General features: G+C 36.8%; 122 protein-coding genes, 1 tRNA gene, 1 other RNA gene and 3 other annotated features. Of the genes, 16 read left to right on the plus strand and 108 right to left on the minus strand.

Annotated elements, in window-relative coordinates; all coding sequences use genetic code 11:
* The first annotated feature begins 166 nt into the window (after nucleotides 1-166).
* A complete protein-coding gene (locus FFX44_RS01085) occupies nucleotides 167-976 on the plus strand; it encodes a pyruvate, water dikinase regulatory protein (RefSeq protein WP_289977096.1) in 810 nt (269 codons plus the stop codon).
* 129 nt (nucleotides 977-1105) lie between these two features.
* Here FFX44_RS01085 and FFX44_RS01090 read toward each other — a convergent pair whose 3' ends face one another.
* The 14 genes from FFX44_RS01090 to FFX44_RS01155 form a co-directional block, all read right to left on the minus strand.
* The gene (locus FFX44_RS01090; protein WP_289977097.1) at nucleotides 1106-2008 is read right to left on the minus strand and encodes a deoxyribonuclease IV; all 903 of its coding nucleotides are present in this window, start codon (nucleotides 2006-2008) and stop codon (nucleotides 1106-1108) included.
* A 19-nt stretch (nucleotides 2009-2027) separates the two neighbouring features.
* Nucleotides 2028-2903, minus strand: a complete 876-nt coding sequence (locus FFX44_RS01095) for a YitT family protein (protein WP_289977100.1) — start codon at nucleotides 2901-2903, stop codon at nucleotides 2028-2030.
* Between the two features lie 35 nt (nucleotides 2904-2938).
* On the minus strand, nucleotides 2939-3457 hold the full coding sequence (gene msrA / locus FFX44_RS01100; protein WP_289977102.1) for a peptide-methionine (S)-S-oxide reductase MsrA: 519 nt from the start codon (nucleotides 3455-3457) through the stop codon (nucleotides 2939-2941).
* A gap of 211 nt (nucleotides 3458-3668) precedes the next feature.
* Nucleotides 3669-5429, minus strand: coding sequence for an aspartate--tRNA ligase (aspS, locus tag FFX44_RS01105; RefSeq protein WP_289977105.1), 1761 nt, complete (start codon nucleotides 5427-5429; stop codon nucleotides 3669-3671).
* A gap of 8 nt (nucleotides 5430-5437) precedes the next feature.
* A complete protein-coding gene (gene hisS, locus FFX44_RS01110) occupies nucleotides 5438-6739 on the minus strand; it encodes a histidine--tRNA ligase (protein WP_289977107.1) in 1302 nt (433 codons plus the stop codon).
* Nucleotides 6740-7042: 303 nt separating this feature from the next.
* Nucleotides 7043-7900 (minus strand): N-acetylmuramoyl-L-alanine amidase, encoded by an 858-nt coding sequence (locus tag FFX44_RS01115; protein WP_289977110.1) that lies wholly within the window; start codon nucleotides 7898-7900, stop codon nucleotides 7043-7045.
* Nucleotides 7901-7977: 77 nt separating this feature from the next.
* Nucleotides 7978-8940 carry an alpha/beta hydrolase gene (locus FFX44_RS01120; protein WP_289977114.1) on the minus strand — a complete coding sequence of 321 codons (963 nt, stop codon included), beginning with the start codon at nucleotides 8938-8940 and terminating at the stop codon, nucleotides 7978-7980.
* Between the two features lie 13 nt (nucleotides 8941-8953).
* On the minus strand, nucleotides 8954-9403 hold the full coding sequence (dtd, locus tag FFX44_RS01125) for a D-aminoacyl-tRNA deacylase (RefSeq protein ID WP_289977116.1): 450 nt from the start codon (nucleotides 9401-9403) through the stop codon (nucleotides 8954-8956).
* A 15-nt stretch (nucleotides 9404-9418) separates the two neighbouring features.
* Nucleotides 9419-11644 (minus strand): bifunctional (p)ppGpp synthetase/guanosine-3',5'-bis(diphosphate) 3'-pyrophosphohydrolase, encoded by a 2226-nt coding sequence (locus FFX44_RS01130; RefSeq protein WP_289977123.1) that lies wholly within the window; start codon nucleotides 11642-11644, stop codon nucleotides 9419-9421.
* 143 nt (nucleotides 11645-11787) lie between these two features.
* On the minus strand, nucleotides 11788-12114 hold the full coding sequence (locus FFX44_RS01135) for a hypothetical protein (RefSeq protein ID WP_289977124.1): 327 nt from the start codon (nucleotides 12112-12114) through the stop codon (nucleotides 11788-11790).
* 34 nt (nucleotides 12115-12148) lie between these two features.
* Nucleotides 12149-12907 (minus strand): 16S rRNA (uracil(1498)-N(3))-methyltransferase, encoded by a 759-nt coding sequence (locus tag FFX44_RS01140; protein WP_289977125.1) that lies wholly within the window; start codon nucleotides 12905-12907, stop codon nucleotides 12149-12151.
* Between the two features lie 3 nt (nucleotides 12908-12910).
* Nucleotides 12911-13807 carry a 50S ribosomal protein L11 methyltransferase gene (gene prmA, locus FFX44_RS01145; protein ID WP_289977126.1) on the minus strand — a complete coding sequence of 299 codons (897 nt, stop codon included), beginning with the start codon at nucleotides 13805-13807 and terminating at the stop codon, nucleotides 12911-12913.
* A 34-nt stretch (nucleotides 13808-13841) separates the two neighbouring features.
* Entirely contained in the window at nucleotides 13842-14333 is a 492-nt protein-coding gene (locus tag FFX44_RS01150) for a DUF3013 family protein (protein WP_289977127.1), read from the minus strand.
* A 121-nt stretch (nucleotides 14334-14454) separates the two neighbouring features.
* Complete coding sequence (locus FFX44_RS01155) at nucleotides 14455-15084, minus strand: TetR/AcrR family transcriptional regulator (RefSeq protein ID WP_289977128.1); 630 nt, start codon at nucleotides 15082-15084, stop codon at nucleotides 14455-14457.
* A gap of 162 nt (nucleotides 15085-15246) precedes the next feature.
* Between FFX44_RS01155 and FFX44_RS01160 the strand changes: the two genes are divergently transcribed.
* The gene (locus FFX44_RS01160; RefSeq protein WP_289977129.1) at nucleotides 15247-16206 is read left to right on the plus strand and encodes a nucleoside hydrolase; all 960 of its coding nucleotides are present in this window, start codon (nucleotides 15247-15249) and stop codon (nucleotides 16204-16206) included.
* 488 nt (nucleotides 16207-16694) lie between these two features.
* On the opposite strand, the gene lepA is transcribed toward FFX44_RS01160, so the two are convergent.
* From lepA to FFX44_RS01285, 25 genes are all read right to left on the minus strand, one after another.
* A complete protein-coding gene (gene lepA, locus FFX44_RS01165) occupies nucleotides 16695-18518 on the minus strand; it encodes a translation elongation factor 4 (RefSeq protein ID WP_289977130.1) in 1824 nt (607 codons plus the stop codon).
* A gap of 146 nt (nucleotides 18519-18664) precedes the next feature.
* Nucleotides 18665-19810 carry a molecular chaperone DnaJ gene (dnaJ, locus tag FFX44_RS01170; protein ID WP_289977131.1) on the minus strand — a complete coding sequence of 382 codons (1146 nt, stop codon included), beginning with the start codon at nucleotides 19808-19810 and terminating at the stop codon, nucleotides 18665-18667.
* 111 nt (nucleotides 19811-19921) lie between these two features.
* Nucleotides 19922-21769: a molecular chaperone DnaK gene (dnaK, locus tag FFX44_RS01175; RefSeq protein WP_289977132.1), complete on the minus strand. Its 1848-nt coding sequence runs from the start codon at nucleotides 21767-21769 to the stop codon at nucleotides 19922-19924.
* A 30-nt stretch (nucleotides 21770-21799) separates the two neighbouring features.
* On the minus strand, nucleotides 21800-22423 hold the full coding sequence (grpE, locus tag FFX44_RS01180; RefSeq protein WP_289977133.1) for a nucleotide exchange factor GrpE: 624 nt from the start codon (nucleotides 22421-22423) through the stop codon (nucleotides 21800-21802).
* A 15-nt stretch (nucleotides 22424-22438) separates the two neighbouring features.
* Nucleotides 22439-23473, minus strand: a complete 1035-nt coding sequence (gene hrcA, locus FFX44_RS01185) for a heat-inducible transcriptional repressor HrcA (RefSeq protein WP_289977134.1) — start codon at nucleotides 23471-23473, stop codon at nucleotides 22439-22441.
* Nucleotides 23474-23581: 108 nt separating this feature from the next.
* Nucleotides 23582-24532, minus strand: coding sequence for a riboflavin biosynthesis protein RibF (ribF, locus tag FFX44_RS01190; protein WP_289977136.1), 951 nt, complete (start codon nucleotides 24530-24532; stop codon nucleotides 23582-23584).
* Nucleotides 24533-24545: 13 nt separating this feature from the next.
* Nucleotides 24546-25454, minus strand: a complete 909-nt coding sequence (gene truB / locus FFX44_RS01195; RefSeq protein ID WP_289977137.1) for a tRNA pseudouridine(55) synthase TruB — start codon at nucleotides 25452-25454, stop codon at nucleotides 24546-24548.
* A gap of 233 nt (nucleotides 25455-25687) precedes the next feature.
* Nucleotides 25688-26044, minus strand: coding sequence for a 30S ribosome-binding factor RbfA (gene rbfA, locus FFX44_RS01200; protein WP_289977139.1), 357 nt, complete (start codon nucleotides 26042-26044; stop codon nucleotides 25688-25690).
* 29 nt (nucleotides 26045-26073) lie between these two features.
* Nucleotides 26074-28638, minus strand: a complete 2565-nt coding sequence (infB, locus tag FFX44_RS01205) for a translation initiation factor IF-2 (protein ID WP_289977140.1) — start codon at nucleotides 28636-28638, stop codon at nucleotides 26074-26076.
* Between the two features lie 76 nt (nucleotides 28639-28714).
* Nucleotides 28715-29020, minus strand: a complete 306-nt coding sequence (locus tag FFX44_RS01210) for a ribosomal L7Ae/L30e/S12e/Gadd45 family protein (RefSeq protein WP_289977142.1) — start codon at nucleotides 29018-29020, stop codon at nucleotides 28715-28717.
* The gene (locus FFX44_RS01215) at nucleotides 29013-29312 is read right to left on the minus strand and encodes a YlxR family protein (RefSeq protein WP_289977144.1); all 300 of its coding nucleotides are present in this window, start codon (nucleotides 29310-29312) and stop codon (nucleotides 29013-29015) included. Before FFX44_RS01215 ends, FFX44_RS01210 begins: the two co-directional genes overlap by 8 nt.
* Before the next feature lie 31 nt (nucleotides 29313-29343).
* A complete protein-coding gene (gene nusA / locus FFX44_RS01220; protein WP_289977146.1) occupies nucleotides 29344-30429 on the minus strand; it encodes a transcription termination factor NusA in 1086 nt (361 codons plus the stop codon).
* Between the two features lie 22 nt (nucleotides 30430-30451).
* Nucleotides 30452-30925, minus strand: a complete 474-nt coding sequence (gene rimP, locus FFX44_RS01225; RefSeq protein WP_289977147.1) for a ribosome maturation factor RimP — start codon at nucleotides 30923-30925, stop codon at nucleotides 30452-30454.
* 148 nt (nucleotides 30926-31073) lie between these two features.
* Nucleotides 31074-35411: a PolC-type DNA polymerase III gene (locus tag FFX44_RS01230; RefSeq protein WP_289977149.1), complete on the minus strand. Its 4338-nt coding sequence runs from the start codon at nucleotides 35409-35411 to the stop codon at nucleotides 31074-31076.
* A 184-nt stretch (nucleotides 35412-35595) separates the two neighbouring features.
* Complete coding sequence (locus tag FFX44_RS01235; RefSeq protein ID WP_289977151.1) at nucleotides 35596-37311, minus strand: proline--tRNA ligase; 1716 nt, start codon at nucleotides 37309-37311, stop codon at nucleotides 35596-35598.
* A gap of 56 nt (nucleotides 37312-37367) precedes the next feature.
* On the minus strand, nucleotides 37368-38651 hold the full coding sequence (gene rseP / locus FFX44_RS01240; RefSeq protein WP_289977153.1) for an RIP metalloprotease RseP: 1284 nt from the start codon (nucleotides 38649-38651) through the stop codon (nucleotides 37368-37370).
* Nucleotides 38652-38679: 28 nt separating this feature from the next.
* Nucleotides 38680-39465 carry a phosphatidate cytidylyltransferase gene (locus FFX44_RS01245; protein WP_289977154.1) on the minus strand — a complete coding sequence of 262 codons (786 nt, stop codon included), beginning with the start codon at nucleotides 39463-39465 and terminating at the stop codon, nucleotides 38680-38682.
* A 6-nt stretch (nucleotides 39466-39471) separates the two neighbouring features.
* A complete protein-coding gene (locus FFX44_RS01250; protein ID WP_289977155.1) occupies nucleotides 39472-40248 on the minus strand; it encodes an isoprenyl transferase in 777 nt (258 codons plus the stop codon).
* 158 nt (nucleotides 40249-40406) lie between these two features.
* Nucleotides 40407-40970 (minus strand): ribosome recycling factor, encoded by a 564-nt coding sequence (frr, locus tag FFX44_RS01255; protein ID WP_289977156.1) that lies wholly within the window; start codon nucleotides 40968-40970, stop codon nucleotides 40407-40409.
* A 3-nt stretch (nucleotides 40971-40973) separates the two neighbouring features.
* The gene (gene pyrH / locus FFX44_RS01260) at nucleotides 40974-41696 is read right to left on the minus strand and encodes a UMP kinase (protein ID WP_289977157.1); all 723 of its coding nucleotides are present in this window, start codon (nucleotides 41694-41696) and stop codon (nucleotides 40974-40976) included.
* A 197-nt stretch (nucleotides 41697-41893) separates the two neighbouring features.
* Nucleotides 41894-42772 carry a translation elongation factor Ts gene (tsf, locus tag FFX44_RS01265; protein ID WP_289977158.1) on the minus strand — a complete coding sequence of 293 codons (879 nt, stop codon included), beginning with the start codon at nucleotides 42770-42772 and terminating at the stop codon, nucleotides 41894-41896.
* Between the two features lie 93 nt (nucleotides 42773-42865).
* Nucleotides 42866-43660, minus strand: a complete 795-nt coding sequence (gene rpsB, locus FFX44_RS01270; RefSeq protein ID WP_289977159.1) for a 30S ribosomal protein S2 — start codon at nucleotides 43658-43660, stop codon at nucleotides 42866-42868.
* A 164-nt stretch (nucleotides 43661-43824) separates the two neighbouring features.
* Complete coding sequence (locus FFX44_RS01275; RefSeq protein ID WP_289977160.1) at nucleotides 43825-44814, minus strand: D-2-hydroxyacid dehydrogenase; 990 nt, start codon at nucleotides 44812-44814, stop codon at nucleotides 43825-43827.
* A gap of 153 nt (nucleotides 44815-44967) precedes the next feature.
* Nucleotides 44968-45261, minus strand: coding sequence for a GIY-YIG nuclease family protein (locus FFX44_RS01280; protein WP_289977161.1), 294 nt, complete (start codon nucleotides 45259-45261; stop codon nucleotides 44968-44970).
* The gene (locus FFX44_RS01285) at nucleotides 45245-45994 is read right to left on the minus strand and encodes a tRNA1(Val) (adenine(37)-N6)-methyltransferase (RefSeq protein WP_289977162.1); all 750 of its coding nucleotides are present in this window, start codon (nucleotides 45992-45994) and stop codon (nucleotides 45245-45247) included. The genes FFX44_RS01280 and FFX44_RS01285 overlap by 17 nt, the downstream gene beginning before the upstream one ends.
* 91 nt (nucleotides 45995-46085) lie before the next feature.
* On the opposite strand from FFX44_RS01285, the gene FFX44_RS01290 reads away from it, so the two are divergent.
* A complete protein-coding gene (locus FFX44_RS01290; RefSeq protein WP_289977164.1) occupies nucleotides 46086-46709 on the plus strand; it encodes a 1-acyl-sn-glycerol-3-phosphate acyltransferase in 624 nt (207 codons plus the stop codon).
* 123 nt (nucleotides 46710-46832) lie between these two features.
* On the opposite strand, the gene FFX44_RS01295 is transcribed toward FFX44_RS01290, so the two are convergent.
* Nucleotides 46833-47057, minus strand: a complete 225-nt coding sequence (locus FFX44_RS01295; RefSeq protein WP_141053728.1) for a YneF family protein — start codon at nucleotides 47055-47057, stop codon at nucleotides 46833-46835.
* A gap of 76 nt (nucleotides 47058-47133) precedes the next feature.
* Nucleotides 47134-47382 (minus strand): DUF896 domain-containing protein, encoded by a 249-nt coding sequence (locus tag FFX44_RS01300; RefSeq protein WP_289977167.1) that lies wholly within the window; start codon nucleotides 47380-47382, stop codon nucleotides 47134-47136.
* A gap of 149 nt (nucleotides 47383-47531) precedes the next feature.
* Here FFX44_RS01300 and lexA point away from each other — a divergent pair, with 149 nt between their 5' ends.
* A complete protein-coding gene (lexA, locus tag FFX44_RS01305) occupies nucleotides 47532-48158 on the plus strand; it encodes a transcriptional repressor LexA (RefSeq protein ID WP_289977168.1) in 627 nt (208 codons plus the stop codon).
* A 76-nt stretch (nucleotides 48159-48234) separates the two neighbouring features.
* On the opposite strand, the gene recN is transcribed toward lexA, so the two are convergent.
* The 15 genes from recN to FFX44_RS01380 all read right to left on the minus strand — a co-directional run bounded on the left by recN (nucleotide 48235) and on the right by FFX44_RS01380 (nucleotide 58889).
* Nucleotides 48235-49917: a DNA repair protein RecN gene (gene recN / locus FFX44_RS01310; protein ID WP_289977169.1), complete on the minus strand. Its 1683-nt coding sequence runs from the start codon at nucleotides 49915-49917 to the stop codon at nucleotides 48235-48237.
* A 15-nt stretch (nucleotides 49918-49932) separates the two neighbouring features.
* A complete protein-coding gene (argR, locus tag FFX44_RS01315; protein ID WP_289977170.1) occupies nucleotides 49933-50385 on the minus strand; it encodes an arginine repressor in 453 nt (150 codons plus the stop codon).
* Nucleotides 50386-50479: 94 nt separating this feature from the next.
* Nucleotides 50480-51295, minus strand: a complete 816-nt coding sequence (locus FFX44_RS01320; RefSeq protein ID WP_289977171.1) for a TlyA family RNA methyltransferase — start codon at nucleotides 51293-51295, stop codon at nucleotides 50480-50482.
* Nucleotides 51295-52179 (minus strand): polyprenyl synthetase family protein, encoded by an 885-nt coding sequence (locus tag FFX44_RS01325; RefSeq protein ID WP_289977173.1) that lies wholly within the window; start codon nucleotides 52177-52179, stop codon nucleotides 51295-51297. Before FFX44_RS01325 ends, FFX44_RS01320 begins: the two co-directional genes overlap by 1 nt.
* Entirely contained in the window at nucleotides 52172-52402 is a 231-nt protein-coding gene (locus tag FFX44_RS01330) for an exodeoxyribonuclease VII small subunit (protein ID WP_289977176.1), read from the minus strand. Before FFX44_RS01330 ends, FFX44_RS01325 begins: the two co-directional genes overlap by 8 nt.
* Nucleotides 52395-53747 carry an exodeoxyribonuclease VII large subunit gene (gene xseA / locus FFX44_RS01335; RefSeq protein ID WP_289977177.1) on the minus strand — a complete coding sequence of 451 codons (1353 nt, stop codon included), beginning with the start codon at nucleotides 53745-53747 and terminating at the stop codon, nucleotides 52395-52397. The genes FFX44_RS01330 and xseA overlap by 8 nt, the downstream gene beginning before the upstream one ends.
* 3 nt (nucleotides 53748-53750) lie before the next feature.
* The gene (gene folD / locus FFX44_RS01340; protein ID WP_289977178.1) at nucleotides 53751-54602 is read right to left on the minus strand and encodes a bifunctional methylenetetrahydrofolate dehydrogenase/methenyltetrahydrofolate cyclohydrolase FolD; all 852 of its coding nucleotides are present in this window, start codon (nucleotides 54600-54602) and stop codon (nucleotides 53751-53753) included.
* Between the two features lie 341 nt (nucleotides 54603-54943).
* The gene (gene nusB / locus FFX44_RS01345; protein ID WP_289977701.1) at nucleotides 54944-55345 is read right to left on the minus strand and encodes a transcription antitermination factor NusB; all 402 of its coding nucleotides are present in this window, start codon (nucleotides 55343-55345) and stop codon (nucleotides 54944-54946) included.
* Nucleotides 55346-55347: 2 nt separating this feature from the next.
* Nucleotides 55348-55779 carry an Asp23/Gls24 family envelope stress response protein gene (locus FFX44_RS01350; RefSeq protein ID WP_289977703.1) on the minus strand — a complete coding sequence of 144 codons (432 nt, stop codon included), beginning with the start codon at nucleotides 55777-55779 and terminating at the stop codon, nucleotides 55348-55350.
* A 19-nt stretch (nucleotides 55780-55798) separates the two neighbouring features.
* Nucleotides 55799-56356, minus strand: a complete 558-nt coding sequence (efp, locus tag FFX44_RS01355) for an elongation factor P (RefSeq protein ID WP_289977179.1) — start codon at nucleotides 56354-56356, stop codon at nucleotides 55799-55801.
* Between the two features lie 135 nt (nucleotides 56357-56491).
* A complete protein-coding gene (locus tag FFX44_RS01360) occupies nucleotides 56492-57553 on the minus strand; it encodes a Xaa-Pro peptidase family protein (RefSeq protein WP_289977180.1) in 1062 nt (353 codons plus the stop codon).
* Between the two features lie 94 nt (nucleotides 57554-57647).
* Complete coding sequence (gene rpmA / locus FFX44_RS01365; RefSeq protein ID WP_289977706.1) at nucleotides 57648-57923, minus strand: 50S ribosomal protein L27; 276 nt, start codon at nucleotides 57921-57923, stop codon at nucleotides 57648-57650.
* Nucleotides 57924-57944: 21 nt separating this feature from the next.
* Nucleotides 57945-58277, minus strand: a complete 333-nt coding sequence (locus FFX44_RS01370; protein ID WP_289977181.1) for a ribosomal-processing cysteine protease Prp — start codon at nucleotides 58275-58277, stop codon at nucleotides 57945-57947.
* 18 nt (nucleotides 58278-58295) lie between these two features.
* Nucleotides 58296-58604 (minus strand): 50S ribosomal protein L21, encoded by a 309-nt coding sequence (rplU, locus tag FFX44_RS01375; RefSeq protein ID WP_289977182.1) that lies wholly within the window; start codon nucleotides 58602-58604, stop codon nucleotides 58296-58298.
* 17 nt (nucleotides 58605-58621) lie between these two features.
* Nucleotides 58622-58696, minus strand: a sequence feature (ribosomal protein L21 leader region).
* Between the two features lie 119 nt (nucleotides 58697-58815).
* Nucleotides 58816-58889: transfer RNA gene (locus tag FFX44_RS01380), tRNA-Arg, on the minus strand.
* Nucleotides 58890-59067: 178 nt separating this feature from the next.
* Here FFX44_RS01380 and FFX44_RS01385 point away from each other — a divergent pair.
* Nucleotides 59068-59211 (plus strand): hypothetical protein, encoded by a 144-nt coding sequence (locus FFX44_RS01385; RefSeq protein ID WP_289977183.1) that lies wholly within the window; start codon nucleotides 59068-59070, stop codon nucleotides 59209-59211.
* Nucleotides 59212-59457: 246 nt separating this feature from the next.
* Here FFX44_RS01385 and FFX44_RS01390 read toward each other — a convergent pair whose 3' ends face one another.
* Nucleotides 59458-60297: a phosphotransferase gene (locus FFX44_RS01390; RefSeq protein WP_289977184.1), complete on the minus strand. Its 840-nt coding sequence runs from the start codon at nucleotides 60295-60297 to the stop codon at nucleotides 59458-59460.
* Between the two features lie 174 nt (nucleotides 60298-60471).
* Between FFX44_RS01390 and FFX44_RS01395 the strand changes: the two genes are divergently transcribed.
* The 3 genes from FFX44_RS01395 to nhaC all read left to right on the plus strand — a co-directional run bounded on the left by FFX44_RS01395 (nucleotide 60472) and on the right by nhaC (nucleotide 64104).
* Nucleotides 60472-60795, plus strand: coding sequence for a DUF4870 domain-containing protein (locus FFX44_RS01395; protein WP_289977186.1), 324 nt, complete (start codon nucleotides 60472-60474; stop codon nucleotides 60793-60795).
* Between the two features lie 76 nt (nucleotides 60796-60871).
* Nucleotides 60872-61109: a binding site (T-box leader), on the plus strand.
* Nucleotides 61110-61280: 171 nt separating this feature from the next.
* On the plus strand, nucleotides 61281-62096 hold the full coding sequence (locus tag FFX44_RS01400) for a 2-keto-4-pentenoate hydratase (RefSeq protein ID WP_289977187.1): 816 nt from the start codon (nucleotides 61281-61283) through the stop codon (nucleotides 62094-62096).
* 613 nt (nucleotides 62097-62709) lie between these two features.
* Nucleotides 62710-64104 (plus strand): Na+/H+ antiporter NhaC, encoded by a 1395-nt coding sequence (gene nhaC, locus FFX44_RS01405; protein WP_289977189.1) that lies wholly within the window; start codon nucleotides 62710-62712, stop codon nucleotides 64102-64104.
* 471 nt (nucleotides 64105-64575) lie between these two features.
* Here the strand turns inward: nhaC and cas5 are convergent, their stop codons facing one another.
* From cas5 to FFX44_RS01430, 5 genes are all read right to left on the minus strand, one after another.
* Entirely contained in the window at nucleotides 64576-65334 is a 759-nt protein-coding gene (cas5, locus tag FFX44_RS01410; protein ID WP_289977193.1) for a CRISPR-associated protein Cas5, read from the minus strand.
* Complete coding sequence (gene cas7i / locus FFX44_RS01415; protein ID WP_289977194.1) at nucleotides 65321-66214, minus strand: type I-B CRISPR-associated protein Cas7/Cst2/DevR; 894 nt, start codon at nucleotides 66212-66214, stop codon at nucleotides 65321-65323. Before cas7i ends, cas5 begins: the two co-directional genes overlap by 14 nt.
* A complete protein-coding gene (locus FFX44_RS01420) occupies nucleotides 66204-67940 on the minus strand; it encodes a Cas8a1 family CRISPR/Cas system-associated protein (protein WP_289977195.1) in 1737 nt (578 codons plus the stop codon). The genes cas7i and FFX44_RS01420 overlap by 11 nt, the downstream gene beginning before the upstream one ends.
* A 20-nt stretch (nucleotides 67941-67960) precedes the next feature.
* On the minus strand, nucleotides 67961-68695 hold the full coding sequence (gene cas6 / locus FFX44_RS01425) for a CRISPR-associated endoribonuclease Cas6 (protein WP_289977197.1): 735 nt from the start codon (nucleotides 68693-68695) through the stop codon (nucleotides 67961-67963).
* A 240-nt stretch (nucleotides 68696-68935) separates the two neighbouring features.
* Nucleotides 68936-69145, minus strand: a complete 210-nt coding sequence (locus FFX44_RS01430) for a hypothetical protein (protein ID WP_289977199.1) — start codon at nucleotides 69143-69145, stop codon at nucleotides 68936-68938.
* Between the two features lie 173 nt (nucleotides 69146-69318).
* On the opposite strand from FFX44_RS01430, the gene FFX44_RS01435 reads away from it, so the two are divergent.
* A complete protein-coding gene (locus FFX44_RS01435; RefSeq protein ID WP_289977200.1) occupies nucleotides 69319-69525 on the plus strand; it encodes a hypothetical protein in 207 nt (68 codons plus the stop codon).
* 249 nt (nucleotides 69526-69774) lie between these two features.
* Here FFX44_RS01435 and FFX44_RS01440 read toward each other — a convergent pair whose 3' ends face one another.
* The 7 genes from FFX44_RS01440 to rpsN all read right to left on the minus strand — a co-directional run bounded on the left by FFX44_RS01440 (nucleotide 69775) and on the right by rpsN (nucleotide 75327).
* Nucleotides 69775-70752: a bile acid:sodium symporter family protein gene (locus FFX44_RS01440; RefSeq protein WP_289977203.1), complete on the minus strand. Its 978-nt coding sequence runs from the start codon at nucleotides 70750-70752 to the stop codon at nucleotides 69775-69777.
* A 506-nt stretch (nucleotides 70753-71258) separates the two neighbouring features.
* Nucleotides 71259-71603: a DUF1516 family protein gene (locus tag FFX44_RS01445; RefSeq protein ID WP_289977206.1), complete on the minus strand. Its 345-nt coding sequence runs from the start codon at nucleotides 71601-71603 to the stop codon at nucleotides 71259-71261.
* Between the two features lie 270 nt (nucleotides 71604-71873).
* Entirely contained in the window at nucleotides 71874-73496 is a 1623-nt protein-coding gene (locus FFX44_RS01450) for a peptide ABC transporter substrate-binding protein (RefSeq protein WP_289977208.1), read from the minus strand.
* Nucleotides 73497-73514: 18 nt separating this feature from the next.
* The gene (locus tag FFX44_RS01455) at nucleotides 73515-73934 is read right to left on the minus strand and encodes an OsmC family protein (protein ID WP_289977209.1); all 420 of its coding nucleotides are present in this window, start codon (nucleotides 73932-73934) and stop codon (nucleotides 73515-73517) included.
* A 52-nt stretch (nucleotides 73935-73986) separates the two neighbouring features.
* Nucleotides 73987-74241 (minus strand) — a binding site (T-box leader).
* Between the two features lie 236 nt (nucleotides 74242-74477).
* Nucleotides 74478-74870 (minus strand): hypothetical protein, encoded by a 393-nt coding sequence (locus FFX44_RS01460; protein ID WP_289977210.1) that lies wholly within the window; start codon nucleotides 74868-74870, stop codon nucleotides 74478-74480.
* A 9-nt stretch (nucleotides 74871-74879) separates the two neighbouring features.
* Nucleotides 74880-75038 (minus strand): 50S ribosomal protein L32, encoded by a 159-nt coding sequence (gene rpmF, locus FFX44_RS01465; RefSeq protein WP_289977211.1) that lies wholly within the window; start codon nucleotides 75036-75038, stop codon nucleotides 74880-74882.
* A gap of 19 nt (nucleotides 75039-75057) precedes the next feature.
* On the minus strand, nucleotides 75058-75327 hold the full coding sequence (gene rpsN / locus FFX44_RS01470) for a 30S ribosomal protein S14 (RefSeq protein ID WP_289977212.1): 270 nt from the start codon (nucleotides 75325-75327) through the stop codon (nucleotides 75058-75060).
* 320 nt (nucleotides 75328-75647) lie between these two features.
* Between rpsN and FFX44_RS01475 the strand changes: the two genes are divergently transcribed.
* On the plus strand, nucleotides 75648-75989 hold the full coding sequence (locus tag FFX44_RS01475; protein WP_289977213.1) for a ribonuclease G: 342 nt from the start codon (nucleotides 75648-75650) through the stop codon (nucleotides 75987-75989).
* Nucleotides 75990-76256: 267 nt separating this feature from the next.
* On the opposite strand, the gene sufB is transcribed toward FFX44_RS01475, so the two are convergent.
* The 25 genes from sufB to FFX44_RS01600 form a co-directional block, all read right to left on the minus strand.
* Nucleotides 76257-77660, minus strand: a complete 1404-nt coding sequence (gene sufB / locus FFX44_RS01480; RefSeq protein WP_289977214.1) for a Fe-S cluster assembly protein SufB — start codon at nucleotides 77658-77660, stop codon at nucleotides 76257-76259.
* An 11-nt stretch (nucleotides 77661-77671) separates the two neighbouring features.
* Complete coding sequence (sufU, locus tag FFX44_RS01485; protein ID WP_289977215.1) at nucleotides 77672-78148, minus strand: Fe-S cluster assembly sulfur transfer protein SufU; 477 nt, start codon at nucleotides 78146-78148, stop codon at nucleotides 77672-77674.
* Nucleotides 78135-79376: a cysteine desulfurase gene (locus FFX44_RS01490; protein WP_289977216.1), complete on the minus strand. Its 1242-nt coding sequence runs from the start codon at nucleotides 79374-79376 to the stop codon at nucleotides 78135-78137. The genes sufU and FFX44_RS01490 overlap by 14 nt, the downstream gene beginning before the upstream one ends.
* Complete coding sequence (gene sufD, locus FFX44_RS01495) at nucleotides 79357-80649, minus strand: Fe-S cluster assembly protein SufD (protein ID WP_289977217.1); 1293 nt, start codon at nucleotides 80647-80649, stop codon at nucleotides 79357-79359. Before sufD ends, FFX44_RS01490 begins: the two co-directional genes overlap by 20 nt.
* A 14-nt stretch (nucleotides 80650-80663) precedes the next feature.
* On the minus strand, nucleotides 80664-81443 hold the full coding sequence (gene sufC / locus FFX44_RS01500) for a Fe-S cluster assembly ATPase SufC (protein ID WP_289977218.1): 780 nt from the start codon (nucleotides 81441-81443) through the stop codon (nucleotides 80664-80666).
* A 123-nt stretch (nucleotides 81444-81566) separates the two neighbouring features.
* The gene (locus FFX44_RS01505) at nucleotides 81567-81920 is read right to left on the minus strand and encodes an arsenate reductase family protein (RefSeq protein WP_289977220.1); all 354 of its coding nucleotides are present in this window, start codon (nucleotides 81918-81920) and stop codon (nucleotides 81567-81569) included.
* Nucleotides 81921-82079: 159 nt separating this feature from the next.
* On the minus strand, nucleotides 82080-83282 hold the full coding sequence (locus FFX44_RS01510; protein ID WP_289977707.1) for an FtsW/RodA/SpoVE family cell cycle protein: 1203 nt from the start codon (nucleotides 83280-83282) through the stop codon (nucleotides 82080-82082).
* A gap of 99 nt (nucleotides 83283-83381) precedes the next feature.
* Nucleotides 83382-83606, minus strand: coding sequence for a DUF2969 family protein (locus FFX44_RS01515; protein WP_289977222.1), 225 nt, complete (start codon nucleotides 83604-83606; stop codon nucleotides 83382-83384).
* Between the two features lie 81 nt (nucleotides 83607-83687).
* The gene (gene yidD, locus FFX44_RS01520) at nucleotides 83688-83927 is read right to left on the minus strand and encodes a membrane protein insertion efficiency factor YidD (RefSeq protein ID WP_289977228.1); all 240 of its coding nucleotides are present in this window, start codon (nucleotides 83925-83927) and stop codon (nucleotides 83688-83690) included.
* A 26-nt stretch (nucleotides 83928-83953) separates the two neighbouring features.
* Nucleotides 83954-84940, minus strand: a complete 987-nt coding sequence (locus FFX44_RS01525; protein WP_289977229.1) for a rod shape-determining protein — start codon at nucleotides 84938-84940, stop codon at nucleotides 83954-83956.
* 163 nt (nucleotides 84941-85103) lie between these two features.
* A complete protein-coding gene (murA, locus tag FFX44_RS01530) occupies nucleotides 85104-86408 on the minus strand; it encodes a UDP-N-acetylglucosamine 1-carboxyvinyltransferase (RefSeq protein WP_289977231.1) in 1305 nt (434 codons plus the stop codon).
* Between the two features lie 34 nt (nucleotides 86409-86442).
* Entirely contained in the window at nucleotides 86443-86679 is a 237-nt protein-coding gene (locus FFX44_RS01535) for a DUF1146 family protein (RefSeq protein ID WP_289977232.1), read from the minus strand.
* Nucleotides 86680-86861: 182 nt separating this feature from the next.
* Nucleotides 86862-87287, minus strand: coding sequence for a F0F1 ATP synthase subunit epsilon (locus FFX44_RS01540; protein WP_289977234.1), 426 nt, complete (start codon nucleotides 87285-87287; stop codon nucleotides 86862-86864).
* 14 nt (nucleotides 87288-87301) lie between these two features.
* On the minus strand, nucleotides 87302-88705 hold the full coding sequence (atpD, locus tag FFX44_RS01545; protein WP_289977235.1) for a F0F1 ATP synthase subunit beta: 1404 nt from the start codon (nucleotides 88703-88705) through the stop codon (nucleotides 87302-87304).
* Nucleotides 88706-88729: 24 nt separating this feature from the next.
* Complete coding sequence (locus tag FFX44_RS01550) at nucleotides 88730-89680, minus strand: F0F1 ATP synthase subunit gamma (protein ID WP_289977236.1); 951 nt, start codon at nucleotides 89678-89680, stop codon at nucleotides 88730-88732.
* 18 nt (nucleotides 89681-89698) lie between these two features.
* Nucleotides 89699-91213, minus strand: a complete 1515-nt coding sequence (gene atpA / locus FFX44_RS01555; RefSeq protein WP_289977237.1) for a F0F1 ATP synthase subunit alpha — start codon at nucleotides 91211-91213, stop codon at nucleotides 89699-89701.
* A 23-nt stretch (nucleotides 91214-91236) separates the two neighbouring features.
* Nucleotides 91237-91779 (minus strand): ATP synthase F1 subunit delta, encoded by a 543-nt coding sequence (atpH, locus tag FFX44_RS01560; RefSeq protein ID WP_289977238.1) that lies wholly within the window; start codon nucleotides 91777-91779, stop codon nucleotides 91237-91239.
* Nucleotides 91766-92293 (minus strand): F0F1 ATP synthase subunit B, encoded by a 528-nt coding sequence (gene atpF, locus FFX44_RS01565; RefSeq protein WP_289977239.1) that lies wholly within the window; start codon nucleotides 92291-92293, stop codon nucleotides 91766-91768. The genes atpH and atpF overlap by 14 nt, the downstream gene beginning before the upstream one ends.
* A 60-nt stretch (nucleotides 92294-92353) precedes the next feature.
* Nucleotides 92354-92575: a F0F1 ATP synthase subunit C gene (gene atpE, locus FFX44_RS01570; RefSeq protein WP_289977241.1), complete on the minus strand. Its 222-nt coding sequence runs from the start codon at nucleotides 92573-92575 to the stop codon at nucleotides 92354-92356.
* 17 nt (nucleotides 92576-92592) lie between these two features.
* On the minus strand, nucleotides 92593-93306 hold the full coding sequence (gene atpB / locus FFX44_RS01575) for a F0F1 ATP synthase subunit A (RefSeq protein ID WP_289977242.1): 714 nt from the start codon (nucleotides 93304-93306) through the stop codon (nucleotides 92593-92595).
* Between the two features lie 605 nt (nucleotides 93307-93911).
* Nucleotides 93912-94541, minus strand: a complete 630-nt coding sequence (gene upp, locus FFX44_RS01580; protein ID WP_289977243.1) for a uracil phosphoribosyltransferase — start codon at nucleotides 94539-94541, stop codon at nucleotides 93912-93914.
* A gap of 74 nt (nucleotides 94542-94615) precedes the next feature.
* On the minus strand, nucleotides 94616-95629 hold the full coding sequence (locus tag FFX44_RS01585; RefSeq protein ID WP_289977244.1) for an L-threonylcarbamoyladenylate synthase: 1014 nt from the start codon (nucleotides 95627-95629) through the stop codon (nucleotides 94616-94618).
* A 15-nt stretch (nucleotides 95630-95644) separates the two neighbouring features.
* Nucleotides 95645-96481, minus strand: a complete 837-nt coding sequence (gene prmC, locus FFX44_RS01590) for a peptide chain release factor N(5)-glutamine methyltransferase (RefSeq protein ID WP_289977245.1) — start codon at nucleotides 96479-96481, stop codon at nucleotides 95645-95647.
* Entirely contained in the window at nucleotides 96478-97557 is a 1080-nt protein-coding gene (prfA, locus tag FFX44_RS01595; protein WP_289977246.1) for a peptide chain release factor 1, read from the minus strand. Before prfA ends, prmC begins: the two co-directional genes overlap by 4 nt.
* Before the next feature lie 45 nt (nucleotides 97558-97602).
* Nucleotides 97603-98175 carry a thymidine kinase gene (locus FFX44_RS01600; RefSeq protein ID WP_289977247.1) on the minus strand — a complete coding sequence of 191 codons (573 nt, stop codon included), beginning with the start codon at nucleotides 98173-98175 and terminating at the stop codon, nucleotides 97603-97605.
* A 479-nt stretch (nucleotides 98176-98654) separates the two neighbouring features.
* Here FFX44_RS01600 and FFX44_RS01605 point away from each other — a divergent pair, with 479 nt between their 5' ends.
* Together FFX44_RS01605 and FFX44_RS01610 are read left to right on the plus strand one after the other, a co-directional pair.
* Entirely contained in the window at nucleotides 98655-100004 is a 1350-nt protein-coding gene (locus FFX44_RS01605; RefSeq protein WP_289977249.1) for a Mur ligase family protein, read from the plus strand.
* Entirely contained in the window at nucleotides 100004-100708 is a 705-nt protein-coding gene (locus tag FFX44_RS01610) for a glutamine amidotransferase (protein ID WP_289977250.1), read from the plus strand. Before FFX44_RS01605 ends, FFX44_RS01610 begins: the two co-directional genes overlap by 1 nt.
* A 165-nt stretch (nucleotides 100709-100873) precedes the next feature.
* On the opposite strand, the gene manA is transcribed toward FFX44_RS01610, so the two are convergent.
* Genes manA through FFX44_RS01625 form a run of 3 tightly spaced genes read right to left on the minus strand, consistent with a single transcriptional unit; the run spans nucleotide 100874 to nucleotide 103540 of the window.
* The gene (manA, locus tag FFX44_RS01615; protein WP_289977251.1) at nucleotides 100874-101842 is read right to left on the minus strand and encodes a mannose-6-phosphate isomerase, class I; all 969 of its coding nucleotides are present in this window, start codon (nucleotides 101840-101842) and stop codon (nucleotides 100874-100876) included.
* 34 nt (nucleotides 101843-101876) lie between these two features.
* On the minus strand, nucleotides 101877-102881 hold the full coding sequence (locus FFX44_RS01620) for a serine hydrolase domain-containing protein (protein WP_289977708.1): 1005 nt from the start codon (nucleotides 102879-102881) through the stop codon (nucleotides 101877-101879).
* On the minus strand, nucleotides 102881-103540 hold the full coding sequence (locus tag FFX44_RS01625; protein WP_289977252.1) for a histidine phosphatase family protein: 660 nt from the start codon (nucleotides 103538-103540) through the stop codon (nucleotides 102881-102883). The genes FFX44_RS01620 and FFX44_RS01625 overlap by 1 nt, the downstream gene beginning before the upstream one ends.
* A 93-nt stretch (nucleotides 103541-103633) precedes the next feature.
* Between FFX44_RS01625 and FFX44_RS01630 the strand changes: the two genes are divergently transcribed.
* A complete protein-coding gene (locus FFX44_RS01630) occupies nucleotides 103634-103963 on the plus strand; it encodes a hypothetical protein (protein WP_289977253.1) in 330 nt (109 codons plus the stop codon).
* A 6-nt stretch (nucleotides 103964-103969) separates the two neighbouring features.
* On the opposite strand, the gene FFX44_RS01635 is transcribed toward FFX44_RS01630, so the two are convergent.
* From FFX44_RS01635 to FFX44_RS01645, 3 genes are all read right to left on the minus strand, one after another.
* On the minus strand, nucleotides 103970-105184 hold the full coding sequence (locus FFX44_RS01635) for an MFS transporter (RefSeq protein WP_289977254.1): 1215 nt from the start codon (nucleotides 105182-105184) through the stop codon (nucleotides 103970-103972).
* Nucleotides 105185-105501: 317 nt separating this feature from the next.
* On the minus strand, nucleotides 105502-105765 hold the full coding sequence (locus FFX44_RS01640; protein ID WP_289977255.1) for a LysR family transcriptional regulator: 264 nt from the start codon (nucleotides 105763-105765) through the stop codon (nucleotides 105502-105504).
* Nucleotides 105766-105918: 153 nt separating this feature from the next.
* Nucleotides 105919-106620 carry a YjjG family noncanonical pyrimidine nucleotidase gene (locus tag FFX44_RS01645; RefSeq protein WP_289977257.1) on the minus strand — a complete coding sequence of 234 codons (702 nt, stop codon included), beginning with the start codon at nucleotides 106618-106620 and terminating at the stop codon, nucleotides 105919-105921.
* Between the two features lie 99 nt (nucleotides 106621-106719).
* Here FFX44_RS01645 and FFX44_RS01650 point away from each other — a divergent pair, with 99 nt between their 5' ends.
* Nucleotides 106720-107502: a methylenetetrahydrofolate reductase gene (locus FFX44_RS01650; RefSeq protein ID WP_289977259.1), complete on the plus strand. Its 783-nt coding sequence runs from the start codon at nucleotides 106720-106722 to the stop codon at nucleotides 107500-107502.
* Between the two features lie 51 nt (nucleotides 107503-107553).
* Nucleotides 107554-108237, plus strand: a complete 684-nt coding sequence (locus tag FFX44_RS01655) for a hydrolase (protein WP_289977712.1) — start codon at nucleotides 107554-107556, stop codon at nucleotides 108235-108237.
* 392 nt (nucleotides 108238-108629) lie between these two features.
* Here the strand turns inward: FFX44_RS01655 and FFX44_RS01660 are convergent, their stop codons facing one another.
* The 3 genes from FFX44_RS01660 to FFX44_RS01670 all read right to left on the minus strand — a co-directional run bounded on the left by FFX44_RS01660 (nucleotide 108630) and on the right by FFX44_RS01670 (nucleotide 111531).
* Nucleotides 108630-108929: a hypothetical protein gene (locus FFX44_RS01660; RefSeq protein ID WP_289977260.1), complete on the minus strand. Its 300-nt coding sequence runs from the start codon at nucleotides 108927-108929 to the stop codon at nucleotides 108630-108632.
* Between the two features lie 340 nt (nucleotides 108930-109269).
* Complete coding sequence (locus FFX44_RS01665) at nucleotides 109270-110928, minus strand: formate--tetrahydrofolate ligase (RefSeq protein WP_289977261.1); 1659 nt, start codon at nucleotides 110926-110928, stop codon at nucleotides 109270-109272.
* A gap of 129 nt (nucleotides 110929-111057) precedes the next feature.
* Nucleotides 111058-111531 carry an EbsA family protein gene (locus tag FFX44_RS01670; RefSeq protein ID WP_354669243.1) on the minus strand — a complete coding sequence of 158 codons (474 nt, stop codon included), beginning with the start codon at nucleotides 111529-111531 and terminating at the stop codon, nucleotides 111058-111060.
* Here FFX44_RS01670 and FFX44_RS01675 point away from each other — a divergent pair.
* On the plus strand, nucleotides 111425-111856 hold the full coding sequence (locus FFX44_RS01675) for a ribonuclease HI family protein (RefSeq protein WP_289977263.1): 432 nt from the start codon (nucleotides 111425-111427) through the stop codon (nucleotides 111854-111856). The two genes, FFX44_RS01670 and FFX44_RS01675, sit on opposite strands and share 107 nt — an antisense overlap.
* Before the next feature lie 171 nt (nucleotides 111857-112027).
* Here FFX44_RS01675 and FFX44_RS01680 read toward each other — a convergent pair whose 3' ends face one another.
* The 5 genes from FFX44_RS01680 to FFX44_RS01700 all read right to left on the minus strand — a co-directional run bounded on the left by FFX44_RS01680 (nucleotide 112028) and on the right by FFX44_RS01700 (nucleotide 114894).
* Nucleotides 112028-113164: a class I SAM-dependent RNA methyltransferase gene (locus FFX44_RS01680; RefSeq protein WP_289977264.1), complete on the minus strand. Its 1137-nt coding sequence runs from the start codon at nucleotides 113162-113164 to the stop codon at nucleotides 112028-112030.
* 75 nt (nucleotides 113165-113239) lie between these two features.
* Nucleotides 113240-113611: RNase P RNA component class B (gene rnpB / locus FFX44_RS01685), an RNA gene on the minus strand.
* A 25-nt stretch (nucleotides 113612-113636) separates the two neighbouring features.
* Nucleotides 113637-113978, minus strand: a complete 342-nt coding sequence (gene gpsB, locus FFX44_RS01690) for a cell division regulator GpsB (protein WP_056990285.1) — start codon at nucleotides 113976-113978, stop codon at nucleotides 113637-113639.
* Nucleotides 113979-114046: 68 nt separating this feature from the next.
* Entirely contained in the window at nucleotides 114047-114613 is a 567-nt protein-coding gene (locus FFX44_RS01695; RefSeq protein WP_289977713.1) for a DUF1273 domain-containing protein, read from the minus strand.
* A gap of 80 nt (nucleotides 114614-114693) precedes the next feature.
* Nucleotides 114694-114894 (minus strand): hypothetical protein, encoded by a 201-nt coding sequence (locus tag FFX44_RS01700; protein ID WP_289977270.1) that lies wholly within the window; start codon nucleotides 114892-114894, stop codon nucleotides 114694-114696.
* Between the last annotated feature and the right edge of the window lie 449 nt (nucleotides 114895-115343).

Genomic DNA, 115343 nt, shown 5'->3' on the forward strand with positions numbered 1-115343 from the left:
CAAATTTAATAACAGTTCCTAACTATTATACATAAACGTTGACAAACCGTCAATACACCAAATATAACATCTTGAAAAAATAATGAAATCGTTTCCTTTACGTGTGCTGTATTCATAATGTATAATTGGCTATAGTAATATCTATTAAATTTAAGGGGAATTTATAATGACACAAGATAAAAAAATGGCTATTTTTGTAATCTCAGACTCACTTGGTGAAACTGGCAATAACTTAGCTGAAGCCGCAACTGTCCAATTTCCAAACGTAAAATTTGAATATCAACGTTTTCCTTTGATAAAGACAACCTCACTTTTAGCAGGAATCCTTGAACAAGCAAAAAGATTGGATGCCTTTGTCGTACACACACTCGTTGGAGAAGGTTTGGCTTCTTATGTTAATGACTATTGTGCAGAAAACGAGCTCTGTGTGTTAGATGGAATGTCAAAAATTATCAATACAATCCAAACAAAAACAGGCGAAACTCCTTTATACCAATCTGGAAGAAACCATAAATTAAATAAAAATTATTTTAATCGTATTGAAGCGTTGGAATTTGCAGTTACTTATGATGATGGGAAAGACCCTGCAGGTTTTGAGAAAGCAGATATTGTTCTTTTAGGTGTTTCTAGGACTTCAAAGACCCCGCTTTCACTTTATTTAGCCAATAAAAATTATCGTGTTGCTAATCTTCCACTTGTTCCAAAAGCTGGTATCCCCGATGAGATTTGGAAAGTTGACCCCAAGAAAATTTTTGGTCTAACAAACGATCCAACAGTTCTCAACAACATTCGTCGTGAACGCATGATTACCTATGGACTGAATCCTGATACAAATTATTCTAATATGGAAAATATTGAAGCAGAATTAGCCTATGCGAATAAACTTTATAGAAAGATTGGTTGTCTGATTATTAATGTCTCAAATAAGTCAATTGAAGAAACTGCAACCTTAATCATAGAAAGCCTACCTCAATAACCTCTGCTTTAAAGGGAGTGTGACTTATGAAACACATTTATTCGTAATAAAGCAATCTAAGATTAGTTCTAGGACTTCAAGTCTGGACTTTAAAAAGACGTTTCTTGCCTGATTAATTGAAGATTTTACTTATTGTTTCCCTTTTTGTGCAAAGACCTTCTCTTGCATTTGGGGATCAAATGTTTGTTCTTCAAACATTTTAATCTCAAAACCATATGGGGCATACTGATTCTTCTTATCGGGTCCGACATACGGAGTTTCCATAATCTTTGGTACATCAACCAATGCTTCATGATGAACGATATAATTCAATGCATCGAAGCCAATTGTACCAAAGCCGATATTTTCATGCCGATCTTTGTGTGCGCCCATTTCATTCTTCGAATCATTCACATGAACAACTTTTAAACGGTCAAGCCCTATTATTTTATCAAACTGATTCAAGACACCATCGAAGTCTTCCTTGACATTGTATCCTGCGTCGCTTGTATGACAAGTATCAAAAGTAACTGACAACTTTTCATTGTATGTTACACCTGCAATCATCTGGGCAATTTCCTCGAAGGTTCTGCCTACTTCAGTACCCTTTCCTGCCATCGTCTCAATTGCAATTTGGAGAGTCTGCTTAGGTGTAATAACTTCATTAAACCCCTTTATAATATTCGCGATTGCGGCATCTGCCCCCGCACCAACATGAGCTCCTGGATGAAAAGTCATCTGCGTTGCCCCAAGTGCCTCCGCACGCTCAACTTCGGCTCTGAGAAAATCGACTGCGAAAGTAAAATTTTCGGGTTTCTTAGTGTTACCCAAATTAATAATATAAGGTGCATGAACAACAATATTACTTAAATTATGTTCTTTCATGTACGCATGTCCAGCTTCAATATTCATTTCTGAAATAGGTTTTCTTCTAGTATTTTGTGGTGCTCCTGTATAAATCATGAAGGTCGATGCCCCATAAGATTCGGCCTCTTTGGCTGAACCAAGAAGCATATCCTTTCCTTTCATTCCAACATGTGATCCAATTAACATCTTAATCCTCCTCTTAAATTTAAGGTTCGGGTTCATAAAAATGACCCATTATTTGTACATTTTCAGAAATACTTACAAAAGCATATGGATCAGACTCTTCCATCGCAGCTTTTAATTCTGCTTGCTCATATCTTGAAATAACAGTAAATAAAATTGATTTTTCATCATGCCGGTATGCACCTTCAGCACCATGTACAATTGTAATTCCACGCCTCATGTGGCTTTGAATGCAGTCAACCACACTCTTTGGCTTGTTAGTAACAATCATTACCTGCATCTTCTGCTGACGAGTATAAACCATATCCATAACACGTGCATTGATTACGATTCCAAGTGCTGAGTAGAATGCATAGGGCCACCCATAAACAGCCCCTGCAGCTAAAACTATCAATGCATTAAATGTCATATTAATTGTCCCTATACTTTTGCCAGTTTTCTTGCGCAAAGTCAGTCCAATAATATCTAAACCACCTGTTGAAATTCCATTTTTAAGTGCTAATCCCGTACCAAATCCATTGATTGCAGCTCCAAAAATCGCACAAATTATTGGATCCGTTGTCAGTGTGATTGGCTTTAATGACTTAATCATAATACTTGAACAGATAACCGCCAAAAAAGTAAAAAAAGTAAAACGGTGCCCAATATTCTTCCAAGCAATCAAAAACAGCGGTAAGTTCAATAGTAAAAGAAGTATCGCAGTTGATAAATGAACTGGTCCATATTGGCGTGTAAGAGTCTCAACCAACTGCGCTAATCCCGTAACACCAGACGAATAAATCTTACCTGGTGTCCAAAAAAAGTTCATCGCGATTGAAACTAAGATTCCATAAATAAATGCAGTAGAAGCTCGCGCAACATACTGGTGTCTTTTCCATATTCGCTGAAATTCATCCATTTATTTTTCTCTATTCTCCTCTTATTTAGGTGTCTTTATGAAAAGTGACTCTTGTATTCCATTCTGCCAATCTCTTCCATTGCAAAGCGCTCTGGATTTTTCTTATAGAAGTCTTGGTGATATTCTTCTGCCTTGTAAAATGGTTTAGCATCTTCAATTGAAGTAACAATTGGCTTGTTATATTTACCACTTTGCATCAGCTTCAAGCGTGAAGCTTGCGCAATTTCTTTTTGTTCATCATTTTTTGTAAATATTACTGGGCGATAACTATCTCCCCGATCTTGGAATTGTCCCATCGCATCTGTCGGGTCTGTCTGCTGCCAATAAATCTCTACTAATTTCTCATACGAAACGACCGCTGGATCAAAAGTTATTTCAACTGCTTCTGTGTGACCAGTTGTATGTGAACAAACTTGCTCATAAGTCGGATTTGAAACATGCCCACCAGTATATCCTGAAACCACTCTAATAATTCCAGGGTATTCATCAAATGGTTTTACCATACACCAGAAACAACCACCAGCAAATATTGCCGTATCAATCTTTTCACTCATTGAAATTCCTCCTAGTAAATGTATAAAATAACCTATCTATTTTCATACTTCAATTGTTAATACTCCTAATTATGCTTTTAAAAAGGTAATTTGTAAAATAATTTACTGACAAAAAGAGGACTGGGTCAAAAATTAAATTTTGATCTAGCCTCCTTCTTGATTTCGTATAAACATATCTTGCATCCCATTAAGTCACACTTGTTGCTGCTAATTAATCCTCTATTGTTTCCAAGTGTAATTCATCTAGTTGCTTTGGCGCAACCGTACTTGGTGCATTAGTAAGCGGTTCAGATGCTTTTGAATTCTTTGGAAATGCAATAACCTCACGAATATTATCACGTTTGGCTAACAGCATTGCAAACCGATCTAATCCAATTGCTAAGCCGCCATGAGGTGGGAACCCGTAATCAAGCGCATCAATAAAGAAACCGAACTGTGCTTCTGCACTTTCTTTTGTAAATCCAAGTGCCTTAAACATTTTTTCTTGAATTTTCCGTTGATGAATACGAATTGACCCCCCACCCAATTCGTAACCATTCAACACGATATCATAACTTTGTGCATGTGCCTTATGGGGATTGGTATCTAGTAAAGCAACATCTTCTTCGTTAGGCATTGTGAATGGATGGTGAGCTGCAATGTATCTATGAAAGTCCTCACTATACTCAAACAGTGGCCAATCAACAACCCATAAAAATGCAAATTTACTTTCATCGATCATGTCTAATTCCTTAGCAATACTTGTACGTAAATATCCTAATGAAGCTGCAACAACATCTCTTGTATCGGCAACAAATAAGATTAAGTCTCCTACTTGAGCTTCCGCTGCTTCACACAAAACGGCCACGTTTTCATTGAAGAACTTAGCAATAGGTCCAGAAAACCCATCATCAGTTACCTTCAACCATGCCATCCCTTTTGCACCAAAACGTTTGATGTAATCTTGCTCGGCATCAATTTCTTTACGTGAGTATTTGTCTGCTCCACCTGGTACAGTAATTGCTTTAACTTGACCACCATTTTCAAGTGTGTTCTGAAATACCTTGAAATCAACATCTTTGACCGCACCCGCCATATTCTTCAATTCCATTCCAAAACGTACATCTGGCTTATCTGATCCAAAGCGATCCATTGCTTCGTTCCAAGTAATTCGCTTAAGCGGAAGTTCAATATCGATATCTAAAGTATCCTTCATGACACATTTCAACAAGCCCTCTGTTAAATCCTGAATTTCTTCAGCCGTCATAAACGAGGTCTCTAAGTCAATCTGTGTAAATTCTGGTTGACGATCCCCCCGCAAATCTTCGTCACGGAAACAACGTGCAATTTGATAATAGCGGTCAAACCCAGCACCCATCAATAGTTGTTTGAATAACTGTGGTGATTGTGGAAGTGCATAAAAATGTCCTGGATATACACGAGAAGGTACAAGGTAATCGCGTGCACCTTCAGGGGTCGACTTTGTCAAATATGGAGTTTCAATATCAATAAATTTATTTTCGTCAAGATAGCGATGAATCGATTGTGTAATTTTGCTGCGAAGAATCAAACCTCGCTGCATCTCAGGGCGACGCAAATCAAGATAGCGATACTTCAAGCGCAGATCGTCTGCAACATTGATACCATCTTCAATATAAAACGGTGGTGTTTTCGCCCTATTCAAGAGGTTAATCTCATGAACTTCAACTTCAAACTTACCTGTTGCCATTTTTGGATTGGTTGCATCTTCGCCACGATTTACAACCTTGCCAGTGACTTCAATTACATACTCGCTGCGCAGTTCATCGGCGACTTTAAGAGCAGCCTCGTCAAAAGCCTGACTAAATACTAATTGGACAATTCCTTCACGATCTCTCAAATCAATAAAAATTAAATTTCCAAGGTCACGTCGTTTTTGAACCCAGCCTTTCAAAGTCACATTTTTGCCTAAAAATGATTCATCTACTAGTCCACAATAAACTGTTCTCTCCATGTTATTCACTATTCTCCCTTTGTAGAATTGATGTTTTGTATAACTTCACCAAAATTTGTTTGAATATCTGAAAGATTCACTGTAACTTCTTGACCACTGGACATTTCTTTCAGATTTGCCTTACCTGCTGCAAGTTCCTCTTCACCAACTGTAAGCGTGTATTTAGCAGCTAAGCGACTAGCTGCTTTAAATTGACCTTTGGGTTTTCGTTCTAAATAGTCACGCTCCGCACTAAAACCCGCTTTACGAATCGCATGCACAAGCTTCATTGTTCCGGAAAGAGTCTGCTCTCCAATACCAACCACATAAACATCCAAACCATTATCCGTCTTTAACTCTATTCCCTCAGCATCCAAAATCAGTAGTAGTCGCTCCACACCGAGTCCGAAACCAATTCCTGGTGTTTCTGGTCCGCCTAATTGTTCAACAAGACCGTTATAACGGCCACCAGCACAAACTGTAGTCCATTTACCACCAAAAGCCTTAGAATCACTCATAATCTCAAAAATTGTATGATTATAATAATCAAGTCCGCGAACCATATTCGAGTCAATCTCATATGGTATTTCAAGTGTATCTAGCAGCAACTTGACCTTAGCAAAATGTTCTTGTGCGTCAGGAGTCAAATAATCAAGAATATCAGGTGCATCCGCAACAATTTTCTGATCATCTTGGTCTTTGCTGTCAAGAACACGTAATGGGTTTTTGTGGAGCCGTTCTTTTGAATCAGCACTTAGTTGCTCCTCAAATGGTTCAAGATACGCAACCAAAGCATTACGATAATTAGTCCGCGACTCGCTATCACCCAAAGTATTGATAGCAAGCTTCAACTTTTTTAAGCCAAAACTGCGTAAGAGTTCAACTGCCATTGACATCACTTCAACATCTAATGCTGGGTTGTCAACCCCAAACGCTTCAACTCCAATTTGATGAAACTCTCGTAACCTACCAGCCTGTGGTCGCTCATAACGAAACATCGGTCCCATGTAAAATGTCTTGCACGGTTTTTGAATCTCTGGTCCATATAATTTGTTTTCAACATATGCGCGTACTACTCCTGCAGTTCCTTCGGGGCGTAATGTAATATGCCGTTCTCCCTTATCAAAGAAATCATACATCTCCTTTGTAACAATATCTGAAGTCTCACCTGAAGTACGAGAAAAGACCTCAAAACTTTCAAATATTGGTGTACGAATTTCATTATAACGATATTTATTAAATAGCTTGCGTGCTTTTTCTTCAACACTTTGCCATTTTTCAGATTCTCCAGGTACGATATCTGTCGTACCCTTTGGACGTTGATATTTCATTATTTACTCCTCCTCAATTTTTCACAGTTTAACTAAAAAAAACCTTGCCGAAAAAATTCGACAAGGGTGCAAAACAGCACGGTACCACCTTAATTAGTTACTCATTTGGATAACGTTCCACAACGGTATGCATTGCACATACACCTCAAAAGTGTCTTTCACTGCTTATCTTAGTGGGGCTTTCACCAATTGCTCCACTCTCTGCTTAAGAATTCTCAGCTACTCCTCTTCCATCCGGCTCTAATATACAATTATAAACATACTTTAATTTTACTACAAAGTCAAGATTTGCATCCAAAATAGCTAATTTTCAAAGTATTTTGTCAAACCCGTCACAACATCTGAAGAAATTGTATTTTGATAAGATTTAGCTTTAATCTGTGCAAAATCCCGCTCACTGTTGATATAACCCATTTCTAGCAGAATTGCTGGAAATTCATTGTCGCGAATGACCAAAAAATTGCCCACATCAATCCCACGATTGTCTAAACTTAATGTATTAAATTCAGAATTCACGGTCTTAGCTAAGCGATAAGACCATTTTTTATGATAGTAGTACGTTGTGACACCTGAAGCATCATTTGCAACTGGTGAAGAATCAAAATGAAAACTGATAAAAGCATCGGCATGTACTTTGTTTGAAAGTTTTGCTCTCGCTGACAATCCTACGTACTTATCTGAATCTCTAGTCATATAGACCTTTGCACCTTTTGCACGCAGCTTTGCGACTACTTTGCGTGCAACCTTCAAAGTATAGGTTTTCTCCATCTTACCGGCCGTGGACAGCGCACCTGAATCAGCGCCACCATGTCCTGGATCAATTACAATTGTAGCATTTGAAAGATTGCTTATCTTATTACGATTTTTTTTTGCTAAATTCCAATCGGCAATCCAACCAAATTGATTACTCACATCTTTAATATAAATCCAATGGTACTTCCTCCGAATTATTGTGACCCTCTGCTCTCTTTTTAAGGTGCTTTTCTTTGAGTATTCAGCCCCTGGTCCACTTCGTAAGGCAGTTTTTGTTGTCATAATAGTTACTTGTTGAAAGTATCCAAATGTTTTAGCAGCTAATATCGTAGTAAGAATGATTACAATTACTAGTAAAATTAAATTGCTTTTGTTTCTATATGTAAAAGATTTATTTTGCTTTCTCATCAACAGTTCCCCATCGCTCAAAATTACTCTTCAATTCAATTCATAAAGTGTCCCATCAAAGTCCCATATAAAGTCTTTCAAACTTGACTTTCTTCTTGCCTTCTCCTAATCCAATCAACCGCAGTGTTCATCGCTAAACGACAGGTATTCGTCTTATCTAATACATTATGTACCATAAATTCATGAATCGTTCCTTGAAACCTAATCTGTGTTACATCTCCTCCAGCATCACGCATTTTGCGGGCAAAGGACTCTGCTTCATCTCGGACAACATCAGCTTCAGCAGTGATTATCAATGTCTCTGGTAACCCTCCAAGTGTTGCAAAATCTGCCTGTAAGGGGGAAATACTACTGCTCTGGGTATCAGTGTCAAATGCTAAATATTGTTCCCATGACCATTTCATCTGTTCACGAGTCAAATCGTAGCCGCCAGCAAATTGATGATATGAATTTGTATCAAAGGCCGCATTCATTACTGGACAAAATAACAAAATCTTATAAATTTTCTTGCCTGTGGTCTGCTGAACATGATAAGCCAAACAAGTTGCCAGCGTTCCGCCAGAATCATCACCAGATAACATTATCCGTGACAAATCCAATGGAAATTCTTCTGCTAATTCAGGAAGCCGTTTGTAGACTTCTTCTAGTTCAGCAAGTGCTTCAGGCGCTTTTGCTTCAGGTGCCAGCGAATATTCTGGAAAAACAACTGCAACATGTGCGCGACAAGCCAATTCTCGTACAAGCTTACTATGCGTTGCAATTCCACCAGAAATAAATTGCCCACCGTGAACATAAAAGAGTACTGGAACTTTTTCATTTTCAATGTTAGGCGGTAAAATCACATGGACCTCAATATTGTCAGCCCCGCTGATTGCCAAAAATTTTTTTTCAGCCGCCACTTCATGCAAATAGACCTTTGTCCTCTGTTCCAGTTCAAACCGTTCACGAATTACTTTAACTCCAAAAGTAGTTGGTACAAAAACATTTTCTCTTTTTCGGCTGAACTCCTGAGCTTCTTTTTCCAATGAAATTAAGCGCAATAGACTCTCCCCCTTATTTGAGATCATTGGTATCGTAAATAATGGTTACTGGCCCATCATTCGTCAGAATCACTTGCATATCAGCACCAAAGACCCCTGCTCTAACAATGATTCCTTCTTGACCCAAAGCTGCATTAAACATTGTGTAATTTTTCTTTGCCTCTTCTGGATTTTGTGCCGCAGTAAAACTTGGTCGATTGCCCTTCTTCAAAGCCGCATATAATGTAAATTGTGAGATAGACAGAATCTGCCCTTGAACTTGTCCAATGCTAAGATTCATTTTACCTTCGGCATCAGAAAAAACACGCAACTCGCTAATTTTATGAACTAAATATTTAATCTCAGCTAATCCATCACCTTCTGTGAAACCGACAAGCAATAAAAAGCCATTAGCTATTTCATTATATGTTTTATTATTAATTGTAACACTTGCTTGAGTAACTCTTTGGACTATAACTCTCACTTGTCAGCTTTCTCCTTAATGAATTGTTCTTTTAACTACATAGACATCCGGTACACGCTTAATATTATCAATAACTCGCTGCAAGTGAATTCCATCACGTATCCCAACCGTAACGTCCATTGTTGCAAGTTTATTGTTGTCAACTCGCCCATTAACTGACTTCAATTGGCGAGTACTATTATTAAGAGCTTGTAAAATATCATTCAGCAAACCTGAGCGGTTATACCCTTGAATTTGTAGATCTGCATTATAAAATGTTTTAGCATCCGGCACGATATTCCAGGTTACCTCAATAAAGCGACTTCCAGCTTGTTTAGCATTCTTCACATTAGGGCAGTCTACACGATGTACAGAAACTCCACGCCCTTTTGTAATATAACCTACAATCTCATCTCCTGGGATTGGATTACAGCAATGACTCAATCTAACTAATAGGTTGTCAACCCCTGCGATTACAACATCTTCACCACTCTTAGCTTTTGGAGTACTTTGTCCATTTTCTTTTGTAAGTTCCTGGTGATCTTCTAACAGAGCCTTTTCTTCTTGTCGCTTTCGGCTTGATTCTTTTTCAGCTCTAATTTTCTCAGTGAGAATATTAATAACGCCAAGCGGTGCAACCTCACCAAACCCAATTGCTGCAAATAGGTCATCAGCACTTGAAAATTTACGTTTTTTCAAAACTTTTGCAATATTATCATTTATCAAAACAGCTTTCGGCTCGAAACCCATTTCAAGTAAATTCTCATCAATAATTTCTTTACCCTTATCAACATTTTCAACTCGATCTTGCTGTTTGAAGAAGCGTTTTATCTTATTGCGTGCCTTATTTGTATGCACCAATTTCAACCAGTCTTGACTGGGTCCCGCAGAATTCGATGAAGTTAAAATATCAACAATATCACCATTTTTAACCTGATAATCAAGTGGCACCATCTTGCCATTGACTTTTGTACCAACAGTCTTATTCCCGATTTCAGTATGGATCGAATAGGCCATATCTAGTGGGCCGGCACCTTTAGGTAATTCAAACACATCACCTTTAGGAGTAAATACATAAACACGGTCGCCAAATAAGTCACCTTTCACACTCTCGACAAATTCTGCAGCATCACTGCTGTCATCTTGCAACTCAATAATCTCTTTAAACCAATTAAGTTTTGTGCCAGTATCATTGCTAGCAATTGCTTCTGTCTTGCCTTCCTTATACGCCCAATGAGCAGCAATTCCATATTCAGCAACTCGGTGCATCTCAGAAGTTCTAATTTGTACTTCAAAGGGCTGACCTTTCGGACCGATTACAGTTGTATGCAGAGATTGGTACATATTTGCTTTTGGCATTGCAATATAATCTTTAAAACGCCCTGGCATAGGCTTCCATTGAGTATGAATTGCTCCTAAAACCGCGTAACAATCCTTGATAGAGTGCACAATGACTCTGACAGCCAAAAGATCATAAATCTGGCTAAACTGCTTATGCTGGTCTTTCATCTTACGATAAATTGAATAGATATGCTTGGGACGTCCATAAATTTCACAATCAACATTTAAGTCTGCAATTGATTTCTTAATATCAATAATTGCTTTATCAATATACTGAACTCTTTCTGTTCTCTTTGAGTTCATTAGGTGAACAATTCGATAATACTGCTGTGGATTAAGATAACGCAAAGAACCATCCTCTAATTCCCATTTGATGGTACTGATACCTAAGCGATCTGCCAGAGGAGCGTAAATCTCAAGTGTTTCGTTAGCAATTCTGCGTTGCTTGTCAGGGCGTAAATGGGATAAGGTTCGCATATTATGCAAACGATCAGCAAGTTTCACAATGATTACTCTTAGGTCTTTGGACATTGCCAATAGTAACTTGCGATGATTCTCTGCTAGCTGCTGCTGATGTGATTTATATTCAATTTTACTAAGCTTAGTAACCCCATCAACAATTATTTCAACATCTTTGCCAAATAATTCAGCTAAATCCCCTAAGGTAACCGGTGTATCCTCGACGACATCATGTAAGAATCCAGCACAGATTGTTGCTGGATCCATCTTCAAGTCCACAAGTATTCCCGCAACTTGGATTGGATGGATGATGTATGGTTCGCCTGACTGGCGCCGTTGATCTTTGTGCACATAATTAGCAAAGTCATATGCCTTTTTTACTAATGCTACGTGCTTTTCATTCATGTACTGCTGGACACCTCTGATTACATCATCTGCACTCCAGTTAGTTTCTTTTTCCATAATGTCCACTCCCAAAATCAGCTGCTCTTATTCTTTTTCTTCTACTCACTCAGAAATCGGCATACAAAGAAATGTGATAAAAGTTTTTGTTCCTTTCAAACACATTTTCCTCACAGGCTAAACCTGTTCTGATACTTTTTAAGCTAATCCTTAACTGCACCATATGTTAAAAAACCAATTAAGAGATAAATAAGCGCAATATAATATGCAAAACTCTCAAAAAACAATTTTACCCCAACGAGATATAAAAGCGGGAAAAAAAGTAAATAGATAAGCGACTGTTTCTTAATTCCCACAACTAATCCAGATAAAATTGTAAATACTACATTAATTCCAAAAAAAGCAAAAGTATATTTTTGAACATCTGTTAAGTCCATAAAGCTAAAAATAATTGGAACGACAATCGCTACCGCAGCTGCAAATGCCAAATACCATAAAGTCGTTACTGAAAATATTTTTTTTAAAGTCATTTTTAATCCTCACTTAATTATAATTGTCTATATTTTACCCTAATTCTAATGCGAATGAAAGTGCAGCGAGTAGATACAGTGGAGCTGTCTCAGCACGCATAATTCTTGGCCCGAATCCTGCAAAAATAAAACTATTTTCATCCATATATTCAACTTCCAGAGGTGATATCCCACCCTCAGTTCCAAAAACAGCAAGCAGTTTAGGTTGAGTTGAAGCTGTAATTTTCTTTTTAATTGAAGCAGTTAATTTGAATAAGTTGCTTTTCTCACCCTTTTTTGCTGATTCTTCATAAGCAACTAATCGGTAATCAAAGTGTGGTAATTCAATCGCAGTCAGACTTGGGCAATACTGAACACTTGGAATCTGAGTTCGATGTGCTTGTTGTGCAGCATTCAAAGCCACTTTCGTTAAACGTTCGACTTTTTTTGCTACTTTTTTTGGATCCCATTTTGCAACAGAGAATTCTCCAGCAAAAAAAATAAATTTACTGGCACCCAGTTCAGTTCCTTTTTGCACTATCCACTCAGCTTTGTCATTTTTGGAAAGTGCACAGGCAATTGTTACAGAAACCGGAAGCTCAACATCAGTTTCAACCCAACTGATCAATTCAGCATGAGCCTCTTCTTTTGTAATTTTTTTAATTCTCATCAAAGCCACTTTTTGAGTCTGCAAAACAAGTTCAAATTGGCTATCAATATGCAGCCTCATGACTCTAATTGCATGATGATAGATATCTGCCGGTAGAACTAAGTCATCAGCTATCTCGAACTTAGCAATGAAATATCGCTGCATTTTTCAATCCTCCAAATCTTTTTGGGCAATAAGTGCAATCCATTTTCCATCGCTCAGTGTCTCAATAATCTTTAATCCAGCCGCTTGTACCTGTGCTGTCATCTCGTCTTCTTTCTCAGCAATAATTCCCGCCATGATGAGCTTGCCTTGTGATTTTAAATGTTCTGGTATTTGCGGCAATAATAGAGTCTGCACCGTAGGCAATATATTGGCAAGTATGAGATCAGCTTGTCCGTTTGCTCCAGTTAATAAACTATTTAGTTCTAGCTTGACATTATCAACAGTCCCATTTAATTCTAAGTTCCGTCTTGCAGATACAATGGCAGCATCTTCCACGTCACAGGCGTAGACACTCTTAACACCCAGCAGGCTTGCTGCAATGCTCAATATTCCAGTTCCAGTTCCAACATCAAAAACAACTTCAGATCCACGCACATGGGTTTCTAGTGCACGCAAAGCAAGTACTGTGGTCGGATGTGTTCCAGTCCCGAATGCTTGTTGCGGATCTAACCTAATAACAATTTCTGAACTTTGTTGTTTTTGATACTCTTCCCAAAAAGGAACGATCGCTAGAAAGCGGGTAATTCTTTGTGCATGATAATACTTCTCCCACTCATCTTTCCAAGCCTGATCATCTATGACACAGCACTTGATGGTAACGTCTTTGGCATCAAACCCATACTCTTCGAGCTTAGTAATGCGTGTTCTAATAAAATCAACCTGATCATTGATCTTTTGGCGTAACTCAAAGAAACCGCTGATAATGACAGAATCACTTCGACCCGCTAAAAAGTCATCCTCATTTTTCTCAATTCCCTGTGCTTTCAAGTCCAACAGAATATTCTCAAGTGGTGCTTGTAATTCATTATTGGCCTCAATCGTTAATTTATTCCAGCGCAAATGAAATCCTCCAAACTGATTTTATCTCTTATACTTAGTATGGCAGCGTACCAGACACATTTTTTTGCTTTTCTCTAACCAAGTTCTCAAAGGTTTCTTCTGACCATTTCAATTCAAAATTCAATAAAAAATCCAGCTGCTCACTATTACTCAAAAATTGCTGCAGATTTTTGCGACCAGATAGCAATATTACTTTTAGGTACTCCAAAAAAGCTACGCCTCGTGCTCTCTTCCAACCAAGTCTACCCTCATATGCTATACAAGCCAAGAAGTCATCATTCCAAGCAGGCTTAAACTTTTGACGTGTGCTGTCATATAAAAGAATAGAATCTACAAATTCTATTGGGTTTTCTTTGGAGCTGTCACCAGTCATGTCCAATAGGAAGTGCTGTCCCTTTTGTTCAATACTAAAAGTGATGTCAACCGTAAAAGTATGCTCATCTTTGTTCCAAATTAAGTCTAAACCCCCGTCGAATCCTAGATTAGCCAAGCCCGCAACCAAAAACTCATTTAGACTTTGTTTCATCACTTCACCATCCTCATCAAATAGCTGAAAAGTTACTACTATATCAATAGTAATGTTTCATCTTGTTTGTGACAACATATTTATTCAGATATTTCCTCATTTAACTTTATTTAAACTTTTTTTAACTTAATTGCTGATCTACCATGCTAGATAATAACTCATACCCAGTTTGTAATATCAGCTGGCTTTTCTCAGGATTACCTAATGCACTCTGTCCTGTACTTAAAACAAATTGCCATAATAACTCACTTTTCATCTTAAATGTATCAGTTTTAAATTCAAAAAATTCCAATAGACTATCCAGTAATTCTTTCCTTAATTGCTGATATTCAGCAACTTTGTAAGTATCCTGTATCTGTTCATCACAACTTTCAAAAAAAATAATGGCGTTTAGATACCCCTTGTGCGTACCTGAAAAATTATCAAATGCCTTCCAAAATTCCGCAAAGTGTTGGCTTGAATTTAGTGGATGACTTTCTTGTTGCTGAATCTGTATCATTTCTAACAATTGTTTATACCCACGCAACATTATTTCAAAATATATCTGGTTCTTACTATCAAAGTAAGCATACAATGTTTTCTTACTAAATTCTGCTTCCTTAGCAATTTCATCAATGGTAGTTGTTTCAAAACCATTTTTAAAAAATTTGTTTTCAGCCGCAACTAATAAATCTTGTTTTTTTAATTCACGAATTTCAAATCTCCGCTCAATTTGTCCCAAAATAGTCACACCTATCTTTTTATTTTGCAAAAGGTAACTCTTAGTATACTTTATAATAATCATAGTGTATCATATTAAACTCCGAGTTTCCAATCTTCGCCAATCCTCATTAAGCAACAGACTACCTAGTCACCTTTACTATTCTTTGGTAAGATATAAGTAAATATATATTTGAATTCTTGGAGGCAGCAAATGGCTAAATATAAAATGATATTAGACCTAGATACTGGTATTGACGATGCACTGGCACTAGCGTATGCGCTAGCAGATCAAGACTGTGATTTAATTGGCATCATTGGCTCTTATGGGAATGTACTTGTTAAGCAGGGTACACAAAATAGCCTCGACTTGCTTTCGTTACTCGGAGCAGGCAGTATTCCAGTCTACGAAGGTCTCTCACATTCATCAACTACCTCAAGTTTCGCTGTGCAACCAGTTAGTGCACGCATTCATGGGGTTAACGGAGTAGCAAACTTAGAAATTACCCATACCTCAACAAAAATTGCAAGTCAATCCGGCATCGACTTTCTAATTGATGCAATTCACAAATATAAAAAAGACCTGCTGTTAGTTCCAACTGGGCCGCTTACCAACTTAGCTGCTGCAATTAAGCAGGATCCCGCAATTACAAAATTGATTGGTCATGTAACATTAATGGGTGGCGCGTTAACAGTTCCTGGCAATGTTAGTCCTGTTTCAGAAGCAAACATTCATCAGGATCCGGAAGCAGCAAACGAAGTGTTCCAATCCGATATTCCTCTGACAATGGTCGGCTTAGACGTTACTACAAGAACATTGTTAACACAGCACGAAACTACGATTTGGCGTAATCTTAAAACAAAATCTGGCGATATTTATGCTGATTTAGTTGACTATTATATTGCTGCCTACAAAGAAACAAATCCTCATCTGCATGGGTGTGCTCTTCATGACCCCCTTGCTGTAGCTGCCGCACTTGAACCGAAGCTCCTTGAGACAGTTTATCTAAACATGAAAGTAGATACACAGGAACCTTATGAAGGACGCACAATTGGAGATGGGACTCGCTTGAACTTACCTGCAACAACAACGCAAGTAGCTGTCAATGTTGATGTTGAGCGTTTCGTTGCAAAATTTATGGAGCGACTTACATCGTTATTCGAGAAACATTAATTGGGGTGATAAAATGACGAAAATTGCTTTAGGTTTGTATATCTTTTGGTTAATCTTGTTGATACTCAAGTACCTCTCGCTTGAAAAAGATTCGTCCTTTTCTTATTTCCGCGTTTTCTTCGGGAGAATTACATGGTATCGAAATTCTCGGATTTTGATATTATTAATAAGTTTGTTTTTGGTCGAGCTTTTTCTCCCGCTTAAACAAGTATATCTGCTTTTTTTCATCACGGGATGCATAACCATCCTTATGCCACTAGCCAACTTTAAATTTGGAGCGGGCAAGGGATGGTCAAATCTGTTTGTCCTACTTATTGGTATTTGCATAACTGGTTTTTCAAGTTTGTTCCTTTTCCAAAATTAATTCATACTATTGCCAAAAGTAAAAAAAGTTCTTTAATCACTAATTTATTATATATAAAAAGAACGAGCCTTAACATTTTTACTTGTCAAAGTTCGTTTTTTCTATACATATATTTTAAGACATATTATTCTTCATTTGTTTTTAAGACTGCCATAAATGCTTCTTGCGGTACCTCGACAGTTCCAACGGATTTCATACGTTTTTTACCACGTTTCTGCTTATCCAATAATTTAGCACGTCGATCCGGATCACCAGTATGAATTTTAGCTGTAACATCCTTACGATATGCCTTAATATTTGTCCTAGCGATAATTTTCGCTCCTATTGCAGCCTGAATAGGAATTTCAAAATTCTGACGTGGAATTATTTCTTTTAGCTTACCAGTAATCACGCGGGCTCTTTGCGGTGCGAATTCACGATGAGCAATAAAACTGAGCGCATCAACCTTGCCACCATTCAACAAAATATCAATCTTTACCAAGTCTCCTGCACGAGTACCATCTAAGTCATAGTCAAGTGATGCATACCCTTTCGTACTGGACTTTAGCTTATCAAAGAAATCAAAAATTATTTCTGAAAGCGGCATCTCATAGATTACATTCACACGATAATCATCAAGATACTCCATTGTCACAAACTTTCCGCGTTTTGCCTGGCAAAGTTCCATAACAGACCCTACATAATCATTAGGAACCATAATCGTGGCTTTTACAAAAGGTTCATTGATTGTCTTTATTGCAGTTGATTCAGGCATTTCCGCAGGGTTAGAAACAATCTTATGCGCCCCATCAGTCAGCTCAACATCATAAGTCACCGATGGAGCAGTTGTAATCAAGTCCATATTAAACTCACGTTCGAGTCTTTCTTGGACCACATCCATATGCAAAAGTCCTAAAAACCCACAACGAAATCCGAACCCAAGTGCTGTTGAAGTCTCGGGTTCAAACTCCAATGCTGCATCATTTAACTGTAATTTTTCAAGTGCTTCCCTTAAATCATTATATTTTGCATTATCAGTCGGATAGAGTCCAGAATAAACCATTGGATTCATTTCACGATAGCCTTCCAATGCCTTTTCTGCCGGATTATCCGCGCTAGTTACTGTATCACCTACTCGGGTATCCTGGATATCCTTGATACCTGCAGTTAAATATCCAACATCACCTGCCATCAGCAGATCTCGCTTAATTGGTTTAGGGGAATTAACCCCTACTTCAACAACTTCATATTCTGTTTGACCATTCATCAACCGAATATGGTCACCGGGTTTAACGATACCCTCAAAAACACGAATGCTTAAAACAACTCCACGATAATCATCATAAACAGAATCAAAAATCAATGCTTTTAACGATCCTGCTATGCTACCCTTTGGAGCAGGAATATCGCGTACAATTTTTTCAAGCATCTCCTCAATGCCAATTCCCTTTTTTGCGCTTGCTAAAACAGCCTCTGAGGCATCAAGCCCGATGACGTCTTCAATCTCCTGTCGAACCACTTCAGGTTGTGCAGATGGTAAATCCACCTTGTTAATCACAGGTACAATCTCCAAGTCATCGTCCAAAGCCAAATAAACATTGGCAAGTGTTTGCGCCTCAACACCTTGTGCTGCATCAACAACCAAAACTGCTCCTTCACATGCAGCAAGACTTCTTGAAACCTCATAGGAGAAATCCACATGGCCTGGTGTATCAATCAAATGAAAAATATATGTTTTGCCATCTTTTGCATGATAGTTAAGTTCTACAGCATTTAACTTGATTGTAATACCACGTTCGCGTTCTAATTCCATGGAATCAAGAAGCTGTGCCTGCATTTCTCTTTTTGATACCGTCTCGGTTAATTCCAAGATTCGATCTGCCAAAGTAGATTTTCCGTGATCGATATGCGCTACAATTGAGAAATTGCGAATTCTTTTTTGGCGCTCCTTCAATAATTCAACATCCATGTATTAATTCCTACTTTCTTACTTGAAATGTTCTTTGAATCTAATTATAGCAAGCTGCCATACTAAATACAACGCACCCAGAAAGAACGTACAAATAAAGCCCAGCTCAAATTTAGTAATCCTAAAATCAAGCTAGACTTTATCTATTATTTTTTGTGTTTCTTTAATTTATCAAAAATTGATTCATTTTGTGTTTTTTCTCCACTGGCATCAGCAAAAGCGCGTAACGCTTCTTTTTGCCTCTGATTCAAGCCTTTGGGCGTTTGAATCTTAACAGTGACTTGCTGATCACCGTTACCATTACCACGTAGATATGGTGCTCCCTTACCTCGTAGCCTGAAGACTGTACCTGATTGAGTTCCAGCCGGGACCTTCATCTGTACCTCGCCATGAACAGTCTTGACTGTAACTTCATCTCCTAGTGTTGCCTGTACAAAACTAATTGGCATTTCAAAGAAAATATTAGCTCCATCTCGCTTAAATATCTTACTTGGAGCAACATTGAAGACAACATACAAATCACCATAAGGACCACCGTTCTCACCGGCTTCGCCTTGTCCTTGCAAACGCATTTGATTTCCATCTTCAACCCCCGCTGGAATTGAGACCTCAACCTCATGCTTGTCATGGACATGACCATCACCATGACAAGTTTCGCACTTGTCCTTGATAATCTTACCTGTCCCGTGACACACTTCACATTCTTGTTGTGTAACTACCTGTCCGAGTGGGGTTGATCTCTTGACACGGACAACACCACTACCACCACAATGTGAACAATTTTCTGGAGTGGTTCCTGGTTTAGCACCACTACCACCACAAGTCTTGCAAAGAGATTCTCTGGTATATTGGATACTTGTCTTCTTACCAAAGATGGCCTCCTCAAAAGTTAAGTCCATCTCATACTGTAAATCTCGTCCCTGTCTTGGAGCATTAGGATTGCGTGCTGCAGAACCGCCTCCACCAAAGAAAGAACTGAAAATATCCTCGAATCCGCCGCCTCCACCAAAGTCGCCAAATCCGCCACCAAAGCCACCATTTTGTCCTGAAAATCCACCAAAGCCTTGCTGAGCGCCAGTCGAACCATACTGATCAAACTGCGCCTTCTTTTGCGGATCACTAAGGATTTCATATGCTTCATTAATCTCTTTAAATTTTTCTTCTGCACCTGGTTCTTTGTTCAAATCTGGATGATACTTCTTAGATAGCTTACGATAAGCTTTCTTAATATCAGCGGCAGAGGTATCTTTGGATACACCCAAAACCTCATACGGATTTCTGTTTTCTGCCATTTTTACCCTCCATCATAAATAAGATGTTTGCTTAGCCTAGCGTAACATAGTGACAGCTAAATAAAAAGTCAAAGTCCAAAACTTGGTCTTTGACTTTTTATCAGCTAGCGACTATTTTTTATCGTCAGGATCAACTTCCTTGAAGTCACCTTCAACTGTATCGTCGTTAGATTTTTTGTCTGTATCAGCAGCTGCAGAATCTCCACCTGTTTTCTCTTGGGCTTCTTGCGCTTGTTGATATAACTTAACCGATAAATCTTGAACAATCTTCGTCAAATCATCTTTTTTAGTTTTCATTTCCTCAACATTATTTTCATCTTGGGCTTTCTTTAAAGCATCGCGTGCTTCTTCAGCCTTCTTGATTTCATCTTCAGAAACCTTATCTTTTATGTCTGATAATGTTTTGTCAGTTGTGAAGAGCAATTGATCGACTTCGTTCTTCAAGTCAACTTCATCTTTGCGTTTCTTATCTGTTTCTTCATTCTCTTGGGCTTCCTTAACCATCCGCTCGATTTCATCGTCTGAAAGTCCTGTTGAACTTTTAATGGTAATCTTTTGTTCTTTGTTTGTTCCCAGATCCTTAGCAGATACATTTACGATTCCGTTCTTATCGATATCGAATTTTACTTCGATTTGTGGGATTCCACGAGGAGCTGCTGGGATATCCGTTAATTGGAAACGACCAAGTGTCTTGTTATCTGCAGACATTGGACGTTCACCTTGCATGACATGAATATCAACAGCAGGTTGGTTATCTGCAGCAGTCGAGAAGACTTGCGACTTGCTTGTTGGAATTGTTGTGTTACGATCAATTAACTTCGTGAATACTCCGCCCATCGTCTCAATTCCAAGTGATAATGGAGTAACATCAAGTAAAACAACATCCTTAACATCACCAGTAATAACACCACCTTGGATAGCAGCACCCAAAGCAACAGCTTCATCAGGGTTAACTGATTGATTAGGTTTCTTACCCGTTTCAGATTCAACTGCAGCCTGTACAGCTGGAATACGTGTAGAACCACCAACCAAGATAACTTCGTCAATCTCACTCATTGAAAGTCCAGCATCTTTTAAGGCATTACGCACTGGAATTTTTGTTCTCTCAACTAAGTCAGCTGTTAAATTATCGAATTGTGCACGTGTTAAAGTCTTCTCCAAATGAAGCGGACCGTTCTCGCCAGCAGTAATAAATGGTAAGCTGATTTGCGAACTTGTAATTCCTGAAAGATCTTTCTTAGCTTTTTCAGCTGCATCCTTCAAACGTTGCATAGCCATTTTATCTTTTGAAAGGTCAATCCCATTTTCCTTCTTAAATTCAGCAATCAACCATTCCATAATCTTGCTATCGAAATCATCTCCACCAAGGAATGTATCACCATTTGTTGAAAGTACCTCGAATACCCCATCACCTAATTCAAGGATAGAGACATCGAAAGTCCCACCACCAAGGTCAAATACCAAGATTTTTTCATCACGGTCAGTCTTATCAAGACCGTATGCTAAAGCGGCAGCAGTTGGTTCGTTGACAATTCTTTCAACCTTTAATCCAGCAATTTTACCAGCATCTTTTGTAGCTTGACGTTGACTATCGTTAAAGTAAGCAGGTACTGTAATAACTGCTTGCGAAACATCTTCACCAAGATATGATTCTGCATAATCCTTAATATATTGTAAAATCATTGCTGAAATTTCTTGAGGTGTATATTCTTTGTCTTGAATCTTTACTTTGTAACCAGCTTCACCCATATGACGTTTGATTGATGCAATTGTATCAGGGTTCGTAATTGCCTGTCTCTTTGCAACTTCTCCGACTTGAGTCTCACCGTTTTTAAATGATACAACAGATGGAGTTGTACGATTTCCTTCAGGGTTAGTAATAATCTTAGCTTCTTTTCCTTCAAGAACGGCAACTGCAGAGTTAGTTGTTCCTAAATCGATTCCAATAATCTTTGACATTAATTTCAACCTCTTTCAAAAATTTTTAATTTATTGTGCAACGACTACCATTGCCGGTCGTAATACACGATCCTTCAACATATAGCCATCCTGAAATACTTCAATTACAGTTTCCGTCTTCTGACCTTCTCCAGCCGGAACGGACTTAACAGCTTGATGAAGTGTTGGGTCAAAGTCTTGACCAAGTGCTTCAATCTTTGTCACATTATTTGCCTTCAATGCTTTTTCCATATCGTTGAAAACAAGTTCGATTCCTCTTTTTAATTGTTTGGAAGCATCATCAGTAACTTCAATTTTTAATGCTCGATTCAAGTTATCAATAACTGGAAGAACATCTTTAGCAAGGCTCTGACCATCATAACGCAATAACTTTTCTTGCTCTTTCTTGAATCTTGTGTGCATATTAGCCATTTCGGCTTCGGCTCTTAGATACTTATCCTCAAAACCATCGCATTTTTTTTGAAGTTCTGCTGCTTTTTGTTTTAATTCTTCTTTTTCAGAATCCTCACCATCCGCAACAGGTTCTTTTGAAGTCTCTTCCTTCGCTTGTTTTTCATCAACTTCTGGAATCTTTTCACCTTCAACAGGCTCTTCTGAAATATCCTCATTAGTTTTCAGAGTTTGCTTTTCTTCGCTTCCCTTTTGTTCTGACAAACAGACACCCCTTTTCTAATCATCATAAAAACTATAGTAATCCAATAATTTACGTGCCAATTCTTCTTGAAATGTTTGAACAAGTCCAATCATCTTAGAATATGGCATATTTGTTGGACCAAGCAGAGCAATTAATCCTTGTCCATGCTGTGCCACGTCGTAAGTGGTTGAAATCAAGCTGTAATTGCTTAATGAGCTGTTAGTCAGTTCGTCTCCAATTTTCACTTGAATTGTACCTGTCGAATTACCAATTAAATTATTAAGATCCTCAGAACGCTCAATCAAAGAATAGAGTTCTTTAATCTGATTGACATCTGCTTTACCAATAAAATTCAATAAATTCAACTTGCCACTCACAAAGAATTGCTCGCGCGCCGACCGCTCCAGAATATTCCCGAAAATATCAAGAAAACCTACAGGTCTTTGAACATAATGCAATAATAGAGGAATCGTCTCATGCAGTCTCTCAATTACCTGATCAAGCGGTAATCCAACAATCCGGTCATTGACCACACGAATTACGGCTTCGATCTCATCACCGCTCAATCCTCTAGGAACATTAAAGAGTTGGCTTTCAACGTTCCCATCACTGGTAACCAGCATCATCATTAGCTGCTGGTTACCAACCGGAAGAACCCTAAAACCCTGAAATCTAATATTTTTCGTCTCAGGTTTAAAAGCAATTGCAGTGTAATTGGTCATATCAGAAAGTATTTTCGCAGACTCAGCGACAATTTCATCAATCTTATAGAAATCATTGTCAAATGAGGAGCGGATGTCATCCAGTTGTTCTTGATTAACAGTATCAGGCTTAACAAGATTATCGATATAGTAACGATAACCTTTCAGAGTTGGTACCCTACCGGAAGAAGAATGTTCCTTGTTGATAAATCCCAGATGCTCCAGTGCTACCATCTCATTGCGAATAGTCGCAGAACTTACCTGCATTGGCAACTGTTCACCTAAAAATTTCGAACCAACAGGCCTTCTAACAGTTGTGTACTCCTGAATTATTGCTTCAAGAATTAACAATTGTCTCTTAGTAAGCATTTCAATCACCTCGATTAGCACTTAATGTTATAGAGTGCTAAGTCAATTATTAATATACAAGAACTGCTTAAATAAGTCAAGAAATGATGCCCAATTATCCCATATTTCTTATATTTCTCTTGCTTTCTTAAAGTATTTCCGTGTGTCTTCCTCATCTTTTTCTAACTGTGTAATTAGTCCTGCCGCCCCAGTATATTTAACTTGTCCCCTTAACTTCTCATACCAGTCAACTACTACATCTTGATCATATACCATCTGTGAAAAATCAAGTAAATTAATTTCTAGTGTGACCTCTCTCCCGGCGCCAAAAGTCTCATTTCGTCCAATCGATGCCATTCCTAAGACAACTTTACCGACAAGCGCAACTTTAACAACATATATTCCCTCTGCTGGCAGCATCTCTTGTGTATCAACTGCAACATTGATTGTGGGAAATCCAAGTTCACGCCCTCTTTGTTCACCATGAACAACTTTACCACTATTTTGATAATGATATCCCAAAAGCTCATTCGCACATGCAATATCACCATTCAAAAGTGCTTTTCGAATTCGTGTTGAGCTAATCTTTTGTTTCTTGTCATTTAAATGTTCCACTTCAATAACTTTAAAACGCTTTTCAGCATATTTTGAAAGGAGCCGCATATTTGCAGTGTCCTTCTTACCATACGTATAATCAGAACCAGCAACAATTGCCTCTGCATTCAATCCTACCATATATTTATCGACAAATTCTTGCGGTCCCATTTTGACCAGAAGATTATTCAATGAGACTACATATACAATATCAGCACCCATTTTTTCAAAAAGTTTAATTTTTTGCTCCAAAATGGTCAGATATTTAATATCTCGTGGATTCACTCCCTTGAACGGAATCGACGGGTGCATGTCTAGTGTCATTACAGCCAATCTTACATTTCGACTCTTGGCTTCAGTTTTCGCTCGGTGAATAACTGCCTGGTGTCCACGGTGCACACCATCAAAAAAGCCTAGCGCTAAAACAATATCTCCTGTTGGTAGTATTGACTTGTTAAAAGGTTCTACTAAGTTGATTACTTGCACTTTCTATTCTCCTCTAAGTTAAATCAATCATCTGTTCGGGTTGATATCTTTCTTTCTCTTCATTGTAACGATAGATACATCTGGCTTTGTTTTGATACATCAAAACAATTTGTTTAGCTGTACCATTGACTTCATCAGGAAATAAGAAACCACCATTTTTAATAATTTCCCATTGTTTCTCATTTAACACGACATGAAAATATTTTTGTAATGCGTAATCAACTGGATATAGCAGACTTTCAAGCTTACCATTTTCTGCAGCCTCTGCTAATTCACTAATTTTAACAGCTTGGTCAATCGTAAAACCACCACTTGATAAACGTGATAGATCCGACATAACAGCTGGCACACCAAGCTGACGTCCTAGATCAACAGCTAACGTTCTAATATATGTTCCCTTTCCACAGCCAACTTCAAAATAGATTTTCTGATATCCACTTTCAAGATCAAAAACAGTTGGATTAGTCTGTTTGAAATATTCAATGTGAACATTTCTTTCAGGTCGCTCTACTGGATCTCCAGCACGGGCATAATCGTACAGTCTGCGGCCATTAACCTTGATTGCTGAATACATAGGCGGAATTTGAATCAAATCACCAGTTAACTCGTTCATTTTATCATTAATTTCTGCACTAGTGAATGGTTCGTTCATTGATTTTTTCTCAACAATTTCACCATCAAGATCTTCAGTCGTTGTTGAAAATCCCAGTGTGATTTCTCCAATATATATTTTACCTGAATCCATCAAGTAATTGACTACCTTTGTTGCCTTGCCAACACAAACTGGCAATACTCCGTCAACATTCGGATCAAGCGTCCCACTATGTCCAACCCGTCTCATTTTGAAGATTTTTCTGCATTTAAAAACACAATCAGTACTTGTCATTCCGCGTTCTTTGTATACTGGAATAATTCCATCCATTTTTTCCTCCCAAAACGCTTTAAGATTACTAAAGAAAGAGACTGTAACAAAACAAACGTTTTGCGGCAGCCCCTTTCTTTTAAACTTATTTCAAAAGCCAGTCTTTGCTATATCTAATCACTCATAACAACAAAATCCAATTTATTCATGATTTTATAACAGCACAAAAGACGCAAACTCTTGCCACGCTCTTTTTTCAATTTCAAAGCCATCAATGTCCAAAAGATAATTTCTTAGTTTTCTGGACGATTCAACTTATTTAAAAGTTCATCAATGTGGTCACCATATTGGACCGAACGATCCCGTTCAAAAATCAGCTCAGGTGTCACGTAGATACTCAACCTTGAACCTAACTCTCTGCGAATCAATCCTTTAGCTTTCTCTAACCCAATTTGTGTCTTCTCGCCATCAGAGGCAAGTTCAGATAGAATGCTGTAATAAATGGTTGCTTGCTGCAAATCACCAGTAACCTGAACTCCTGTGATCGTAATTCCTTGAACTCGTGGATCACGAACTCTCTTCATCAAAATGTCTGTTACTTCTCGTTGGATTTCTTGAGATAAACGACCAACACGATAATTTTGTGCCATTGCGTCTCCTCCATCTAATTCTTAATTAATTACTCAACTGGAACTTCTTCCATGATAAATGCTTCAATTTGGTCACCAATCTTAATATCATTGTATTTTTCAACCATGATACCACATTCAAAGCCTTGCTTAACTTGCTTAACATCATCCTTGAAACGCTTCAAAGATGCTAACTTACCTTCATAGATCACAATTCCATCACGAATTACACGTACACCGCTGTCTCGTTGAATATACCCATCAGTCACATAACCACCACCGATTGTTCCGATCTTAGAAACTTTGTAAGTCTCACGAATTTCAACTTGTCCAATAATTTTTTCTTCAAAAACCGGTTCAAGCATTCCCTTCATAGCCGTCTCAATCTCGTCAATTGCCTGATAAATAACACGATGTAGACGAATATCAACGCTATCACTTTCAGCCTGTGACTTAGCCTGCGGTGTTGGACGAACGTTAAATCCTACAATAATGGCGTTAGATGCTTCAGCAAGTGTCACATCACTTTCGTTGATAGCACCAGGAGCCTGATGAATAATGTTAACACGCACACCCTCAACTTCAATTTTCTTTAAACTACCTGCAAGCGCCTCAACAGATCCTTGCACATCAGCCTTGATAATAACATTAACTTCTTTCAATTCGCCTTCTTTAAGTGAATCAAATAAGTTATCCAATGTAACATGTTGGATGTTGCTGTGTTCTTTCAATAGCGCACGCTTAGCACGCTCTTCACCAGCGGCACGCGCTGTTTTCTCATCACTAAAGACGATGAAACGGTCACCAGAATCCGGAACTTCATTTAAACCAGTAATCTCAACTGGTGTGGCAGGTAAAGCCTGTGTAATCTGTTGTCCTTTGTCGTTAATCATTGTACGAACACGACCAAATGTATTTCCGACAACAATCGGATCACCAACATGCAATGTTCCTTGTTGAACTAGTAATGATGCAACTGTTCCTTTTCCCTTATCCAAACGAGCTTCGATCACAGAACCAGCACCGTGCTGTTTAGGATTTGCACGTAACTCAAGAACTTCAGCTTGCAGCAAAATCATATCCAATAATTCGTCAAGGTTCTTACCAAATTTAGCCGATAATTCAACAAAAATTGTTTCACCACCCCAATCCTCAGGGATAAGTTCATATTCGGTTAATTGTTCCATTACATGATTAGGATTTGCACCTGGTTTATCAATCTTATTAACAGCAACAATGATTGGAACCTCTGCAGCCTTAGCATGATTAATAGCTTCAATTGTTTGTGGCATTACTCCATCATCTGCAGCAACAACAAGCACTGTAATATCGGTAATGTCAGCACCACGAGCACGCATGTTGGTAAATGCCGCATGGCCTGGTGTATCTAAGAAGGTGATCGTCTTGCCATCATGTTTTACTTGATAGGCACCAATATGCTGAGTGATTCCCCCAGCTTCGCCATCTGTGACATGAGTATGACGTAATTTATCAAGCAACGTTGTTTTACCATGATCAACATGCCCCATAATTGTTACAACTGGTGGACGAATTTCAAGATGCTTCGTATTCCCTTGTTCATCTTCAAAGAACTTATCAATATCGGCGACATCAACTTCAATTTTTTCTTCTGCTTTAATTCCATAATCGTCCGCCAAAACTTCAATTGTATCCTTATCCAAGGATTGATTCTGATTGACCATTACACCCATCATAAACAACTTCTTGATAATTTCTGCTGGCTCACGATGGATTTTCTTTGCTATATCAGCGACATTCATTCCTACTGTATAAACAAGTGTTTCTGGGAGCGGCCTATCCTTACGCGGTGGAACTGCTGGCTTTTTAGTTTCTTGGTATCGAGTATTCTTTTTATTTCTACGTTTCTTTTTGTTACTAAATCGATTTTGTGAATTCGAATTTTGACCAAATCTATTTTGACCAAAGTTATTAGAACGCGTGTTATTACTGTTCGATTTGTTTTCAAAACGGGAATTACTTTTTTTAGCAGAAGTGTTTGTGGCTAAACTCTGCTGATTACTAGTTGTTTGTTTCCTATTGTTCTGTGTAGCATTGCCTTGCGCCTTGTTACTCTGTTGAGTTCTACTATTATCACTTTGCTGTGTTCTGTTATCACTTTGCTGTGTTCTGTTATTACTTTGAGCCCTGTTATTATTACTTTGCTGTGTTCTGTTATTACTTTGAGCCCTGTTATTATTACTTTGCTGTGTTCTATTACTACTTTGAGTCCTGTTATTATTACTTTGCTGTGCTCTGTTATTACTTTGAGCCCCGTTATTATGTTGAACTCCATTATTGTTGTTGTTTGTTTTATTCTGAATTGGTCCGGCCTCTTTACTATTATTATTTCGTTGAGAACGCTGTGATTCATTTGAAATTTTCGCTTTTTTTGGTTCATTTACTGTAATCTTTTTCGCAGTATTTACCTTATCCGCAGTTTGCTTCAGTGCCTCTTTTACTTGGCGCTCCTCATTATCTCCAATTGTCGACATATGGTTATTGACAGCGAAACCTTTTTCCCGTGCTGTCTCAATCACAACTTTACTACTGACATTCAATTCTTTTGCTAACTCATAAATTCGCTTTTTTCCCATGTATTCACGCTCCAATCTCAACTATACAATTTATATCACTACAGATTGTATAGTCCAAACCTTTATGGTAAAAACATCAACTCAATAGCATTATAATTTTCTTGCTAAAACCTAAATCATCAATTGCCAGCATATTTCGTTTCGCTCCAATTGCCAAACTAAGTTCTTGCTGGGTAAAATCACAATTTATATTGACTTGATAGCTCTTACACTTGTCTATAAACTTCTTTTTAGTTCTTTCTGAACTATCACTGGCAACAAAAACAAGTTGCGCTTTCCGCGACCTAACTCTCTTCAAGACGCCTTCTTCACCAGTAGTCAACTTGCCAGCTCTTCTAGCAAGTCCAAGCATCTGCAAAACCCTTTGACTTTTATCAATCATTGCCAAATAGTTCCCTGCGTGCTGCTTGATGGTCAACAAACGCAACTAATTCATCATAAAACTCATCAGGTACTTTTATTCCAAAAGTTTTATCGAATGTACGCTCATCTTTCGCTTTTTTAGCTACCGCAACATCTAACGAAATATATGCTCCACGACCTGGCTTTTTACCAGTTGGGTCAATACTGACTTCGCCTTCTTTATTCTTCACAATACGAACAAGTTCTTTTTTGGGCTTCATTTCTCCTAAAACAATATCCTTGCGCATAGGTATTTTACGTTGTTTTGCCATCTAATCATCTCCTTTATCAAAGAATTTATAATTAGTCTTCTTCAGTATTAGGCTTTGCATCATCTGCAACATCAGAAATTTTTGCAAATTCTGATTCAGATTTAATATCAATTTTAAAACCTGTTAATTTAGCTGCTAAACGTGCATTCTGTCCCTTCTTACCAATTGCAAGCGACAACTGATTATCCGGAACAATCACGGTGCAAGCACGTTCATTCTCTGGGTTGAACTGAACATCAATAACTTCAGCTGGGTTGAGTGCATTACTGATAAATTCAGCTGAATTCTCACGCCATTCAACGACATCCATGTTCTCACCCTTAAGTTCATTAACAATTGTCTGAATTCTTTCACCGCGAGGTCCAACACAAGTTCCAACAGGATCAACACCTTCACTATGTGAGCGTACAGCAACTTTAGCACGATCACCAGCTTCACGAGCAATTGAAATAATCTCAACCGTTCCGTCAAAAATCTCAGGAATTTCTTGTTCAAACAACCGTTTCAATAAATCAGGATGTGAGCGGCTTACAAAAACCTGTGGCCCTTTTGACGTATTCTCGACTTTATAAATGTAAACTTTGATACGATCATGTGACTTATACTCTTCACCAGGAATCTGATCTTGATGAGACAACACAGCCTCAACCTTACCAAGATTAACGTATACATAACGATGATCATGTCGTTCAACTTCACCTGTCACGATTTCATTTTCATACTGAATATATTCATCGTAAACAATTCCGCGCTCTGCTTCACGTACGCGTTGCATAATAACCTGCTTGGCTGTTTGCGCAGCAATCCTCCCGAAGTTCTTAGGTGTGACTTCAAACCTAATCGTGTCACCAATTTCATAAGCACGATTGATCTGAAATGCTTCTTCAAGACTAACTTCAAGACGTGAATCAAAAACTTCAGCAACAACTTCTTTGACTGCAAACACGTGAATATCTCCACGTGTTTTGTCGAATTCAACTTCAACATTTTGCGCTTGCCCATAGTTACGCTTGTAAGCAGACACAAGAGCTGCCTCGAGTGCTTCTAAGACAACATCTTTCTTAATTCCCTTCTCGACTTCCAATGCATCTAATGCATTTAGTAATTCCTTACTCATCTAAATTTTCTCCTTAACAAATCTAAAATTTAATTGCTAATCTTGCTTTTGCAATCTTAGCCCGTGGTATTTCAATTTCTTTCCTGCGTGTTTTATCCATATACTCAAGCTTCAGAGAGCTCTTTGTCAGTTCAGTCATTGTCCCTTCAAAGACCTTTGAACCTGCAAGCTGCTGATAAAGTGACACATGAATATATTTGTTTAACGCGCGTTCATAATCATTCTCTTTTTTTAATGGTCTTTCCGCACCGGGTGAAGAAACTTCCAGATAATAAGCCTGTTCAATAGGATCTGGATCGCATTCATCCAACTTTTCACTTATCTTATCACTTATCATTGCACAATCTTCAATATTAATACCAGCTTCTTTATCAACGAAAACTCTCAAATACCAATTTTTTCCCTCTTTAACAAATTCAATATCCACCAATTCGAAATTACCAACTTCCAAAATTGGCGTAACCAGCTCAGTGACTGTTTCAACTACAGTACTCACAAGTCAACCTCCTTTTTTTATTACTTCAAAGTAGAGTCTTAGTGGTTGCAATAAAAAGAGCGAGCATCACTGCTCACTCCCAACGAGTTACTTAATTACATTGCCATTATACCATGCACTACCTGTTTTGACAAATAAACACTGTGTATCAAAATAATGATTCAAATAAACTCAATTGATTCTCATCTGGCAACTCATCAAGCACATGATTTTCTGTCATAAATTCAATCAACGTCTTCGAAACTTTACCTCGTTTTGCTAAATCCTCTTTTGAAAGAAATTCTTTTTCTTCGCGTGCCGCAACAATCTGTTTAGCTACATTTGTTCCTAAACCAGTCATTGCATTAAACGGTGCAATCAGTGTTTTACCGTCAATTAACCAATCAGAGACGGCGGACTGGTGCAAATCAACCATCTTGAATTGGTAACCACGTTCAAGCATCTCATTAGCAACTTCCAACACTGTCAGCAGATTTTTCTCCTTGGTTGAAGCATCCATCCCCTTATCGTTTATTTCCTTCATAGCAGCTTTAACCGCCTCACTACCACGAGACATCGCAACAAGATCAAAATCATCCGCGCGAACACTGAAATAAGCAGAATAATAAACTAATGGGAAGTACACTTTAAAATAAGCAATTCGCAATGCCATCAAAACATATGCAGCGGCATGAGCCTTGGGGAACATGTACTTTATCTTAAGACAAGCGTCAATATACCATTCAGGCACCTTAACTTCACGCATCTCAACTTGCCAATCGTCAGGAATTCCTTTTCCTTTACGCACACTCTCCATTATTTTGAATGCACGATCTGCTTCAACACCCATGTGAATCAGGTCCATCATAATATCATCACGACAACCAATAACTTCAGGCATCGTAACAGTTCCATTTTTTATCAATTCTTCTGCATTGCCAAGCCAGACATCCGTCCCATGCGAAAGCCCTGAAATCTTAAGTAACTCCGCAAAAGTTTTGGGCTTAGTTTCCTCAAGCATTCCTCTGACAAATCTTGTTCCAAACTCAGGAATTCCAAGCGTTCCTGTGTTAGACCCAATCTGTTCAGGAGTTACACCTAAAATGTCTGTTCCTGAAAAGAGCTTCATAACACCCGGATCATCAGTCGGTATCGATTGTGGATTAATTCCCGAAAGATCTTGCAGCATTCTGATCATTGTAGGATCATCATGGCCCAGAATATCGAGTTTCAAAATATTATCATGAATTGAATGAAAATCAAAATGCGTTGTCTTCCAAGTTGCTGACAAATCATCAGCCGGATATTGAATAGGTGTAAAATCATAAATATCCATATAATCAGGCACAACCAAAATGCCCGCAGGATGTTGTCCTGTTGTTCTTTTTACACCTGTCGCCCCTTTTGCTAAGCGATCCACTTCTGCTCCACGAAACGTCTGTTCAGTATCACGTTCATAAGCCTTAACATAACCATAAGCAGTCTTATCGGCAACTGTGCCAATCGTTCCTGCTCGAAAAACATTATTTTCACCAAACAACACTTTTGTATAGTTATGCGCAATTGGCTGGTAATCACCAGAGAAGTTCAAATCTATATCAGGTACTTTATTCCCATAGAACCCTAGGAAAGTTTCAAAAGGAATATCTTGTCCATCCTTAATCAATTTTGTACCGCATTTTGGACAATCCATATCAGGCAGGTCGAACCCAGAACCATACTCACCTTTTTCATAGAACTTGCTCCATCTGCACTCTGGACAGCGATAATGAGGCGGCAATGGATTAACCTCCGTTATTCCTGTCATTGTAGCCGCAAGACTAGAACCAACAGAACCACGCGAGCCCACCAAATATCCATCTTTATTAGATTTAAAAACAAGCTTTTGTGAAATCAAATAGATTACCGAAAAACCATTTCCGATAATACTCTTGAGCTCCTTATTCAGCCGTTCTTGAACAACTGACGGAAGTTCATCACCATAAAGCTCATGTGCCTTATTCAACGCAAGATTGCGAATTTCATCTTCAGCACCATCCATTTTAGGCGTATAAAGTTTGTCTTTAACAGGCGAGACTTCATCAACCATATCCACTATCCTTTGCGGATCAGTTACCACAACTTTTTGAACCTGTTCCTCACCCAGAAAGCTTAAGCCTTCAATCATTTCATCAGTTGTTCTAAAATGAGCATCCGGCAGCTCTTTCAAACGATTAAGCGGATTGGCTCCTGCTTGCGAATGAATTAGAATCTTGCGGTAGATCGCATCTTCTTTATTCAAAAAATGAACATCACCAGTCGCAGCGACCGGTATTTGAAGTTGTTCCCCTAAATCAACCATATTCTTGATGATTGTCTCAAGATTCTTATTATCTTTGATCATTTCTTGTTCAATTAATGGTGCATATAATGGCTTTGGTTGAATCTCCAAATAATCATAAAAACGTGCCTTTTTTTTAGCCTCATCGAAACCCTTTTGCATCATTGCTACAAAAACTTCGCCACTAGAACAAGCCGACCCCACTAAAAGCCCTTCACGGTATTTCACAAGTTCGGAACGTGGGATTCTTGGTACACGATAGTAATACTTGACCATCGATAATGATGCTAATTTAAATAGGTTTTTTAATCCTTCTTGTGTTTGAGCAATAATTGTAGCGTGGAATGGGAAACCATGCTTATATGCATCAACCTCACCCGCATGTTTATTAAAATCATCTTGGAACTCAATCTTAAATTGCTCATTAGCTTCCTTGAGCATTGCAAAATAAATATAACCTGTCGCTTCAGCATCAAAGATTGCACGATGATGATGTTCTAGATCAACATTAAGCAACTTAGCAAGCCGATTCAGTCGAAAACTCTTTAGTTCAGGATATAAAAGCCGTGCTAATGGTAAAGTATCAATCCAAGGATTCTTAATCTCTGGTAAGCCATGGCGCGCATAACCGATATTCATGAAATCAACATCAAAAGTCGCATTATGACCAACAATAATACTGTCACCGCAAAAAGTTTGAAATAATTCAAAGACTTCCTTTTCAGGCTTTGAATTTCTAACCATGTCATCTGTGATACCTGTTAGATTAATAGTTGTTTGTGATAGTGGATGTCCTGGATCAATAAACATATCAAAACTTTTTAAAACCGTTCCTTGCCGCATTCTGACGGCTGCAAGTTCAATTACCTTGTCGAATCGGGCAGATAAGCCTGTTGTCTCAGTATCAAAAATTACATAGGTAGCATCTTTGAGATCCGTGTGTACTTCATTGTAAGCAATTGGAATACCATCATCTACAACATTAGCTTCAACGCCATAAAGAACCTTAACCCCATTTTTCTTTCCAGCAGCATAGGCTTCAGGAAAAGCTTGCAGTGTACTGTGATCTGTCACTGCAATTGCTTTTTGTCCCCATTTTGCCGCCTGTTTAATATAATCTGTGATGTTATTAGTAGCATCCAACATACTCATATTTGTATGAACATGCAGCTCTGAACGTTTCTGTCCTTCTGGCGCCGTATCCTTACGGGCCTCGTGAGAAATCTGATTAATGTCGAATGCGTTAATTGCGAGATCTCGCATAAAATTGTCTTCTTGAACACTTCCACGGATTCTTACCCACTGACCTTCAGCAATTGCATCAAAACATGCTTCATCCTCATCGTTTCGCGAGAATTTTTTTACAATGATCGAAGAACTATAATCCGTTACCTTCAAAATTAGTAGTTTCCGCGAGGACCTCAATGTTCGCACCTCTTTATCAAAGATATACCCTTGAATAATAACAGAGCGTTCTTCTTCGGTAATACTAACCATCTGAGTAATTTCATTTTTATCATCAATTTTTTTGCCCATCACGACTAGACCTTCGATTTTTGGAAGGGACTTTTCTTGTTTTTGCTGATTTTGCTGCTGAATTGCCTGAAGTGCTTTTTGTGCTAATTGTTCATCATCTTTTGCCTTTTGTGCCTTGAATTCAGCAATTTTTTTCTGTGATTTTGACTCATCAATCATTGTATGGATAGCAAATTTTGGGAAACCCATTTGCCGATAGGTATCTTCGATTGGGCCAAGTGCCTGATTCACAAGAAACTTCTTTAGGATTTCGTTGTCTGCTTCAAGTATTACTCTCTGATCGTCCAAATAAGGCACTTTACCAAAAGTCAGTTCTTGAACAAACGGAGAAGTAACACCACAGTGCTTAAGTACCCAGTTCCAATATTCACCAAGATTTCGTTTATTCATTTGCGGCTTTTCTATGTTGAAGAAAATCCTAACATGCGCAATATTTCTAAAGCTTTCTTCCAAACTCTGTGAAAATTCTTCAAATAGCGAGAATGGCCAAATATCGTCTGTCTTAAATGTAAAATCCCATCTTTGTGAAATATGATGTAATTCCACATCTTCAATTTGAGTGCTGTCAAAAATTATTTTTTCTTCATCTTTTATATTCCAATTCAATTGCAAAAGTAATTTCTGAAATAGTGTTTTCTTATCAATTCCCAAACTGAACTTCCTTTCTTTTCACAATTATTCAAAGTAACTATAATACTTAAATTCTATCACTAAAAATTACTCTCTGTAAGAATTTCTAGTACTAATCAATGAAATTATAAAATATAAAAGACGAAAGCGATAAAAAGCAATCACCTTCATCTTTTATTGAAACAAATCAAAACCAATTCATATTTTAATCTTCTTTTTCTTCTGAAAGCAAGATACTAATCGCGTTCTGCAATTCTTCACGCCGAACCTCAACTGTTTCTCCATTGCGGCGAAGCTTAACTTCAACAATGCCTTCTTCAGCTTTCTTCCCAATTGTTACTCTGACAGGTAATCCCATTAAATCTGAGTCAGCAAACTTAACCCCTGCACGCTCTCTACGATCGTCTACCAAGACACTATAGCCAGCACTTTGCAAGTCAGACGTAACCTCATCGGCTAATCTAGCTTGTACATCATTTTTTGAATTAACTGGAACAACGTGGATATCAAAAGGAGCAATTGTCTGTGGCCAAATTATCCCATTTTCATCACTATTTTGCTCAATAATAGCTGATAAAAGACGAGATACACCTATACCATAACAACCCATAATAACTGGTACTTGTCGTCCATTTTCATCAAGTACATTTGCTTTTAAATCGTTAGAATAACGTGTCCCTAACTTGAAAATATGTCCGATTTCAATTCCTCTGGTAAACTTCAGCAATCCTTGCCCATCAGGAGACGTCTCACCTTCACGAACGATTCTCAAATCGACATAGTCATCAACTTCGTAATCTCTAGGAGCGTTAACGTTAATGAAATGATACCCATCCTCATTAGCTCCGCAAATTCCATTACTCATTTTCTCAACGTCAACATCGGCAATAACTCGTAAATTCTTTGAAATTCCAACTGGTCCAACTGAACCAAAATCAGCTCCAAGGAGCTTAACTGTTTCTTCCTCAGTTGCCATGCGAGCTTCTTTTGCGCCCAAGAAATTTTTTAACTTAACCTCATTGAGTTCATCAATTCCACGGAGTAAAACAATCGTTGGCTTTTCGTCAACATACAGTAACAGAGTCTTCAAAACATCGTCGGCAGTTGCATCAAGAAACGCAGCAACTTCTTCAACCTTTTTTACATTTGGAGTTGCTGTTTTCTTCAAGTCACGTTTGCTTTCATGTGATGTCTTAGTAATTCTCAAGTTCTTTGCCATTTCCAGATTTGCGGCATAATCACTACCATCCGAATATACGATTGTGTCTTCACCAATATCTGCAATTGCCATGTATTCCTTGGAATCATTACCACCCATTGCGCCAGCATCGCCAATGATTGAGCGAAAATCTAAGCCACAGCGCTCAAAAACATTTTGATATGCTTCTTCCATTTGACTATAAACACTGTCTAAACTATCTTGCGTTGCATGAAATGAATAACCATCAAACATTAAAAACTCGCGGCCACGCAATAATCCGAAGCGTGGTCGATTTTCATCACGATATTTCATTTGAATCTGATACAGAGTTAATGGTAACTTTTTGTATGACTTAATTGAATCTCGAATTATTGAAGTGAACGTTTCTTCATGTGTTGGTCCCAAAATAAAATCACGTTCATGCCTGTCCTTTAACTTAAACATTGCAGGCCCATAGGTTTCATATCTACCAGATTCTTGCCAAAGTTCAGCCGGAATAACGGCAGGAACCAGCATTTCCGTAGCGTCAATTGCATCCATTTCTTCTCGAATAATTTGCTGAATTTTTGTTAAGACCTTGTGTGCAAGAGGCAAGTAAGCATACATGCCTGCTGTAATTTGTTTAACATAACCCGCACGAAGCATTAATTTATGACTAAGTGCTTCTGCGTCACTTGGTACCTCTTTAACAGTAGGTATCAAAATTTTTGATTGTTTCATAACTAATCCCCTTTTTGAACGAACACCAGTAATCATTTAAGACTGCTAGTAAATTCTTAATTAAAGAAATAACGATGAATATCATTCCATGTTACGAGTACCATTAAGAGCATTAAAAAGCCAAACCCAATTAAGGTAATCATCCCTTCTTTTTCAGGTGACAATGGTTTTCTTCTGATTCCCTCTATGATATTCAAAACTATCTTTCCGCCATCCAATGCTGGAATGGGAAAAAGATTTACAATTCCAAGATTAATTGAGAGAAATGCCAATAGGCTAATTACACTTGTCAATCCATATTGTGCAGCTTCTGAAGTATAAGAATAAATTGCAACCGGTCCACCAAGGTCATTCAAACTGAATCCATGTGTGAAAATTCCTCCAATAGCTGCGAGCAACGCTACCATTGTAGCCCAGGTTTTTGTAAAACCATAGGCCGCAATTGCCATAAATGAAGAATCAGTATGTGTCTTAGCGGTAATACCAATCAGTCCTATTTTTTTACCATTTTGATTCTGAACTCTAGGAGTCAATCCAACCGTTTTTTTCTGATTATCACGGCTATAAGTCACTTTAATTTTTTTACCAGGAGCAGCATTTACATATGATGAGAGCTTCTGCCAACTAGCAGTTTTATGCCCATTAACAGCGACAATTTCATCGCCAACTTTCAAGCCTGCTTTTTTCGCCACAGAACTTGTAGCAAAACCACCAATCTTTGTAGAATTTTCAGAAGTTACTACACCACCTTGAATAACTGCAACCAAAGTAAACGCAACGATTGTCAATATAAAATTATTGAGCGGACCCGCAAAATTTGTTAATATTCTCTGCCAAAGTTTTGCGGATTGAAACTGAACATCAATTGGAGCAATCCTAACTTCTGTCCCATCTTCTTCAATAATTGATGCATCATGTAGAACTGGAAAGCGCCGATATTTATCTTCTTCACCATTTTCATAGCCTTCAATCCAAAGATCTTTTTCAAGATCCCATTTGACAACTTCAACTGGTATTCCGGAAATCAAAGTCTTCTTCTTACTTGCATTAATTGTTTCGACCACATCATCTTGGTTCAAAAGCAAACTAACTGTGGTACCTGGCTTCAATGAATCATCATCGTCTTCAAGACCTGCCATCCTTACATATCCACCTAAAGGAAGTATCCGAACTGTATAAGTCGTACCGTTTTTTTGGTGCGCAAAAATTTTGGGACCCATGCCAATTGAAAATTCGCGCACTAAAATCCCAGCACGTTTTGCAAAATAGAAATGTCCAAATTCATGAACAACTACCAGAACCCCAAAAACAATAATAAATGTCACAATTGTAATTAGCATGTTAGCTTCCTTTCAAAATAGAATGTTTTTAAATTAACCCTATAAAGTGTGCAACTGGCAAGACAAACAATAATGAATCAAAGCGATCTAAAATTCCCCCATGCCCTGGTAAAATTCTTCCCGAATCCTTTACCCCATAGAAACGTTTTAGTGCTGATTCAACTAAGTCCCCCATTTGTCCAACAATCGATAAAATCAGTGTTATCAATAATACTGATACGAGACCGAAATTTTGCGGATAAATTAGTGTGAATCCACCCGCAATTACTATTGCAATAATTACGCCACCAATTGATCCTTCCCAAGTCTTGTTGGGACTAATGTGTGGTGCAAGCTTATTTTTACCTAATTTGCGACCAACCAAATATGCTCCGCTATCAGTAGACCAAACGATCAACAGCAGATAAAAGACAGTTGAAATACCAACATTCCTTGCCTGCATTAAATAATGAAATCCTACAGATGAGTAAATCGTTCCCAAAATTAGCATTCCTGCATCATCAAAAGAAAAACGATTCTTTGTGATTACAGTGTACATTAATAAAATCAACACAAAGAAATAAAAAATAGTGAATCTTGTCGTATCACTAGGCAAAAAATTCAACCAACTTTGTGGAATAAGTACTGCTAAAGCGGCTAACATTGAAATAACAGCTTCAGGAGATACCAATAATTTCTTGCGCATTATCAAAATCTCAGATAATGCAACTAGGCCCAGTAAGATAGCTAATATATCAAATAATACCCCGCCTAACCATACTAGCGGAACAAAAATGATTAGAGCAACTACTGCCGTAATTACACGTTGTTTCATGATGGATTACCCTTTCTTTAGACCGCCAAAACGGCGATCACGTTTCTGATATTCTATAATATTTTCACACAAATCTTCAGGTGTATAATCAGGCCACAAAACATCACTGAAAATAAACTCACTATATGCAAGTTGCCAAAGTAAAAAATTGGAAATTCTCTGCTCCCCACTTGTACGAATCAATAAATCAGGATTTGCCAATTTTGCCAATTTTCTCGTCATTAATGCATCTGAAATCATGTCTTCATTAATCGAATCAGCCACTAATTCTTTTTTCTCAACCTTCACTGCCAGATTTTTTACAGCAGCCACTATCTCATCTCGTCCACCATAGTTAATAGCAAAATTCAAAATCATTCCTGTACAATGACTCGTTTGTGCAATTGCACGCTTAACGGCGGCTAACGTTTCAGGTGGGAGTTCACCTAACTCGCCCATTGCATTAACTTGAATATTATTTTCAATTAATTCGGGAACAAAGGTATCAAAAAAAGTAATTGGTAGACTCATTAAAAATTCAACTTCTTTTTTGGGACGTTTCCAATTTTCTGTCGAAAAAGTATATAATGTTAAAACCTTGACACCAAAGTTACTTGCAGCTTTAGTAATCTCTTTAACGGTTGTTAGCGCAGTCTTGTGTCCTGCAATTCTTGGCAAATGCCTCTTCTTGGCCCAACGTCCATTGCCATCCATAATAATAGCAATGTGTTGCGGAATACGCTCTTCATCCATTTCCTGAAGTGTTTTCCCCAAATCATTATTTTTAATAAATTTTGAGAACAAGAGTTCACCTCCACTAAAGTTCAAAACTTATTTTAACAAAAAAGTAACAACGGAGCAAAAAGCATCGCCTCTTAGGAAACTGATTAATGAAAATTAAATATCAATCATCAATTTCCAGCATGCCACTCCGTTGTACTCTGTGACTAACTATGCTGTCGTTAAACATCAAGAATTTCTTTTTCTTTTTCAGCCTGAATACCATCAACGCTCTTTACTGAAGAGTCTGTAAGCTTTTGTGCCTGCTCTTCTAGATTATGTAAATCATCTTCAGTCAAATCGCCATTTTTTTGTGCTTTTTTAAGATCATCGATTGCGTCACGACGAACATTACGAACTGCTATTTTTGCTTTTTCGGCCTCAGCTTTGACTTCTTTCGCGATTTCTTTGCGACGCTCTTCAGTCAACTGTGGAATCACCAAACGAATAGCTGAACCATCATTTGCTGGTGAGATTCCTAAATCTGATGCCAAAATAGCATGTTCGATATCCTTGAGTGATGACTTATCATAAGGAGTTACCATTAAGACGCGTGCCTCTGGAATAGAAATCTGAGCTATTTGATTCAATGGTGTTGGTGCACCATAATATACCACCGTAATTCTGTTCAAAAGGCTAGCGTTTGCGCGGCCCGCACGGATGTTTCCAAGTTCACGCTGTAATGCTTCTTGAGCTTTTGTCATTTTTTCTTGTGCATTTTTTAAGATCGGATCATTTATTTTCATCGTCTATTTTCCTTTCACTGTTGTCCCAATTGATTCACCCTTTACAACTCTTTGAATATTACCACGTTCATTCATATTGAATACTACTAGTGGAATATCGTTGTCCATAGATAGTGATGAAGCGGTTGTATCCATGACTTGTAGCCCCTTATTAATGATATCAAGATGTGTAACCTCTGAAAACTTGACAGCTGACTGATCCTTTAATGGATCTGCCGAATAAATGCCATCTACTCCGTTTTTTGCCATCAAAATAACATCTGCATTAATTTCTGAAGCACGTAAAGCAGCCGTCGTATCTGTTGAAAAATATGGTGAACCCGTTCCTGCAGCAAATATAACTATCCTGTCTTTCTCAAGATGGCGAATTGCTTTACGTCGAATATAAGGCTCTGCAATCTGACGCATCTCAATTGAGGTCTGAACACGAGTGGGAACATCCAATGATTCCAAGTTATCTTGAAGTGCAAGAGCATTCATTACAGTACCTAACATACCAATGTAATCTGCCTGTGATCTCTCCATGCCCATCTGAGCCCCAGCTTCCCCACGCCACATATTGCCACCACCAACCACGATAGCAATTTGAACACCCAAAGCATAAACTTCTTTGATTTCTTCAGCAACTTTCCGGATTTCTAAAGGATTAATCCCAATTTTTTGATCACCTGCAAGAGCTTCCCCACTCAACTTTAATATCACGCGCTTATACTTTACATCTGTCATGATGATCCTCCTATAGTTATCATTTGTGTGTCATACCTTGAGTATATTCATGCTTCATTCTATCATACTTAGACAAACTTGAATATCTCAAAAAAAGAGTTTACTGCATATAAATAGGGGTATCAAAACTAATTAGTTTCAATCCCCCACTTGACAACAGGCATAGAAAACTAAATAACATGTTGTCCGATATAATATTAGTCTTTAACCTGATTCATAACTTCTTCTATAAAATTATCTTCTTTTTTCTCAATACCTTCACCAACTTCGTAACGAGTGAATGAAATGACCTTACCACCCTTTGAAGCAATATACTTGGCAACCGTTTGGTCTGGGTCTTTGACAAATTCTTGGTCCGTTAAACTAATTTCTGCTAAGAATTTATTCAAGCGTCCTTCGACCATTTTCTCAACAATTTTCTCAGGCTTGCCCTCATTCAAAGCTTCTTGTGTAAGAACTTCCTTTTCATGTGCAAGTTCTTCAGCAGGTACTTCATTACGGTCAACATATTTAGGATTAATTGCTGCAACATGCATCGCAATATCTTTAGCAGTTGCTTCGTCAGCACCTTCAACAAGCACAAGTGAAGCAATCTTACCACCCATATGGAGATATGAACCAAAATTTTGTGTTTCTGTTTTCTCAACTAATTTAAAACGACGTAGTGTAATTTTTTCGCCAATAACTTGAGTTGCTTCAATGATTTCATCGTTAATTGTACCTTTATCCGTAGAAATTTTAAGCGCCTCTGCGATATTTGCTGGTTTTGCTTCAGCAATTTTGATAGCAACAGCCTTTACTAGTTCTTTAAACTGTGCATTTTGTGCGACAAAGTCAGTCTCAGCATTAACTTCGACAACAGCTGCAACGTTATCGAAAACTTCAACATCAGCTAGACCTTCAGCTGCAACACGATCACTTTTCTTAGCCGCCTTTGCAATTCCTTTTTCACGCAGGAAATCAACAGCTTTTTGCATATCACCATCGACAGCAACTAAAGCTTTTTTAGCCTCCATCATACCTACGCCTGTTTTATCACGCAATTCTTTAACTTGAGAAGCAGAAATTTTTGCCATTACTATGGCCTCCTTATTTCTAAATTATAAAAAGGCTGTCCCTAACTTTAAGGCCATTAATGTGCCCAATGTTGGAAACAGCCTAAGATTTAACTATTCAGCATCTTTGGTAGTATTTTTACCTTCAACAGCTTCAACAATATCTTCGATTGAATCTACTGCATCAGCATTTTTAAATGATTCTTCAACGGATTCAATATCATCCTCGCCTTGATTAGCTTCGACGATAGCATCAGCCATCTTAGCAGTAATCAAGCGAACTGCACGGATAGCATCATCATTAGAAGGAATCTTAACATCGATTTCATCTGGATCAGCGTTTGTATCAACCATAGCAATAATAGGAATATTAAGCTTGCGTGCTTCCTTGATTGCAATCCTTTCCTTACGCGGATCAACTACAAACAATGCATCTGGAATACGAGGCATGTCTTCAATTCCACCCAAGAATTTCTCAAGACGATCTTTTTGCTTAAGCAACAAAGATACTTCTTTCTTAGGAAGAACATCGAAAGTTCCATCCTCAGCCATTGCTTTAATTTCCTTAAGACGCTTAATTCGTTTTTGAATTGTATCCCAGTTTGTTAAAGTTCCACCCAACCAACGATGGTTTACAAAGTATTGACCAGCGCGTTTTGCTTCTTCTTCAACTGCATCTTGTGCTTGTTTCTTTGTACCAACAAAAAGAATAACACCGTTATCTTCTGCTGCTCTCTTCATGAAGTCATATGCATCATCAATTAACTTAACTGTTTTTTGTAAATCAATGATGTAGATACCATTACGTTCTGTAAAGATATACTTCTTCATCTTAGGGTTCCAACGACGTGTTTGATGTCCAAAATGAACACCAGCTTCAAGCAATTGTTTCATGCTAATTACTGCCATAATACAAAATACCTCCGATAATTTTTTTTCCTCCTCCGCATTCAACTGAAATCAGACTCAAATGAGCAATATGATTTCTATCGTACGAAGTGTGAATTAGTGCCTGATATAAAGCACCTGAAATATTATATCGTAATTCAAATTAAAACGCAAGAATTATTCTTTTATTTTACAATTGTATTTGCCGTTCCATTCTCACAAACACTTTTAGCGCTATTTAAAGCAATCAATACCATATTCTCGACCGCTGTTTCCGTGTAAAAAGCAACATGGGGCGTTACCAAAACATTATCAAGCGACAATAATTCCTTGAAAGTTTTGTCTTCTATCTTCTGATTGCTTAAATCATGATTAAAGATATCACTTTCATTTTCATAAGTATCTAGTGCTGCACCTGCGAGCTTTCCCGATTTTAAAGCCGCAATTAATGCTTCAGTGTCTACCAATGCACCACGAGCCGTATTGATAATGTACGAACCATCCTTCATCTTGTTAAGATTTTCTATACCCACCAAGTGATAGTCATTAGGCGTCGCCGGCATATGCAATGTAACTACATCAGCTTGTGAAAACAGTTCATCATAACTGCCAACATAAATTCCTTGTTTTTTCAATTCGGGATTGGGATAGAGATCATATGCAATCACCTTTGCACCAAATCCACGGTAAATATCAATTGCAGCTCGTCCAATTCTTCCTGTTCCGACCACACCAACAGTCAATGAACGTAATTCTTTTCCTACATAAGGTGCCCAGCGAAAATCTTGCTTTGCAACTTTATTTCTGAATATTGTTGTGTTGCGAAGAAGCTGCATCAGTTGAGTTACTGAAAATTCGGCAATTGCATTTGGCGAATATGCAGGAACATTTGTTACTATTACGCCATTTTTCCTTGCTGCATCAAGGTTGATATTATCCACGCCAACATTACGGATAGAAAATACTTTAATACCAAACTCTTTGAACTTAATAAACATCTCATCTGGATAGGTACCTGTTTGGAGTGCTAGAACTCCATCAAACCCCTTAATTTTGTCAACAGAATTCATGTCTAACATATCTGGTAAACGTAAAACTTCATTACCAGTTTCTTTCTCCCATTGAACAAAATACTTTTCTTCATCTTCACGTACATTAAAAGCTATAAACTTCATCATGAACCTCCAAATTAAATATCACTATTCTACGGTGGGACAGAAGAAACTAATTACTAAGCTACCTTTCTTCTACTCAAGAAAATAATATCTTTGTCCATCTATCATTGTAGCATGAAAAATAACTTCAATGCTCCTATTTAGCAATGCCTTTTATTTTTTAAGTTTTTTAATATTAATTCCATGCTCTTCAAGATACTTTAATTTTTGCTTTCGCAATTGATGCTTGAATGCATATTCAGCCCTTAACGCATCTGATTTATTATCAAAAGCTTCATGATATAAGAGTTGCACTGGTCGTCTGCTTTTTAACCGTGTATATTTTGCACCTTTTCCAGCGTTGTGAACAGCCAGTCGATGATTCATATCATTAGTAAATCCCCCATATAGCGTAAAATCAGCACATAACAAAACATAAAAAAAATAGTTTTTATTCACTTTTCCCATACAGAATCTCCCTCAATAACGGTGTATATTCATCAGAGTCTTTATATACTATAATAGCTGGCATAAATCTGATACCATTTGGTCGCCCATCCTTAATTGCTTCAATCAAAATCATGTTTGCTTCTTTTCCTGCTTTTGGATGAACTAACTGTACTTTTTTAGGTGCGAGTCGATGTTTTCTCATTAATTCGAAGATTTCAGCTGCTCTTTCCGGTCGATGTATAAAATATGCTTTACCATTCATCTTCAGTAAATCACTTGCAACTTCAATAATTCGCTCAAGGTTCACAGAAATTTCATGACGTGCAATCGCCAAATAAGGATTATCATTTTTTTTACTAGTGGGTAGATTTGAGAAATATGGTGGATTGCAAGTCACAATGTCAACCGAATCTTTTTTTATGAATTCAGTTGCTTTATCCAAATCAATATTTAATATCTGAACTCTATCTTCTAAATCGTTAAGTTCGATACTTCTCTTTGCCATATCTGCTAAACGGTCCTGAACTTCGACCCCGATGATTTGACCAGTCACTTTTTTTGTTAAGAAGAGTCCAACTGCCCCATTTCCAGCACACAGATCAACTAATCTTCCATCTTTTTTTCGTAATCCACTAGTAAACGACGCTAATAAAACAGCATCAAGAGAAAAAGAAAACACATCTGCGCTTTGAATAATCCCAACTTCATTTGAATACAGTCTGTCAATTCGTTCGTTTTCGTAAAGCTTCATTTTAATATCACCTTCATTTTAACTTGCATGTCATCACAAAATTAGGCATACTTATCATTGAAATAATTTGTTAAGAAAGGAATGTCCCGTGATGTTCTATTCATTTATTCGTATTGTAGCACGTGGGATAGTGTTTTTAATCAATGGAAATGCACACTATCTTAATAAAGAAAAACTCCCAAAGGGCAATTATATACTTGTTGGGCCTCATCGTGCCTGGTTTGACATGATTTATTTTGCATTGGGCGCGGCACCAAAGAAGTTCTCTTTTATGTCAAAGAAGGAATTGTTTAAAAATCCAATTTTGCGTTATATTCTGGTCCATGCTAACGCATTCCCAGTTGATCGCAAAAACCCAAGCCCTTCTGTAATCAAAACACCTGTCAATTGGCTTAAAAAACGTGATATTTCTTTAATCATGTTTCCTTCTGGAACAAGACACTCTCAAAGTTTAAAGGGCGGTGTTTTGCTAATTGCACGTTTAGCAGGTGTTCCAATTATTCCTGCTGTCTATCAAGGCCCTACAACAACAAAGGGGTTGCTTAAAAGAAGGAAAATTACAGTTGCTTTTGGTGATCCGATTATTATCAATGCGCGCAAAAAACTGACAGATGAGCAACAGCAAGCAATTCTTGCAGAAATGACTTCATCATTCAAAAAACTGGATACACAAATTAATCCAGACTATGTTTATATCGATAAGAGCAAATCATAGGGTCATTGGTACTTAGACTAAGAATTAGTTTAAATAAAAAAGGAGTTCTACCAAAACAAAACGTTTCGGCAGAGCTTCTTTTTTATGTTGAGTCATCTTAACTCTGACTCACACCGCACTTTTTTATTTCTTCGTGTTTTGTGACTTCATTGCGTTCATCATCTGATGAAGTTTTTTCTCAGAAGGCTTTTGGCCCATCTGGAGCATCATTGTCTTCAACATTGTTTCGTTGATTGGCGGGTTTTTCTTCAAATAGCTTTCCATATATTTACGGGCAGCGAAGAATCCACCAACAAAGCCTAAGACAAGCGCAAGGATAACGATTAACACCCAAATTGTGGTTGACATCACGAATTGCTCCTTTCATGTCGTTTCAAATAACAATTCTACACAATCTTTAAGTAAAAATAAAGCTCAAACTTGGCTAATCATCACGTAATCCTTTTTTTCTTTGAATTTTCTTGACCTTTTCAGGTGTAACTTCATTGCCATCTTTATTAAAAACTTGTAACATTTCCACATTACTGCGAAAAGTTGCTCGAAAAGCAGCCAAATAATCCTCCCTAAGGCTCTTTTGCTCAATTAATTCTTCTTTTGTCAAACCAATCCTTTTTTTCTTCTTCGAAAGTTCATTAATTCGATTAATGAGTTCCTGTGAAATTTTACCTGCCATTTCATTACCTCACTACTGATTATTATTGAATAGACTAATCATACATTAACAAATAATAATTTTCAAACATCTAATACGAACGTTTGTTTGTAATGTATATTTATTTGTGTTAGAGTTATTTTATTAATAATGTGATTGAGGTGTCGTAAATGACAAAAGCTTCTGAAAAAAGACAAATGGCAGTTCTACGTTTCATTTATGAACGAGTCAATGAAAAGGGATATCCGCCGACAGTTCGTGAAATCTGCCAAGCTGTTGATTTATCATCAACTTCCACTGTACATGGGCATCTAGCACGACTTGAAAAAAAAGGATATCTCCAAAAAGATCCAACAAAACCGCGTGCAATTGAACTCACGGCAGTCGGTCTAGAAGCATTAGGAATTGAAGAACATGCAGATTCGATTCCAATGCTTGGAACGGTTACAGCTGGTATGCCAATTCTTGCCGTGGAAGAAGCATCTGAATACTTTCCACTGCCACCTGACTTTAATTCCTCTGATAACCTTTTTATTTTGACCATTCGTGGTGAAAGTATGATTAATGCTGGAATATTGAATGGTGATCGTGTTATCATTCGCAAACAAGAAAGTGCAGAAAACGGTGAGATTGTAATTGCGATGAACGATGATGATGAAGCAACCTGCAAACGTTTCTTCAAAGAAGATGGTTACTATCGATTACAGCCTGAAAATGATACGATGGCTCCCATTATTCTTGATTCAGTATTAATTCTTGGTAAAGTTGTCGGGTTATACCGCAACCTTATTTCATAACGATAAAACAATATTCACACTTAAAAATACCGCCTTCCAAAATTAGTTCTTACTCAGATTTTGGAAGGCGGTATTTTTAAGTGCGCAATTTTTTTGCCATTTCAAGTAATTCTTTGGCATGTTCCATTGTTAGCTTCGTGATTTCTGTTCCAGCTAACATTCTTGCAATTTCAGTAATTCTTTTTTCTTCGTTCAATTTTTCAATGTTCGTCTCAGTTCGACCCTTGATTACCTCTTTAGTAACAAGATAATGATGATTACTAATCGCAGCTACTTGTGGTAAATGTGTGATACATAGGACTTGGGATAATTGCGCAATTTGACTAATTTTCTCAGCCATTGCTTGAGCGACTCTTCCGCTAACCCCGGTATCAACTTCGTCAAAAATAATGCTTGTCAAGTTTCGATCTTGCGAAAAAATCGTCTTTAATGCCAACATAATACGCGAAAGTTCACCACCGGATGCAATTTTTGCCAATGGTCCACTAGCTTCTCCTTGATTAGTTTGAATATAAAATTCCACACGATCGATTCCATCACTTGCTAATACCGTCTTATCAGTTCCAAAGTGTACTTCAAACCTAGCTTGATCCATATAAAGTGATTTCAATTGCATTTCGACTGCATTTGATAATTTTTTTGCAGCCCTTGTTCTTTCATGACTCAATTTTTCTGCTGTCGCCAATGCTTCGCTATAGGTTTTATCAACAGCTTTTTGTTGAATCTCGCTATCTTCATCTGCACTTTGCATCTGTGCTAATTCTCTTTCAATCTTATTATAATAATCCAAAACCTTTTCAATTGAATTACCATACTTATGTTCAAGTTGCTTGATTACTTCCAGTCTTTGATTCGTCTGGTTTAGCTCATCCTCGTTCCATTCCATTACGTCTAACTCGTTCGAAATATCATGTGCGGCATCTTGCAAAGTATAGAATGCACTCGACAGATTATCTGCAATATTATGCAAGTCCTCGGATAAATTACCTACTTTTTGAGTTGCTTCGACAGCATCCCCCAAGTGTCCTAGAAAATCAGCTTCTTCTCCAGAAAGAAGTTCATAACTTTGTGACAAAGCATCACGAATAGTTTGAAAATTTTCGAGCTTTTGCTTTTTAATTTCTAAATCTGCATCCTCTCCCAAAACAAGATTAGCTTCGGTAATCTCTTGAACCTGAAACTGTAGCATGTCTAATCTTTGAGCCCACTTTTGTTCATCAGATTGCCTTTTTTTTAGAATTCTTAGCTTCTCACGATAAGCTTCAAATAATTTGTTATATTTAACTTTTAAATCTGTAGTTTTTTGATTGTATTGATCCAAAAGACCGATATGATTCTCTGAATTCATCAACATCTGATGCTCATTTTGTCCATGAATATCTATAAGCTGATTCCCAATTTTTTTCAAAGCTGTGAGTGTTACTAATGTATTATTAATACGACAGACACTTCTGCCATTACGATAAAGTTCCCGTTGAATAATTAAGACATCCTCGTCCGCTGTAATTCCAAAACTCTCTACGTCGTGCTTTATTTTGACGTTTTTTGGTAAACCAAATAAGCCCTGTAAAATTGCTTTGTTAGCTCCTTTGCGAATAAATTCTTGTGAACCTCTACTACCAGCTAGGAGTCCTAGAGCATCAATTACTATTGACTTACCAGCACCTGTTTCACCAGTCAAAACTGTCATCTTAGATTCAAAATTAATATCAAGTTTTTCAATGATGGCGAAATCTCTAATCATTAATTCGCGTAACATCTTATCATTCCTTTGTTAATTGGTCATCTCAAGGACTAATTCCTGCGCTGCTTTTGCCTCATTAACAGATTTTGCAATTACTAAAACCGTATCATCATCACCGATAGTACCAAAAATTTCTTCATAACGCATCTGATCAATTAAACTTGCTATTACCGGACCATTCCCTGGCGAAACCTTAATCAGTAAGAATTCATTCTGAATACGTGAGGATAAATATGCATCTTTCAGTGTATTTCGTAATTTTTTTTCTGAATTTAGTTTCTTCTCCGTTGGCAGACTGTATTGGTATTCACCAGTTGAAGAGGGCAACTTAATTAGCTGCATTTCCTTTACATCACGTGAAATCGTTGCTTGTGTGACATCAATCCCTTGTTCTTTCAAAAGCTTAACGATGTCTTCTTGTCTATCAATACTATACTGTAATAACAAATCTTTTATCGCCTTTTGTCGCTCTTGTTTACGCATCTCAATCACCAATCCCCCACATTTATTCATAATTTATTATTATAATAGCCTATTTTGAATAAATATTAAAGAAAAAGCTTATAAAAATTAATGATTATTTGCCAAAAGTTATATATGCTGCTTCAATTAATTCTTGATTGTCAATTTTAGCCCTATTTACACCCTTGTTAACGACTTTTTTCAAATGACAAATAAATTCGATATTACCCGTGCCACCTGTAATGGGAGAAAAATCAATGCCACAAACATCGAAGCCTGCAGCTAGAGCAAAGTTGATAATCTTATTCAAAACTGCTAAGTGAACTTTCTTATCTCTAACAATCCCATTTTTCCCAACATTAGCCTTTCCAGCTTCAAACTGTGGTTTAATCAAGGCAACTACATCACCCGAACTTTGTAAAATTGCATGTAGTGGCGGTAAAATTAATTCAAGCGAAATGAAAGAAACATCTATCGTAGCAAATTCTGGTAACCCGTTAGTAAAATCTTCTGGTTTACTATACCTAAAATTCGTATTTTCCATTACAATAACACGCGGGTCTTGTCTAATCTTCCAAGCCAATTGATTAGTTCCAACATCTAACGCATAGCTTATTTTCGCGCCATTTTGTAATGCAACATCTGTAAAACCGCCAGTAGAAGACCCAATATCAAGGACGGTTTTGTCCTTAACTTCTACATCAAAAACCCTGAGAGCCTTCTCAAGCTTATAGCCACCTCGACTCACATAAGGCATCTTCTTACCCTTAAAATGTAATTCAGTTTCAATATTAATTTTCATTCCAGGTTTATCTAAACGTTCTTCGTTTTCTCCTAATACTTCTCCAGCCATTACAGCCCGCTTTGCTTGTTCACGCGTCTCAAAAAGACCTTGCTGTACAAGTAATACATCAACTCGTTCCTTTTTCATTAACTATCCTTTCTCTCGAAATATTCTAGAAAATCCGCTAAAACACTATCATCAGCATTTAACCTTACCAATACTTCACGCGCATCTTCAACTGCTTGACTTAGACTCTGATAAGCACCATCAAGCCCTAAAATAACTGGATATGTGTTTTTATTCTCGCCTTTGTCCTTATGGACTGCCTTCCCCATCTCTTTTGTTGTTGAAACCACATCCAATATGTCATCATATATCTGAAAGGCAAGACCAAAAGTAGCACCAAAATCCACCAGTAAATCGAATTCCTTTTTTTCTGTTTTACTAAGTATTCCTCCAGCCTGGCAAGCATATTTTAATAAAGCGCCCGTTTTTAGTTCATGAACTTTCTTTAGTTGTTCAAGCTCCAGAGTCTTATGTTCACCCTCTATATCTGCAACTTGGCCACTAACCATGCCTTCAGGTCCGGCAGCCTTAGCTAAAGCAGTTATTAGATCTACCTTACTTTTTGAGTCTAGTCCAGTTCTTGTAATCCAATCAAATGCAAGAGTTAATAATCCATCACCTGCTAAAACCGCTTCAGCTTGACCGAAAACCTTATGATTTGTTGCTTTTCCCCTACGTAAATCATCATTATCCATTTCTGGTAAATCATCATGAATCAGTGAATATGTATGTAGTAGTTCAAGACTTCCCGCAACTGCTAGTACATCATCATTGATTGGTCTATTATAAAACGAGCAAAGCGCCATAATTATGAGCGGCCGTATTCTTTTCCCACCAATTGCGACAGAATAAGTCATCGCATCTTTTAAAGTTCTTTCTGCGGATAAACCATTTAAAAATTCTGCAATTTTTTTTTCAAGCCTTGGCAAATTCTTGCTTTGAAAAGCCTGCATTCTTTTATTCATTAGCTGTATCTCTTTCAAAATCTGCTTCATTTCCATCTTTATCCATCACTTTTGCAAGTGTTTTTTCAGCATTCTCCAGTGTTTTTTGCAATTCATTACTAAGAGAAACACCTCTCTGAAATTGTTCTAACGCCTGTTCCAAAGGTACATCACCTTGCTCGAGTTTTTGCACGATTTCTTCCAAGTCTTTCAAATTATCTTCAAAATTCTTTTTTTCAGCCATTATTGTCTGCCCTCCTTAATTCCATCACCTTTGCTTGCACATTGCCATCTTGCAGATGAATATCTATTACCTCATCCGTGTTGAGTTGTACGATAGACTTTATAATTTTTTGTTCATTATTAGATATATAACTATACCCTCGACCCATAATTTTCAATGGACTTAACATATCCAAGCCTGAAATCGCCTTCGCCAGTCTCTGCTCATTCTTTTGAACATAGTCACCAATTGCTCGGTCAAGCTGTCGTGTTAAATATTCAACTTTCGAATCATACAAATGAAGAGTTTCAAAAGGTGCTTGATTTTGTAGTCTTTGCATTACAGATCTAGCAGCTCTTTCATGTTCAGTTATTCTTTGCTGAAGTGCTTGTTGGGCACGCTTCTTAAGATAATCAATCTTTTGCAGATAACCTTCATAGAGCCGACCAGGCTGTTGAAAAACATATGAATTAATTAATTTGTTAACCAATTGTTGTTTTAACTTAATCCTAGATTGCAGATTTTGCAGCAATCTGATTCTTAATTGTTCAATTTTCAAAATTTCATCACTTAGGACTGGTACCGCCAACTCTGCTGCGGCAGTTGGTGTAGCAGCTCTGACATCCGCCACTAAATCTGCAATTGTCGTATCAGTTTCATGGCCTACTGAAGAGATTATCGGGATCTGACATTCAAAAATAGCTCGTGCGACTATCTCCTCATTAAACGGCCATAAATCTTCAATAGAACCACCGCCGCGACCAATTATTAATGTATCAAAAGTGCCAATTTCTTGGACTTGCTGAATTCGTGCAACGATATCTGCGGCAGCACTCTCTCCTTGGACAAGTGCTGGAAACAAAACAATCTGAGCAATTGGATAACGTCGCCTGACAGTCGTCATTATATCCTTAATGACTGCCCCAGACGAACTCGTAATTACCGCTATTTTCTGTGGAAAAAGTGGTAATAATTTTTTTTCAACACCAAATAAACCTTCCGCGGCAAGCTTTTTCTTTAATTGCTCATAAGCTTGATACAAAGCGCCAACGCCATCAGGTTCCATTCTTTCAATATATATCTGGTAGCCGCCACTTGCTTCGTAAAGTGATATTCGACCAACTACGAGGACTTTCATTCCTTCTTCTGGCTTGAATTTAACCTTCTCAAAGGCAGATTTGAACATAATCGCATTTATTTTTGCATGCTCATCTTTGAGACTGAAATACTGATGAGCATTAAGTCGCGGCCGATAATTTGAAATTTCTCCTGTTAAATAAACTTTACCCAAATAAGGATCTGCATCAAATTTTCGCTTAAGATATTTTGTCAATGAACTCACTGTTAAGTACGTTTTTTCTGACAATTTTTACCCCCCAATTTGTCTTTCAGCAAATTTAACTGTTTGTTCTAATAACATCGCAATCGTCATCGGTCCCACACCTCCAGGAACAGGTGTAATCGCTGCAGCGACTGGCGCGACTTCTGTAAAATCAACATCTCCAACCAGCTTACCTGTAGCATCGCGATTCATTCCAACATCAACTACAACCACACCTGGTTTAACATCCGCGCGTTTAATAAATTCGGCGCGGCCCGTTGCAACAATCAGAATGTCTGCTTGCCTTGTCAATTCACGTAAATTAACGGTTTTACTATGGGTAATTGTAACAGTTGCATCTGCATTTAATAATAACGCAGCAATAGGACGACCAACGATATTACTACGGCCAACGATAACTGCATGCTTCCTTGCAACATCAATCTGATGTTCTGCCAATAACCTCATAATCCCATGCGGTGTGCAAGGCAGCGACTGTGGATTATTAAGAAAAAGCTGTCCAATATTTAGGGGATGAAATCCATCAACATCCTTTGCTGGATCAATCGCCGCAGTTACTTTTGCAGCATTAATCTGTCGTGGTAAGGGCAATTGTACTAAGATTCCATGAATGGAAGAATCAACATTCAGCTTAGCAATCAACGCTAAGAGAGCTTCTTCTGTCACTGTTTCTGGTAGTTTGAAGTCATGTGTTGTGAGTCCAACTTCTGCCGCTGCACGGTGCTTGTTGCGTACATATATTTGGCTAGCGTTATCAGAACCAACTAAAACAACGGCTAGTGCTGGAATAACTTTATGCTCTTGCAGCCGAGTTATTCGCTGCTTTAATTGCTGTCTGATTTTATATGAAAGTATACGTCCATCTAGAATTTCAGTCATCATCATTCATCCTAACTTATGTAATTATTGAACAATTTAATGCTCATACCTGCATTCCATTTTAGCATACCTAACTAGCTTTTCATCAAAATGTTCAATTATAATTAGCAAAAAAAATGTTAAATTGCTACAACTAACGTGGACAAAAAGATACTTCCAGAATCTTATTTTTTATATTTGGTAAATTTTTTGAAGAGACTACTCTTTCATATAATTCGTTTTTTCAATCTTCGTATAACCAAAAAACACCTAGTATTCTAATAAGCTAGATGTTTAAAATTTAACTATTAATATTATCATAGTTAAATTAGCTATTGCGCTAACTTAAGCTAGACCATATCCTATGAAACCAAGTTCGAAAGTACACCATTAACAAAGCGACGTGACTTCTCATCACTGAACTCTTTTGCTAACTCCAAAGCCTCGTTTAAAGCAACCCTGCCTGGAATATCATCAATATTTTGAATTTCAAAAATTGCCAAGCGCAAAACAATTACATCTGTCTTGTTAAGACGAGCAAAAGTCCAGTCCTTGCCCAAAAATTTTTGAATGGTCGCATCAATGTCCACTTTATTTTTATTAATACCTGTAACTAAAATACGAACATAATCTGGCACCACTTGTGCAACTTCATCCTCATCATCTCTAACCTGATGAAATAGCTCATCAACAGTAATATCCTGATTACTCTCCATTGCAAATAACATTTGAAAAGCAATTTTGCGCATCTCATGTCTACTCATAGTCACTTTGCGTCACCATTTTCCTCAGCAAATAAGTTGTCAAGATCAAGAGTTGGACCTTGTTTCTCGGGAACGACTCCTTGAACATAGACATCTACTGCTGCTAATTCTAATCCTGTCATAAATAACAGCTGCTGCTTAACCTTTTCTTGAATTTCAGATGCAACCTTAGGCACTGAAACTCCGTAATTCAAGAAAACATAGATTTCAACAGTCAACGTTTCAAGTGATTGGCCGAGTTTAACACCTTTACCACGACTTTTACGCCCAAAAAGTTCATTTACACTATTAGCAAGCGAACCGCGCATCGAATAGACACCCTCAACTTGTTTTGCAGCAATCCCAATAATTACTTCGATTACTTCGGGTGCAACCTCAATCTGTCCCAGTGTTGCTTCCTTACTTTCTATAATAATGTTATTATTTTCTGCCATCATCGAAACCTCCTTTGATTTAGGCACGAGAAATATAACTGCCATCTTGCGTATTGATCGTTAGTACATCCTCTTCATTAATAAAGAATGGAACCTGAACCACCAGACCAGTCTCAAGAGTAGCTGGCTTAGATCCACCTGAAGCAGTGTCTCCCTTAATTCCTGGTTCTGTAGCCTTAACTTTAAGATCTACCGTATTTGGTAAATCAACACCAAGTGTCTCTGTACCAAACATGATGATACTTATTACCATGTTTTCTTTTAAATAGTTTAATTCATCTTTAACACGTTCTTCTGGTAACTCTAATTGTTCGTATGTTTCCATATCCATGAACACATGGCTAGTACCATCAGCATACAAATATTGCATCTTCTTGTTATCGATTTGTGCTCTTTCAACCTTTTCACCTGCACGGAAAGTTTTTTCTTGAACCGCACCACTCCGCAAATTTTTAAGCTTCGAACGCACAAAGGCTGAACCCTTACCTGGCTTAACATGCTGAAATTCGATAACACGCCAAATTTCACCGTCAACCAAAATTGTCAATCCATTTTTAAACTCATTTACTGAAATCATTGTAATCCTCCTACGAATTATATCTCCAGTCAGTTACTCTTGAAATTATTTTACCATAATCAGTGCATAAAAATTCCCAGACTGTCAGAATATATTTTATAATAGCAACACTTAGTATAAAAAAGCAAGTTTATCCTAAATCGCGTGGTAATTTCTTGGAAAAGCAGTTAAAATTTCAAAACCAGTTTCCGTAACTAAAATATCATCCTCAATTCGAATACCTGCCGTTCCTGGAACATATATCCCCGGTTCAATCGTCACGATATGGCCTGACTCCATAATATCTGGAAAACGTGAACCAACATTTGGCAATTCATGAATATCTAGCCCGATTCCATGGCCCATTCCATGATTAAAGTATTTGCCATATCCCTTTTTTTCAATAAAGTCGCGGCCAACTTCGTCTAACTCCCTTCCGCTTATTCCTGGTTTTATTGCTTCAATTGTCCTGCGCTCAGCTTCCAAAACAATCTGATACATATCTTGCACCTTCTGCGACTGTTTTCCTAGTGAAAAAGTTCTAGTAACATCGGAAGTATAGTGCTGATAATAGTAACCAAAATCAACTGTAATTAAATCCCCATCTTCCAAAAGTTTTGCAGTTGCTGTCCCATGTGGCCAAGTTGTTCGCTCACCACTTGCAACAATCGTTTCAAAAGATTTTTCTTCTGTTCCATTCTTTTTCATGAAATAGTCAATCTCATTAGATAATTCCAACTCGCTTTGACCCACATGAATATTTTGCAGCATGAACTCATATCCTTTGCCTGCAATCTTACAAGACTCACGAATTTTATTGATTTCATCCTGATCTTTAACTGCACGCAAATTCTCAATAACTGCAGAAACCGGGACAATATCAGAAGAAGAATTTTCATCAATAAAATCATAATTTTGATACGAAATTACATCCTCGAAGGCCATCGCTACCAAATGTTCTTTTTCAACAAGTTCACAAGCTGTTTTCAAATAATTACGGGTATTACAGAACTTCCAATCAGAATGATTTGCCTTAACTTGTTGTCCAAAACGGTCATCAGTAATTAAGTATTGGTTATTCTCTGTGACTAACAGCAAACCATCATCCCCTGTGAAGCCACTTAAATAATAAATGTTAAGTGGCTCTGTTACCAAAAAACTGTCGATACTCATTTTTGTCATTAACTCACGCAAATTTGCAACCCTTTTTGAACTCATTAAAAAATCCTCCCATCATTGAAAAAAATAAAAAAAAAGATCAATACAAAACATAACGTTCCGTATTGATCTTATATCAAAAGCTTTATTTAATCTATTCAGCCACAGGGTAAACAGATACTTGCTTCTTGTCACGACCTTTACGCTCGAAACGAACAACACCTTCAACTTTAGCGAATAGTGTGTCGTCACCACCCATACCAACATTAACACCTGGATAAATACGAGTTCCACGTTGACGATAAAGAATTGAACCACCAGAAACAAGCTGCCCATCAGCACGCTTAGCACCTAAACGTTTTGATTCTGAGTCGCGTCCGTTAGAAGTCGAACCACCACCCTTTTTATGAGCGAAAAATTGTAAATTCATTAACATAGTTAGTGCACCTCCCTAGCTTTTATCTTCTATAATCTTAATATAATCAGAATAGCTTGTCGCCACATCACTAATACCTAATTTAAAATTAGCTAGTAACAACTGTGCAGCCTCATTATCAATGGCAGAATCATCGAGCTGTGCCCGCATAAATCCGCCATCTAGTTCATCAGAGTCAACATACAGCTTAGCCTTCGCAAGTTGCTCAAGACCGTTTACTGTACTAATTGACAAGGTTGAAACAGCTGCACACACAATATCTTGGCCATATTCTCCTGACTCAGCATGTCCTTTAATTTTAAAACCGATTAATCGGTTCTTCCTGTAAATAAAAGAAGCTTTTATCATTCAAACTCACCTCAATAATTATGCATTAATTGTATCAATAACAACCTTTGTATATGGTTGACGATGACCTTGTTTTGTATGTGAATGTTTCTTTGGTTTGTACTTGAAAGTAACGACTTTCTTAGCACGACCCTGTTTTTCAACAGTTCCTGTAACAGTTGCACCATCAACAAATGGCTTACCAACAGTAGTGTTTTCTCCACCTACTAAAACAACTTGATCAAATGTTACTTTTTCGCCTGCTTCTGCAGTCAATTTTTCAACATAGATTGCTTGTCCGGCTTCAACCTTAAGTTGCTTGCCGCCAGTTTTAATAATTGCGTACATATTATGTGCACCTCCTTAGTTTTACTTAGACTCGCCATGACTGAGTGGTCAACTGACTCTTATGAACTGGCCATGTGCGGTTGCAGTTGTGGCATGCACAAATACAACATTAGAATCATAGCAGATTTTTCATCTTGCGTCAATTACTTTAATAGATAAAAAAGGCTTGCAACATAAAAATGTCCAAGTCTTCGTCTAGTTAACACAAGAATGGCGCGGGAGAGATTCGAACTCTCGACCGTCCGCTTAGAAGGCGGATGCTCTATCCAGCTGAGCTACCGAGCCATAAACAACACTAATTATTATATGATAGTCTAAATAAACTGTCAATTACTTTTGAAACAGAAATAGATAATAATCAGTATGTTTTTTCTTATCGTTTTATTACGATGATGCTTTTTTCTTGAAATGTTTTTGTAACAATGTAATAATAATGGCACGTAAGCGGAAAGGTGTGACTTAAATGACAACATTCATAGCTATTATCGGAATCCTCATTTTTGCAACTTTAGTTCAGTTTTTTGGGAATGTACAACAGAAAAGAAATGAATATAAGCATTTCAAAAATGATGAAATTCAACAAAGTTCAAAAAACCTTGAAAGCTAAATAAAATATTCTTCCTAAGCGTTTTCTGTCACAAATTGATTCTTATTAAAGAAAGCTTGTTGTAACTTGAAGAAGCGCTTGGATTATGATTGCCTGATTTTTGGAATAAAAACCACTTCTTTCTGTTAATAACCAGTACAAGATTCTGGTAATCAACAGATTTTTTTTGCAAAGAAAATTTGATTATTTAAGAATAGAAATCAGACAACTTGTCAAATACCTGGTATCTCAATAATTAAATAATTGCTACAACTTCAGGACTGCATCTCCATCTCTAATTGTTGCTATCATGTTGCTTGCCATATCCCCAAATTTACCACCTGAATGAGTAACATTATAATGGCTGATGTCGAGAGCGCATAAGAATAATAAACAGCGTTGCAAGTCACTACTAGGAATCTCAAAAGAATGTTCTAGTTCATATCCGTTTAAAAACTCATTACGTAATTTGACATCACGAACCTCATTGTAGAAAAATTTGATGAAGTCTTGGTAATTAGTACCAACGTGAGCACGCTCAAAGTCAATCAAAATGTTTTTTCCTTCGAACTCCATAATGTTACGTACACTGAAGTCACCATGCAATACAACTTTTGGTAATTGTTCATACTCAAGGTTGACTTTATCGAAATCAGGCCTCAAAAGTTTGAGAACTTGTTGGGCATTCTTGTAGTAGAGACTTTCTTTTAGCTGTGCAACTCTATATGTTAAAAGTTGTGATAACGGGCGCTTTTCATTTTTAACCGAAACATTTCCCGTAACTTTTTCATGAAAACTTCCTAATAATTCACCATACTCATGTGCCCTTTCAGCCGTCATCTCCTGATTGTCAACATCGCTTAATTCACGATTCCGTAAAGTTACAACATACTTGTCTTCAAAAATCACGCTATCTAGGTATACATCCGGATAATAGAACTGATTAACATGCTGTTCAGCATAAAACATTGCTTTTTCTTTAAATATCTTAACAAAAAGTGGTCCATGAAAAACCTTGCTATTTCCAATAAGATGTTGATTCCCTGCTACATCATGAATACTTTTTAAATTAGCTTGATAATAATCGTTTAAAAAATCAACGAGCATCCCTTCATCCCCCCGACTCAAAAATAAAAAAATAGATAACCATCTATGAAATCGTCTTCTATAAAAACTTATTCAGAAACATACATTTATTTGTTAGCTTAACGATTCTAGTATATCATAGTATTATGTTGCACCTATGCTTGAATTATCGACTTTTACTCCTTGGAGGAAATTATGCAAAAAATTAAAATATTAAGTGCTCTTTCTTACTTTTCTATTGTTTTCGCACCTTTTATCTTTCCACTTATTATCTGGTTTGTCTGTGCAGATGAACCAGTTATTCGTAGCCACGCAAAAAAAGCTTTTTTGCTGCATTTGCTACCTCTCTTTCTTACACTTGTGGGGATCATCTTCGTTGGAACAACAGGTGTAGTAACAGAACATGCTCAATTAACAAGTTGGACAGCTGTTTTAACCATTGGTGTGGTCTTACTAATTGACTTAATTGTATTTATCTACAACATCTACAAGGGAGTCAAAATTCTTGCACAGGATTAAAAAATAACAAAAATTAAAAATTTGCTTGACATTTCATGTGACTATTACTAGAATACGATTAAAGATTAGAAACGAATATTAAGCGTTGATTAGGAAAGTAACTTTTTGAGCAATTCAGAGAGTCATCGGGTGGTGTGAGATGATTAAGTTGAAATTAGTGAAAATCCCCTATGAGTTGTAGATCGAACTTCAAGTAGATTCTACTGGGTACTCCCATTACAGAGGCAACAAATTGTTTTGTCAGTTTGTTTAAGGTACTTGATTCTGATTTCAGGTATAAAAAAAGGTGGTACCACGTTATTAACGTCCTTTAGCAGATTTTTTCTGTCGAAGGACTTTTTTTATTCGTATAAATTTTGAAGGGAGATGAGGACCTATGGATGATCCAAGTGGCATTATTGAGAACGATGACAAAGTACAGATTAAGTCAATAGGATTCCTCATCAAACCATGGTGAGAAATCCATAAATAAGGAGATTATCACAATGGAAAAACAACAAAATAAATTAGCTGCTTTAACAGAAACAGAAGAAACATTAGCAAGCACCTTATATCAAGCCTACACAACAAATAAGCCACTTGATGTCACTGATTGGTCTACCAAAGTGTCAGATGAAGAAAGTGCCTATCGTGTCCAAAACCGTTTGATGGAGCTAAAGAATGAAACAGTCGGTGGCTACAAAATCTCACTTACTAGTGAAGAAACACAAAAAATGTTTAACTCTAACTCACCTTTATATGGAGCTCAAGTTGAAAGTCGTTTCCTACACTCACCTGCCTCCTTTGCACTTAACAACATGCTAGAGCCTCTAGTTGAAGTTGAATTAGCCTTTCGTGTTGATAAAGATCTTAATGTTGAAGATGACCTTGAACAACTGATGCAAAAAACAAGTGTTGCAGGTGCACTTGAAGTTCCTGATTGCAGATTCAAGGATTGGTTCCCAAGTCTTGAGAAAAATCTAGTTGTCTCAGATGCTGCTGTCGGTGGACTAGTCGTTGTTGGTGATTTATTTCCCACAACAGTTGTTTTTGAAAGCGTCAAAGCCGTTGCAGCCGTTCACTGCAATCTTAAGTTTAATAATGAATCCCTTAAAAAAGGAACGTCTTCAGAGGTACTCGGCAACCCATTAAAGTCATTGCAATGGTTAGTTGTAAAATTACAACAACACGGTAAGCAGCTAACTGCTGGTCAATATGTTTCAACTGGAACCTTTGTATTACCACCTAAGTTACAAGAAGGAACTTGGTCAGCCCACTTTAATAATGGACTAGGCGATGTTAAATTAAATGTCACTAAGTAAATAGAATGGATTGTAAATGGGGTTGGGTCAAGAGTTAAAGTTTGGCCTAATCTCTCTATTTATTCCGCATAACCGTGTTCCATAAGTCAGAATTTGAGTACTAACTTCGAATCACCCATAGCAAATTACTCGCTATGTTCGTAATTTCAAGTTAGTACTCAAATTTTGTAAGGCACTTCACTTATGTCACACTCCCACACATGTCCAAAACCAATTTTTGAGTTTGTATTTATTGAGGCTTTAGAATAAAATTGGAAATGCTATTGACAAAGTATTAGATTACATGTAATGTCATGTTCATACTTTAAAAGATTTTGGACAAGTAGGAAATAAGCTGGATGTTCAGGAAGTAGATGGCTGCTGTAAATCGATCAGGTTTATTGTCCGAATTACACCAAAATGTACGATTTTAATTCAATAATTGAGAGAAAAACAATTGTTTTTAAGTAAGGTGGTACCGCGGAGAAATTCGTCCTTAGCAGATATATAGAGCTACGGACGATTTTTTTGTGGACTCAGAAAGGATAGGACTATGAATTGTGGAGGAATAATTCGATATCAGTTTAACAATCAATAACATCATATTAAAAAATTGATTGTGAGGAAATCGAAAATGAAAAAGGAAAATAAACCTAGTTTAATTGAAGCAAGCACCATGTTAATAATTATTGTTGCCACCATCGCTATTGGAGTAATTGATCTCAAAGTGGCACCTACTATCGCAATTTTATTTGCCATCGGAATAGTAATGATTTATATCACTGTCAAAAAGCTTTCATTTGATATCATCCATGAAGGAATTGTCTCTGGTATTACACCTGGAATTATTCCAATCTTCATTTTTATTCTAGTTGGCTCATTGATTGCTGTCTGGATTCAAGCAGGAATCATTCCTACGCTAATGGTAGTTGGCTTCAAAATAATTAGTGTTAAGTGGTTTATTCCTTCAGTCTTTGTAGTCTGTGCTATTGTAGGAAGTGCTGTAGGAAGTGCCTTCACCGTAATGTCGACAATTGGTATTGCATTCTTTGGAATTGGAACAACACTTGGAGTTAATCCAGCTTTGGTAGTTGGTGCCATTGTTTCAGGGGCAGTATTCGGTGATAAAATGTCTCCGTTATCTGAATCTACTAATCTCGCTGCAGCAGTCGTTGATGCAGACTTATTCAAGCACATTAAGAACTTGATGCTTTCAACTGTACCTGCATTTATCATCTCTTTGATATTATTTGCCATTTTGGGAAACAGCAATGAGAGTGCAAGTTTGAGTAAGATTACAAGAGTTTCATCAATCCTACAGCGTAATTTTTCAATAACCTTTTGGGCAATTATCCCAATTGCATTGATGTTTATCTGTGCATGGCGCAAAATTCCTGCAATTGTTACAATCCTACTCAATATTGGTATTGCTGTTATCATGATATTCATTCAAAATCCTAATACAAAAATTGTTGAGTTAGGAAATATTATTGATGCAGGATTCGTGTCACATACAGGCAACCATGAGATTGATCAACTATTATCCCGTGGTGGGATTGAAAGTATGATGCCAACCGTTGCACTAATTATTCTTGCACTTTCACTTGGCGGATTATTACTCAAAACTGGCTTAATTCCAACCGTGATGACTGCTTTAACTTCAAAAATTAATTCTAACGGCGTACTAATTTTAAGTACATTATTGTCTTGTATTGGCGTTAATATCTTTATTGGTGAACAATTTTTATCAGTAATTCTTCCAGCTAATGCATTCAAAAATATCTTTAAAAAAGCTGGGCTTGATCCCGTTGTATTAGGTCGAACTCTTGAGGATGGAGGGACCGTCATTAACTATCTGATTCCATGGGGAGTTGCGGGAAGTTTTGTCACTAGTACATTTGGTATCCCAACAATGACATATTTACCCTTTGTATTCTTTAGTCTGCTCTCACCTGTATTCTCAATAATTAGTGGCTTCACAGGAATCGGCGTGAAACATTTCGATTCTACATTGAATACAAAAAGTTAAGGTTTAACTAAACTAGGAAGAAGGGGAACTGGGTCAAAAGCTAACTTTTGACCCAGTTCCCCTTCTTTTATTACAAATAAATGCGTTTTATAAGTCAAAATTCTCCATTTTCTGTTGCCTATGTACCTTTGTGTTTCTCTTAAGTTAGATAAATACTGAAATTTTTGTAACATGGAGCAGAGATATTTCTAACATTTACATTCCTTTTAAGTTAGATAAATAGATGCTTCAATATCATCCCAGTATTCTTTATCGGCAAAGTTTACGTTCTTTTTAAGCTAGCCAAAATGATTTCAAATATTTCAACCTCTTACAGTTAATATTTTTGTAATGTTCTTGCAACTTTTCAAATTGCCGCTTCAGATTTAAAATATGCTAAATAATTATTTTCTCATCTGACTTTGCTAAAAAATATATTTTACACTTTTACTCAAAAAAACAGTTTCTACTTTCTCAAACCTAAAATTGCAATCAAACAATAAAAACGAAATCACCTTCTGAATCTAGTAAGTAATTTTCGTGCTTAAAAAAAGTAAAATTAGTATACAATACTTCATACTTTTCCCACTTACGTACTACTTTGTCTCTTCCCAAATCATTCAAAGTATAAACTTTATTTATCCTATATTTGGTGCCAGTTTGCAACGATGTTTGGTGCATATTCTCGTGAGAATCGTCGTCTAGCTCATCAATAGGTACATACGCTGCCCAATTTTTTCTACCTAAAAAATTCGCTAAAGTCGCAAATTCTACATTCTTTTCAAGTTTTTTTCCTAACTCAACAATTTCAACACTTTCAAATACTGCTAAATCTTCACGGCGCCCTAAATTAGGAAATTCCCTTGGGTTCTTCAAAGCATCATAAATAAATTCAACCTCACCTTGATTTTCAGGAACTACATGCAAAACTAAATTCACATCTACAAGTAATTGCACATTTCCAATCCCACGACCTATTCCCATTCCTTCAGCAGTAAGTTGATGTCTTTTTGCATCGTATTTTGTACCATTGTTAAATTCATAGCGAGTATATAAATCATTTACCGACGAAATATGTGAACCTTGCACGCTGACTTTCATTGGATGATAACTGTCAAAATTACATAAATAGTGAACCATTCCTATCACAGTTGAAAAAGGGGGTAATGGATAGCTTTCTCTAAATTCGTAACTAATTGGTATCTTGTAGTTAGCTGTCTGCTGATAAACTTTTAGCTTAATTGCCCTCATAGTAATCAGCTACTTTCGCTTTCAAACCTTCTATTACTTGTATTACAGGCTGTGCCTTTAATTTTTCTTCGATCTCACTATTATTTTCAAAATAATCTTCAACATATCCAACAAATGTTTCTTTTTCTAACTCTGGAGTCAATGATTTAACGATTGGACTAACCTTAATAGCATTTTTTTCAACTCTAACAATATTTTCAAACAATGGATTTTTGATATCGTATACTCCACCAATTATGAAAAGCGGTTTCAAATCTTCACGGCGCCCACGAATATCCCTATATAAATACGCAATTGTATCAAGGAGAACTGAAACACGACGGCTCTTTTCATCATTTTCAAGTTCTGTTCCATCATTGATATCAATTCCAATTTGATCTAAATCGGCAGTAATCGTGTAGCAGTAATATGATGAGTGAATTTCAGAATTTGCCAAACTATTTTTGATACTATTGTCCCCTGTTGTTTGTCGGATTCGACTAGCTAGCCCCATATTTGTCAAGAAATCAGTATCTCCAGCGAATGGTTCTTGACTAATTGCATTAGACAAACGTACTTTTGCAGAACGAATATTAGAATTATTTCCCTTTTCAGTTTTCATATAACCAAAAAAATCGATCTCAGGATAATCTTTAATAGAAGCTGACTTACTAAATTGAATTACTTTCTTATCACCAGAGCCTTCAGCACTCAAGTCTGCTTCTGGCTCTCCTAGTTGTTGAACAATATTGTACCTGAGAGCCTGGCGCGAAATATAAGTATATTGATAACCATTACCACGAGTCATTTTTTTTAATGCCGTTACATTCCCTAAGCTTTCACCATAATTGGCACTGTTCGCTTCAAAAATAATTGTTGCCGTCAATCCTTTACTTTTCATTCTGAACTCTCCCTTTTTCTTCTCCAGATATTAATCCCGCTATAAATGCATAACCTAATTGATTAAAGACCTCTGTATTTCTTATTTGCTGAAAAGCAGAGGGTACAATTTTTTGTTGATACAAATAACAATTAAGTAATATGTTCATAAATTTTTCTTGATTCTGCATTTTCAATGCTTGTAAAAGTTGATATGCCAAAGCTTTTGCTTTATTAGGATTTGTTCTGTATCCCTTTGCAACTTCCATTCCGTAACCATGAATTTTTGATAATACTTTACTATCCAACTTTATCACTCCCAACTCGTTAAATAATAGTACATTTATTTCAACAACATACAAAATTTGTGTTGCTGTAATATAGATGTTTTGTTTATTTGAAGCTTTCAAAAGTAGCATATCATTCAACAAGCTATTCATATTAGTCTGATTCAAAAGCCGCTTAATAACTTCATCATAGATTGAGCAATATTGTATTCCTCGATACTCTGGAATTAATGCCTTATTAAGTGCGCTTAACAAAGTTGCATCTTTTTTCTTATTGATTTTTATTTTCTCTATTTTTTTTAACACATTTGCAGTAATTTCTGGAATAAGGCTAAAGTAATAATGTTCATCCTTACGATTAATTACCTGTGTATTTGCAAGTGTATATTGGCTAGACTTGTTGAATCCTTTCCTAAATGTTTCATAAAAGGCACCCCATGGAGAAACATTATTATCTGTCCTCCTAAAGGTTTCAGTTAAAGTATCTAAGATTCCATCGTTTGCATTACGCAAATTTTCAAGACTTTGTCCTGTGTAATTTACAAAGATTCCATGATTCCCCGCTAAATTATATGCAAATCCAGCTGGAACCGCAGAATACATTAACCGACAAACTGGACATAAAAATTGATCAGAATTAAACATGTATGCATTACTATTTTTCTTCCCATAATCATAGCCCATTCCATTAAGAAATGAATATCCTGACCCTTCTTTCGATCTCATCTTTCTTCCACAAGTTGCACAAATAATTTTCCCTTTTCTATGACTTTCTGATAAAAAATCAATTACAGGTTGTACAAAGTAGTTGTAATAGTCTTGATAAATATCAACAATTTTGCTTTGACTGTTTAGAAAAGAAATACCATCCCAACCCTTGTTTACATAGCGATACACAAGATTTTTAGCTAGAAAGTAACGCTTGCTAGTATCATCAGCAAAATATTGCACAATTTTCTTCAATTCTGCAAAAAGCATTGCAAGTTCTTGTTCTGGATTATCAGCAGTATCTTCCCACCTCTTTTTCTTACTTAGTCCTTTAAACAACTTTGTCACAGTATCCAGATATTTTTCAATTGGAATTTCTGGATGTACAAGTGGCCGCATTCGTCTGTAACTACCTGACTTTACAAAGTATTTGACATTATCATTAAACCATTTGACATATGTTTCATACTCTTGAAAATTATAGTTTTCAAAATCCATCTGTATGGTTGCTTCAATTTTTGGTAACCAATTAATTATTTGTTGATAACGCGTATATTTCCCATATGTGTCAATAAAAAATTTAAAAAAACTCTTATCAATTGTCTTTAATGCACTCGTTTTTATAGATAATTGATTGTCTTTAATCGCATAATCATCTTCATCTAAAATTCTTGTTAAACCAACGATTCCGGCATTCTCCAACCAACTCTCCATATGAAAACCAATTATTTCAGGTAAAACTGCTGCATCCATTAGAAGTTACCTCCTTGATATTAATTCGTAATCATACCAAACCCAGATCCGCACTTAACTCCTAAACCAATCTTATTTATCAGATTTAGCAATACTGGATTTCCCTTAAGTACAAACGAGCCCTTTGTAGATTCAACAAATAGACCAAAGTTTCGGGAAACAACTTTCTTAACTCTGACTGGTTCAAATTCTAATTTATCAACCATTTGTAAAATCTCGGTGCTATATTGGCCACGTAAGCGACTCTTCATATTTATGCGTAATATTTCGTTAAAAAGTGCTGCATTATCTTCCTTGTAGGATAAGAATATCTTCTGATTTTGACGAACAACAATCGGTGATAATGCTTTGAAACAGACTTCATTAGTCGTAATGATTGGTTCCTCAACTAATTCAATTCTTCCAAACTCAACTACATTTTCCCCGTCAAAATGTAAATTACTTTGTTGTTGCAGCCATATGAAAGAATTATAAAAGTGAGTAGCTTTAAGTCCATCGTTAATACTAAAATTCAATATGCACTTCTGGCTCTGCCCCAATTCAATATATTCTTTTTTAAAAGATACATTCTCTTTGAAAAAAAGGCTGAATGTAAAATTCTTTGGCGTATTTTTATTATAGAGTTCTTCAAAAAGTTGTAAATTCACATTTGACAATCCTAATTTAATCAAAGAAAGAATTGCTGGATCATAATCCATAGCAATCGTTGTGTGCTTATTTCCCGAATTAAATACTAATTCTATACTTAATCTCATTTATTTCTTCCTCATTCATTCCACTGTATTTCAAGTAATAATTATTATATATAACTATATCGACAACTATTTTCATTATGTTCACGTTATTATTTTTACGTAATATTTTAATAGAAATACCAAAAAAGGACTCTAGCCTAAATTGACTAAAGTCCCTATAACATAGTATTTTTACAGTTAGATAATAATTATTTATACCTACATAGTTATGTAATATATCAATAAATCTAACTTTAAAAACTATACTCGTTCCCAATAGTAATTAAACAGATCAAGCATTGTTTTGCCAGTAAACTCTGTTACCTCTGTACCACCTATTGTTACTCTAAAAACTTCATAACTATCTTGCAACTCCGGGTCGTCTACCAAGAGACTTGCCACAAACTCACTAGGCTTTTCAAATTCAACTTCTTTTTTATCATAATCCGCCTTGTAATAGATTTTCATCATTATGCTTCAGCTCCCTTTTATCATTATAATTATACACTATGTAAAATTTAATTAATGCTACAAAATATTTTTCTTTTCATATTTTTTTTAATAAAAAGACAAATTATCTTCCACTAAAAGAAAATTATTTAGTATACCATCATTGATATAAGTTGTTAAGGAGGAATGAATTTATGACTGCTAAAGATCGTAGTACAAAGAAAATTTTAATTATTGGTCTAGTTATCTTATTAATTGCAAGCGCAAGTGGCGGTGTTGGTTATTACTTTGGAGCTCACAATGCGCAATCCAACACTCAGATGGGTGGTACACCCAATGGAACAAAAATGAAAGGCAAGCCTACTGGTAAGAAACCATCTTCAAAGAGTTTTAACAATTAGTAAGATATATGACAAAAATTCATAAAGATTGGATACTAATACAAATTATGAATATAGCATATCATCAACTATTAGCAATTTGAAGTATGATGAAGACTTTTAACCTATGAAGCTTCTTTACCTAGAACCAAACACATTTAACAAATTAAAATTATTTTACAGCGAAAAAAATCTATGTTTTCAATTTCGTATCACATATTGTTTGTTAGTTTGTTCGCTAGCTTTTTATAATTTCACAAATACTTTATTTCAGTCAACAACTGGTTTTGGATTTTCTTCTACCGTTGTCGTTTCATCATTAGTTGTCTTATTTTTCCAGTTAACTGCCAAGATTGAACCTGATATATTGTGCCAAATACTGAAAATCGTAGAAGGAATTGCTGCAGCTGGAACAAAATACTTCATAGCTAAAGTTGCTCCCAAACTGGAATCTTGCATCCCAACCTCGAATGTAATTGCTTTTCTTTGTGGCGTTTTTAATCTGATTAATTTGGAGAACAAGTAACCAAGTCCATACCCTGATAAGTTATGCAGCATTACAACTGGAATAACGAGTAAGGTTTGTGTCGTCATTAGTTCAGCGTGATTAGCCGAAATTACTGCTCCAATTATTAAAAGAATTGCTAACTGTGAGATTAGTGGTAAAAATTTTGTTACCCATTCAATCTTATCCTTAAATAAATGATGTACCAATAGTCCTAATAGGATTGGAACTAAAACAATTTTGACAGTACTCAAAAACAACGAAGCTGCTGGAATATCAACATATTTTCCTGCAAAAAGCAACAGCAACCCCGGCAACGCGATTGGCGCGAGCAAAGTCGATAATGTCTCAATTGACACATCAAGTGCAACATCGCCTCCTGCTAGATATGCCATTACGCTTGATGAGGTCCCACTTGGACAAGAACCTACTAGAATTACACCTGCTGCAGTCGCACCCCTTAATTGAAAAACAGTGCATAAAGCCCAAGCAATTGTCGGCATAATTAAATAATGTGCAAAAGTTCCTGCAATAACTGGAAAAGGTTTTTTAGCAATTCTTTCAAAATCCTGCAGCTTCAAGGTTAGCCCCATTCCAAAAAGAATTATCCCTAATAAATAAGAAACATTTGGAACTATCCATTCACTTGTTTTCGGCAAAAAGTAATTAAAGATTACCCAAAAAATAATTGCGATTGTAAAGTACTTTCCTATCAATTTACTTATCTTTTCAACTCTGTTCATTATTTTAAAATCCTCCTAATTTTATGCAAATATTTTCTCATTTCTATCTTTGCTACCCTCTGCCTGATTATTTAGTATCCTAACTTCTCCTCCCATGTAATAAAAAACCACCATGCTATAGTTCGCACGGTGGTTTTTGTGATCTTTCAAATCTTAGCCAAGCCAAAATTTTCCAGTCATAAAATCACGCGTACGCATGATAATAATAACTAGAATAATGACAACAACATTCACATTTTGACTGCTTATGTATGGCATAAGATTTCCTCTTTTCTAAAGTTAATAACTAATAAAACTATTAAAAAAAATATTTTTGACATCAAAAATTAATTATCGATAACATTATACTAAATCGCACTTTGATTACAGTCAAGATTTATTTTAAAAAAAATGTATTAAAAAATATTTTCTACAATCTTTTTCCCATATTATTTGATTCCAAAAATCGCTAAAAAATAGAAGTTGAATCAAAATATAACTTCTGACTCAGCTTCTATTGCTCATAATCAAAACGGGCGCCCACCCGCCAAAACAAAACCTATGACACCAACAATTATAGTCGTTGCTACTAGTAAAACCTTAATTGTACTTCTAAAGTTCTTCTCGCGACTAAAGTATATTTCACAAAAACCAATCAACCCGATTGCAAGGACAACCTTAACGATTGCTAAAATTGGTGATGCTTTCCAAGCGTAAGTTAAAAGCATTATTCCACTGATGATTGCAACAACGTAACAGATTCTTGCGATCATCTTTGCCAACCTGCCCACGCCATCCTTACTGTGAACTGCTGAAAGGACAACAATTAATAACACAATCCATGCAAATAGATGCATCCATAGCCAAAACATTTAATCACTTCCTACTTTGAATTACTTGAGAGTGTGCCATAAGTGAAGTGCCTTACAAAACTTGAGTACTAACTCAAAATTACGAAGATAGCGAATACTTTGCTATGGGTAATTCGAAGTTAGGCGAAGAGTTTTGACTTATGAAACACGTTTATACGGAATAAATAGAGGAATTGAATCAAAATTTAACTTTTGACCCAGTTTATAAAATTTCAAAATTCACCTCTACACGATAACTTCCACTGGTTTAAAAGTTTTTGTATATTCAATTTACTTCCAGTAGGATCTTGTATAATCGGCAAATCCAGCTGTATGATAAATTACGCCCTTCAAACCCTTTTGAACTAGATGATCTTCTTTGACATAGTAAAGTGGAATAATTCCAGTTGTTTTTTGTAATTGCTTCTCTGCATTACGTAGATTAGACCAATAAACAGACTTTGTCTTCGCATTTTGTGCATTTATAACATATGAGTTAAATGTACTATCTGAATACTTTCCTGAATTCATTGAATTACCAGTGGTTAAAATTCCTAGATAATTAATAGGATCTGCATAATCGGCCAACCAGTACCAGAGACTCAAATCAAATTTCCCCGTTGCTTTTTTGTTTGATAGAGACTTCGCAGGTAAATTTTGAACCTTGACAGTGACATTGCTTAGGTTACTTTGTACTGCACTTTGAATATATTCCGCAACCTTTTTTTGAGTTTCAGTATCTTCAGCAACCAGACTTAATGTAACAGAAGACTTGCCACTTTCTGCCAAGCCTCTCTTCCATAATTTCTTTGCCTCTTTTACATTAACCTGTGTAGAAGCAGCCGTTTCAATGCTAAAGTCTTTACCGGTAGTCGGATCTGTAGCCGTTTTAGGGCTAACAAAACTGCCTGCTGCAGTCGAACCATCTCCCAAAACCTTTTTAGCCAACTCTTTTCGATCTACCACTAAAGAGATTGCTTTTCGTAATTTGGCATTAGCTAGAGGCGAGCCTGTACTCTGATTGACTTGTACATAATATGTCCAAGCTCGATTTATTTTTTTCAAGTTTTTATTATTTTGCAGTCCTTGTGCAACTACACCAGAAACCGTCGCATCATCTAATTTATTAGTCTTAAAGAGATTATATGCAGTATTGTCGTCTTTTACAGTTGTGTAGTTAATTTTATTTAATCTAACTTGTTTTTTTGCATAGTAATACTTATTTTTAACCAGTGAGTAAGAATCATTGATACCTGTCCAATTGGTGATTTTAAACGCACCATTAGATACAGTATATTTTGCATTCGTACCATATTTTTTAGTTCCAACCTTTTGCACAAAAGACTTATCTTGTGGCAAAAAGACTGGCATTGTTACCAATTTGTTAAATGATTGCATCGGATGCTCCAATGTAATTTTCAGTTTATACTTACCAACTGCCTCAATTCCCAATTGACTTGAAGAGAGTTTACCTGCGACTACTGCATCTGCATTCTTAATTCCACTAAAAACATAAGTATAGACTGGCTTATTTGCAGGATCGACTGAACGACGCCATGAATAAACAAAATCTTGAGCTGTCACTTTATCTCCGTTAGACCAACGTGCATTCTGACGTAATTGAATTGTATATGTCTTTCCACCATTTGTTGGCTTAGCAACTGTCTTTGCAATTGCAGGTACAACCTTATTTTTTGAATTAAGTTTGTACAACCCCTCATCTAAGTTAGTTAATGTCGAGAATTCAGACATTGTCGCTTGATTTGTATTATCCAGCGTTGTTAATTCAGACGTCTGCATCAAATTCAACGTTGTTTTTTTCTTTGAAGTACTTGTTTTTGCTGAACAGGCACTCAAAAACGAAATCCCAATTATTACAGGAACTACAAACTTAATTAGCTTTTTCTTCTCCATAATTTTCCCCAGTTTCTGTTATTCTTGCTCAAAATTAAAAGTGAATTTTACCCCTGCTTCCAATGTTTTATGAACTGTACACTTGGCAAGCGTTTCTTCAAGAAAGTCATCTTTGGCCTTTCCTTCAATATCAGCCTTGAACGTAATATTAACTATGATTTCATCAACCTCTGAAGTTCCATCTGGGTGTTTAACAACATTTCCCACTGAACGCACATCAAACTTAGCAAGCTTAATCCTATACTTTCTCGCAACAGACTGAGCAGTAATTGTCAGACACCCGTTCACTGCCCCAATTAAATATTGAACTGGATTGGGTCCCGCATCAGTTCCATGAGCAGTTATTGGTTCGTCAATTATATAGCGATGAACACCAGCCTGAGTCCCAACTTGATAACCAATATTTCTGATGCTTGAATTAACCACATATTTTCCCATAAAATTTCTCCTTTTTTGATTGCTAAATAAAAAAGCCCTCGAAAATATCATTTTCAAGGACGAATTGTATTCGCGGTACCACCTAGATTCTCACCTTGCTTTACAACAAGATGACTCAAGAAATACTCATTCATCTAAGAATGAATATCTGGATTTTTAATGGAATCCCTCCAATATTGCCTCACAGAAACTGCTTAACAATATATCACTCCAAGACCATTTTCTTGATATTCATAACACCTGTTTCCAGCAAATACAAGCTCTCTATAGATAATCCTATCAGTACTTATCTCTTCACAGTAATTACAATTTATAAGTAAACTAATAATATATTTTTAAAAGCATAATGTCAATGAAATTTACTATTTTTTACAAATAAATTTTATACCGTTGCTCTTCTTTTTTTCATGCTTCTGATCGAGTTTACATACCTGCACTAAATATTAGTCCAGATTTTTTATTACCTCATAATAAATTAATTTCAAAAGTAAATATTTTCAAACAAGCTACCTTACAGATTTCAGATATGATGAATACCACCTGCTATATCGCTTCCTGTCTTCCTAATAGAAACTCTTGAATTTGAGCCTTTTCAATATTAGTTAGCTTCGCTTGAAATGTATTACTCATCAACTTTCTTTGAAGATCTACCGTTACTTCCCAAAAGCCGTTAATTCTTTCAAACTCTGCACGCTCACATTTTTCAAAAATCGGATAAATACTTAGGAATTCATCCCATTCAAGATCCGGCTTTTCTGTAATACTTTCTACATATCCTTGTTTTAATGCATATTCTGTTGGCAAACCAAACTCATCAATAATTTTGTCCTTTATTAAAGCTTGGTAAACCTGAGCCTTATAATCTAATGTAACATTTTGACCTGCAGCAAGTTCTTCAATCGCTTGCTCAACAAGAGCTGGATAAATCACTTTCATAAAAAAACCTCATTTCTTAAGCCTTTCTATTTCCACTAATGAATAATGATGACTACGATGATATTCACCTGTAGTTGTGTTTAAAGAAAATGATGGTATCATTAACTTTTTATTTGCTCTTCGCATCTTTTTCTTACTTTTTGACGTTTTTCTTGCTGGAACAGCCATAATTATTCCTCCTTTTTTCTTACCAACTAGCTTTTCTTACACCGGGAATTTGTCCCTTTAGTGCTAACTCTCTAAATCTAATTCTAGATATTCCAAATTTACGCATATAAGCATGAGGTCTTCCATCCAAAAAATCACGATTATGTAATCTCGTTGGTGAAGCATTCCGTGGCAATTTGCTTAAGCCCTCATAATCATGATCGTCAATTAATTCTTTTCTCTTCTCTGCATACTTGGCAACCTGCAACTCTAACTTCCTTTGTTTTGCTATTTTAGATTTTTTAGCCAAATTAATTCCTTCTTTCTTTTAAATAGTAATTATTACTATTTGAATAAAGATAATAATACACTTTTTTTTATTCTTTGTAAATATTATTATTGTTAAGCGATTTTGATACAAATAAAGCTTTGTATTTTGAATTACTTCTCTAACTCCCTTTTTATTATGTTTATATTTAAAGTATGTTAAAATTATTTTGTAAATTAGTAGGTTATAAAGATTAAAAAAAGAAAGTGTACCTCTTAAAACAATTATTCTCACAACGTTAGTAACCGAGGTCCAAAAACTGAAGACTTTAAAAGCTGAATTTATTTGGGAGGCATTTATTTATGCAAGAAAATGATAAAGTTGTACCATCAGGGGTTAGAGGCTGGAATTGGGGAGCTTTTATGTATAACATTTTTTGGGGAATTGGTAACAAAACATATCTTCCTCTTTTATGTTTAATTCCACTTTTCAATATTATTTGGATTTTTGTATGTGGTTTTAAGGGTAATGAATGGGCATGGCAAAAAGGTAATTATAAAGACATAGAAACATTCAAAGCTGTACAGTCCACATGGAATCGCGCTGGACTTATTCAATTTATAATAGCTATTGTTGTTATTATCTTATATTTCCTATTTTTTGCTGCACTTTTTTCAAGCATGTATAATTCCTACTCAGACTAAAGTTTTAATTTCATGACAATAAATCATCAAAACTTTAAACTAGCACCTGCTTGATTTCGTATAGATATACGAATATAAATTGGTAAAATAGTTGTTAATCCATAAACTAAAGAGAAATAAAATGGAGTTGTCACATAAGTCAGGAAAATTTGAGTACTAACGCTAAATTAGACGGAGAATTTTGATTTATGGAACATATTTATGAGGAACAAAATAAATAGGGCTGGGTCAAAAGTTAACTTTTGACCCAGCCCTATTTTATGGATTTTACCCAACAGACCCTTCCATTTGATACTCAATCAGCCTGTTAAGCTCAACTGCGTACTCCATCGGCAGCTCCTTAGTAAAGGGTTCCACAAATCCCATAATAATCATTTCAGTTGCTTTTTCTTCAGTAATTCCACGACTCATTAAATAATAAAGTTGTTCTTCCGAAATCTTAGAAACTTTTGCCTCGTGTTCCATTGAAACATTTCCATTTTTGATTTCATTGAAGGGGATAGTATCGCTAGCACTCTTATCATCAAGGATAATAGTATCACATTCAACATGTGAGAACGATCCATCACTAGCACGACCGAAGCGAACCTTACCACGATAATCCACACGTCCACCATCTTTACACAAAGACTTAGAAACAATTGAACTCGATGTGTTCTTAGCATTGTGAATCATCCGCGCCCCGGTATCAGAAACAATATTCTTACCCGCAAATGCGATTGAAAGCATTGTTCCTCTTGCACCTTCAGCATTTAGATATACACTTGGATACTTCATTGTAACCTTGGAGCCCAGATTGCCGTCAACCCATTCCATCGTGCCATTCTCAAGAGCTTGGGCACGTTTTGTTTCCAAGCTATAAACATTATCCGACCAATTTTGAATTGTTGTATAACGACAATAAGCATCCTTCAATACGTTAACCTCGACGACTGCCGCGTGCAAGCTATCTTCAGAATAGTTAGGTGCTGTACATCCTTCAACATAGTTAACACTTGCACCCTCATCAACAATAATCAATGTCCGCTCAAACTGCCCACTATTTCCTGCATTAATGCGGAAATAACTCTGAATTGGCACCTCTGTTCTAACTCCCTTTGGTACATAAATAAATGTTCCCCCTGACCAAACTGCGGAATTCAATGCAGCAAATTTATTATCAGAAGGTGGTATCAACTTGCCAAAATACTTCTTTACTAATTCTGGATACTGCTGTACAGCTGAATCCGTGTCCATGAAGACAATTCCTAATTTTTCAAAATCGTCACGCATATTATGATAGACCACTTCAGACTCATATTGTGCAGAAGAACCAGCTAGATACTTACGTTCTGCCTCAGGTACACCTAAGCGATCAAAAGTCTTCTTGATATCTTCTGGAACATCTTCCCAGTTACGAGCAATTCCATTACTATCACGCCGAAAATAATTAATATGCTCTAAATTAAGAACAGATAAATCCGGTCCAAAATCAGGCATTTCCATCTGTTCATAGCGTCTAAATGATTTCAAACGAAAATCAAGCATCCAATCTGGTTCATTCTTGGCTACTGAAATTTGACGCACAATCTCTTCACTAAGACCCTCACCAGTCGTCAAAATAGGCTGGATATCGTCCTTAAAACCATATTTATATTCTCCGCCCAGACCAAGCATACTTGCATCTGCCATATAATTTCCTCCTATAACTCATCGTGTCGCATCAAACCAATAGATGATTCATCATTACTATTTTCGATTACTTGATAGATTGCCTTCCAAGCTAACATTGCACACTTTATTCTTGCAGGAAATTGTGCAACTCCTTCAAGAATTGCTGCATCTCCCAGAATATCATCAATATTATCCTTTGAATCCCCTGTAACCATCTTCGAAAATGTCATTACCATCTGTTCAATTTGTGCAGGTGTCTTGCCAATTACCTCATCAGTCATCATACTCGCGGAGGCTTGACTTATTGTACACCCAGATCCTGAAAATGCCACATCAGACACCTTATCTTCCTTCATTGCAACTTGTACAGTCAAAACATCTCCACAAGTTGGATTACGCAACTCAAGTTGATGTTCAGCATTTTCAAGCGTTCCATGATGATGCGGATGCGCTGCATGTTCTAAAATCATCTGACGATACAAATTATCCAATCTAGACAATCCCATTTTTAAAGAACTCCTTTGTTGCCCTGATTGCTTCTACCAAACGTTGCCCATCTTCAATCGTATTATAGAGATAGAAACTGGCACGTGCCGTTGCTGCAACATTCAAGTATTCCATCAATGGCTGTGCACAATGATGACCTGCTCTGATTGCAACTCCTTCCATATCCAAAGCAGTTGCGACATCATGCGGATGCAATCCCTTGAGATTAAAAGAAATAATTCCTGTACGTTTTGCAGGATCTAATGGTCCGTAAATTTCTAATCCAGTAATCTTTAACAATTCTGGCAAAATGCTTGCAATCAAGGATTTCTCATAGCTTTCAATTTTTTCCATCCCTATACTTTCAAGATAGTCAATTGCTGCTCCCAGACCAACAACCCCTGCAATATTTTGCGTACCACCTTCAAATTTCCACGGTGCCTTTTTAAAAGTAGTCTCCTGCAACTGTACCCAATCAATCATCTCGCCACCAAATTCAAGGGGTGGCATCTGCTCTAATAACTCACTTTTACCCCAAAGAATTCCTATTCCAGTTGGAGCCATAAGCTTGTGCCCAGAAAAGGCGAAGAAATCAATGTCTAAAGCCTGTACATCAATTTTCATATGTGGCGTAGATTGTGCACCGTCAACCACCATAATTGCTCCATGCTTGTGCGCAATTTTAGCGAGTTCTGCCACAGGATTAATAACTCCAAGAACATTTGAAGCATGCGCCACTGACACAATCGCAGTTTTATCCGTAATCTGCTTTTTGGCACTTTCGATATCTAATTGTCCATCGGAAAGTAAATCAATATATTTCAAAGTTGCACCATTTTTCTTAGCAAGAATCTGCCATGGAACCAAATTGCTATGGTGCTCCATATATGAAATAACAATCTCGTCACCAGGCTTCACAAAAGTTCTACCATAACTTGCAGCTACCCAGTTCAAAGCTTCTGTGGTTCCTTTCGTATAAATAATCTCCTGCTCGCTAGGAGCATTTATGAAATGTGCAACTTTCTTACGTACACCTTCAAACTGTGCTGTTGCACGTTCTGCAAGAGTATGAACTCCACGATGAACATTAGCATTATCATGATAATAATAATTAGCCACTGCTTCAATTACTGCGCGTGGTTTTTGTGTTGTCGCCGCGTTATCAAGATATACTAACCGTTCATCATTTACCTTTTGATCAAGTATTGGAAAATCTTCAATAAGTTGTTTATTCATCTTTTTGACCATCGACAAGCTTCCTTTCGATAGTTACCCTTAATTGCTCTTCAATCGCCTTTGATGGAATAGCTGCCAATACAGGGCCCAGAAAACCACGAATAACAAGACGTTCTGCAATTTTTTTAGGGAGACCGCGACTCATTAAGTAATACAATTGTTCCTGATTGACACGCCCTACACTAGCCGCATGACCAGCAGTTACATCATTATCATCAATTAACAGGATTGGATTAGCATCGCCTTTTGCCTTTGTTGACAACATCAAAACACGGCTCTCTTGTTGTGCATCCGATCCCTTCGCACCCTTGATGATATGTCCAATCCCGTTAAATGTCAGTGTTGAGCGTGATAGAATCACACCATGCTGCAAAATATGTCCGATTGTATGTCTTCCCATATTCGTAACGCGTGTATCGATTCCTTGTACTTGCTTACCAGTTGAAATTGCAACGACTTTAACTTCCGAGTGAGAACCATTCCCCACAAGATCAGAATCAAAGTCGCCTACAATATTTCCATCGTTCATCATCCCCATTGACCAATCAATCTTGGCGTTATCTTCAAGATGACCTCTACGGTTGAGATAAGTAGTTGTGTTAGCGCCTAAACGGTCAACACTCGCAAATTTCACATGACTATCAGCTTCTGCAATGACTTCAACAATAATATTTGCGGTAGTTTCCTCACTACCAATAGTTGTCAAATTTTCAAGATACGAGAATTCACTGTTTCTTTCAGCAACAATTATTACATGATGTACATAATCCGTTTTTGCAGTTGCATCCTGCACAAAATAAGTCGTTAGCGGTTCTTTCACAACTGTATTCTTAGGAATATAAACAAATAACCCGCTTGTCAAATTTGCAACATGTTGTGCAGTTAATAGATCCTCGTTATACTTTACAGCCTTTTGCATAAAATATTTTTTGACCAAATCACTATGTTGTTCTAACGCGGTCTGCCAATCACAAATAATCACACCTTGTTCTTCTAATTCAGATAATCCGGTAGCTCGCACAGTATCTTGTCCTAGCTGTACAATCAGGTGTTTTGTTTCTTCAATGTTTAGTTCTGCTAGAAGTTTACTATCTGAGAAATGTTTTTTTAATACCCTTTTTAACTGAATCGGCCAACGCTGATATCTGATCTTCTCAAAATTCGGTAATTTCAACATTGGTTGGGCTTCAAGTGCCTTAATTCTCATTTCAGTAAACCATTTTGGCTCAGCTACACTCTTTGCATAGTCTTTGATTTCAGGATAACTCTCAAATTCAACCGTCATAATTCACCTCATCCCTACGCATCTTCGTCAACAAGCTTAATATCTAATCCAAGCTCATCTCTTATTCCTGCGTAACCTTCATCTTCCAATCGTTTAGCAAGCTCTGGTCCACCTTGCTTTACAATGCGACCGCCCATCATCACATGCACAACGTCAGGCACAATATAATTCAAGAGACGTTGATAATGCGTAATGATTAGTGAACCAAATTCTGGTCCCCTCATTTTGTTAACACCGCGTGAAACAACCTTTAATGCATCAATATCCAAACCAGAATCAATTTCATCTAGAATCGCAAACTTTGGTTTAATCATCATCAATTGCAAAATTTCGTTACGCTTTTTCTCACCACCAGAAAAGCCCTCGTTAAGGTATCTCTCCGCCATTTCTTCAGTCATATCTAACACTGACATCGTCTCATCTAATTGTTTCAAAAAATTTCTAACTGAAATTGCATCATCTTCAGGTCGACGAGCGTTAATTGCACCACGAATGAATTCTGCATTTGTCACTCCAGGAATCTCAGCTGGATACTGCATCGCCAAGAATAGACCTGCACGAGCACGCTCATCAACCGGCAGATTAAGAATATTCTCACCATTAAGCAAGACTTCTCCTTGAGTTACCTTATAGGCTGGATGCCCCATAATTGCTTCCGACAAAGTTGATTTCCCAGTTCCATTGGGTCCCATGATTGCATGAATTTCACCGGTTTTCATCGTCAAATTGACACCTTTTAGTATGTTTTTACCTTCAATTGAAACATGTAGGTCTTTTATTTCAAGTATCGACATCATTAACTCCTCCAATTTAGAACACGCCTTAATTTTAGCTTAATTGCGAATCGTTTTCAATTAGAAAATTCATTAAATTTGCAACTAACAATAACTAAATATAATAAGCCAATATCTCATCATTTAAAGCCACTCTTCTTTATACACATCTGGTTTGAACCCACAAGTAAAGTGGTCCCCCTCGATCATCAATGGTCTCTTGATTAATTTACCATCACTGGCTAGAATTTCGCTTGCTTCTTCATCAGTCATTGAAGGAACCTTGTCCTTCAATTGTAATTCACGGTACTTAATTCCACTCGTATTAAAGAAATATTTGATTGGATGATTCCCCTGCTTAATCAATGCCAATAATTCCTCTTTAGTTGGCGGAGTTCCCACAATATCAACTACATTATAAGATACATTTTCCTCGTCTAACCATTTTCGTGCTTTAGCACAAGTACTACAACGACTATAACAATACATTTTCTTCAACCAGGCCAACTCCTTTTTTATACTAGAATTCATTATAGTACAAGACATAATTTGTGACAAAGAAGTGTGAACTAAAACGACTAGCACTGCTCGCTTTATAAAAAATAAACATAAAAAAAGAATGCAACTTTGCGGTTACAATCCTCTTTAAAACAAGTATTAATGAAAATCTTTGCTATTACTAAACATGTAACTCTTATTATGATACCTCATTGACATTATTAGCCCAATCCCAATCATATTTCCAATTAGTGAGGACCCACCTTGACTTATAAAGGGTAACGGAATACCTGTCAGTGGCAGTAACCCGATGCTCATCCCAATATTTTCAAATACATGGAAAAGTACCATCATAATTACCCCAGTGGAAATATATGCATAAAACTCGTTCTTAGTATCAAAAGTGACTTGAATCATTTGGAAAATCAATAACAGATATAAAAATATCAAGACACAGCCACCAATAAAGCCAAAATTCTCTCCGATAACCGAAAAAATCATATCAGATTCACGTACTGGTACATATACATTTGAAACATTAAAACCCTTGCCCAGCAGCTTACCAGACCCAATTGCCTTCATACTCTGCCATAACTGATAACTTGTTGAAGACGTATTAGCTGAAGGATCCAACCACGCCTCAATCCGATCAAATTGATATGTCTTGAAACCAATTTGTTCAAGAATACTTCTTCCATATATTACTAAGGAAATGGCTGTAGTACCTAAAATCCCACCAGCAACCGTAATTGGCGCAATAATCTTCCATGTTATCCCTGAAACAATTACAACACCCCCGAAAATGGCGAAGAAAACAAGCATCGTCCCAAAATCATTTTGTAACTTAAGTAAAACAGCTATCGGGAATGTCCAGCCAAGCATCTTGAATAACAGTTTCCAGTCATTACTAGGAGTGTGTTCAATATATTCATTATTGTGCTGCGCAACAACTCGTCCTAACATCATAATATACGCAGGTTTCATGACTTCAGAAGGTTGAAAAGTCAAACTTCCAATTGCAAACCAACTCTTAGCGCCAGTCTTAGCGAAGTAATATCTGCTGTATAAAAATAAAACCGTTACTAAAAGAAATATCCCAACCCCGTATGCAATTGGAGCCAACTTCCACAGCTGTTCCGCATCAAACTGCATAATAATTACAATTGCGATAGTTCCAACTATATACCACGCTACCTGTGTCAGTATCATCTTGGTAATGCTAGATGTACTTGTATCGTGACTCGCAGCAACATATATTGATGCTATCCCAATCACAGCTAACACAAGAACTGAAAAGATGATACCGTAGTCAATCCGAACATCTTTATTGTCCGCCCTCGTTAATTGTCCTTCAGCCAATATAGCTCCTCCTTATAATACCTGCGAACTTAAACAGATATACTTAAATAATAAAACCGCTAGTATGAGTATCCATATCTACCGGATTTACAGAAATTCTATCTAACTCGCATGATGAAGATGATAGTCGCGGATCAACAGGTTGACCGCTTCGTCATGTGAACTAGTCTTGAAAGTTTCACCATTTGGAAGCAACGCTACAAAGCCCCTTTTTGAAACTCTGACACTACCTATGGTTACTGAACCTATTGTCAATATGATTTCAGACTCACCATTTACCATCTTTTCTTCTTCTTTAATCTCGATATTCTTCTCTTTATGTGACACTATTTTCCTCCCATGTGAGAATTATCTAAATATTCTAATAACTCACAAAGACTTTTTTTAATTTTGACTTGTTGTGCACTGTTATCTGTTATTACGCCTTAAATTGAATTTTTGAGGAACCGGATCATAACCGCCCTGTACTAGAGGATGGCACCTTAAAATTCTGAAAATTCCCATTAACAGTCCCTTAACGACACCATGTTTCTCCAAAGCTTGAATCATATAAGTAGAACAAGTTGGATAATACCGACAACTTGGTGGAAAAAAGGGGGAAATCCCTTTTTGATATCCACGTACGAGTAAAATCAACAGTCGTTTCATCAAGAATTCTCCCCCTTATTTTATAATTATTTCTTGCTTTTTTCTAAATGTTCTAATAAGAATCCCGTTCCCATTGCAACATCATCCAAAGGCGATTCAGCAACCATCACTGGAACTTTTAAATACTGTGAAAATAATTGATCAATTCCATTAAGCAATGCACCACCACCAGTTAAAACGATTCCACGATCAATAATATCTGCAGACAATTCAGGTGGTGTCTGTTCTAAGACATCTTTAGCGGCATCAATAACTGACATCATTGTTTCATGTAATGCACTCTCAATCTGATTAGAGGAAAGTGTAATCGTTCGTGGCAATCCATTCACAACATCACGTCCCCGAACTTCCATCTGTTCACCACGATGATCAGCCAAAACCGTCCCAATTTCAATTTTAATTTTTTCAGCAGTTCGTTCACCAATTTGTAAACCTTTTGTTTTGCGTGTATACGTCATAATGTCGGTATTCAAACGATCACCTGCTACTCTTAGCGAGCGGCTGACAACAATATCACCCAGAGAGAGAACTGCGATATCACTAGTTCCCCCACCAATATCGATTACCATACTGCCATGTGGTTGGAAAATATCCAAGCCAGCACCAATTGCGGCAACCTTAGGTTCTTCTTCAAGAAAGACATTTCCACCGCCAGATTTTTCCGCAGCTTGTCTAATTGCTTTACGTTCAATAGAAGTTGTATTAGTTGGACAACAAATTAAAATATTAGGTTTAGACATAAATCCTTTAACGTTAAGTTTCTTAATAAAATATGAGAGCATTTGTTCAGTTATATCAAAATCAGCGATTACTCCATCCTTCAATGGACGAATTGCTCGAATATTATTTGGAGTCCGCCCGACCATCTTGTAGGCTTCTGAACCAACGGCTAATACCCTCCCTGTGTGAGTATCGATTGCAACTACTGATGGTTCATTCAAGACAATCCCCTTGCCTTTTAAATTAATTAAAACATTAGCAGTTCCCAAATCAATACCAATATCTTTAGCCATAGCTATTCTCCTTTAATAAATTTATATGTAGTATTTTAAAAATAAGAACAATTCTGATTGTTCTACAAAAAACCTACTACATTATATCACAAACAATCCCCCACAAAAATATTGAATTATAACAAATTTAGGATTAAGCGATGACTTTAGAGATACTTAATTATTAAGGCTTTGAAATTATTCTGCTTTTAACCTCATTCAAGTTTTCTTCATTGATCCTTGTAATTTCAGCTCCTAAAGCTGCAAGTTTCTGATGAAAATGATAGTACCCACGATCAAGGTACTTCAGATGTGTCACTTGAGTGTAACCTTCTGCAGCCAGGCCCGCTAAAACTAAAGCTGCAGCAGCGCGCAAGTCAGTTGCCGCTACCTCAGCACCGTGTAACTTTGTTGGGCCATGAAGAATTGCAGAACGGCCTTCAACCCTAACATCAGCATTCATTCTTCTTAATTCATCAAAGTGCATGAAACGATTCTCAAATACCGTTTCCGTTACAACACTCTCGCCCTTTGCCAATAGTTGCAAAATAGATATCTGTGGTTGCATATCTGTTGGAAAGCCAGGATGAGGTAATGTTTTAACCGCTACAGGGTTCAACTGTGTCGTTCCGATTACTCGAATTCCCTCATCCTCTTCAGTTACAGAAACCCCCATCTCTTCCAGTTTAGAAATTAACGGGCGGTTATGTTCTGCAATTGCGTTCTTAACTAAGACATTCCCATTAGTAACAGCAGCAGCCACCATAAATGTGCCAGCTTCAATTCTATCTTGCACAATTGTATGATCAGTGCCATGTAACTCATTCACACCAACAATTTTCAATCGTTCAGTTCCTGCACCGCTGACACTTGCACCCATTTTATTTAAAACATTTGCTAGGTCAACGATTTCAGGTTCACGCGCAACATTTTCAATAATAGTCGTCCCTTTAGCAAGGGTAGCTGCCATCATGATGTTCTCTGTTGCACCAACACTTGGAAAGTCCAAATAGATGTCTGCACCAACAAGTCCATCAGTTGTAGCCTCAATATAACCATCGTGATGTTCAACTATGGCACCCATCGCTTCAAGTCCCTTTAGATGCAGATCAATTGGTCTTGAGCCAATTGCACATCCTCCAGGCATTGCAACTTTAGCATGTCCTAAGCGTGCCAATAACGGACCAAAAACTACTATGGAAGCACGCATTTTGGAAACATATTTAAAAGGTGCTTCATATGATAACTCTGAAGTAGCATCCAATGACACAGTCTTGTTAACTTCGTCCATTTCAACTTTAACATTTAAAAAACGTAACACATTATTCATCATATAAACATCGGATAAGACCGGTACACTATCCAACTGCATTGTTCCTTCTTTTGCTAATAAACTCGCTGCCAAAATTGGTAAAACAGCATTCTTTGCTCCCTCAATTTCAACACTGCCGACAAGCTGGTTACCGCCATGAACGATTATTTTTTCCAAAATGATTCCTCCAAGTTATCATAATAAGTATTTTTTATTTTTGAAATAAATAAGACAAATTGCGTACATTATTTATGAAGTCCAAGAAAAATGAACTGCACATGTATCCAATTGCAATAGATACCATTACAATCAGAATTTTGAACATACCTTGTTTTTGTGAGGATATGTAACGATCTAGACGTAAGGCTTGCACACAATAAAACGCAAGAAAAACAAACACAAAGTTACATAAAATGTTAAGTAATGCAGTTAGTCCATAATAATTCATTATTCACACTCCTCTAAAAGATACAGTCTAATATTATCATAAAAAAAAATACAAGTCTTTAAATATGTAATAAGTTTGTAATATTTTAATCATTTCTTACTTTTAATGCACTGTACAAAAAAATCATCCGATTTATAAAATAATCGAATGATTAAAAATGAATATTTTTTTAACTGTTATTACTAGTGTCCTGAAATATTTATACGATTAACCGCTCTTCTTAATGCAATCTCAGCACGCTTAGTAGTATCAATATCATTACTTTGCTTTGCAGCTTCTAAACGACGTTCCGCACGTTCACGAGCCTTAGTAGCACGAACCATATCAATATTTTCTTTTTTCTCTGCACTATTTGCCACAATTGTTGCAACATTATCAGAGAACTCGACAAAGCCTCCACTGATTGCAATTTCATCAAACTTGTCATCAGTACCTTGTACTTTGACTCTCACTTCATCAATTTCTAGAGAAGCGATCAGAGGAATATGATTTGGTAAAATACCAATCTCACCCGCAATAGTCTTAAAAACTGCTAATCTTGTTTGACTCTCATAGACACTGCCATCAGGAGTAACCACACTAACTGTCAATAAATCTTCTTCAGCCATCAAAGTTACCCCCTTTATTTGCTAGTCATTTTCTTAGCTTTTTCAACTACCTCTTCGATGCGTCCAACTGAACGGAATGCATCTTCAGGAAGATCGTCATATTTACCTTCCAAAATATCCTTGAAACCTGTAACAGTTTCCTTAACTGGAACATAAGAGCCTGGTACACCAGTAAACTGTTCTGCAACATGGAAGTTTTGTGATAAGAAAAATTGGATACGTCGAGCACGAGCGACAATTACCTTTTCATCATCAGAGAGTTCATCCATCCCAAGAATTGAGATGATATCTTGCAGCTCACGATAACGCTGTAAAACATGCTGAACATCAGTAGCAATTTTATAATGTTCTTCACCAACTATTTCTGGTGCTAAAGCACTAGAAGTAGAAGCTAAAGGATCAACGGCAGGATATATACCTTGCTGTGTCAGACTACGTTCAAGGTTAGTTGTAGCATCCAAATGAGCGAAGGTTGTTGCTGGTGCTGGATCAGTATAATCATCAGCTGGAACATAGACAGCCTGAATAGACGTTACTGACCCCTTCTTTGTAGATGTGATACGTTCTTGTAACTGACCCATTTCTGTAGCAAGCGTTGGTTGGTACCCAACGGCTGACGGAATACGGCCAAGCAACGCTGAAACTTCTGAACCAGCCTGCGTAAAGCGGAAAATATTATCAATAAATAGCAGTACGTCTTGTCCTTCTGTATCACGGAAATATTCTGCAATCGTCAATCCCGTCAGAGCAACACGCATACGTGCACCAGGCGGCTCGTTCATCTGACCGAACACCATGGCCGTTTTCTCCAAGACACCTGATTCTTTCATCTCAAAATAAAGGTCATTACCTTCACGAGTTCGTTCACCAACACCTGTAAACACGGAAATACCGTTATGTTCTTGTGCAATATTGTGAATAAGTTCCTGAATTAAAACAGTCTTCCCAACACCGGCACCACCGAACAATCCGATTTTTCCACCTTTAATATAAGGTGCAAGTAAATCAATAACCTTAATACCTGTTTCAAGAATTTCAACTTTCGTATTCAATTGGTCATATGGTGGTACTTCACGATGGATTGGATGACGAGCTGCATCATCCGCAAATTCTTCACCACCATCAATTGATTCACCTAGAACATTGAACACACGTCCTAACGTTTCCTTACCTACTGGAACACTAATTGATGTACCAGTATCTTCAACTTTTGCGCTTCTTTGAACACCATCTGTTGAATCCATCGCTATGGTACGCATTACTCCATCACCAAGTTCAAGAGCAACTTCAACAACAAGATTTGAGCCGTTTGCTCGTTCAACATTCAGCGCATTATTAATATCAGGTAATTTTTCGCTAAGAGGAAATTGAACATCAATAACAGGTCCGATAACTTGAACTACTTTACCAGAACTCATTTAAACATTCCTCCAATCATCTTATTAATCAAGAGCAGCTTGTGCGCCTGTAATTTCCGTAATTTCAGTAGTAATCGCGCTTTGACGAGCTCGGTTATACTGTAATTCCAATGAGGAAATAATATCCTTTGCATTATCAGTTGCAGACTTCATCGCCATTGAACTAGAGCCATGTTCAGAAGTTTTTGCATCAAGAATTGCACCATAGATTAAACTTTCTGCATATTGGGGCAATACTACTTCTAAAATTGCATCTTCTGAAGGTTCCATCTCATATTCAGCCGAAAATCCTTGTTCATTGTCTTCTGTTAAATCATCATTGCCTACATTCATTGCAGAAATTGGCAACATTGGTTCAGCACGAAACTCTGATGTCAGTGAATTGACAAAGTGATTATAACAAACAAATAGTTCATCATAGGTTTCATCATCATACATATCAATAATTTTTTTAACTAATTGATGAGTTTCTCTGAATTTTGGAATGTCCTTAACTCCACGAAATTCAAAGGGAACTTTGTAGCCCCTCTTCTTAAAGAAGTCGGCGCCAGTACCGCCAACCGCAATAATCACTATATCTTCTGTGGAATGGTTGCCACCACTGATTAATTCCAGTGTCTGTTTGATTACATTACTATTGTAACTCCCCACTAATCCACGATCAGAAGTAATTACCACAATCCCTGTACATTTTACTGGCCGTTTAACAAGCATGCTCAATCCATCAATCTGATCATCATTTTCACGCGCTTCTTTCGAGCGAGGTGTAATAGATGCACCCCCATCAAGAAGATGAGACTTGGCAAGATGAGTGATAACACTACGAATTTTATTAGCATACACCTGATAGCTAGTCGTATGACGTTGAATCTGACTCAATTTAGCAGTCGAAACCATCTGCATTGCACCAGTGATTTGTTCTGTCTTTTTAGTTGAAGAGATTCTTCGCTTAATTTCTTGTAGAGAAGCCCCCACTAGCCTTCACCGACCTTTCTATTTCCCAGCAGTTGCTTGAAATCCATTAGCAAAATCTTTAATTCCTTCATCAAGTTTGTCTGTATCTGGCAGAGCACCCGTTTCCTTGATAGAATCCAATAAATCCTTATGGTTGTTGTCAAAGAAAGCGAATAACTCACCCTGATAACGCATAATATCATCAACTGGGACAGCATCCAAGAAACCATGTGTCAATGCATACAAAATCAAAACTTGTTTCTCAACTACCAATGGTTCATGCAAAGGTTGCTTCAGAACTTCAACAGTCCTACGACCACGACCCAACTTAGCTTGTGTAGCAGCATCTAAGTCAGAACCGAATTGTGCAAATGATTCCAATTCACGATATGATGCTAAATCAAGACGTAAGGTCCCAGATACCTTCTTCATTGCCTTAATCTGAGCAGCACCACCAACACGAGAAACAGATGTCCCAGCATCAATCGCTGGACGAATACCTGAATAGAAATTGTTACTATCCAAGAATATCTGACCATCAGTAATTGAAATAACGTTTGTAGGAATATAGGCAGAAACATCACCCGCTTTTGTTTCAATAAATGGTAAAGCGGTCATTGAACCGCCACCCAATTCATCACTCAACTTAGCAGCACGTTCCAATAAGCGTGAATGCAAGTAGAAAACATCACCAGGATAAGCTTCACGACCAGGTGGACGTCTCAAAATCAAGGAAAGTTCACGATAAGCATCCGCTTGCTTTGTTAAATCATCATAAATAATTAGAACATGTTTGCCATTGTACATGAATTCTTCACCCATGGCAGCTCCAGAATATGGTGCAAGCCATAATATAGGTGCTGGAGATGAGGGACCAGCAGAAACAACAATTGTATATTCCATAGCACCATAGCTACGAAGTGTTTCCACCTGACTTCTAACCGTTGACTCTTTTTGACCAATCGCAACATAGACACAAATCATATTCTGATCTTTTTGATTAATAATCGTATCAATCGCAACAGAAGTCTTACCTGTCTTACGGTCACCAATTACCAACTCACGCTGTCCACGACCAATAGGTACCAATGCATCAATCGCTTTAATACCTGTTTGCAACGGTTCACTAACTGACTTACGCTGCATAACACCAGGTGCTTTCTTCTCGACTGGACGAGTCTTGTCGACTTTAATTTCTCCTAAGCCATCAATTGCTTGACCCAAAGGATTAACTACACGTCCAATCAGTTGTTCACCCACTGGAACTTCCATAATTCTTCCAGTTCTTTTAACACTGTCACCTTCACGAATCCCTTGATAAGAACCAAGAATAACGATACCAACATCGTTTGACTCAAGGTTTTGCGCCATTCCCAACGTTCCATCAGCGAATTCAAGTAATTCACCTGCCAAGGCGTTATCAAGTCCAGTTGCACGGGCAATCCCATCACCGACATATGTAACTGTTCCGACTTCATCAACTTTGAGTTCGTCGTGATAATTTGCTAATTGCTGTTTAATCAGAGCACTTATTTCCTCAGCCTTAATGCTCATAGAAGTTTCACCTCTTTATATAATCATTTCAAAAGCATTCTTTTGATTTGTGCAAATCTTAACTTTAAAGAACCATCATAGATATAGTCATTCGATCTAAGAATTACTCCTCCAATAATATCGGAGTCAACTTTCTCTTCCAGTATCACTTTGTTTGCACCAACAATTCTCGCAAAAGAATCTGCTAATTTATCCTTTTGTTCACTATCTAAAGGAATAGCCGTTGTAACTGTTGCTTTGACTGTTTTCTCGTATTCATCGTTTAATCTATTATATTCATCAATAATGACAGCCAAATCACCAATACGATTATAGTCAAACAACATATCCAATAAGTTCTTTAAAGTCTCGGAAGCTGAATCACCCAAAGTTCTGATAAACTTTTGCTTATCAGTTCTAGCAATTTGCTTGCTAGTCAAAAGCAACATCATTTTAGGTTCATCAACGAGCACTTGCTTTAGTTCTGCCAATTCCGTTTTAAGATCTTGACGTTCATCTTTTTCAAGTGCCAATTCAAACAGTGCACTCCCATATCGGTGGGCTATCATTGTCTTATTTAACTTCATTTTGCTTCCCCAACCCTTCGATATAAGAATCAATTAAGGCCTTTTGATCACCAAGCTGCAAGTTCTTCGAGATAACCTTTGAAGCAATTTCAAGTGACAATTCAGCTACATCATTCTTGACGCCTTCTAAAGCATCTTGGCGTTCGCGTACAATATCTTGCTTTGCTGTTTCCTTAAATGATTGGGCTTCGCTATGAGCATTTTCAACAATGATATTTTTTTGCTGTTCACCATTTTTCTTTGCACGCTCAATAATTTGTGATGCCTCAACATGCGACTCCTTCAGAGCGCTCTGCCTTTTTTCTGCGAGTTCCTCAGCCTTTTGTCGAGCATCCTCAGCAGAATCGATATCATCTGCAATTTTATTTGCACGCTTATCCATCATCTCATTGACAGGACCCCATGCAAAATGTTTCAACAGTGCAAGTAACACGATAAACAAGACTAGATAAAATAACATATCTCCCCATTTAACAGACGTTGCAACAGTACCAAGTATAAAATCTGTACCCATTTAATTGACACCTCCTCTGTTTTGCCAACTTAAATAATTCAAATCTGTTCAAACAGAAGATTATTTTGCCAACAAAAGAAATGAAATAACAATTGCGATAATTGGAACGGCTTCAACCAAACCAACACCGATGAACATATTAGTACGTAATTTACCTTCTAATTCAGGTTGACGCGCCATACCTTCGATCATTTTAGAAATTACAAGACCGTTACCAATCGCAGCACCAATCGCAGCACCTGCAGCGGCTAAACCTGCACCTATTAAAGCTAATGAACTCATAGTTAAATCCTCCTTGTTTACTCTTTTTCAATTTTTTGAGATATATAAACCATCGTCAAAGTTACAAACACATAGGCTTGAATACTCCCAATAAATACAGAAAATGCTTGCCAGATAAGTTCCAATGGAATAGCTGGAATAAATGATACCAGCCCAAATGACTTACCAAACTCATAAATCAACTTCAGCAGAACCTCACCAGAATAGATATTACCGTATAATCGAAGGGCCAGTGTAAGAAAGTTTGTAAATTCTTCAAGTATGCTTATGGGAAGCAAATAAGGAATTGGGCTTAAATAGGTATTTTTGATATACCCTCTAAAGCCAAATTTTTTGACTCCCAAGAAATGTGCAAAAAGCAAAACCATAAAAGCAAGTGTCATTGTTGTCATAGCATCCGCTGTTGGACTTCTAATGTAATCTATATTATTTACATTAACCTGCAGCATCAACCCTAACTGGTTCGACACAAATATGAAAGAAAACAATGTAAAAATCAGGAGTCCAAATTGACTTCCTTCTTTATTGGGCATTGTACTCTTAATAATACCGTTGGTAAAATCGATTATCCATTCAAGAACGTTTTGTCTTCCCGTAGGTTTCAGCCGTATTTTGCGTGACAACCAAAACATAGTAAAAAACACGATTATTGCCGCAAGTAAACCCGGCAGATCATTGCTAATGTTGAAAGGAATTCCAAAGATTTCTTGAACATATGCTCCCTCATTCACCAAGTCTCACCTCTCTTCCTCTTGATGGCATGACTCATCAAATTTAGAAAAATATGTGCAAAAGCCTAATAACAAGCGCTTTTTAATACACAAGAAATGATACCACCATTTAAGAAAAATTACAAAACGTTTTTAAAGACTTGGAGAGCGCTTTCTTATATGATATAATAATCTTTTATAATTAAATAATTATTATTATTATTATTTCACTTGCTGCATCCATCCTTATTTGTGTACTGCTTGGCAAGTATGATTTGTGTACTTGGGTCTTTTAAAAGAAAAACATGTCATCCATACTGATACTGTCTAAAATAGGTTTCCTTGTGTACAATATAAATATATTTTTTTTTGCAAATAAATTAATGATCTTGTGATTTCTCTCATTCAACAAAAAAACATGATAAAATTCTGGTATAAGTTGGTAAAATTTGGATAATAATCCAAAAATAAATTACAATCAAAATATGCTCTCTCTTATGAATAATTCAAAGTTGAACAAAGAATCTTAAATGATAAAATAAAAAAGTTGAATCAAAATGTAACTTTTGACCCAACCTCTCCATACTTCATTATTGTAAAATCATTTTTCTAATAAAATAATATAATTACTTAGTACCAAATAAGCGGTCTCCTGCATCACCTAAACCGGGAACAATATAACCATTTTCATTTAGATGATCATCCAGTGCTGCCGCAAAAATATCAATATCGGGATGTGCAGCACGTAAAGCCTTGACTCCTTCAGGTGCGGCAACGAGACAAACAAATTTTATTGTGACCGCTCCGCGTTTCTTTAACGCATCAACAGCCATAATCGCAGAACCTCCTGTTGCAAGCATTGGATCAACTACAAAAATCTCACGACTCTCCATATTTTCAGGCATCTTGACGAAATACTCAACTGGCTTCAATGTTTCCTCGTCACGATACATTCCTACATGTCCAACTTTTGCCGCTGGAATCAACTCAAGAATTCCATCAACCATTCCTAACCCCGCACGTAAAATAGGTACAATCACAACTTTTTTGCCGGTAAGGCTCTTCTTCGTTGTAACAGTTATCGGTGTTTCGACCTGAACATCTTCAAGTGGCATGTCTCTTGATACCTCATAGGCCATCAACTCAGCAATTTCATTAACAACCTCACGAAATTCGCGTGTTCCACAATTCTTATCACGAATAATTGTTAACTTATGTTGGATCAATGGATGATCAAGTACTTCAAATTTTCCCAATCTAGACACTCCTTCTTTATTCTTAACTATTTTAGCGGAAAAAAAGTAATTTGGCTAGCTTATTTCATCTTAAATTAATTTACAAAAAATTGATCTCCTGCAGCTTTTTTCAAGCGATTCATATAGGCAATTCCTAAGCCCTCTTCTGCGAAACCTGCAACTAGAATCTTTTTTATATCTTCATGGTCATCAAAATACCTTAACCCTGCAAAAAGATTATGACTTGCCTGCTCAATATCAGCTCCTAAATCAAAAAAATCACAATTTTCTGGAAGGTTTTGTTTCTGCACCTGTGAAGCCATTACACCAATTCGATCAGATTGTTCTTTGGCCCATGTTATTGCAGCCTTCCACTTATCTTCCTCAACTATTAGTACTTGTGCGTCAGGAGCATAATGCTTGTATTTCATTCCTGGAGCTTTGGGAGTTTCATCTGCACCAATCTTATGTTGATCTGTACCCAATTGTTTCTGCAAAACATCTTCTATTTCTTCAACTGTAACTGCACCTGGACGCAAGATAAGCGGTTTTTCAGTCGACATATCAATAATTGTTGACTCAACTCCAACTTGAGTTGGCCCATCATCAACAATTCCCGCAATTCTTCCTTCAAGATCATGATAAACATGTGCTGCAGTAGTGGGACTCGGCTTCCCAGATGAATTAGCTGATGGTCCCACAATTGGAACTCGCGCAAATTCTATTAATTTTCTAGTAACCTCACTTTGAGGCATTCTAAAAGCAGCGGTCTTTAGTCCACCAGTAACTGCTTTTGAAAGAGAATTGGGTTTAATATTAAATACTAATGTCAATGAACCAGGCCAAAAATTTTTAATTAACTTCCTAGCATCATCGCTAATATCTCTTGCAAACTTTTCCATCATCTCAATTGAGGAGACCGTAACTATTAATGGATTATCAGATGGCCGCCCTTTCGCTAAGTAAACTCGTTTAACTGCCAATTCATTCGTAGCATCTGCTCCAAGACCATAAACCGTTTCGGTAGGAAATGCAATCAGTTCGCCTTTACTTAATTCATCTGCAGCTTGTTTTACTTCAGTTGGCTTATAGATTTTTGTAATCAGCATCTTTTCTTCTCCTTATCATATCGTTACTTTTACCATTCGATCATTTCCATAAAAGTCCTGTCTAATTTCAACTCTGCCTACATTCTCGAATAATTTTGCGACTTGTTTTCCTTGCTTAAATCCAATTTCCAAATAAAGCTTTCCACCTGGTTTAAGGTAGTTCACAATTTCTTCGGCAAACTTACGATAAAAAAACAAACCATTTTCTTGTGCAAATAATGCTTCTTTAGGTTCATACTTAAGCACCGATTTGTCCATCAAGTTCACTTCAGTAGTTGCAATATATGGTGGATTAGAGACTATCAAATCGTATTTATCGTCTAAAACAGACAATAAATCCCCCGCTGCAAACCTAACATCTGCTCCCAAATTAATTGCATTTATCCGTGCAACCGCTAAAGTTTTCTCCGAAATATCTGACAAAGTCACGTCCCAATTAGGGCGTTCAAGCTGCAAAGATATCCCAATTGCACCTGTCCCGGTACCAATATCAGCTATTTTCTTTGCTGCATCAGCTAACGGGTTATCTAATATTATCCATTCAACCAGTTCTTCTGTTTCAGGACGGGGTATCAATGTGTCTTCCGTCACCTGAAAGGCATGTCCAAAAAACTGCGTATGTCCTAGAATATATTGCACCGGGCAATCCGCTTGATACATTTTTACTGATTTTTTAAATTGCTCAAACTCAGTACCAGTTAGATTTGTCCGCAAATTCTCCAACAATTGTACCTCATTCCATCCCCTAATATCCATTAGAAGTAGTCCAATTGCATTCTTTTTCTCTTCATCATCTTTATTTATAAAAGAAAAAGCCCATTTCTGGGCCTCAAAAAAACTCATGCTAATCATTTTTGCAGACTCTCCAATGCTTTGGTCTGATCAAATAAAATCAATGCATCAATCACATCTTCCAACTCGCCATTCATAATACGATCTAGCTTATTAAGTGTTAAACCAATGCGGTGATCTGTGACACGATTTTGTGGGTAGTTGTAAGTCCTGATTCGTTCGGAACGATCTCCTGTTCCCACGGCTGACTTACGATTTTGATCATATTCGCTTTGCTCTTTTGAAGAATAATAATCATATACACGTGCTTTCAAGATTTTCATTGCTTTTTCACGGTTTTGTTGTTGTGAACGCTGGTCCTGCATTGCCACAACAATTCCAGTGGGCAAATGTGTCATTCGAACGGCTGAAGATGTCTTATTGATATGTTGTCCGCCAGCACCGGAAGAACGATAAACATCTACACGGATATCCTTTGGATCCAAATCAATCTCAACATCCTCTTCTTCAGGCATAACTACCACAGTTGCTGTTGAAGTATGCACCCGGCCTGCGGATTCTGTCACAGGAACTCGTTGAACACGATGGGCCCCATTCTCGTATTTTAGTTTTGAATAGACACTGTCACCATTAATCAGCAATGCGATTTCCTTAAATCCCCCAACTTCTGTGACATTCTTATCCAAGACTTCAATTGTCCAGCCTTCTTTTTCAACAAATTTAGAATACATTCCAAATAAGTCAGCTGCAAAAAGACTAGCTTCATCTCCGCCAGCAGCACCACGAATTTCCATAATAATATTTTTTTCATCATTGGGGTCCTTAGGTAATAATAGGACCTTAATCTCAGCTTCTAATGCCTCTTTATCAGCCTTTGCTGCCGCTAATTCTTCTTTAACCATTGAAGCCATCTCGTCATCGAGTTTCTCACCTAACATCTCTTCATCATCTTTGATAGTTTGAACAGCTTCTTTGTACTGAGCATACTTCTCAACAGTCTCTCTTAAATCAGCCATTTCCCTTGAAAGACTCGTAAACTTTCTAGTATCACTGATAATATCCGGATCAGATAGTAATTCGCCCAACTCTTCATAGCGATCCTCAAGCGATTGCAAGCGATCAAATAAATCATTCATTTAAAAACATTCCTCCATCTTTTCTTCTATAATATTTATAATTTATTAATTCAAAGGCGGCCTTAAATAATGCTTACGACATACAGGATAATATGCTTCATTTCCGCCAATCAAGATTTGCTCACCATTATATACTGGATGTCCATCGTGAACTCTAAGATTCATAATTGCTTTCTTAGCACAAAACCAGCAAATTGTCTTCATCTCTTCGATCTTATCAGCATATAATAACAAGTATTTCGAGCCTTCAAATAATTCATTACGAAAATCATTTTTCAATCCAAAAGCCATAACTGGAATATTTATCTCATCAACAATCCTAGCAAGTTCCTTGATATGGTGCTGCCTCAAAAACTGTGCCTCATCAATTAACACACATGCTATTTTCTTGTCTATCCTAGTAATTAACTCATAAACATCTGTATCTTCGTAAATTGGAGTAGCTCTTCTTTTTAACCCAATCCGGCTTGTGATAAATCCAATTTCATCCCGATCATCAACAGCACTAGTCATAATTATGACTGCCTTATTTTGTTCCTCATAATTATGTGCAACTTTCAATATTTCAATACTCTTTCCACTATTCATTGCACCATAACGGAAAAACAACTGTGCCATGACTATCAACTCCAAATTTTTACTTTCCTAATTAAGTATATATGATTTTCTTATAGATTTCACTATTCATATGACAGATGTTTCAGTATTTCTATTAAGAATGGTTTTTTATCTGGCAGTACACTAACCTTTTCTCTAGATTTTGTGCTATTATTCTCTTTGTGATTACAAAAGACAATATGACATGAGTTTGAAAGTTTTGATTATCAGTTCAAATTATGAGTATCGTGTTTTTTACTAGAAGTAATTTTAATTTGGACTAATTAATTAACTCTTTGAACACATTTATAAGTAATTAACACGGGGAGTGTGCCATAAGTCGGGAAAATTTGAGTATTAACTCGAAATTACGAACATAGCGAGTACTTTGCTATGAGTAATTCAAAGTTAGACGGAGAATTTTGACTTATGAAACACGTTTATACGGAATAAATAGAGAAACTGAATCAAAATTTAGCTTTGGAAACGGAGGAAATACAATGTCACTCAAAAGTTCAATGGCAATTACTGCAGGGCGCACATCCTATTGGTTTTTGCATAACTTTTTACATGGTGGTACCGCATTACCAGGGAAAATAACGCTGGCAATTGATTCAGATGTACTGCAAGATCTCGCAAAAAATTACGAGACAGTTATTATAACTGGAACAAACGGGAAAACTTTGACAACCGCGCTCACAGTTAAAGCACTAAAAGTAAAATATCCGCAAGTATTAACTAATCCAAGTGGCTCTAATATGAAACAAGGAATAGTTACTGCCTTCTTAACTTCACAAAAAACTAGATCCGGCAAAAACTTGGCTGTACTTGAAACAGATGAAGCTAATGTAGAGCTTGTAACGAAATATGTTAAACCAAAAGTTTTTGTTTTAACCAATATTTTTCGTGATCAAATGGACCGTTATGGTGAAATTTATACAACTTATGCCAAAATTCTTGCAGGAATCAAATTAGAACCCTCTGCGACGATTATTGCAAATGGAGACGCACCGATTTTCAACAGCATAACGCTTCCTAATCCGGTTATCTACTACGGAATTGACGCGCAAGAAGATAAGGAACAACAAGCATTGCCGAATACCGATGGCTTATTGTGTCCAAGATGTCAGCACATCTTGCATTATAAACAGATTTCATATGCAAATTTGGGTAAATACTACTGTTCAAATTGCGATTTTAAACGACCAGAACTGGAGTTTTCAGTGTCTAAAATTACCCAACAAACCCCTCAAAGTTCTGAATTTGTTGTCAACGATACCGCAATCAATCTGCATATCGGTGGAGCCTATAATATCTATAATGCTTTAGCCGCGTATAGCATTGCCCGTTTTTTTGAAATTGACAGTCCCTTGATTGCAGCTGCATTAAATGATAATGATGAAAAGATTTTTGGCCGACAAGAAGTTATTAACGTTGATGATAAAAAAATAACCTTGATATTAGTGAAGAATCCTGTCGGCTTAGATCAGGTACTTGAAATGATTAAAACTGATTCAAATCCTTTCTCACTTGCTGTCTTGCTAAATGCAAATTATGCCGATGGTATTGATACAAGTTGGATTTGGGATGGCCGTTTTGAGAATCTCCCTTTCAACAATATTCCAAGGGTACTTGCTGGTGGGGAACGTTATCGCGATATCGCATTTCGTTTAAAAGTAGCTGGTGTTTCAGATAAGCAATTTATGGAACGTGAAAATCTGAACGAAGTTTTAGAGGTACTCAAAAAAATGCCTACCAATAAAATTTATGTTTTAGCAACCTATACAGCTGTGCTTCAATTACGTAAGTTACTAGCTAGCCAGTCCTATATCAAGGAGGGAATGGAATAATGAGTTTTAAGCTGAACGTTGCTCATCTCTACGGTGATCTCCTAAATACCTACGGCGACATTGGGAATATTCTCGTACTCGAATATTATGCCAAACAAATGAATGTTGAATTAACTTCTGAAATCGTCAGTTTAGACCAACAGTTTGAAGAATCTAAATTCGACTTTGCTTTTTTTGGTGGTGGACAAGACTACGAACAAGTCATCGTTTCAAAGGACATTCAAAATAAAAAGAAAAGCCTGACTTCCTTTATTGAAGATAATGGCCCAGTGCTTGCAATCTGTGGCGGCTATCAACTTCTTGGTGAGTACTATATCTCAGCCAAGGGTGAAAAAATAGCAGGAATTAATGCTCTTCCTCACTATACAAAAAGCCAAGACAATAACCGGTTTATCGGCGATATTACCATTAAAAACTCCGAGACTGGTCAAGAATATCATGGATTTGAAAATCATAACGGGATGACTTTCTTAGGCGAGGGCGAACGACCGCTTGGCACAGTTATTAGTGGCCATGGTAATAATGGCGCAGATAAGTCAGAAGGAGCCATCTATAAGAATGTTTTTTGTTCCTATTTTCATGGCCCAATTCTTGCACGTAATGGTGAGTTGGCCAAGAGGCTCCTATTATTGGCACTACGGCGCAAATACCCTACTACTGACTTTACCCGACAGGAACAGTTGGAAATTAGACCAACATATTAATTAGTCTTTTTTTAATAGAACAGTCTGCTAGTGTGCGGGCAAAATATATAGAGGAGCTATGTCAAAAATTAACGTTTGACATAGCTCCTCTATATTATTACGAATAAACGTATTCCATAAGTTAAAATTTAACAATCTAAGCGACATACTCTATTCAGATTCTTACTATGCTTTTTCCCCAGGCTCAGAAATAATCAACGTTAGATTACCTCTGAATTGCCATTGTTTCACAACAAATGGTAGGATAAAATGAACGCCTTTCTTGATTGAATACTCCTGATCTTCAATTATCAACTTACCATGACCATCAAGTACGGAAAACAACGTATATGGTGCTTTTGTTCGTATCCCCGTACTTTGTCCACCTTCTAACTCCAGCTTGTAAACACTAAAAAAGTCTGTTTGGACAAAAGTTGTAAGCGTCCCATCTCCTACTTTTGCAACCTTAGTCTCAAGTTTCGGATCCTCATGGGGAACATTCGTAACATCAATTGACTGTTGGATATGCAGCTCTCTTTTTTGTCCAGTCTTTTCATCAACACGATCAAAATCATAAACCCGATATGTTGTATCACTACTTTGTTGTGTTTCAAGAACCATAACACCCTTACCGATTGCATGAATAGTTCCACTTGGCACATACAAGAAATCGCCAGCCTTAACAGGAACATGTCTCAATAATTTATTCCATTGTTCATTCTCAATCAGCTCTGCTAACTCTGCACGTGACTTAGCATGATGCCCATAAATCATCTCAGAATCTTCATCAGCTGAGATTACATACCAACATTCTGTTTTTCCCAATTCATGCTCATGCTTCAAAGCATATTTGTCATCAGGATGAACTTGTACTGAGAGTGCTGTGCGTGCATCTAGGATTTTGGTCAATAATGGAAAAACATCGCCCTTGGCATTGCCAAACACTTCACGATGCGAATCCCAGAGTTCATTCAATTTAACACCCTTAAACTCCCCATTACTAATAGTTGCAGGCCCGTGAAGATGAGCAGAAATTGCCCAACACTCTCCCGTATGTTCACTTGGAATCTTGTAACCAAACTCACTAGCTAGTTTGTTTCCACCCCATATTTTTTCTTGGAAAGCTGGTTCTAAAAAAAGCGGTTCTTTTGACATAGCTGTTCCCCTCTCAATTTTGGCTTCGCTTACATTATATCTCTTTTTCACCTAAATATTCATCAATTATTTGGTCTCTGCGCAATAAAAATTCATCATTTGGCGTATGTGGATGCACCCTATTTGTCAGAACGATCAGTGCATCTTGCTGCTTTTTATCGATTAGAATAAATGTTCCCGTATATCCAGTATGATAGATACAAACCTCATTTGCCTGATTATCTCTTAAGTCCCAGCCATATGTTCTCCCTAAGTTGTGCGTTGGCGTCTGATCTTTAAACAATTCGTTCACTATATCCGTTTTAAAGAATGTACGGCTAGTGCTCTCGCTTAATAGCCATTTAGTAAACTTTGCTAAATCCTTGATTGTCATAAAAAGCCCTGCTGAACCACAGTGTTGCTGCAGAATATATGCCTTTGGATCATGAACAACACCTTGAATTAACCCACGCTTTTTTGTTATTTCTGTAGGCACACATTCGTTTTTAAGCGGTATAAATGTGCTATTATTTAAATTTAACGGCTTTAACACCACTTCTGTGATTACCCTTTGAACTGGTCTCTTATAGAATTTTTCAATAATCAGACCTAAAAAGATCATTCCAATATCAGTATAAACAACTTCATTCTCAAAAGTTGGGCCAACATGCAGTGTATACAATGCTTTCAATAGTTCCTGTGCGCTTAATTCATTTCTATTCTTAATATATCCAGTAATGCCAGAAGTATGCGTCAGCAAATGGCGAATTGTTACTCGACCATCAAAAAAATTTGGGAGATATTTGATAACCTTATCATCAAATGCCAATCTTCCTTCATCAACTAATTTTAGAATTACAGTTGTGGTTCCTACAACCTTGGTAAGTGATGCCACGTCGTATTTTAAGTCAGGGAGTAACTCCTGCAAACTAGGTTCTAGCTGTCGTTTTCCAAAAACTTCACTCTGCTCTTCTTCTTTATGAATCATGGTATAAGATACTCCAGGTACAATTCTATCTGAGACTAGTTTGTGTAATAAATCCGTTGTTTTTTCATTCATCATTTTTTCGACTTCTTCTTATTAATATTAACAATTTTAAATTCCCCATCATCGTAATCAACCTGACTGACACGGGCATTCTTCAACAGCAATAAAGGCACATCCCCACTCAAGTTCTCAATGAATAATGAAAGTATCAGCGCATGAGCCACAATTAAGATATTTATCTCCTGTCCATCATATTGTTTACCAATAGTAGACAAGGTCCTTGTAATTCTTATACTTAACTGCTTAGCATCTTCAATTTGTGCACCTTCATCCATTTTTCCAAACAAGTTAATGGCTGCTGCAACTCGTTTTTTTGAAATAGCCGCACCAAAAATCTGACCAATTCCCAATTTTTGGATAGCATTTGGAATCATATGCCGATTCTTCATCTCTTCAAAATTCCCAAAACTGATCTCTCTTAACCCAGGTTCACTAATTATCTTTGGCATTTTTCTTTGATTCTCACTCAAAATAATCCGCGCCGTTTCTTGTGTTCTTTTTAAATCACTGGTATAGACACTATAAAATTCGATATTTTGGAGCCGTACTCCGAGTTTGCTCGCTCTTCTTATTCCTTTTTTTGTTAAAGGAGAATCTGTAATCCCTTGAAGGCGGTGATACCTATTCAACTGTGTCTGACCATGTCGAACTAAATAGAAATGTACTGTCATACTTTCACCCCATTCAAAGAATTTCTTTAGTTGGTTCAATTATACCAAAAATACTGCTACAATTGAGTTAAATAACTGGAGGATTGATAAAAAATGGCAAGTAATTCTGATTCAATCTTTAATCTTTTATCTTATCTAAAGCGACATAAATCTAATTACCAATTACTACAAAATCCATATAATAATGTAATCAGACTAGCTATTTCAAACAAGACACCCATTTCTGATACCGATATTTATTTTCCCACTAACCAATTAATGGTCAATCGTTTGGCTGATGACTTTCTGGCACAACACGGGGAACTCCTGGACTATTACCTTGATTTTGAGCAAATAAATAACCCGCACTTTGTAGAAGTTTGGGTTACGACTGCTTATATCAAAGACATCCAAAAATATTTTTTAGAATTGTCTTTTGAATAATTCTCTCTATCTGTGCATTCTCAATGGAATAAACCTTAGTATTACAAAAAAGTTTACTAATACTAGGGCAGCTGTGACTAAAAATACGCTTTGATAGTTGAAAACACTCGAAACTAACGATCCAATCAATGGTCCCACAACTCCACCAGTTGCTTGAAAAGATTGGTTGTAACTGAAAATTCTTCCAAATGCTTCACTAGGAACGTCGACAGTCAAGATAGTCTGAACTGCCGGTAACATTGCTGCACTAGAAAGCCCTAATATAAATCTTAGTATTCCTAATTGCAACGGGCTAGTTACAAAGAACATTGGTATGAAGACAACTGTTGTAATTAGTAACCCAAACAGTAAGACCCTCTCAGGTTTCGTCTTATCCATCAAGCGCCCTATTCTTGAGGCCACTAATAATGTTCCAAATCCCGGCATTGCAGCTACAATGCCACTAACTAATGAAATATTCCCATACCCATGCATCAACTGGCGGACTAATAAGCTAATAATTGGTGAAATCGACATCAAAGATGATTGTACAAGTAATGTCGTTAAAAACATTGTAATAATCAAGCCCTTATTCTCTAATTCACCGAAGATTTTCTTAATAGATTTCATTTTCTTTGCAGGAATCGGAATAAAATGTTCTTTAACGTAAACATTGGTCAATATGAAGACCAACCCCATTAGTATTCCCGTGATAAAAAAAGTGATGCGATACCCGAGACTGCCTGCAATCAGGCCACCAAATAGCGGTCCTAATAATGTTCCAGTAACATTTGCAGTCATCAGATTACCCATTACCTGACCACTCCGTTCATGTGGTGTTTCTCCCGCCATCAGAGCAGTTGCATTGTTGATGTACCCTGAAAATGCTCCTTGCAAGAACCTTAACAGTATTACAATCCAAACGCTTTGCGCTGTCCCAACCAAAAATATCGTACATGCCATAACACCAGACGCGCGTAAACACATCAACTTACGCCCTTTTTGGTCTGCCAGACTTCCCCAGAAGGGTGAAACAATGGCTTGCGAGAAATATGTAATTGAAAAGGCTACTCCAGAATACAGATTCAACTGCCATGTTGAAAACTTACCAAGAGTATCTATATAAAGTGAAATAAACGGCATTGTCATTGAATAACCTAGCGCAGTTATGAAGCACCCCATCCACAGTGTCAGAAAACTTTTTTTCCAGACTCGACTGTCGTTTGTAGCGGCTTTTCCCATCCAAATTTCAGCTCCCTTATAAATTAAACAACTACCATGGTAACACTCCAGTCAGCTTTAGCATATAAATTTGTGATAAATACTATAAAAAACTAATTATCGAAAGCCATATAATTCTGCTTTTTTTCAACAATACAATTATTTTGGCTATTCTTCAAAAATTAAAGAATCAACTTAAGGGCTTGACTAAACATAGGAAGGGACTGGGCCAAAAGTTAAATCTTGACCTAGTCCCCGTCCCCACTAACCAATTTATTTTCTGATTGTCAATCATCGATTAAATCAGCAGCTTATAATCCTATACTCTAAAAATTTTGTTAATCATCCAAATCTCTTTCAATATCAAGACCATAAATGTCACTGACGGGTTCATTCTTATCAACTGGATGAACCACTAAAATCGTTGTCGCTCCTTTTTCACTTACATATCCAGCAAAACTTGCAACTTCTTCAACGCGATATGCTAGGCCATCCGAATTATAAATATACTGACCTGCAATTGGCATATTCTCAAAATACACCTTATTCATCCGATAATATTCATTTTCTCCATCATGCATTACTAGAACAACCTTAAACATTCATTTCACCTCTCAAAGTCTACAGATATAAAACAACCACTTTAAATTAACATAATTCAATAACTTAATTATATCATTTTTGTATTCAGATAAACGTTACAAATCATTTAATTAAACTTCTAAATTTTCACAGCAAATACTTAGCTATTTATATTAATTAATAAGTAAATTGTTAATTTCTGAAAGACTGTGAACTATATAGTCGGCTGAATAATTTGTCAAATTTTTTTTGCGTTCTGGATTGAACCACATTGTGTCAATTCCTGCATTAATGCCCCCAGCAATATCAGAAGTCAACGAGTCTCCAATAATCAATGAACTATCAGCATCGAAGTTTCTAACGTTATCAAAAACGTAATTAAAAAATTTTTTATTTGGCTTTTGATATCCTGTCTGTTCTGATATAAATATATCTGTAAAATAGGTATCGAAATGTGAATCAACTAATCTTTTAGTTTGTACACTTTTCACTCCATTTGTTACTACAAATAATTTAAAAGACTTTCTATGCAACGCATTCAATAATTGCCGAGCTCCAGTAACTTCTTGGTGCCCTTGTGCCAAATATATTAAATATTGTTCACTCATTTGATTATTATCCACATTCATTCCAAATTCTTGATTAAAAAAGTCTGCAAATCTAGTAGATAGTAACTTTTCACGTGATATTTTACCTTGCTCCATCCTCTTCCAAAGGGATTGATTGAACATCTTATAATTTTTCCTAACAACAGCAGTTAGTTCGACCTCAGCTACTGTACTAAATAGTTTTTCTAATGCTTGATTTTCCGCTGCTCCAAAATCCAATAAAGTATCGTCAATATCGAAAAACAAGGTTTGATATTTTTTCTTCAAATTATTTTCCTCCATAATTAGCTATTATCGTAAAAATATATTTATGTATTCTGCGAAAAGATCTACAATTAGTAAAAACACAAAACAAAGGATTAAAATATGGCAACTTTTAATTATTCACTTGAACTGCTCCAAAGTATTCCAGATTCAAAAATCATGGCTCTCAAAAAACTAACACCTGAATTCATAAGTATTGCATATACCAATCATACTCGTTCTTTTTTTGAAACAACCTTTTCAACTGCTGCATCATTCAAAAAAATGACTAATATCAAAACAGTCATTCATCTACCAGCATCTTCATTTACACAAAAAGAGCTGTACAAATTATTAACAGAATTAAAGAAAGATGTTATTGATTCAGCATTGGTCTTATCTGGTGATCAGAAAATAGCCAAAAATGCTGTCCTCCCGTCAGCACTTGGGTTAGCTCAATTTTTACATAATGAGCTCCCGCATTTTAAAATTTTGTGTAGTTGTCATCCAGAAACTGCCGCTTCAAATGTTACTCTGGAAAGAGAAATATCTCTAATGAAAGCCAAAGAAGCTGCTGGATGTAAAATATTTATTTCACAAATTTTCTTCGACACTCAGCTGTTCATACAGTTCGTTCACCATTGTCGCAATGCCGGAATTAAAGCCCAAATCAGAGCCGGTATTATGGTAATAACTAATAAAACCCAACTAGCTTTTGTAAAGAAAATATTACAATTACCTAGTTCATTTAAACAAATTTCAAACAACACTGAACTTAAAAAAATTGGTATTCAATTTGCAGTAAATCAAGTCAATCAGCTCAAAAATGAAGGACTAATCGATTTTCACTTTTTTACAATTAATGATTTAGAAACTGTTCAAATATTGATTGACGGAGTATTATGATAATGGCTATTAATTATAATATGTTTTGGAGGATGAAAAATGAACGATTCAATCGAAAATATCCCAAATCTTTCTTCTAAGCTAAGAGCTGACATTGTTGAAACACCGGCAATTATCCGCCATGCATCAGGAATCAAATTATTTGGCAAAAAAATTAAAAGTATTATTTATACAACTGATGTTGCCGTGATTGCAAACTGTAATGCAGATGCTGTTCTTGTCGTTTATCCATGGACTCCCAATACTCGCATTCTAGAAGCTGTTTCAACAGTTTCAAATATTCCTATTCTTGCAGGGATAGGCGGCGGTCTAACTAATGGTATCAGATCAACTGTCGTTGGGCTTTTTGCCGAAGAAAACGGTGCTCAGGCTGTTGTCCTGAATGCACCAACACCCATTGAGACAATTAAAAATGTCACAAAGGCTGTTGATGTACCTGTTATTTACACTGTTGTAAGCTCAAACCTAAACTTAAAAGAAAGAATAGACGCTGGGGTAAAGGCTTTTAATGTAGCTGGCGGAAAAGACACTCCAGAATTAGTTGCTTGGGTAAGAAATGAATTAAAACGACTTGGTCTAGATGAAAACTTTCCCATTATTGCATCAGGCGGTAAAACAGATGAACAAATTCTTGAGACAATTCATGCGGGTGCTAATGCTGTTTCTTTCACTGCCTATGGTATTACAGAAACAACCTTCCAGAAAAAAATGGAACAATATCGACGTGAGAATTAAAAATTTTAGAAACAAAAGCTACCTTTGTATTCTCTTATCATCTATAATAAAGGTATGTTAGTTCTAAAAAATGGCAGGAAGTTTTTTTAAGCATTCATTTGTCTCTGTCAAGAAATATTTACTTGTAATGAATAGAGGAACTGGGTCAAAAGTTAAATTTTGATCTAGTTCCTCTATATTATTACAAATAAACGTGTTTCATAAATCAAAATTCTCAGTCTAACTTTGAATTACTCATAGCAAAGTGCTCACAATGTTCGTAACTTCTAGTTAATACTCAAATTTTCTGACTTATGGTACACCCAACTTATTTTTATATTCTGAAACTCTAATTAATATGAGCTTCCTATGAAGTGAATTCAGTCACCATCACCTATTAATTAAAAAGTATGCTAACTTTCCTGTTCAATGATATCTTCATTAATATCGTCAAACATTATATTATCAATTCGGTAAGAATTTCTAACATCTATCTTCGAAACTTTCATATCGGATCTCAACAAGAAGCTCTTTCCATTTGAATGCTTGATTGAACTGTTTTGGGGATTGTAAATTGTGACTACAACAATATGACCTTTTCCCTTTGCACCTTCACCTTCGGAACCTTCCTCATTCGTTGTACCAACATAGACACATGGATTTGTTTCATTTCCTACCATTAGTCCTAAATCCTTCAATACTCTCTCCATCATAATCCTTCTTCCTGCTTAAATTGACGAAGGCGTCATACCACTGTACGACGCCTTCTAACTAAGCTAATTATATTAAATTGTTCCGAAAATTTTATTACACGAACTAAAATTAAATTCTAACTTTCAAAGTGCTATCCCAACCTCTATAACACATTTACAACTCTATAGTTGCGCCATTAACATGAAAGATCATCAAACCTAAAACCAATCTATAAATTAAATAACGCTTAATGTAATTACATTGTACCATATATTATCAAATATTAATAGTCAACCAGTTGCAGCATTCCTCTAAATCAGAGAGTCCTCCGCAGAGAACTTTCCGATAACGTAATCGTAATCAATACAACCCTGAAATCTGACCTTCATCACTTAACTCCATCGCATTTGCTGCCGGAGTTTTTGGTAAGCCTGGCATGGTCAAAACATTACCAGTCAGCGCAACAACAAATTGTGCTCCTAATTTTGGAACAAATTCACGAACATGAATTGTAAAGTCAGTCGGTGCCCCTAGTTTCTTTGCATCGTCAGATAATGAATACTGTGTTTTCGCCATACATACTGGAAGGTGGTCCCATCCCAATTCGGCAAATTGCTTAAGCTGACGTCTAGCTTTGGGACCATACTCCACTTTTGTTCCACCATAAATATTGGTAACAATTTTCTCAACCTTTGCCCGAATATCATCTGCTTCTGAATAAAGCGGTGTGAATTCATTAACTTCCTCACAAGAAGAAACTACCGCCTTCGCTAATCCCAATGCACCAGTTCCTCCTTTTGCCCAAACGTTAGCAACCACTGCTTTTGTTCCTTCATTAGCACACAGTTTTTGCAGACACTCTAACTCAGCTTCAGTATCAGAAGTAAATTGATTAATTGCAACTATGACTGGTACATTATACTGCTTCATATTATTAATATGCTTTCTTAAATTGACATAACCCCCTGTCAATGCTTTGATATTCTCTTGTTCCAAGTCATCCTTCTTAACTCCACCATGCATCTTTAAAGCCCGTACTGTTGCAACAATTACAATTGTATCTGGGGTCTTCTCAAGTACTGGTACCTTGATATCCAAAAATTTTTCGGCACCCAAATCTGCACCAAAACCAGCCTCCGTAATTGTATAGTCAGCTAACTTCAACGCAGTCTGAGTTGCCAGAACACTGTTACAGCCATGGGCAATATTAGCAAATGGTCCACCATGAATAATTGCGGGCGTATGTGCCAAAGTTTGAACTAAGTTTGGTTTAATTGCATCTTTTAACAATAATGCGATTGCACCTGTCACTCCTAACTGAGCGACAGTCACCGGGTTTCTCTTTGTTGTATACCCGATTACTATATTCCCAATTCTCCGTTTCAAATCAGCGACATTCTTTGCAAGACACAAGACAGCCATTAACTCGCTAGCAACCGTGATATCAAAACCATCTTCGCGTGGAATACCTTGGGAAATTCCACCTAGCCCAATCACAACATGTCTCAACGCCCGATCGTTAATATCTAATACTCTTTTCCAAATAATTCGGCGTTGATCAATATCTAATGAATTACCCTGATATATATGATTATCTATCAGAGCAGCCAAAGTATTATTGGCAGTTGTCAAGGCATGCATGTCACCAGTAAAATGCAGATTTATGTCTTCCATTGGAATAACCTGTGAATATCCACCACCTGTAGCTCCACCCTTCATTCCCATAACCGGTCCCAATGAAGGTTCACGCAGTGCAATCATTACTTTTTTATCTAGTAGACTAAGTCCATCCCCTAGTCCAACAGTTACAGTCGATTTTCCTTCTCCTGCTGGTGTTGGATTTATTGCGGTCACCAAAATTAACTTTTCTTTAGTTTTATTATTTTTATTAACAGGTAATTTAATCTTTGCTTTAAAATCCCCATACTGCTCAATATCTGATGGCTTCAAGCCAACCTTTGCAGCAATCTCATTAATATTCACCATTTTAGCTTGCTGTGCAATTTCAATATCTTTCAACGAGAACATCCTCCTAACAAATATAACTGAATTATAATTCATTGTTCGTTAAATGTCATTATATTATTTGTATATGTGGTAAAATAAAACATTATACTATACTTATCAATGCTAATTGCGAACTTTCTACTATGAATCTATTAAATTGTATAGAATTTCGCAACTGCTTTTCCTCATAATAAAATAGTATTTTTGGGTTTTTACAGTAATATTAATTCCATACCTTGCCATTCTAACATTCTCAATGCTCGCCAGCTCGAATTTTTTTGTATTTTGTGGAATTATTGTATGAACTATCAGCTTTTCATCACTTATTTCAATCCACCTGAAAAAAATTTGAATGAGTACAACTACACAAAAAATTATAAAAACAACAGCTGTCCATATTTGAAAAACGGTTATCTCAAGCCACAATAGGATACTTAAAAGTAGTATCATGAATGTGAATGACCAACAAATGACGCTGGTCGCAATATCTGGCTGATACCAGAACTTTTTGTTCATAAAAAACACCTTCCTAGGAGTGATTAATCTGATTAAACTTTTTACTGATGCAGCTACAAAGGGAAATCCCGGAACTAGCACTGCTGGTATCCTCATCATCAAGAATGGTAAGCAATTCCAATATGCCATTTCACTACCAGATTCGTCCAATCATACCGCTGAATTTCTAGCAGCACTAACTGGCTTTCAATATGTAGAAAAATTATTTGGAAATACTGAAACCTTGATGTTTTTTAGTGATAGTCGCATTGTAATCGAGAGTATTGATAAAAACTATTCGAAAAATTATAATAATCTCCTTGTACAACTAACTGCATTCCAAGCAAAATTTCCATTAGTTATTAGCCAATGGATTCCTGAAAAAGAAAATCATGGAGCACATACGTTAGCAGTACAAAAGCTGTACAGCATTTTAAAAAAATAATTCTGTCTTAATTATACTAGACATCTCGGTAAATAACGAAATTATCGTTTAATTAAACTTTTTCTAAAGAATATCCAGCACTCTGATCAATTTAACATTTACTCAATCTAAAAAAATAGTGTGCCACAAACTCAGCACACCATTTTTACTGCATACGTATAAAAAGCCGTATTAATTGCTGCGCTCCTTTTTCCCCCAATATTGGAAGTAATCGGTCCGCAATGAGCCATTATATAACTTACGCTTTTTCGTAGCCCTTTGACCATAAAATTTATCAAATTCAAGATCACTTGTAAGAATATACTTACTCCAAGTAGTTAGTTCTCTATATGTCTGCCCCATCTGCTTATATAATTCTCGGACAGCAGTCTGGTCACTCAAACGTTCCCCATATGGAGGATTAGCGACAATCACACCATTCTTTTTTTCAGTCCTAAAATCCTTCAATGCTAATTGTTTAAATTCGATACTGTGAAGAAGTCCAGCTTCTCTTGCATTAAGCTTTGCGATATCAATCATCTTACCATCAATATCGTAGCCGGCAATATCTAATTCAATATCATAATCCGCTTTCGAATCTGCTTCATCTCTAATCTGTTGGACCAATTCTTCTGGATGCCAGCCCCAAGTCTCGCAAATAAAATCTCGGTTGAATCCTGGTGCAATATTATGACCAATCATTGCAGCTTCAATTGGAATCGTGCCTGAACCACATACCGGATCAACAAAGGGCATTTCGGGATACCAATGTGCCAGAAGTACTAAAGCCGCAGCCATATTTTCCTTCAACGGAGCTGGCCCCTTCTCAATTCTATAACCCCTCTTGAAAAGACTTGATCCTGTTGTATCCAAAGTTAACAGTACCTTATCTTTATTGATTGCGACCTCTAAAGGAAATTTTGCTCCAGTCTCAGCAAGGCGCGTTTTCCTATGATAGACCATACTCATCTTATCAACAATTGCTTTTTTTACAATTGCTTGAACATCTGGGACACTGTATAGTTTAGACTTCTGTGATTTTCCAGCTACTGGAAATTCTGCGTCCAGTGGCAAGTATTCATCCCATGGTAAAGCTTTAGTTTTTTCAAATAATTCATCAAAAGAAGTAGCCGTAAACTCAGCGATTACAATTTTTATACGATCGGCTGTTCTCAACCACAAATTCGTCTTAATAATATCGGTAAAATCTCCACTGAATCTAACTCGACTATTTTCAATTTCAACATGGTAACCCAGATGTTTGAGTTCATTTCCAACAAGAGACTCAATCCCAGCAGCAGCAGTCGCAATTAAATTATATTCTTCCATGTTCACCCATTCCTTTATAATTTTTTCAAAATAAAAAGGTTAGGAATAAACCTAACCCCTCCCTGAGATGTAGTCCTCTATAAGCCACGTTCCGTACGTCATTCAACACAGGATGTTGAAATCGGTGGTAATCATCTATCTCCAGATAGTTTCCTATCTGCCCCCATGATTTGTTCATTTCCGTCATGAAGCGCCCCTACCAAAGTTTGGGTTACCTGCTCGTGGGGTTTACCGCGTTCCATCAATACTGTTTCCAATATTGCTTCGTCACTGTGGCACTTTCAAGACTACTCGGACATAGCTAACTGCCTTAGTCCTTTTATCTGCCGTTACCCAAAGGTACCTTGCCTTATTTTTTCAGCAAGCACGATCACTACAGGCATCTCAGCCTGTGCAAGCTTGGACTTTCCTCAGCCTACTCAATGTAGACCGCGATTACCAGAGAACTACACCAAATGCTTAAAATAATTTACTAAAAACGACTATCTCTATTTGCATCATCATTCAGTTGCGCACCAAAAACATGACGCTCTAAATTAGATAAACGTTTTAAAATGTCCATGTTCGTAACATTAGATACTGGACGACTAGTCTGACCACTTTTTCCAACAGCCAACTGCTTTGTTAATTCATCCACTTTACTAACAAGACGATCATTTTCCATTTGCAAGCGTTGTGTTTCTTTAGAATACGTCTCATAGTCCTTGATGACATCATCAAGAAATTCGTCTACATCTGCTGGATCATAGCCACGCATCTTAGGCTTGAAATTTTTGTTTACAATATCTTTTGGCGTGAAATTTATCTTCTCCACAGCAATGCACCTCATATTCTTTAGAAAAACTAAGTCTACAACTCTATTAATTATACCAAATATTACTGCTATTGCAAATTATTTTCATTTTTTCTTTCAAAAAACTCCCTAGTTCCATTTTCGAGCCAATCCATATCAAGGGTTACAATATTATATTCATGTCTTTTTGCATATCTTTTTGCCGCTAATACATCATATTTTGGCTTGCCTTCAAATTCTGAATCATATACCATTAACGCTGCTTCAGTATGTTCAAGCATAAAATTCTGCCAATTTCGTAATTGTTGCGGAGACTTATACTCCTCAGAACTCACCGTTGCACAAAAATCAACTTGACTTTTTAAGAGTGCAAATGCTGCTTGCCGTTCTTCTTTCCACCTTGTTTCAAATTCATTATAAGGCAGCATCATTGCCACTTTAAGTTCTGGGAATTCTTCTTTCATTGAACAAACAACTTCAGCAGTCATTTGTTCAATCCCAGACTGTCCGCCAACAAGTACCCAGTCAAGACCATCCTCTGCTTTTTGTCTAATTGCATCTTTTAGAATGCTTTTTAAAACTTCGACTTTCGGGTCAGAATTTTTATAAATATTTAATTCATAACTACGATATCCGGTAACCCACATCCGCATTATTCATTTCACTCCTATCATAACTTGACTAATCGTGACTTACATCGACACTAAAGTACCGAGCTTCTAGGAACAAGCATAACTTATCTCATCTCATACATTTCAGTATTCGATAGCGGTTTACTCTGGTTAGCTATCTTTTCACTATATGTAGCTACCATCTGCTTAGCTTTGGTATAGTTCTTAAAATCAGCTAGCTCTCTAGGTTCAACGACTTTACTGTGTTTATCCCAAACTATTTCTTTTTGTGCTAATAGTCTTCTTCTAGCTAGTCGTTTTTCCAAGTAGTGTTTCTTTTTAGCAAGAATCTAATCAAACCTAATTGTCGGATATTTAACAGCATCTGATGTGCTTATCAAATCAACTATCCCCATATCCAAACCGACAGCTTGATTTGTCTTACTAAATTGTGTTTGATTTTCACACTCAATTAGTAGAACACAATAGAACTTGCCTGTTGGACTTAACTGGATAGTCGTTGACTTGATTTTGTCATCCGTGAATTTTCCTCTGTATAAGGGAGTGTGCCATAAGTCGGGGAAATTTGAGTATTAACTCGAAATTACGAACATAGCGAGTACTTTGCTATGAGTAATTCGAAGTTAGACGGAGAGTTTTGACTTATGAAACACGTTTATACGGAATAAATAGAGAAACTGAATCAAAATTTAACTTTTGACTCAGCCCCGTTTCAAATAATAATTATAACATTGTTATTTATACATTTAGACTT

Origin of the sequence: Lactobacillus sp. UCMA15818 (genome assembly GCF_030400225.1) — a bacterium.
In the GTDB taxonomy this organism is placed as follows: domain Bacteria; phylum Bacillota; class Bacilli; order Lactobacillales; family Lactobacillaceae; genus Liquorilactobacillus.

Excerpts from the sequence above, each read along its gene's own strand:
- FFX44_RS01085 (WP_289977096.1), top strand. The coding sequence starts at position 167 with ATGACACAAGATAAAAAAATGGCTATTTTTGTAATCTCAGACTCACTT.
- FFX44_RS01090 (WP_289977097.1), bottom strand. The coding sequence starts at position 2,008 with ATGTTAATTGGATCACATGTTGGAATGAAAGGAAAGGATATGCTTCTT.
- FFX44_RS01095 (WP_289977100.1), bottom strand. The coding sequence starts at position 2,903 with ATGGATGAATTTCAGCGAATATGGAAAAGACACCAGTATGTTGCGCGA.
- msrA (WP_289977102.1), bottom strand. The coding sequence starts at position 3,457 with ATGAGTGAAAAGATTGATACGGCAATATTTGCTGGTGGTTGTTTCTGG.
- aspS (WP_289977105.1), bottom strand. The coding sequence starts at position 5,429 with ATGGAGAGAACAGTTTATTGTGGACTAGTAGATGAATCATTTTTAGGC.
- hisS (WP_289977107.1), bottom strand. The coding sequence starts at position 6,739 with ATGAAATATCAACGTCCAAAGGGTACGACAGATATCGTACCTGGAGAA.
- FFX44_RS01115 (WP_289977110.1), bottom strand. The coding sequence starts at position 7,900 with ATGAGAAAGCAAAATAAATCTTTTACATATAGAAACAAAAGCAATTTA.
- FFX44_RS01130 (WP_289977123.1), bottom strand. The coding sequence starts at position 11,644 with ATGGAAAAAGAAACTAACTGGAGTGCAGATGATGTAATCAGAGGTGTC.
- FFX44_RS01135 (WP_289977124.1), bottom strand. The coding sequence starts at position 12,114 with ATGACTTTAAAAAAAATATTTTCAGTAACGACTTTATGGTATTTGGCA.
- FFX44_RS01140 (WP_289977125.1), bottom strand. The coding sequence starts at position 12,907 with ATGCAGCGATATTTCATTGCTAAGTTCGAGATAGCTGATGACTTAGTT.
- FFX44_RS01150 (WP_289977127.1), bottom strand. The coding sequence starts at position 14,333 with ATGAAACAAAGTCTAAATGAGTTTTTGGTTGCGGGCTTGGCTAATCTA.
- FFX44_RS01160 (WP_289977129.1), top strand. The coding sequence starts at position 15,247 with ATGGCTAAATATAAAATGATATTAGACCTAGATACTGGTATTGACGAT.
- lepA (WP_289977130.1), bottom strand. The coding sequence starts at position 18,518 with ATGGATGTTGAATTATTGAAGGAGCGCCAAAAAAGAATTCGCAATTTC.
- dnaJ (WP_289977131.1), bottom strand. The coding sequence starts at position 19,810 with ATGGCAGAAAACAGAAATCCGTATGAGGTTTTGGGTGTATCCAAAGAT.
- dnaK (WP_289977132.1), bottom strand. The coding sequence starts at position 21,769 with ATGTCAAAGATTATTGGAATCGATTTAGGAACAACTAACTCTGCAGTT.
- hrcA (WP_289977134.1), bottom strand. The coding sequence starts at position 23,473 with ATGCTTACTAAGAGACAATTGTTAATTCTTGAAGCAATAATTCAGGAG.
- truB (WP_289977137.1), bottom strand. The coding sequence starts at position 25,454 with ATGGATGGAATTATTCCAGTATACAAAGAACGCGGAATGACAAGTACT.
- rbfA (WP_289977139.1), bottom strand. The coding sequence starts at position 26,044 with ATGGCACAAAATTATCGTGTTGGTCGTTTATCTCAAGAAATCCAACGA.
- infB (WP_289977140.1), bottom strand. The coding sequence starts at position 28,638 with ATGGGAAAAAAGCGAATTTATGAGTTAGCAAAAGAATTGAATGTCAGT.
- FFX44_RS01210 (WP_289977142.1), bottom strand. The coding sequence starts at position 29,020 with ATGATTGATAAAAGTCAAAGGGTTTTGCAGATGCTTGGACTTGCTAGA.
- FFX44_RS01215 (WP_289977144.1), bottom strand. The coding sequence starts at position 29,312 with ATGGCAAAACAACGTAAAATACCTATGCGCAAGGATATTGTTTTAGGA.
- nusA (WP_289977146.1), bottom strand. The coding sequence starts at position 30,429 with ATGAGTAAGGAATTACTAAATGCATTAGATGCATTGGAAGTCGAGAAG.
- FFX44_RS01235 (WP_289977151.1), bottom strand. The coding sequence starts at position 37,311 with ATGAAACAATCAAAAATTTTGATACCTACTGTTAAAGAGGTACCAAGT.
- rseP (WP_289977153.1), bottom strand. The coding sequence starts at position 38,651 with ATGCTAATTACAATTGTGACATTTATTATTGTTTTTGGGGTTCTGGTA.
- FFX44_RS01245 (WP_289977154.1), bottom strand. The coding sequence starts at position 39,465 with ATGAAACAACGTGTAATTACGGCAGTAGTTGCTCTAATCATTTTTGTT.
- frr (WP_289977156.1), bottom strand. The coding sequence starts at position 40,970 with ATGAAAATAAATGATCCGATCTTAAAAAATGCACAAGAAAAAATGACA.
- pyrH (WP_289977157.1), bottom strand. The coding sequence starts at position 41,696 with ATGACAGATGTAAAGTATAAGCGCGTGATATTAAAGTTGAGTGGGGAA.
- tsf (WP_289977158.1), bottom strand. The coding sequence starts at position 42,772 with ATGGCAAAAATTTCTGCTTCTCAAGTTAAAGAATTGCGTGATAAAACA.
- rpsB (WP_289977159.1), bottom strand. The coding sequence starts at position 43,660 with ATGGCAGTAATTAGCATGAAACAATTGCTTGAAGCTGGTGTTCATTTT.
- FFX44_RS01275 (WP_289977160.1), bottom strand. The coding sequence starts at position 44,814 with ATGAAGTTTATAGCTTTTAATGTACGTGAAGATGAAGAAAAGTATTTT.
- FFX44_RS01280 (WP_289977161.1), bottom strand. The coding sequence starts at position 45,261 with ATGGGAAAAGTGAATAAAAACTATTTTTTTTATGTTTTGTTATGTGCT.
- FFX44_RS01285 (WP_289977162.1), bottom strand. The coding sequence starts at position 45,994 with ATGAAGCTTTACGAAAACGAACGAATTGACAGACTGTATTCAAATGAA.
- FFX44_RS01290 (WP_289977164.1), top strand. The coding sequence starts at position 46,086 with ATGTTCTATTCATTTATTCGTATTGTAGCACGTGGGATAGTGTTTTTA.
- FFX44_RS01295 (WP_141053728.1), bottom strand. The coding sequence starts at position 47,057 with ATGTCAACCACAATTTGGGTGTTAATCGTTATCCTTGCGCTTGTCTTA.
- FFX44_RS01300 (WP_289977167.1), bottom strand. The coding sequence starts at position 47,382 with ATGGCAGGTAAAATTTCACAGGAACTCATTAATCGAATTAATGAACTT.
- lexA (WP_289977168.1), top strand. The coding sequence starts at position 47,532 with ATGACAAAAGCTTCTGAAAAAAGACAAATGGCAGTTCTACGTTTCATT.
- recN (WP_289977169.1), bottom strand. The coding sequence starts at position 49,917 with ATGTTACGCGAATTAATGATTAGAGATTTCGCCATCATTGAAAAACTT.
- argR (WP_289977170.1), bottom strand. The coding sequence starts at position 50,385 with ATGCGTAAACAAGAGCGACAAAAGGCGATAAAAGATTTGTTATTACAG.
- FFX44_RS01320 (WP_289977171.1), bottom strand. The coding sequence starts at position 51,295 with ATGAAAAAGGAACGAGTTGATGTATTACTTGTACAGCAAGGTCTTTTT.
- FFX44_RS01325 (WP_289977173.1), bottom strand. The coding sequence starts at position 52,179 with ATGAATAAAAGAATGCAGGCTTTTCAAAGCAAGAATTTGCCAAGGCTT.
- FFX44_RS01330 (WP_289977176.1), bottom strand. The coding sequence starts at position 52,402 with ATGGCTGAAAAAAAGAATTTTGAAGATAATTTGAAAGACTTGGAAGAA.
- folD (WP_289977178.1), bottom strand. The coding sequence starts at position 54,602 with ATGACTGAAATTCTAGATGGACGTATACTTTCATATAAAATCAGACAG.
- nusB (WP_289977701.1), bottom strand. The coding sequence starts at position 55,345 with ATGAGTAGACATGAGATGCGCAAAATTGCTTTTCAAATGTTATTTGCA.
- FFX44_RS01350 (WP_289977703.1), bottom strand. The coding sequence starts at position 55,779 with ATGGCAGAAAATAATAACATTATTATAGAAAGTAAGGAAGCAACACTG.
- efp (WP_289977179.1), bottom strand. The coding sequence starts at position 56,356 with ATGATTTCAGTAAATGAGTTTAAAAATGGATTGACAATTTTGGTTGAC.
- FFX44_RS01360 (WP_289977180.1), bottom strand. The coding sequence starts at position 57,553 with ATGAGTTCAAAAAGGGTTGCAAATTTGCGTGAGTTAATGACAAAAATG.
- rpmA (WP_289977706.1), bottom strand. The coding sequence starts at position 57,923 with ATGAATTTACAATTTTTCGCTCATAAAAAGGGTGGTGGTTCGACTTCT.
- FFX44_RS01370 (WP_289977181.1), bottom strand. The coding sequence starts at position 58,277 with ATGATAAAAGCTTCTTTTATTTACAGGAAGAACCGATTAATCGGTTTT.
- rplU (WP_289977182.1), bottom strand. The coding sequence starts at position 58,604 with ATGTACGCAATTATTAAAACTGGCGGCAAGCAACTTAAGGTTGAAGCC.
- FFX44_RS01385 (WP_289977183.1), top strand. The coding sequence starts at position 59,068 with ATGACAACATTCATAGCTATTATCGGAATCCTCATTTTTGCAACTTTA.
- FFX44_RS01390 (WP_289977184.1), bottom strand. The coding sequence starts at position 60,297 with ATGCTCGTTGATTTTTTAAACGATTATTATCAAGCTAATTTAAAAAGT.
- FFX44_RS01395 (WP_289977186.1), top strand. The coding sequence starts at position 60,472 with ATGCAAAAAATTAAAATATTAAGTGCTCTTTCTTACTTTTCTATTGTT.
- FFX44_RS01400 (WP_289977187.1), top strand. The coding sequence starts at position 61,281 with ATGGAAAAACAACAAAATAAATTAGCTGCTTTAACAGAAACAGAAGAA.
- nhaC (WP_289977189.1), top strand. The coding sequence starts at position 62,710 with ATGAAAAAGGAAAATAAACCTAGTTTAATTGAAGCAAGCACCATGTTA.
- cas5 (WP_289977193.1), bottom strand. The coding sequence starts at position 65,334 with ATGAGGGCAATTAAGCTAAAAGTTTATCAGCAGACAGCTAACTACAAG.
- cas7i (WP_289977194.1), bottom strand. The coding sequence starts at position 66,214 with ATGAAAAGTAAAGGATTGACGGCAACAATTATTTTTGAAGCGAACAGT.
- FFX44_RS01420 (WP_289977195.1), bottom strand. The coding sequence starts at position 67,940 with ATGGATGCAGCAGTTTTACCTGAAATAATTGGTTTTCATATGGAGAGT.
- cas6 (WP_289977197.1), bottom strand. The coding sequence starts at position 68,695 with ATGAGATTAAGTATAGAATTAGTATTTAATTCGGGAAATAAGCACACA.
- FFX44_RS01430 (WP_289977199.1), bottom strand. The coding sequence starts at position 69,145 with ATGATGAAAATCTATTACAAGGCGGATTATGATAAAAAAGAAGTTGAA.
- FFX44_RS01435 (WP_289977200.1), top strand. The coding sequence starts at position 69,319 with ATGACTGCTAAAGATCGTAGTACAAAGAAAATTTTAATTATTGGTCTA.
- FFX44_RS01440 (WP_289977203.1), bottom strand. The coding sequence starts at position 70,752 with ATGAACAGAGTTGAAAAGATAAGTAAATTGATAGGAAAGTACTTTACA.
- FFX44_RS01445 (WP_289977206.1), bottom strand. The coding sequence starts at position 71,603 with ATGTTTTGGCTATGGATGCATCTATTTGCATGGATTGTGTTATTAATT.
- FFX44_RS01450 (WP_289977208.1), bottom strand. The coding sequence starts at position 73,496 with ATGGAGAAGAAAAAGCTAATTAAGTTTGTAGTTCCTGTAATAATTGGG.
- FFX44_RS01455 (WP_289977209.1), bottom strand. The coding sequence starts at position 73,934 with ATGGGAAAATATGTGGTTAATTCAAGCATCAGAAATATTGGTTATCAA.
- FFX44_RS01460 (WP_289977210.1), bottom strand. The coding sequence starts at position 74,870 with ATGAAAGTGATTTATCCAGCTCTTGTTGAGCAAGCGATTGAAGAACTT.
- rpmF (WP_289977211.1), bottom strand. The coding sequence starts at position 75,038 with ATGGCTGTTCCAGCAAGAAAAACGTCAAAAAGTAAGAAAAAGATGCGA.
- FFX44_RS01475 (WP_289977213.1), top strand. The coding sequence starts at position 75,648 with ATGCAAGAAAATGATAAAGTTGTACCATCAGGGGTTAGAGGCTGGAAT.
- sufB (WP_289977214.1), bottom strand. The coding sequence starts at position 77,660 with ATGGCAGATGCAAGTATGCTTGGTCTGGGCGGAGAATATAAATATGGT.
- sufU (WP_289977215.1), bottom strand. The coding sequence starts at position 78,148 with ATGGGATTGTCTAGATTGGATAATTTGTATCGTCAGATGATTTTAGAA.
- FFX44_RS01490 (WP_289977216.1), bottom strand. The coding sequence starts at position 79,376 with ATGGTCAAAAAGATGAATAAACAACTTATTGAAGATTTTCCAATACTT.
- sufD (WP_289977217.1), bottom strand. The coding sequence starts at position 80,649 with ATGACGGTTGAATTTGAGAGTTATCCTGAAATCAAAGACTATGCAAAG.
- sufC (WP_289977218.1), bottom strand. The coding sequence starts at position 81,443 with ATGTCGATACTTGAAATAAAAGACCTACATGTTTCAATTGAAGGTAAA.
- yidD (WP_289977228.1), bottom strand. The coding sequence starts at position 83,927 with ATGAAACGACTGTTGATTTTACTCGTACGTGGATATCAAAAAGGGATT.
- FFX44_RS01525 (WP_289977229.1), bottom strand. The coding sequence starts at position 84,940 with ATGGCTAAAGATATTGGTATTGATTTGGGAACTGCTAATGTTTTAATT.
- FFX44_RS01535 (WP_289977232.1), bottom strand. The coding sequence starts at position 86,679 with ATGAATTATTATGGACTAACTGCATTACTTAACATTTTATGTAACTTT.
- FFX44_RS01540 (WP_289977234.1), bottom strand. The coding sequence starts at position 87,287 with ATGGCTGAAGAAGATTTATTGACAGTTAGTGTGGTTACTCCTGATGGC.
- atpD (WP_289977235.1), bottom strand. The coding sequence starts at position 88,705 with ATGAGTTCTGGTAAAGTAGTTCAAGTTATCGGACCTGTTATTGATGTT.
- atpA (WP_289977237.1), bottom strand. The coding sequence starts at position 91,213 with ATGAGCATTAAGGCTGAGGAAATAAGTGCTCTGATTAAACAGCAATTA.
- atpH (WP_289977238.1), bottom strand. The coding sequence starts at position 91,779 with ATGAAGTTAAATAAGACAATGATAGCCCACCGATATGGGAGTGCACTG.
- atpF (WP_289977239.1), bottom strand. The coding sequence starts at position 92,293 with ATGGGTACAGATTTTATACTTGGTACTGTTGCAACGTCTGTTAAATGG.
- atpE (WP_289977241.1), bottom strand. The coding sequence starts at position 92,575 with ATGAGTTCATTAGCTTTAATAGGTGCAGGTTTAGCCGCTGCAGGTGCT.
- FFX44_RS01585 (WP_289977244.1), bottom strand. The coding sequence starts at position 95,629 with ATGCTGATTACAAAAATCTATAAGCCAACTGAAGTAAAACAAGCTGCA.
- prmC (WP_289977245.1), bottom strand. The coding sequence starts at position 96,481 with ATGATTAGCATGAGTTTTTTTGAGGCCCAGAAATGGGCTTTTTCTTTT.
- prfA (WP_289977246.1), bottom strand. The coding sequence starts at position 97,557 with ATGAATGATTTATTTGATCGCTTGCAATCGCTTGAGGATCGCTATGAA.
- FFX44_RS01600 (WP_289977247.1), bottom strand. The coding sequence starts at position 98,175 with ATGGCACAGTTGTTTTTCCGTTATGGTGCAATGAATAGTGGAAAGAGT.
- FFX44_RS01605 (WP_289977249.1), top strand. The coding sequence starts at position 98,655 with ATGTCACTCAAAAGTTCAATGGCAATTACTGCAGGGCGCACATCCTAT.
- FFX44_RS01610 (WP_289977250.1), top strand. The coding sequence starts at position 100,004 with ATGAGTTTTAAGCTGAACGTTGCTCATCTCTACGGTGATCTCCTAAAT.
- manA (WP_289977251.1), bottom strand. The coding sequence starts at position 101,842 with ATGTCAAAAGAACCGCTTTTTTTAGAACCAGCTTTCCAAGAAAAAATA.
- FFX44_RS01620 (WP_289977708.1), bottom strand. The coding sequence starts at position 102,881 with ATGAATGAAAAAACAACGGATTTATTACACAAACTAGTCTCAGATAGA.
- FFX44_RS01625 (WP_289977252.1), bottom strand. The coding sequence starts at position 103,540 with ATGACAGTACATTTCTATTTAGTTCGACATGGTCAGACACAGTTGAAT.
- FFX44_RS01630 (WP_289977253.1), top strand. The coding sequence starts at position 103,634 with ATGGCAAGTAATTCTGATTCAATCTTTAATCTTTTATCTTATCTAAAG.
- FFX44_RS01635 (WP_289977254.1), bottom strand. The coding sequence starts at position 105,184 with ATGGGAAAAGCCGCTACAAACGACAGTCGAGTCTGGAAAAAAAGTTTT.
- FFX44_RS01640 (WP_289977255.1), bottom strand. The coding sequence starts at position 105,765 with ATGTTTAAGGTTGTTCTAGTAATGCATGATGGAGAAAATGAATATTAT.
- FFX44_RS01650 (WP_289977259.1), top strand. The coding sequence starts at position 106,720 with ATGGCAACTTTTAATTATTCACTTGAACTGCTCCAAAGTATTCCAGAT.
- FFX44_RS01660 (WP_289977260.1), bottom strand. The coding sequence starts at position 108,929 with ATGATGGAGAGAGTATTGAAGGATTTAGGACTAATGGTAGGAAATGAA.
- FFX44_RS01670 (WP_354669243.1), bottom strand. The coding sequence starts at position 111,531 with ATGATGAGGATACCAGCAGTGCTAGTTCCGGGATTTCCCTTTGTAGCT.
- FFX44_RS01680 (WP_289977264.1), bottom strand. The coding sequence starts at position 113,164 with ATGGAAGAATATAATTTAATTGCGACTGCTGCTGCTGGGATTGAGTCT.